Source organism: Halocynthiibacter styelae, assembly GCF_016123485.1.
Classification (GTDB): Bacteria; Pseudomonadota; Alphaproteobacteria; order Rhodobacterales; family Rhodobacteraceae; genus Halocynthiibacter; species Halocynthiibacter styelae.
The window spans coordinates 165,334-279,660 of the sequence record NZ_JADCKQ010000005.1 but is presented as its reverse complement, the minus strand read 5'-3'; the positions used below and the strand labels follow the sequence as shown (position 1 = coordinate 279,660).

The window sequence follows — 114,327 nt, the reverse complement described above, 5'->3', positions numbered from 1 at the left end:
AATATATAAACGGGTTCTACAATCCACGTCGCCGCCACTCAGCATTGGGGTGGAAAAGCCCCGTCGCTTTCGAAAGGAAAGTGGCTTAAACGAGCACTTGGGGCGGCACGAAAGCGAGACAGGTCCATGCCGGATACCGGTTATCGCGGCTATCGCGGGCCCTGCAATGGGGGGCGCTTTAGAAATCGCGCTTGCCTGTGACTACCGTGTTGCGACACCAGATGCGGTGATGGGCTTGCCCGAGATCAAGCTGGGCCTGCTGCCCGGCGCTGGGGGCACCCAACGACTGCCACGGATTGCCGGATTAGAGGCCGCGACACGCATGATTCTGTCAGGGGATCCAGTAAGCGGAGATTTTGCCCTGTCGTGCGGATTGGTCGACAAGCTGTATGAGAACGATCAGGACTTTCGTGCGCGAGCTGTGGATTTCGCTACCGAAATCGCCCGTCTGGAGGCGCCTAAGCGCAATTGCGCAGACATGCGGGTTGCCCACCCTGATCCCCACGGGTTTCTTGCGGATTTTCGCCGCAGCATTGAAGCGAAAACCAAAAATCTTGTTGCGCCACAACGATGCCTCACCTCGATTGAGGCCGCGTGCGACTTGCCCCTGACCGAGGGTCTGAGGCAAGAAAAAGCAGGTTTTGCCGAACTGTTGGATACACCGCAATCGCGTGCGGGCCGCCATCTGTTCTTTGCTGAGCGCGAATGTACGAAAGTTCCAGGCGTTGCCCGCGCGAACCGGCCACGTGACATCGCATCGGTCGCGGTGATTGGGGCCGGAACAATGGGACGCGGTATTGCCATCGCCTTTCTTCAGGCCGGGTATCCGGTCACGTTATTGGAAACCACACAAGGCGCTCTGGATCAGGGGTTGGATCAAATATCTCAGCATTTTCAACGTGCTGTCGATAAAGGACGGCTGAGTGCTGATCGCGCTCAGATCTTCTCGTCTAACGCCTCAGGGGCGCTTAACTATGCAGACCTGAGCGATGCCGATCTGATCATCGAGGCGGCGTTTGAAAACATGGATGTCAAACGTCAGATTTTCGAAAACTTGGACCGACATGCAAAACAAGGTGCCATACTGGCCTCGAACACATCGACATTGGACATTGATGAAATCGCCGCAGTCACGTCTCGTCCGGAAGATGTGATTGGTCTTCATTTCTTCAGCCCTGCAAACATCATGCGGTTGCTGGAGGTGGTGCGTGGCGCCAAAACTGCGGCTGACGTCATTGCGACGGCCATCAAAACCGCCAAGAAGATCCGAAAGCTCCCTGTCACGGTGGGCGTGTGCTACGGGTTTGTTGGAAACCGGATGCTGGAGCCGTATTTCCGCGAAGGCTCGCGTCTACTTCTGGAGGGGGCGACCCCCAAACAGGTGGATGATGTCCTCGAGAATTTTGGCATGGCCATGGGCATTCACGCGATGGCAGATCTGGCTGGAGTCGATGTGGGCGCACGCGTGCGTCAGGAACGGCGAGATGAAATTGCCCATGACCCGGCATATCAGGCGGTTCAGGACAGGTTGTTTGAATTGGGCCGGTTGGGTCAGAAAACCGGACGTGGAAGTTACCTCTATGAGGGCCGCACACGGGCCGAAGACCCCGAGATCATGCAAATAAGCGCCGCACTTGCAGAAGAACTTGGCGTGGCCCGCCGGGATATCAACGACCAGGAAATCCTTGAACGGTGCCTGTATCCTCTGATCAACGAGGGTTTTTTGATCTTGGAAAAAGGCATCGCAACGCGCCCCGGTGATTGTGATCTAATTTGGGCCAATGGCTATGGCTTCCCAAATTGGCGTGGAGGTCCGATGCATTATGCCGATGAAATCGGGTTAGCCCATGTTCTGAACCGAATGAACCATTATCGACAGTCACTTGGTGCCTACGGTGAAATGTGGTTCACGCCTGCGCGTTTGTTGACAGAATTAGTGTCTTCTGGCGTGACACTTGCAGAGCATTTCGATGCCAAAAAGGAAAAATCATGAGAGAAGCCGTTATCGTCTCAACAGCACGAACCCCAATTGGCGTGGCCTTCAAGGGGTCGCTAAACAACATCAAATCACCGACCATGATGGGCCACGCGATCGCACACGCGGTTGAACGCGCAGGCGTAGACCCCGCGTTGATCGAAGATGTTGTCGTCGGGTCGGTTTTGACTGCTGGAACGGGTGGGATGAATGTTGGAAGGCTATCTGCATTGGCGGCAGGTCTTCCCAACACAGTTGCAGGTCAGACAATCGACCGGCAGTGTTCTTCGGGACTGATGGCCATTGCGACGGCCGCAAAACAGATCATTGTCGATGGGCAGGATGTTGCGGTTGCAGGGGGGCAAGAGAATATCTCGGCAGTGCAAAATGCATATCTGAAATGGGCTGGCGATGAAAAGGACCCAAGTGTCACCGCCCAATCTGAACATGCTTACATGCCGATGTTAATGACGGCCGAAAACGTCGCGCGCACCTTTGGGCTAAGCCGTGAGGCCCAAGATGAATACGCGGCACTTTCGCAGGAGCGGACAGCACGGGCTCAGGACGCTGGCGCCTTTGACGATGAGATCGTCCCGATCACATCTATCAAGAGAGTTAAGAACCGAGAAACCGGGGAAGAGACCCTGGAAGAAGTGACCTTGTCAAAGGACGAAGGCAACAGGCCGGGCACCACGGCCGAAACACTTGGTCAGCTGAATGCGATTGTCGAAGGTGGTTCGATCACAGCCGGAAATGCAAGCCAGCTTTCAGATGGAGCATCGGCCTGTGTGCTGATGGACCGAAAAATGACCGAGCAGCAGGGCCTCACTCCGCTGGGTATTTATCGCGGCATGGCTGTTGCAGGAAACGCACCGGAAGAGATGGGGATCGGCCCAATTTATGCCATTCCTAAGTTGCTAAAGAACGCCGGTCTTAACATCAAAGACATTGGGCTTTGGGAGCTGAACGAGGCCTTCGCTTGTCAGGCTCTCTTCTGTCGTGATCATCTTGGCATCGACCCGAGGATCTACAATGTGAATGGTGGCGCGATTTCCATTGGCCATCCCTATGGCATGACCGGCGCCAGACAGGTTGGACATGCCCTGTTGGAAGGAAAACGCCGTGGCGTAAAATACGTGGTGACGTCTATGTGTGTGGGCGGAGGCATGGGGGTTGCTGCACTTTTTGAAGTCGCCTAACACCTGTTGAAATGGGTTCAAGCTGAACTTCATATGGCTATGTTATTGACCACCTGACACATGCAGCAGCCGCTTGCTGCATGTGCTGTGTTTTAGGTCGAATGAAATATGAAAATAGCAGGCAATAAACTCGCAACGAATGTCTGAACACTCCGTGTGTCAGGCCTCTGGCTACCAATAATGCTGCACATTGGGGCAATGACCGCATCGGGTGAGCTGCAACTGCAGCATTTCAAAATAGCGCTCAGCGGCGGCCTTGGGCCGTTCGCTTCCTTTGGGATTCGCAGATCACGAACGATAGCAACGCTTGGAAAGCCGCCAAAATTGCGGTGCAAAGTTATGGTCAAGATTGAGTGCAAAGTTAGCGATATGAAAATGAAATTTTCTCAATAAAAGCGCCGACACAGTGCAAGTTTATGCTCGGCCCTACATTTTCTCAGACCTCACAAAAAAGCCCGCCATTTCTGGCGGGCTTTTCTTTTAGTGAACCACCGCTTCATCCGGCGGGGTTTGGGAGCTTTCTGAAATTCGGTCACCGACAACCAGCCCATCCGTTCCGGCGCTGACAGGGATCGTCGCACCATCCAGAATGTCGCCTGAGAGAATCATTTCAGCCAGACGATCCTGCAATGCGCGCTGGATCACCCGTTTCAGCGGACGTGCGCCAAAGACCGGGTCATAGCCTTCATCCGCAAGCCAGGTTTTGGCTGTGTCATCCAGTTCCAGGTTGATTTTGCGCCCCGCCAGGCGTTTACCCAGCCGTGCCAGCTGAATATCAACGATGCCGTCCATATCGCCGCGGGCCAGCCGGTCAAAGATGATGGTTTCATCCAGGCGGTTCAGGAACTCCGGACGGAAATGGGTGCGCACCGCATCCATGACATCGCGCTTTGCATCTGCTGCGTCAGCCCCTTCGGGCAGTTGTGACAGCGCCTGTGCACCAAGGTTAGATGTCAGGATGATCAACGTCTGTTTGAAATCAACAGTGCGCCCCTGGCCATCGGTCAGCTGCCCGTCATCAAGCACCTGCAAAAGCACGTTGAACACATCCGGGTGGGCTTTTTCGACCTCGTCAAACAGCACCACCTGATAAGGCTTACGCCGTACGGCTTCGGTCAGAACGCCGCCTTCGTCATAGCCAACATAGCCGGGAGGGGCGCCAATCAGACGGGAAACCGCATGTTTTTCCATGAATTCGGACATATCAATGCGCACCATCGCGCTGTCGTCATCAAACAGGAATTCCGCGACGGCCTTGGTTAGTTCGGTTTTACCCACACCCGTTGGCCCAAGGAACAGGAAGCTGCCCAGCGGACGACCTTCATCATTCAACCCGGCACGTGCCCGACGCACGGCATTGGAAACGGCCGTGACAGCGGACCGTTGACCAATCACGCGTTTGCCAAGCTCGTCTTCCATACGCAGCAGTTTCTCACGTTCACCTTCCAGCATGCGCGAGGTCGGAATGCCCGTCCATCGTTCCACCACCTGGGCGATCTGTTCCGGACGTACGGCCTCAGACACCATTTTGGCATCTTCCAGACCTTCGGCTTCGGCCAGTGTTTTCTCAAGCTCAGGGATCACACCATAAGACAATTCACCCGCACGGGCGAGATTGCCTTCGCGCTTTGCGATTTCCAGATCCGCCCGGGCACGATCAAGGCTTTCTTTCATATCCCGCGCAGAATTCATCTTATCGCGTTCGCCCTGCCATTGCGCCGTCATTTCGGCAGATCGTTGCTCCAGATCAGACAGTTCTTTTTCAAGTGTCTTCAGACGATCCTTGCTAGCTACGTCATCTTCCAGGCGTAAGGCCTCGGCTTCGATCTGTTTCTGCAGAATTTCACGGTCCAGCGCGTCCAGCTCTTCTGGCTTGCTGTCCACTTCCATGCGCAGGCGGGACGCGGCTTCGTCCATCAGGTCAATCGCCTTATCCGGCAGGAACCGATCGGTGATATAGCGGTGCGAAAGCGTTGCCGCAGATACAAGTGCGCTGTCGGAAATCCGCACACCATGGTGCATCTCGTATTTTTCTTTGATGCCACGCAGGATGGAAATCGTATCGGGAACAGTGGGTTCTTCGACCACGACCGGCTGAAAACGCCGCGCAAGGGCTGCGTCTTTTTCCACGTGTTTGCGGTATTCATCCAGCGTGGTCGCGCCAACGCAGTGCAATTCACCACGGGCCAAAGCGGGCTTAATCAGGTTGGCGGCATCCATCGCGCCGTCACCTTTTCCGGCACCAACCAGCGTGTGCATTTCATCAATGAACAGGATGATTTCACCAGCAGCCTCTGACACTTCGGTCAGGACAGATTTCAGGCGTTCTTCGAACTCACCACGATATTTTGCGCCAGCAATCAGCGCCCCCATATCCAGCGAAAGCAGTTTTTTGTTCGCAATGCTTTCCGGTACATCGCCATTGACGATCCGCAGGGCAAGACCTTCAGCAATCGCGGTTTTGCCCACGCCTGGTTCCCCGATCAGAACCGGGTTATTCTTGGTGCGGCGCGACAGAACCTGCATGGTGCGGCGAATTTCTTCGTCACGGCCAATAATAGGGTCGATTTTGCCCTCGCGTGCGGCTTCGGTCAGATCACTCGCGTATTTCTTCAGCGCATCATAACCGTCTTCGGCGCTTGCTGTATCAGCAGTGCGGCCTTTGCGGATATCATTGATCGCTTCATTCAGCTTCTGGGCGGAAACGTTCCCGGCGTCCAATGCCTCTTTCGCTTTGGATTTCACCAACGCCAGGGCCATCAGAATACGTTCGACAGGTACGAAGCTATCACCGGCTTTTGTGGCGATTTTCTCCGCCTCTGCCAGGACTTTACCAGTTTGGCTGTCCATATAAACCTGGCCTGTATCGCCCGTGACTTTGGCAATTTTACCCATGGTGACATCAAGGGTGTCCCGCACGCGCTTCGCATCACCGCCGGCAGCAGCGATCAGGTTTGCGGCCAGACCTTGGTCGTCGTCTAGCAGGGCTTTCAGAAGGTGTTCAGGGCCAAGCCGTTGATGGCTTTCCCGCGTAGCAATCGTCTGGGCCGCCTGCAGAAAACCGCGGGACCGCTCTGTGAACTTTTCGAGGTTCATCGTTCTCTCCTTTTAAGCGCTTCGAATGGGTTGCCCAATGTCTGGCGCAACCTGCTGAAGCCTCACTCATAAAGATGGGACGTTTTGAGAAAAACTCAAGTGCTGGCAGTGAAATCAGATAATTTCCCTATGTGATCGGACGTTTAGTGAAATTTTACCATCTGATGGTTGAGTAGCAGACAGTTATAAGAACCGGAGCAGAATGATGCAGTTTAACAGTCGGATGCTGAACGCAGAATGTATGGCGCGGGAACTCAGGTATGAAGGTTGCATTGAGTTCATATCACTTGATCAGAGAAACCTTGGCGTGCGGATCGCAATAACAGACAGGATATTCTGGCCTTTTGTAACGATTGGATTTGAAGCCACGACTGGTCTGTATCCGGCTGCAAATAATGCGGAAGGGTGCTGATCAATGCGGATGGAAATAAACATCAAACCGGTGCCGCGGGAAGATCGTGATATAGAAAAGAAGCATATGCGAGAGAGGGGACTGCCGCAGGCGGTCAGAGAATTCGTGAAACGATTTGAGAAAATGCCCTTAAAAAAACAACAGCTCCCCAAGGCAAAACTATTTGGAAGGGCAAGGTATCTTGAAGATGTCGGTGCGCATTTTCCCGGGGATCCGCCACAGGTTATTCGCCCATCCTCACGGGGCTGAGGTGGGCACTGTCTTGCCCGATCTGCTTTGAGCCCCTATGAGAGGGAAACCTTCAGCAAGGGAGTTTCCTATGTCAGATATGCGTGCCTCAGATGATCGATTGATTGTTGCCCTCGATGTTCCGAATGCAATCACCGGAATGGAAGTTGCAGCGCAACTTGGTGATGCCGTCAGTTTCTACAAAATTGGCCTTGGCATGCTGTCCAATGGTGGCATGGCGCTTGCGAATGAACTGAAGGGCGAATTCGGCAAAAAGATCTTTATGGATCTGAAGTTGTTCGATATCGGCGCAACCATTGAAAACGCGGTGCGCGGGTTGATGCAGTTTGAACTCGATTTCCTGACAGTTCACGGTGATCCCTATGTGGTGAAAGCCGCACAGGAAGGCAAAGGCAGCGCAGATACGAAAATTCTGGCTGTGACCATTCTGACATCACTGGATCGGCAGGATCTTGATGGCGCGCTGATCAAACCAGGCGACATCAAAGATCTGGTGCAAGAACGGGCCGGAAAGGCTTTCCTGGCTGGTGCAGATGGTGTGATTGCCTCCCCGCATGAAGCAACCGTGATCCGCGCATTGCCGGAAGCAGAGGGTAAGCTGATCGTAACTCCTGGCGTGCGTCCTACGGGCGCGGATGCAGGGGATCAGAAACGCATCACCACACCAGCCCAGGCGATTTCCAATGGTGCAGATCATATTGTTGTCGGTCGTCCGATCTGGCGTGCAGAAGATCCGCGCAAAGCGGCACAGTCGATCGTGGAAGAACTGGCGGCTCTCTGAGCAGAGCTACAGAAATTAAAAAAAAGGCGGTGCAGAAAATGCACCGCCTTTTTGTTTGTCTTGAATAAACTCAGTCGTTGATATCGTTTTCGATAATCTTCGGCTGGTTCTGCCGTTTTCCCATGACTTGCCGCAGGATGACCCATGAGGCAAGCGAAGCAAGGGCAAAGATAACCATGGTCATCGGAAAGGATGTGGCCAGCCAATCCCCGACGGGCCCGATCGCGAACAGCAGACCAACCAGTGCAGCGCCGCAGGCGAAGCCCAGAAAGATCACCCCGGGGGCCAGGACTTCAAGGATGCCAAGGATCAGCGCGCCTGCGAGCCAGGCCCACCAGGTTGTCCAGATCATTTTGAGCCACCTTTCAACATGTTAAACGCATCCCCAAAGGCATCCAGCGCATTGGACGGCAGAAGAACGGTTTGCTTGCCTGCGCCTTTTGCAACCTCGGACAAAGCTTCGACCTGTTTCAGGGCAACCTGATACTGGGCGGCTTCGATGCCGTTGTCTTTGATGGCTTTGGCCACGACTTCGGTTGCATAGGCTTCGGCGTCGGCCTGAACACGTCGGGCTTTCGCACCTTGTTCAGCCGCGTAAAGTTCGGCGTCTGCGTTCAGCTCAACTGCACGTTTGGTGCCTTCAGCCTCAGTCACCTGTGCACGGCGGGCACGTTCCGCGTTCAGCTGTTGCAGCATCGCATCGCGGGTCGCCTGGTCCAGGTTTACATCCAGGATTTCAGCCCGGGTCACTTCGATGCCCCAGTCGTCAACAGCATCTTCGACCAGAACTTTGATCTGAGAAATCAGCTGAGCACGGTTTGACTGTACTTCGTCCAGCTCCATTTTACCTATTTCGGCACGTACGATACCTGCAACAGTGGTGGAGATCGCAGCATCCACATCGCGGATCCGGTATACTGTGCGCTCTGGCTCAGTGATGCGGTAAAACACAGAGGTTTCAACCTGCACCAATACGTTGTCTGATGTGATCGCATCCTGACTGGCATTTGGCAACTGGCGTTCCAGAATGGAGATTTTATGTGCAATGCGGTCCAGGAAAGGCACGATGAAGTTAATGCCCGGCCCCATCACAGAACGCAGACGACCAAACCGTTCAACCACATGTTTTTCCGATTGTGGCACAATGCGCACGCCCAGGAAAATACAGACAATAATAAACAGAGCAAAAAGCAGGCCAACAACGCCGCCGCCGCCCAGAAGTGAGAAAATATCAGCAATAATATCCATTTTTGTCCCTTTGTTGTTACTTACTATATATAGGTCACAAAAGCTGACCTTCAAGGGTCGCCTAGTGTAACGCAGGTTGTTCCCGGTCTGTTTTCCACATAAATTACCACCATGCCAACCCTCTGTCGCGAATGCCTTACGAAATTTTCTGACCCGCCTGCGGGGCGGCGTTGCCCTGCATGTGGGCGGCCTGCGCTACTGTCACATCCTGAACTGTTTTCTCTCAGCATTGCGCATATGGATTGTGATGCTTTCTATGCGTCGGTTGAAAAGCGTGACAATCCGGACTTGCGCGATAAGCCTGTGATTATCGGTGGCGGAGATCGCGGCGTTGTGTCGACAGCCTGTTATATTGCCCGCATTCGTGGGGTGCGGTCTGCAATGCCCGCGTTTCAGGCGCGCAAGCTGTGTCCGGATGGTGTGTTCCTGCCGCCACGGATGGAGGCCTATGCGACTGTATCCAGGCAAGTGCGCACGATGATGGATGAACTGACGCCAAAGGTAGAACCGCTGTCACTGGACGAAGCTTTTATGGATCTTGCTGGTACGGAACGCCTGCATGGTGTGCCGCCTGCGGTGATGCTTGCGCGGCTGGTGAAACGGATGAAAGATGAGCTGGGGATCACGGGTTCCATTGGTTTGTCTCATAACAAATATCTGGCGAAAGTGGCTTCGGATCTGGATAAACCGCGTGGGTATTCGATCATCGGGAAGGGGGAAACTGCGGATTTTCTGGCAGGCAAACCTGTGCGCCTGATCTGGGGGATTGGTCCTGCCGGGCAGCAATCGCTTGAAAAGGCCGGGGTTCGGACATTTGATGATCTGTTGCGCTGGGAAAAAGAAGATCTTGTTGCCCGTTTCGGTTCTATGGGGGAACGGCTATATCATCTTGCCCGTGGTGAAGATTATCGCCGTGTGTCTGCGAATGATCCGGTGAAAAGTATTTCAAAAGAAACCACGCTTTCGAAAGACAGTAGTAATATTGACCTGCTGGATGGTCACCTGTGGCGGTTGTCTGAACAGGTTGCGGACCGGGCCAAAGCAAAGAACTATGCAGGTCGTGTTGTGACGCTGAAACTAAAGCGTGCAAATTTCTCTGCGTTGACCCGCCGCGTGACCCTGCCTGGTGCAACACAACTTTCTGACCGGATTTACCGGACATCGCGTGCCTTGTTTGATCAGGTCGTTGATGAGGGGCCTTTTCGGCTCATAGGGGTTGGCATCAGTGATCTCGTGTCGGCGGAAGGGGCTGATCAGTTTGCGGATCTCCTGGATCCGGATGCCGGGCAGCGCGAAAAAGTGGAACGTGCGTCGGACGCAATCCGCGCGCGTTTCGGCAAGGATGCGATTCGCAAGGGGCGATCTCTGAACTGATTTATTCCGCAGCAAGCAATGACTGATTGCTGCGTCCGATTGCGGTGATCTCTTTGATAATGTCGTTCAGCGTCCGGCGGAAGCTTTCGAAATCAGCGTTTGGCTGAATCTTCACTTCATCCATGTAAAGTCTGCGGTCAATCTCTATCTGAAGGGCATGTCGGTGCAGGGAGGGGCGGCCATAATGCTGTACGATATATGCGCCCGCGAAGGGCAGATTGTGCGATACGGTGAACCCCTTTGCGCGGAAGGCTTCGGCAACGCGGGTGGTGATATGTGGGGCGCAGGACGATCCGAACCGGTCACCAATGACAATGTCAGGGCGCTTCACGCCTGTATGGGACAAAGAATCCAGCGCTTCATGCGGCATGGAATGGCAATCGATCAGGATTGCCCGGTCATAAAGATCCGCTGTTTCCGCCAGCAGATCACTTAATGCGTTGTGATAAGGGTGCCAGCAGGCGTCCAGGCGATGTTGCACCACAGATTTCTGAAGCTTGCCACGGTAAATGGCCTGGCTTCTTGCGACAACACGCGGAATCACCCCCAGGCCTGACGCCACACGTGGGTTGCTGCGGGTTTTGGGAACATTATGCAGCAGGGCGCCATCCAGTTCATCGGCGGCCCGGTTCAGATCCACATAGGCGCGGGGTGTCATGCTGTGGATGAAGGGGGCGCCGAAATCAGCTGCGTCCTGAAAAAGCATATCGACGAAGGCGTCTTCAGAGCTGCGAATTGCGTTTTCATCCAGAACGGTTTGTTTCAGAAATTCGCCAGAATAGCGGCGCCCGGAATGGGGCGAGGCAAAAACCACCGCTGTATCCTGCCGTAAGGGCCGGAGAATCTGATAAGGCAACTCTGTCATTCTTCAATCTGTACCACTATTTACAGATGCGGAAAACTCCTTTGCCAAAAGCTCTTGATCCCCGCTCCGACTCCTTTTATAGACAGCCCACAGACGCGGCCTCATCCGCGTCCCTTTTGTTTATGCAGTGCTTGTCAACGCTGGCAGAAAGGGATAGATGGGGCGGCAACGGCGGATGATTAGCTCAGCGGTAGAGCACTTCGTTGACATCGAAGGGGTCACTGGTTCGATCCCAGTATCGTCCACCATTCCTCGCCAGGAATAAAACAGGCACAGTCATCGGATGAGCCGGTGATGCAGAGATTTAACCCGAGGCGCACGTTTCTTGCGCGCCGCGACATGAGGATAAGGCTTATGAAAGTCCGCAACTCGCTCCGCTCGCTCAAGAACCGTCATCGCGATTGCCGCGTTGTACGCCGTAAGGGCCGTGTTTATGTGATCAACAAAACACAACGCCGGTTCAAAGCCCGTCAGGGCTGAGCTGAACCAGCTTAGATAAAAAAAGCCGTCCCGGTTTGGGGCGGCTTTTTTTTGTCTGACGCTTTGTGTGTAAAAAAACGCCTGAAAGCAGAGCCAGGCGTTTTTGTGCTCCATGCTCAGTCCAGTGCAGGTGTCCAGGCGCTGGCGCGCAGTGGTGTATACGGCAGGCCAATCAGCCCGTCCGCGACACTGTTGGATGATGCCGCTGAACGGCCAAAATAGTATCGGGCGCCAAGTGTAACTGATGTTTCCTCGATATTGTCATCGTCATTTCGTGCATTATATTTTCCGTACCGGATGCCGTAATTGATGGCCCATTTGGGGTTGTTTCGCAGTCGGGTTTCGCCTGACAGGCCAACGACCAGGAATTCGCCTGGCTCATTACTGTCCTCATATTCATCGGATTGACCGTATTCGAAATCGAAGAGAACGGACGTTCGTTCCCAGCCTGTGTAGGTGACGCCCAGACGATATATTTCGCCATTGTCATAACCTGAACTGCTCTGAGAGTCCGAGTTCGGAGAATCCACTGCGCCAAGTTGCGCGAAAAAGGTGAAGTGCCCCCCCGGGTTATATATCCCTTCAAGACCAATAAAGTTGACGATATAATCTTCGCGGGGATCATCATGATCGGCACGGCCATGCCCGGCAAAAAGACCCAGGCTCAGACGTTCGGACAAGGCGTATTGGTAGTGCAGACCAATTTGGGCCTGATCCCCGAACGGATCGCCCTCAGCCATATTGGCAGAATATGTATCACTTCGATAAAGAGCGTCGATAATTATCCGATTTCGGTCACCCAGAACCCAGCCCAGCGAGTAGTCAGCTGTAAGCCCGTGGCTGGTTTCCTCAATATTGTCGGAAACCGATTCCCCTGAATGGTTTGTGTAACTCAGGCCCAGGCTTCCAAGGCGTTCGGCGTGAGCAGGAAAAGACATCCCCGCCAGAAGAGCCAGTGGAATTGCCGGTTTGAAAATATCGCGCATTGTGTTTCCCCTCTCATGTCACATTAGTTTTACACTAAATCGCAACATTTTTGAGGATGCCTAAATGGACAGGGAAACAACGTCAGGTTGAATTGGTTGTATCAGGGGTAAGCGAAGCACTCATCCCTGATACATATTTAGTCATACACGCGTTGATCGTCGATCACCTTGCCATCTTTCGGCAGGCTGTCCGGTGCATGGATTTCGACTTTGCCCTTCAGCTTCAGCAGGCTTGCGACAGAGCCTTCAAAGGCGGCTTTGTCACCGCCTGATGCCTCGACCTGCACAGTCATAATGTCCATCTCACCTTCACGGCTGGCGATGATGCGGGCTTTGATGATCTCATCGTGTTTCGCAACAAGATCAGCCACCTGTTCCGGACGGACAAACATGCCTTTGATCTTTGTCGTCTGATCCGCACGGCCCATCCAGCCTTTGATGCGTGTATTGGTGCGGCCACAGGGGGACTGACCAGGCAGAACTGCGGAAAGATCACCGGTGGCAAATCGGATCAGCGGGTAATCGGGATTCAGTGTGGTCACCACAACTTCACCCACTTCACCCGCTGCGACAGGTGTGCCGGTGCCAGGCGTGACGATTTCAACAATCACGCCTTCATCAACGATCATGCCTTCCATCGCGTCGGATTCATAGGCAATGTTGCCCAGGTCCGCAGTCGCATAGCTTTGCAAACAGGTGATGCCGCGATCCGCATATTCCTGACGCAGGCTTGGGAACAGCGCCCCGCCACCAACAGCTGCTTTGGTGATTTTCAGGGTCTCACCCATTTCAGCGGCTTTATCGAGGATCACCTTCAGATAATCCGGCGTGCCCGCATAAGCCGTGGTGCCGATATCGGCAGCCGCACGGACCTGAAGTTCGGTCTGCCCAACACCTGCAGGCAGGACAGTCGCCCCAACCGCGCGCGCGCCGCTTTCAAAGATCATTCCGGCTGGGGTCAGGTGGTAACCAAAGCAATTATGCACGATGTCATCCGCACCAATGCCCGCCGCATGCAGGAAACGCCCCATGCGCCACCAATCGTGGCTGATGCCGCCGGGTTCATAAATCGGACCCGGGGACTGGAAAATATGCGCAGCGTTCTTCACCGCAAACCCGCCAAAGGGTGGCTTTTCTTTCTGCCATTTTGACAGGTCAGATTTGCGCAACACCGGATAGGCGGCCAAATCAGACAGAGATGCCAGATCTGGTCCATCCAGATTGCAGGCGCCTTCTGCCGCGCGGGCACGGGGTAGCTGTGCCCGCAGATCGGCCAGTTGGCTTGCGGCGCGTTCATCTGCGGAACGGGTCTCACGATCATCGTAAAAAGTCATGCGCGGACCTCCAATCAGCTCAACCACCGCTTACGGCGACGATAAGACCGCACGTCACGGAAGCTTTTGCGGCCATCATCAGATACGCCGAGATAGAATTCTTTAACATCCGGATTTTCGCGCAGCTCATCCGCCGGGCCATCCATCACAACGCGACCGTTTTCAAGGATGTAGCCGTAATGCGCATATTTCAGCGCGACGTTTGTGTTTTGCTCGGCCAGAAGGAAGGTCGTGCCTTCGCCTTCATTCACGCTTTTCACGATCTCAAAGATTTGTTCAACAAGCTGCGGCGCAAGACCCATGGAAGGTTCATCCAGCAGCACGGTTTCAGGGCGCGACATCAGCGCACGGCCCATGGCACACATCTGTTGTTCACCACCGGATGTATAGCCAGCCTGGCTTTTGCGGCGTTCTTTCAGGCGTGGGAAATAGGTGTAAACCATTTCCAGATCGCGTTCGATCTCGGCACGGCCATCGCGGCGGGTGTAGGCGCCGGTCAGCAGGTTTTCTTCAACGGTCAGGTGTTCGAAACAGTGACGGCCTTCCATCACCTGGATCACACCACGTTTTACCAGAGCGGCGGGGTTCAGTTCCTGAACTTCCTGCCCCTGATAGGAAACAGAGCCTTTGGTCACTTCGCCACGCTCAGAATGAAGCAGGTTTGAAATGGCCTTCAGGGTTGTGGTTTTGCCAGCGCCGTTCCCACCCAGAAGCGCGGTGATGCCGCCCTTGGGAACCGACAGGCTGACGCCCTTCAGAACGAGGATCACGTGGTTGTAGATCACCTCGATATTGTTGACCTCTAGCAAGGCGTTATTTGTTTTTTCGGCGTCCAGCATGGTTCTCTTCCTGAAAAAATCAGTGGGGTCCGGCCGCAACACGGGGCTGCGGCCGGGATATCAGTTATTCGCAGTCAGCGATGGGCCATGGAGCGTTTGCTTCTGCGTATTCTGCAGCAGCAGCCACTTCCAGCGGACGGATTGCTTCGCTGTCTGGCATCAGGTGATCAGAAGCCACTTCCCACTCGGAACCGTTCCACTGCAGCATCCAGCCACCAGCGTGACCCGTGTGGTTGGAACAAGAGGTAGAGAATGGCGCAACCATACCGGTCATGCCCATTTCAGCCAGGCGTTCGTCGGTCAGGTTGATGTTTTCCAGCCCCCAACGCAGTTGAGACGCAGTGATTTCGCCTTCACCAAAGTGATCCTGAGCAGTCTTGATACCCTCAGCCAGCATCGCAGAAATCACGAGACCACGCTGATAGAACACCCAGTCAAGTTCGCTTTCGGTTGCGAGAGAGTCACCCTTGTCGAACACATATTCACGGATGTCCGCCATAACCTGTGCGTCAGGCTGTGGTGCGGAATAGCTGATGGAACGGTAGCCAGTGCCAGCTTCGCCCAGAGCTTCCATGTCACCATCGTGGCCGGACCACCATACGCCAAGGAACTGATCCATTGGATAGCGGGTTTTCACAGCTTCGGTCAGCGCACCAGCGTTCATCGCACCCCAGCCCCACATGACAACATAGTCAGGGCGTTCGCGGCGAATTTGCAGCCACTGTGCGGACTGGTTCTGCATTTCTTTCAGACCAACCGGGATCGGCAGCAGTTCAAAACCATGCTCTTCCGCCATGTTCTCAAGGAACGGAAGTGGTTCTTTGCCGAATGGGTGATCGAGGTGCAGGAATGCGATTTTCTGACCGGACAGGGTAGACAGATCATTGCCTGAAATCTCGTTCAGGATCATGGATGCCGCATCCCAGTAAGATCCAGGCATGTTGAAGGCCCAGTTAAATACGGAACCATCCGCCATTGGCGAGAAGCCATAGCCGGGCGCCAGGATCGGGATTTCATCCACGTTGGTTTTGGGCAGAACCTGCAGGGTGATGCCGGTGGACCATGGCTGGGTCACAATGGCGTCGCCTTTGGTTGCTTCATAGCATTCCACACCTTTTTCTGTGGAATAACCGGTTTCACATTCAGAGAAATCAACCGGAACGCCACCGATGCCGCCATCACGGGCGTTCAGCATCAGCATATAGTCACGCTGACCGTTCATGAGCGGAATACCTGTCGCCGCAAATGGGCCGGTACGATAGCTGAGGTTTGGCGTGGACAGACCTTCGGCACTTGCAGCGCCTGCGGTGATTGCCATAACGGCGGCTGCCGCAAAGCTTGTCAGTTTCTTCATCTTCAGTCTCCTCCCAGAGTTTTGGATTACTTTTCGTCGTTTTCTTATTGGTCTTGTTGGGTCACCCCCGCTTAGTGCGGGAATGGCCAGATAATTAGTTTCTCACGGATCAGCTGCCACAGACGTGCCAGCCCGTGTGGTTCGATGATCAGGAAAAAGATGATCAACGCGCCAACAGTCATGATGTTCAGATGCTCAACCGTAGCAGGGTTGATTTCAAGCCCGATTGCGTCTGGCAGGAACTTGATCACAACCGGCAGGGCCACAATCAGGATCGCCCCCATGAAGTTGCCCATGACGGACCCAAGACCACCAATGATCGCGATGAACAGGATCTTGAAGGACAGCGGGATGTCAAAGAAGTTTGGCTCTGCCGCACCCAGGTTCAGGAAGACAAACAATGCACCCGCCACACCAACAATATAGCTGGAAACAGCAAAAGCGGTCAGTTTGGACTTCAGCAGATTAATCCCGATCAGTTCTGCGGCGATGTCCATATCGCGGGTCGCTTTCCAGATCCGGCCCTGGTTGCCACGTGTCAGGTTGATTGTGACGATGGTAATCAGGGTAACGATCGCCAGGATCAGATAGTATTGCGTCACTGGTGCTGCATTCGGACCGGCAACCGTGATGCCAAACATATCAATATTCGGAACCTCAATCGCGCCGGACGGGTTGTGGTTTGACAGCCAGTGCCACTTTTCAAACAGCCACACGAGGAAGAACTGCGCGGCCAGTGTGGCAATCGCCAGATAGAACCCTTTGATACGCAAGCTTGGCAGACCGAAGGCAACGCCAACCGCAGATGAGAACACCCCAGACAACAGGATCGCTACGATGATGTTCATCTCAGGGAAGATGGTGATCAGCTTGTAGCACGCGAAGGCGCCCACGCCCATGAAGGCGGCAGTCCCCAGGGACAGCTGACCGGCGAAACCTGTCAGCACATTCAGGCCAAGGGCGGCGAGAGAGTAGCACAAAACCGGCATCAGCATGGTTTTGAAGGTGAACTCTGATGCGGTCATCGGGAAGATGATCCAGGCACAGAGAAGGACCACACCCAGCAGGATCGCATCCTGTTTGACCGGAAACAGTGACTGGTCTTTGGTGTAGCTTGTTTTGAACTGGCCAGCAGTATTGTAAAACATGTTCTCAGACCCTTTCGATGATTTTTTCGCCAAACAGGCCTTGTGGACGGAACAGAAGCACAATCAGAGCAAGGACAAATGCGAACCAGGTTTCGGTACCGCCGCCCAGCAATGGCTGACCCCAATAGATTTCAAACAGTTTCTCAAGGAGGCCAATTGCCAGACCGCCGACAATCGCGCCGGTGATGCTTTCAAGGCCACCCAGCATCAGAACCGGAAGCGCTTTGTAAGCGATGACTTCCAGCGCAAAGCTGACACCAGCACGTGCGCCCCAGAAGATACCGGTCATCAGGGCAATCACACCTGCGATAAACCAGACCAGAACCCAGACAGTGCGCAGTGAGATCCCAACAGACAAGGCTGCCTGGTGGTCATCACCAAGTGCGCGGATCGCGCGGCCCATGCGGGTTTTGTTGAGGAAGATCAGCAGGCCGGTCACCAGGACCACCGCCGCAGCAACAGACGTGATATCAAGATGTTGCAGGATCAGCAGGCCACCGAAAGGTTCAAAGTCAACGGAACCGGTCGGAATGCCCAGATCACTGGTGATCATGCGTTTGGTTTCACCACCAAAGATCAGTTCGCCACCGCCAATCAGGAACAATGTGATACCGATTGTGGCCATGAACAGAATGATGTCAGGCTGACCCACCAGCGGGCGCAGAACCACACGTTCAATCGTAATCGCCAGCAGCGCCATAACCCCAAGGGTGAAGATCACCGAAACCCAGGCCGGAATGCCCATGGCGTGGAAACCCACCAGCGTCAGCGCTGCAAACACAACCATGATGCCCTGGGCAAAGTTGAAGATCCGGGATGAGCGGAAGATAAGTACAAAGCCAAGCGCGATAAGCGAATAAAGCACGCCGGACACAAGACCTTCCCAAAGCACCTGCATCAGGAAATCCGGGTAGCTGACCATTTCAACGAAGGGGTCAACGAAGAGTTTTTTCAAGAATTCCATGTCATTCCCCCTTAATTTGCCACGCCGAGATAGGCGTCGATCACATCCTGGTTGTTGCGCACCTCATCCGGTGTGCCGTCCCCGATTTTCTTGCCGTAATCCATCACAACCACCCGGTCGGACAGATCCATCACAACGCCCATATCGTGTTCAATCAGGGCGATGGTGGTACCGAATTCGTCGTTCACATCCAGGATAAAGCGGCTCATGTCCTCTTTTTCCTCAACGTTCATGCCAGCCATTGGTTCATCCAACAGCAGGATCTGCGGTTCCGCCGCCAAAGCGCGTGCAAGTTCCACGCGTTTCTTCAGGCCATAAGGCAGGCGACCAACAGGTGTTTTGCGGATGTTCTGAATTTCCAGAAAATCAATCACCTTTTCAACGACTTCACGATGCTTTGCTTCTTCCTGCTGGGCTTTCCCCCACCAGAGACCCTGGCTGAGCATGGAAGATTTCATATGGGTCAGACGACCGGTCATGATGTTATCAAGCGTGCTCATGCCCTCAAACAGCGCGATATTCTGGAAAGTCCGCGCAACACCCTGGCGGGCGATTTCAAACGGCTTCATTGCAGGGCGCGGTTGCCCCTGATACCAAACCTGGCCTTCAGACGGGGTGTAAAAACCCGAAATCACGTTCAGCATGGAAGATTTACCAGCGCCGTTTGGCCCGATGATCGCGCGGATTTCGCCCTGACGAATGTCAAACGAGATGTCTTTGATCGCCACCACACCGCCAAAGCGCAGGGTGATGTTTTTCATTTCCATAACCACACCGCCGATCTCGCGACCGTCTTCTGTGGTGTAAGGTTCGAGGTCTGTTACACTCATGGTCAGCCCTCCTTCTTATCTGTTGTGAAAGTTGCGGCACTTGTGGTGACGCGCCCTGTTGTATGTTTTTGCATTATTCCGCAGCCATCTTCTGATCGGCCTGAACTTCGACATCGCGCAGTTCAAGCGTTGCGGAAATAGAGCCCTTACGACCATCTTCATAAGTCACCTCAGTGACGGTCGAGATCTCGGAGGAGCCATCATAAAGTGCTGTGATCAGATCATCGAATTTCTCAGCCACGATCTTACGGCGTACCTTACGGGTCCGTGTCATTTCGCCGTCATCCGCATCCAGTTCCTTATGCAGGATCAGGAAGCGGTGGATTTGACAACCCGACAACATCGGATCCTGGGCCACCGATTTATTGACCTCGGCGATATGGCTTGCGATGGAACCATAAACCTCAGGATGACCAGCAAGTTCCTGGTAGGATGCATAAGCAATGTTGTTGCGTTCCGCCCAGTTGCCCACGGCAGTCAGGTCGATGTTGATAAAGGCCGTACAGGTGTCACGTCCGTCGCCAAACACAACCGCTTCCAGAATGTCCGGGAAGAATTTCAGCTTGTTTTCAACATATTTCGGCGCGAACAGACGGCCATCAGCCATTTTACCAACGTCTTTGGCCCGGTCGATAATACGCAGATGACCGGTGTCTTCTTCAAAGAAGCCCGCATCACCTGTGGCAACCCAACCTTCCGCGTCCTTGGTGTCAGCGGTGCTTTCCGGGTTTTTGTAGTATTCCACGAAGGTGCCTGGTGAACGGTAGAAGACTTCGCCATTGTCACCGATTTTCACTTCAACGCCAGGGGATGGCACACCAACAGTGTCGTTGCGCACCTGGCCATCCGGTTGCTGGGTGATGAACACGCCGGCTTCGGTCTGACCGTAAAGCTGCTTCAGGTTGATACCCAGGGACCGGTAGAATTCGAAAATCTCAGGGCCAATTGCTTCGCCCGCGGTGTAGCCCACACGCACTTTGGAGAAACCCAGTGCGGATTTCAACGGACCATAGGTTGTGACTTCGCCAACCGCATATTTCAGCTTGTCCATCAGGCCGACGCTTTCGCCGTCCAGCATCTTTGGACCGACTTTCTTCGCGTGTTCCATGAAGTAATGGAACATCTTGCGCTTAAAGTTCCCGGCGTCTTCCATGCGGATCATCACCTGGGTCAGCTGGGTTTCAAAGATACGCGGCGGGGCGAAGTAATAGCTTGGGCCGATTTCGCGCAGGTCGGTCATCATGGTTTCCGGGCTTTCCGGACAGTTCACACAGAACCCGGCCCACATGGCCTGGCCCATAGAGAAGATGAAATCCCCAACCCATGCCATCGGCAGGTAAGCCAGAATTTCTTCATCGCGCTTGAGGTGGTCAAAGTCAGAGGAATTCTGCGCCGTCACCACGATATTGCGGTTGGACAGAACAACGCCCTTTGGTTTGCCTGTGGTGCCGGAGGTGTACAACATTACACAGGTTGTGTCCCAGTTGGCAGCTTCGACGCGACGCTTTAGCTCTTTTTCGAGCTCATCAAAAGCGGCGCGCCCCTGCACCTGCACATGTTCATATTCATGCAGGCGGGTGTGGTCATATTTGCGCATCCCGCGTGGGTCGAGATAGATCATATGTTCGAACTGATGCAGATCTTCCTGCACCTCGATCACTTTATCGACCTGTTCCTGATCACCGGCGATGACGAAACGTGCGCCGCAATGGCCCAGAACATAAGCCATCTCTTCGGCGTTTGCGTCCTGATACAGCGGCACAGGCACGGCACCCACCATCTGCGCGGCAACCATAGACCAGTAAAGATACGGACGGTTGCGCCCGATCACAGCGATATGGTCACCTTCATTTACACCCAGGTTCAGCAGACCAAGGGCCAGGGCTTCGATTTCCTCTGCGGTGTCTTCCCAGGTCCAGCTTTGCCAGATGCCATATTCTTTTTCACGATAGGCCGGAGCATTTTTGAATTCGCGTGCGTTGCGGGCCAGAAGCGCGGGCACGGAGTTCAGCTCGGCAAATTTTGCCTGCTCGAGAACGGATTTCCCGGGCTTTGCAACTTTCCCCAGATGGGCGGTCGACATAGACAAGTTCTTTTCCTCCCTGACGCGCAAAAGGCGTCTGCAACACAGCATTTTCAACGGCTGGATGATTCCCTGCCGAAAGCTTCGCGTGTTTTCCCTGACAAAGAAACTCTGCGTTAAAGTTTTCCCCAGTTTTTCCCAATCCTAACAAATTGTAACAAGTGACACCGGGAAACCACGGGGTTTGTGATCTGCGGGAAATATGTCTAACAGTTGGACAACACAGGAGGATGCCATGGCAAAACAAAGGGTGGCGGTTGAATTCGGGATGGGCACATCCCTGCGCCGTGAGGATTACACAAAAGCAGCGGTCAGCGCCTTAAAAGACGCGCTTTGGCATAACTCCCTGACCATGGCGCAGGCCTTTGGGTTTCCGAAAAAAGCCATGCTTGTGGACGTGGAAGTGGCCGTGCAGGAACCGGATAAAGTGGACCTGAGCGCGCTGAAAGATGTGCTGCCCTATGGCACACACACGTTCAAAGCGGTGCATGGCGGGCTGGATATTGCAAAACCGGACGGCGGGAAAACCGTGATCGCCAATGCGGCTGTCGTCGTGTCCTTTGATATGAAGGCCGCATCATGAAGCGTCTGATTCTTGAAATGGGCATGGGCAATGACCTGTATGGGATGGATTACACCAAAGCCGCAAAACGCGCGGTGGAAGATGCTTTCCGTCACTCGACCCTCAGTATTTTCCAGTCCCTTGGTCTTGATCACACAAAAATGGAAGTGCGTGTGACTGTCGGCGTTGCAGAACCTGAAAAGGTCGATTGTGATGCGGTGGTGGCCATTTTGCCGCGTGGCAATGCGACGGTGACCGCTGTTAAGGGCGGGCAGAACATCGATGATCCGGGCAATGGCACCGCGCATGTGATCGCTACCGCGGCGGTAGAGGCGCTTTATCCGATTGTGCCGGAAGACTGGAAGCTGAGTTAAGGGAATATTATGGCCGGGAAAGTGATCAAAACTGCAGATCTGACACAGGCCGGCCTGAACCTGATTGCTCAGGCGATTTCGATTTATGACGGTGATCTGCGGCTGGCGGTGTCGAACCGCCGGTTTCAGGAAATGTTTGATTTGCCTGAAGAACTCGTCACGCCCGGGGCTGCGTTTGAAGACACAATCCGCCTGCTGCTGGAACGTGGTGAATACGGTGAGATTGATGATATTGATGTAGCGTTGAAAATGCGGGTCGATCAGGCCCGGGCGTTTGAGGCGCATTATCTGGAACGCACCCGCCCCGATGGCCGCACCATTGCGGTCGAAGGCAATCCATTGCCCCAGGGCGGCTGGGTGACGGTTTACACCGACATCACCAGCACCCGGAAGCAGGAAGAACTGCTGCGCGCCCGATCTGAGGTTCTGTCTGATCAGCTGCTGGACCACACCGAAAAGCTTGCAAAAACCAACCGCGAACTTGAGGCAACCATCACGCGGCTGGAAGAAACAAAACACCAGCTGACCGAAATGGAAGCCCGCACGCGGACCACAACGGAAATGATGCCCGCCCATATCGCCCATGTGGATGCGGATTATTTGTATACATTTTCGAACCGCCAGCTGGGCACTGTGATGCCCGGGCGCGCCAGCGATATTCTGGGGACGCGCATTGATGAAACCCTGGGCGAAAGCGCCTGGAAACACATCGGGCCACAACTTGAAAAAGCGTTTCGTGGCAAGGCAAGTGCTTTTGAATTTACGGATGAAGACAGTTCCCGCCGGATCCGCAGCGCCTTCACCCCGGATGAACGGGATGGCGAAATTGATGGCGTTTATATCCTGACCACCGATGTGACCGAGGAAAGTCAGGCGCGCGCGGCTCTCGCCCAGACACACAAGCGGGAACTGGCGGCGCAACTAACATCTGGCCTGGCGCATGATTTCGCCAATCTGCTGACGATCATCCTGGGTCTGCAATCACGCCTGTCACGGATGGAACTGAATGAAGACGGCCAGGAGCTGATTGCAGCCACGCAGGCCACTGTGCGACGCGGCGGGCGTATCCTGGATCGTATCGCGCAGATGTCCGGTCATCGTGATGTGAAACTGGTGGCGACCGACCTTTCAACCTTCCTCAATGACATCCGCCTGCTGGCGCGCCCCGCTTTGCCGGATCATATCAAGCTTGAGGTGTACCGTTGTGATGTGGGTGGCGCCCTGATGCTGGATGCTGGTTTTCTGCAGGACAGCCTGCTGAACCTCCTTCTGAACGCGGGGCACGCGATTGGTGATGTTCCCGGTAAAATCACAGTGACCACGGCGACCGTCCGTGACACCTGGCTGGATGTCTCGGTCGAGGATACGGGGCCAGGGTTTTCGGATGAGGCCCTGGAACATGCGCTTGATCCGTTCTTCACGACAAAAGGTGAGGAAGGTTCCGGTCTTGGCCTGTCGATGGTGTATGACATGACCCGTTCCGCAGGTGGCCAGATTTACCTGAAAAATACGGAAAACGGCGCCCGCATTACCCTGCGCCTGCCTTTGCGGCCTGCGGATGGTGAACAGGCGCCTGGCCTGGTCCTGTTGGTGGAAGACAGCGATGACATCCGCCGTTCGGTGCGCGAAATGCTGATGGATATGGGGCATACGGTGATAGAAGCCACAAGCGCTGAAGAAGGCGAAACCCTGGCGCAGGTGTCCGGGATTGATCTGATTCTGTCTGATATTTCACTGGCCGGCAGTTCCATGACCGGGGTCGAAATGCTTGACCGGCTGGGCGCCGCCGGTGTGAATTCCCCGGCACATCTGATGACATCCCTTCCTTCGGGAGACGCCATTCGTCAGGATGGTGAAAGTCGCTATCCGCTGATACGTAAACCCTTCAACGCGCAGGAACTTTCCGGCTTCCTGCGTATGAACCGCAAAGGGAAATCCGCATGAACCAGCCCGCCCCAATGGTCGCCATTCTGGATGATGAACCCGAAATTCGCACGATGTTGTCTGATGCTTTGCAGGATGCGGGTTTTCGTACTGCAAGCTTCGGGCGCGCGACAGAATTCGAAGCTGCTCTTGCCCGCACGGCACCCGATGTCTGCCTCGTGGATCTGGGCCTGCCCGATAAAGACGGGCTGGCGCTTGTGCATCGGCTGGCGCTTGAAAGTGGGGCAGCAATTATCATTATTTCAGGTCGCGCCCAGGTGCAGGACCGCGTGACCGGGCTGGAACTGGGCGCGGATGACTACATCATCAAACCTTTTGATCCCGCCGAAGTCGTCGCGCGTGTGCGTGCGCGTTTGCGCAGCGGGCGTGATGCCGGAAAAACCGTGTCTGTTGCCCGGTTTGAAGGCTGGGAAGCACAATTTGAACGCTATGTTCTGATTGATACCGAAGGCAAAGAAACCCCGTTTTCCCATGCCGAAGGCGAGGTTTTGCGCCTGTTTCTTGAAAGCCCCAAACGCCTGATTTCGCGTGCACAAATGCAGGAAAACCTGGGCGGTGCTGCGGGTGAAAGCTTTGATCGCGCGATGGATGTGCGTATTTCCCGTCTGCGCACGAAACTGGGTGAAGATCCGAAAAACCCGCGTCTGATCAAAACGATTTACGGGGCAGGATATATCTTCCTGGGGGACGTCACCTGGGGGTGATCCCGCCTGGGGCCCCGTCCGGTGCTTGCGCCTGCGAATCGCCCTGGTTAGAATCGCCCGCATGGCAGTGTGTTTCTTACAGCGGGCCCCGACACTGAAGGGTGGCCCCAGATTTTACCGTATCGCGATTGAGGGCAATCTCTTCGGGGAATGGTCGGTCGTGTTTGAATGGGGGATCTGCGGGTGCCGCGGGACGCGGCGGATCAAATTGTTCAATGATCTGCGTGCGGCGTCTTTGGCAGCTGATGTATCCCGAAATCGCATGCTTTCAAGAGGTTACGACCGGGCGTAATGCGCTGCCCCAGCGGTGGGACAGCGCGATTTTCTTAGACGTGATCAACCACGGTGACGTGTTGCGCAAGTTTGCCAACCTCAGTCATCAGGCGGTCAATCAACTCTGGCTGATGTGGTGCAGGGCTGACGCCTGGGGCGATTTCGCCGTCCAGAACCGCATCAATCGCCATAGACAGCGGCACGGAAACCAGACGCGCCATAGCAGTGCCGCGTTCATCACCCCAGCCATCCATGACATAGGTTTTATGGTAAACGCTTTCGCCAGCTTTTTCCGCCTGCAGCGCCACACACATGACAACGCGGTCTGCTTCGCCTTCATCATAGGCGTGTTCAATCCAGAACCCGTCTGACATTTCTTTCAGACGCGCATCGCCTGCGGCACCCTCTAAGGTTTCGACTTCGCGGAAGACATCAGACCAGGCATCTGCCCAACCGTTCAGGCGGAGTGTGCCACGCACGAAGGTTTTGACCTTCCAGTCTGCGTCAAACTGGTAATCCTGAATAAACGGCAGGGAATCCCGGTTTGGGTAGACTTCAAAGCTTTCCGCAGTTTGCAACGGCGCTTCATAAGACGTGATCGCGTCCCAGGGGCGTTCAACGTCAAATTCTTTGAAATTTTTCATGGATTTGGACGGGGAGCGCAGCGCCTTCAACACGCCCAGCGGCGACCAGCTGAATTTATAACGGAAGTCATTCGCGACCTTTGGGATGCCGCCACAATAGGAAATGAAGGTCAGCTCATTGTCCGCATCAAATCCTTCGGACGCACGGTAATCCGCGACCAGCCAATGGGCCATCAGGTGGTCGATGCCCGGATCAAGACCAACTTCATTCACGCTGCACAGGCCAGCGTCTTTGAAGGCCGCATCAAGGGTTTTCATCTCAGGTGCGATATAGCTGGAAGACGCAAAATGTGCTTTGTTTTCAAGGCACAATTCCGCCAAAGGCACATGCAGATCACCTGGCAGCATGGAAACGACAAGATCGCCCGCCTGCACAGCGTCGCTCAACGCAGCCATGTCAAAAGCACGGATATTGTCGGTCAGGTCGCCAACGGCTTCGCGAGCTTTTTCAGTGGTCCGGTTCCAGACGCAAACCTCGCGCCCATTTTCGATCAAACGGCGCAGGCCGGGAATTGCGGACAGGCCAGTGCCACACCAGTGAATAGTCATTGCAGGATCCTCTCAGATGTCTTGCGTGTGTTCATTAAAATCGGCAGCCGCCCGGCCCCAGACACCTGATGTCAGGTCAGTCAGGGTCAGCAGGGACGGCAAAAGTTGATCTGCGAAATCCTCGCTGGATTCACGCGGCAGCATGGACGGCAGGTTGTCGATCGCGGTGACATCCAGCACGGGCGTATCGTGCACGCGCAGGGCGGGCGCGTCCCAGGTGGTGGCCTTGTCATAGACCGGAACTGGGTTGTAATCGCTGTCCGGATCGCAGGCGACGTCACCAATGACAGTCAGTTTTCGGTCGGTATCTTTGGCGCTTGCGGGCACAAATACGGGCGTGCCGGGGCGGGCCAGGATGCAGTTAATGAACAGATCATGGTCCAGAATTTCCGGGAACGGCCCACCGCTTGCGGTTTCCGCCATATCCCAACGGGTGACCTGTGATCCCATCGCTTCAAGCAAATCACCCGCGCCAGTGCCAACCCGGCCAAGCGCACCGATGATGATGCCAGATGGGGCGGTGGTGTTCAGGGCTGCGATTTCTGATTTCAGTTCAGACACCAGGGCGTCTTTGTTCTTGTAAACGCCGACTGATCCGCAGATTTCGCCCTGTTTCTGGGCGATCCAGGATTTCAGGGAAACAGCAGCACCCGCGAAACCGGCCCAATAGCCAAAGGCCGCAACGCGACGGCCGTTTTCATCGACGAGATATTCGAGATCATACAGCGTGCCGCCGCCAGCCTTGAACCGTTCCAGCAGCGCACGGCCAGAGAACTGACCTTTATACGCATGGCCGAACATGATGTGGCGATGGGGTAAGGCGGTGCCGTCTTCGGGCAGTTCTTTCAGACCAAAAATGATTGTGTCTGTCGGGGCTTGTGGCCATGAATTTTCAGCGGCGATTTCAGCCCCTGCATCGCGGTAGCCATCCAGTTCAATCGCGCGCACAGAGCTTTCTTCAACCGTCACGCGGATGCCTGATTTGATCAGGGCGGCGACACCTTTGGGCGTAATACCCACGCGTTCTTCATTTTCGCGCTGTTCCGCGCGGACCCACAGATGTGTTGTCATGTTGTAATCTCCGGCAGGAGGCCCTGCTTCAGTGCTGTCTGCACGCTGTCACGTCCGATCATGCGGGTGAAATGTGCGTTTAGTTTCGGATAGTTGGTGATATCCACGCCATCGCCGTTCAGCCAGGTGCAGATAGTAAACAGGTATAGGTCCGCAAGGCTAAGTCTGTCGCCACTGACGAATTCCGCGACAAGTTGGTCTTCGACCCAGGCGCAGGACGCAGCCATGGTTTCGGGCACTTTCGCGGTCATGTCCTGATGCGACGTTTCCTGATCTGCCCAACGGTGACCGCGCAGTTTATGGGCGTGGCTCACATGCATGGTGGAGGCCAGGTAATACATCATTTCATGCATGCGCGCAGCGGCTTCAGGCGCATCAGGAATAAGCCCCGCGTCAGGGGCCAGACGGGCGATATATTCAAGGATTGCACCGGTTTCCGTCAGCACACCAAAATCGGTGATCAGCGCCGGAACGCGGCCCTTTGGATTGATCTTCAGGTATGATTCGCTTTGCTGTTCAGCGGCACCAAAATTAACCGGCAGAAATTCCGCCTGCAGCCCGCTTTCCAGCAGCGCAAGAACAGATGCACCGGCGATTGTGCCGGGGGCGAAATATAGTTGCAAAGCCATCAGCCCCTCCTTTGCGATTCTGTCGATGTCTAGTGAAGAATCCCTGCCTTGCCAATGGTCCGCAGGGGACCTTCTGTCGCGCGCGATGCAGTGCCTGACGCATTTGGGCTTATAAGTGGCGCTATGGGGGTTTGGGTGATGGCGCATTTTCGGGTAAAATCGCGGGAACTACAGGAAAGAGAGCCAGCATGTCCGATAAGATCAAATTTACCCTGGACGGCCAGCAGGTCGAAGCGAACCCCGGCGAAACCATCTGGGAAGTGGCCAATGGCCGCGGTCTTGTGATCCCGCATCTGTGCCACAAACCGGCCCCCGGCTATCGTCCGGACGGCAACTGTCGTGCTTGCATGGTCGACATCGAAGGCGAACGCGTTCTGGCCGCGTCATGCATTCGTGAACCGGCTGAAGGTATGGTTGTGAACACCGAAAGCGCGCGCGCAAAAGCGGCACGTAAGATGGTCGTTGAAATGCTGGTCACTGATCAGCCGGTCCGCGAAGAAGCCCGCGACAAATCCAGCCACCTCTGGGATATGGCGGATCTGAACGAGATTTCCGAAAGCCGCTTCCCCAAGCTGGAAGAAGGCCGCATTCCCCTGCTTGATGACAGCCACGTTGCGATGAACGTGAACCTGGACGCCTGTATTTCCTGTAACCTCTGTGTGCGTGCCTGTCGCGAAGTTCAGGTGAACGACGTGATCGGCATGGCTGGCCGTGGTCACGATGCCTATCCTGTGTTTGACGTGGCTGACGACATGGGCGCGTCTTCCTGTGTGGCTTGTGGCGAATGCGTGCAGGCCTGCCCAACCGGTGCTTTGATGCCTGCCGCGGTTCTTGATGAAGCCCAGGTGGGTGACAGCAAAGATTACGATTCAGAAACCGAAAGCGTCTGCCCCTTCTGTGGTGTTGGCTGTCTTGTTTCCCTGAAAGTCAAAGACGGCAAAGTGAAATACGTCGAGGGCATCAATGGCCCGGCAAATGAGGGCCGTCTGTGCGTGAAAGGCCGTTTCGGCTTTGACTATATCCACCACGATCATCGTCTGACCAAACCGCTGATCCGTCGTGATGACGCACCTGCAAAGGGCCTGAACGTTGATCCCGGTAATCTGATGACCCACTTCCGCGAAGCGACCTGGGAAGAAGCCATGGAAAAAGCCGCTGGCGGTATGGCGAACCTGGCCCAGGCCCATGGTGGCCGTGCGATTGCGGGCTTTGGTTCTGCGAAATGCACCAATGAGGAAGCTTACCTATTCCAGAAGCTGATCCGTCAGGGGTTCAAGCACAACAACGTCGACCACTGTACACGCCTGTGTCACGCATCTTCTGTGGCTGCGCTGATTGAAAACGTGGGGTCCGGCGCTGTGACCGCGACCTTTAATGAGATCGAGAACGCCGACGTGGCGATCACCATCGGCTGTAACCCGATCGAAAACCACCCGGTTGCGGCGACCTATTTCAAACAGTTCGCCAAACGCGGTGGCAAGCTGATCGTGATGGATCCACGCGGCGTGGGCATGCGCAAATTTGCCGATCACATGCTGCAATTCCGTCCGGGTGCTGATGTGGCGCTTCTGAACTCAATCATGCATGTGATTGTCGAAGAAAAGCTGTACGACGAGCAGTATATCGAAACCTACACCGAGAACTGGGAAGCTGAAAAAGCCCATCTGGCGGACTTCAGCCCCGAGAAAATGGAAGCGATTTCCGGTATTGATCCGGAAACCATTCGCGACGTTGCGCGCATCTATGCCGGTGCAAAATCTGCACTGATCTTCTGGGGTATGGGCGTGTCCCAACACATTCACGGCACGGATAATTCCCGCTGCCTCATCAGCCTTGCTTTGATGTGTGGTCAGGTTGGCCGTCCAGGCGCGGGTCTGCACCCGCTGCGTGGTCAGAACAACGTGCAGGGTGCGTCTGACGCGGGCCTGATCCCGATGTTCCTGCCGGATTACCAGACTGTGACCGACGACCAGATCCGTGATAATTTCACCGGTGTCTGGGGGTCTGACGACTTCAGTAATGAAAAAGGTCTGACCGTCACCGAGATCGTCGATCAGGTTTATGCGGGCAATATCAAAGGCATGTATATTCAGGGTGAAAATCCCGCGATGTCTGATCCGGATGCGGAACATGCGCGCGATGCTTTTGCGAAACTCGACCTGATGGTTGTTCAGGATATCTTTCTGACCGAAACCGCGAACTATGCGGATGTGATCCTGCCGGCTTCTGCGCTGTATGAAAAATCCGGCACGGTTTCCAACACCAACCGTCAGGTACAGATGGTGCGTCCAGCGGTGGCCCCTCCGGGTGAGGCGCGTGAAGACTGGGCGATCACCACGGAATTGGCGCAGCGTCTGGGCCTTGGCTGGACCTACACCCATCCAAGCGAGATTTTCGCTGAGATGAAGCTGAACATGAAGTCCCTGAACAACATCACATGGGATCGTCTGAAAACCGAAACCGTGACTTACCCGTCCCTGTCCCCGACAGATCCGGGTCAGGCTGTGGTGTTTGGCGATGGCTTCCCACGCCCCGATGGTCGTGCGAGGTTCACCCCGGCTGCCGTGATTGCACCGGACGAAGCACCTGATGCGGACTTCCCGATGATCATGACAACTGGGCGTCAGCTGGAACACTGGCACACAGGGTCTATGACCCGTCGTTCAAAGGTTCTGGACGCGGTTGAACCCGAAGCAAACTGTTCCCTGCATCCCAAAACCCTGCGTCGTCTGGGTGTTGAGCCGGGTGAAATGGTGCGTCTGTCGACCCGTCGTGGCTCTATCGAGATCATGGCGCGTGCGGACCGGGCGATTGCGGAAGACATGGTGTTTGTTCCATTTGCCTATGTGGAAGCGGCCGCAAACGTGCTGACCAACCCGGCGATTGACCCATACGGCAAAATCCCTGAGTTTAAATTCTCAGCGGTGAAGGTCGAAAAAGCGACTGCAATCGCGGCGGAGTAAACCCGGTTAAATCCAATCAGAAACCCGCCGGAAACGGCGGGTTTTTTCGTTTTTGGCGCCGATTTACAGATGCACTATGCATGCACATCTTATGCATATGTGCTGCACTGGGGTTTAATAAAGCCTTAGCAATTAAGCTTAGGGGAAATTCCGGCGTCGGGGTTTCACCTATTGGTTTATCTTTGCCAGAAATTGTGATTTACTTATCGTTAATAAAAAAAGAATGAGCAGTAAATCAGGTATAAAGGACCAGGGGAATGGCAGCGCCGTTCATCTCTGAGATTAAGTACACTGGCGGTGGTAATCAGGATTTCATAGAAATCATGGTCGATGTGGGCACACCTGTGTCCGCTCTGACCATTGAGGTCTACAATTCGAATGGTTCATTGCGCAGTTCCAGTGTGCTGAATTTTGCTCCGTCAGCGACTGTTGACGGGAAGGATATTTATGTCCTCAACAGCAATTCCCCCACCAATTTTAATGGTCTGAATCGCTTTGGCGCAATCGCCCTGATTGATGGCACGACGGTGTTGCAGTTTAACAGTTTCACTGAAGGCGGAACTGTCACCGCCGGAGGGGCTGGCCTGGTTCCGGTCAATACTGTTTCTGATGGCATTGGCACTGCGGGTTCCGGCAGTTCCCTGAGTGGCAATCCGACGGATGGATATGTCACCACCACATCACCGACTCCGGGGATGCCTTGTTTTGTGGCAGGGACGTTAATCGACACAGTTTCTGGCCCCAGAAAGATTGAAACCTTACAGCCTGGTGATCTTGTCATCACAGAGGACAATGGGTTGCAGCCAGTACGCTGGATCGGATGCCGGGATGTCGCGTTGCAAGAACCAGAGTTTGCGCGTTTTGCCCCTGTTCGCATCCGGGCACATCAGTTTGGTCCCGGCTGCCCCGAGGTTGATGTTTGTCTGTCGCCGGGGCACCGCGTGCTGATGCAGGAGTACAAGTGCAATCTGATGTTCGGCCAAAGTCAGGTTCTGGCGGCGACACGGTTCCTTCTGGGGGATCAGATCCGTCAGGATCATGAACTGACGCATGTTACCTATTGTCATCTTATGTTCGATCAACATGAAATCGTCCGGACCCACGGGCTGCTGAGTGAAAGCTTTTTCCCGGGGGATGAGGGATTGAATGCTGTGACCTGCGAAAGCCGCGCAGAGATGTTTTCAATCTTTCCTGAGTTGCGCAGCAATGCCGGGTGTTACGGCCCCACGGCACGGCTGGATCTTAAGCAGTATGAGGGGCGTTTCCTCGCTGCCTGATCGCCAGACGGGTTTCCCCACGTACCGGCAACCTCCTGCCACTGGTTGATTTCCAGTGCATCCGCACGCCCTGATAAGCGTATTTCTTCCTGTTTTTGCAGTATGTTGGCGAATTTTTGCGCAGTTTCCGGGCAGAGGGGAAAAGCACAAATCGGTTCCCCTGAAACTTCTGCCGCCCAGCCCTCAGATCAAGACCTGTGCCAGCGTCGGTGTATCCGGAGGCAGGCGAAACAGAATGAAAGTAAGTAACGATGACACAGAAAACAGCGAAATCAGTAACTCTGGCTGCTTTGATGATTGCAGGTGGCACCGCCGCCTTTGCACAGGACACAGGCGTTCAGATCACCAACGACGCGGCAACAGACGCTGTTGAAGCAATCGAAACCGATATCAACGACGATTACCGACGTGGCTATGACGCGGATCGTTTTGGCAATTCCCGTCGTCCGCTGGGCTGGCGTGGTTCTGTTGCGGCATCCATGAACGCAACAAGCGGCAACAGCGACACCACTGATCTGGGTATTGGTTCCCGCTTTGGCTATGGCACCGAGAACTGGGATCACGATTTCACTCTGAGCTATAACTACAGCGAAAGCGAAAACACCCGCACTGCGAACACCTTCCTGGGTGCGTATGATGCAAGCCGTTATTTCAACGAGCGTTTCTACGGCTATGGCAAGCTGCGCTATGCCAACGACGAATTCGGCGCGTTTGAAGAAGACGGTTTTGTTGGTTTTGGTGTTGGTTACCGCCTGATCGACAACGACAACTTCCACTGGCGTGTTCAGGGTGGCCCTGGCTACCGTATCACCCAGGCGCGTGGTGCTGACAACTCTGTACGTGAAGGCGCAGCTCTGCTGGGGTCCCGCATGTACTGGAGCCTGAATGACAATGTGACCCTGACCAATGACACAGATATTCTGTCTTCTTCCGCAGATACTCTGGTGTCTAACGATCTGGGCGTGAACGTATCTCTGTCCGGCCCTCTGTCCCTGCGCACAAGCGTTCGTACAGATTACCACACCGATCCGGCTGCGGGTCAGGCCAGCACCTCCAACACCTTTGGTGTGTCTCTGGTTTACAAATTCAACTGATCTGAATTCAGTCTGACGAAAGGGCGGCCTTTGGGTCGCCCTTTTGCGTTAATCCTGCGGCAGAGGAACAGGTGTGTCCTGCGTGTCAGGGGCAAGTTCTTCGAAATCAAAGTTGTCCAGTTTTGCAGCCCGCTTGCCCGCGCGTTCTGCGGCGGTGTTGATCTTTTCCAGATCATCGCGTGCCTGGCCGAAATGGGTGTTCAGCTTGCCCACGCGTTCCACCACCAGTTCGACGTCGCGGTGCAACATGCCCAGGGTCTTGCGGATGGCCCCGGCCTGTTCGCGCATGCGGGCGTCTTTCAGCACGGCGCGCATGGTGTTCAGCGTGGCCATGCAGGTGGTCGGGGATACGATCCAGACCCGCGCGGCAAAGCCTTCGCGTACGACTTCGGGCAGGCGGGCGTGCAGTTCGGCGTAAACGGCTTCTGACGGCAGGAACATCAGCGCACCATCGGCGGTTTCTCCGTCGATCAGGTACTTTTCGCTGATCGCTTTGATATGAGCTTTGACGGCGGTGCGCAGACCGGAAAGCGCGCGGGCGGCATCTTCCTTGGTGTCAGCTGCGACCAGCGCCTCATAGCTTTCCAGCGGGAATTTTGCGTCTATCACGATGGGGCCGGGCGGGTTTGGCAGGTGGATCAGGCAATCGGCGCGTTTGCCATTGGACAGAGTCGCCTGAAACTCATAGGCATCTGACGGCAGGGCCTTGGCCACGATATCATTCAGCTGAATTTCCCCAAACGCCCCGCGTGTTTGCTTGTTCGAAAGGATATCCTGAAGGCCCAGAACATCCCCGGACAGTTTTTCGATATTGCTTTGCGCCTTATCAATCGTCGCCAGACGTTCCTGTAATTGCGTCAGGGATGCGGTGGTCTGTTTGGAGGACCCGTGCAGGGTTTCCTTCACCCGTTCCTGCATTTCAGACATGGAATTCGCGGATTTCAGCGCGTTTTCAGCCAGGCGATCCGCCATCTGTTGCTGCACAGTCGCCAGGCGGGTTTCCATACGTTGGATCACCTGGGTTTGCGCATTGGCCTGGGCGTCAGACACCGATTGCAATTGCCCACCAAGATGCTGTTGATTGCTGCCCAGCATCCGCATGTCTTCGTTCATCTGCATCATCTGCCGTGCCAGTTGTTCGCTGACGTCACCCGCGCGTCCGGCGCGTTTCAGCATGACAAACAGAAGGATCACGACCAACAGCAACAGCAGGGTGCCAAAGACGGCCGGATCGGTGATGGAATAGGTGGTGTCGCCGATGGTGATCATGTGCGTCCAAACAGTCTTTCGATGTCAGAGAGTTTCAGCTCTACATATGTGGGGCGGCCGTGGTTGCATTGGCCGGAATGGGGGGTGGATTCCATTTCGCGCAATAAGGCGTTCATTTCTTCGGCCCGCATACGGCGGCCGGATCGGATGGATCCATGGCAGGCCACGCGCGACAGGATCGCTTCCAGTTTTTCCTGCACCAGCTGGCTTTCGCCGAGATCAGACAGTTCGTCCAGTACATCGCGCAGCATGTTTTCTGCGTTGATTTCACCAAGGATTGCCGGTGTTTCACGCACGGCGATGGTGCCGGGACCGAAGGGTTCGAGAACAAGGCCAAGACGGGACAGACTTTCCGCATGTGCCAGGAGTGCAGCGGCGTCTCCGTCGGACAGTTCGACAATTTCAGGGATCAGCAGGGCCTGCGAGGCAATCCCGTTCTCCGCCATCTGATGTTTCAGTTTTTCATAGACCAGGCGTTCATGCGCTGCATGCTGATCAACGATGACCATGCCGGTTTCGGTCTGGGCGATGATGTAATTTTCATGCACCTGCGCGCGGGCGGCCCCAAGCGGCAGCGCGTCAAGTTGCGGCTGTTCTGGCACCGGTTCAAACCGGGCGGATGGCATGGAAGCCTCTGCAAAACCGGGGGTATCCATCAGCGAGGCCTGAGCGGCATAAGCCGCGTCGCGTGCTTGCACGGACGGGGTGTAGGGCGCGGCATAGCTGCCGCGACGGTCCATCTGATACACGCGCGGCTGATCGGTCATTTCCGGGCGCATGGCGGACAGGGTTTCCGCTGCAACGGTGGTTGACGCGCGATGCCCGGCCTCGGTCAAAGCGGATCGTACGGCGGTGACGATCAGGCTGCGCGCGACACCGGGTTCGCGAAAGCGGACCTCGGATTTGGCGGGATGCACGTTGACGTCGACACGATCCGGTTCGCATTCAAGGAAAAGCGCTGCGGCCGGGTGACGGTCACGCGACAGGAAATCTGCATAAGCCCCGCGCAGGGCACCGGTCAGCAATTTATCCCGCACAGGGCGACCGTTCACGAACAGGAATTGCGCCACAGCTGCGCCGCGTGAATAGGTTGGCAGGGCGGCATATCCCGTCAGGGTGATGCCTTCGCGTTCCGCATCAATTTTCAGGGCGTTGGTGGTGAATTCCGGCCCCATCACACGGGTCAGACGGGTGTGCAGTGCTTCGAACAGGTCGCCGCTGGCGGCATCAGCGCGGAAGGTCACGCGGCCTTCGCTGCCGCCGGAGACATCGCGCAGGGTAAAACCGATCCAGGGTTCCGCCATGGCGAGACGTTTGATCACGTCCCCAATCGCCTGGCTTTCGGCGCGATCCGTGCGCATGAATTTCAGGCGGGCGGGGGTGGCGTAAAACAGATCGCGCAGTTCCACCACGGTGCCCTGGTTCAGGGCGGCGGGTTTTACGGGATCTGTTGTGCCGCCGGTGACGCGGATTGTTGCGGCATCCTGCCCTTTTGCGCGTGAGGTGATAGTCAGTTTGCCAACTGCGCCAAGGGATGGCAGAGCCTCACCCCGGAAGCCGAAGGAATGGATGTTCAACAGGTCAGAGCCGTCGATTTTGCTGGTCGCATGGCGTGACAGGGCCATGGGCAGCTGATCTGGGGCAATGCCACAGCCGTTGTCTGTGACGCGGATCAGGGTTTTGCCACCATCGGCGATTGCCACATCAATTCGTGTGGCCCCGGCATCAATAGCATTTTCGACCAGTTCTTTCACGGCACTTGCCGGACGTTCGACGACTTCGCCTGCCGCAATGCGGTTGATTGCGGCATCATCCAGTTGGCGGATAATGGGTTGCGCAGGGCTTATATTGGGGTCGGATGCAGACATGCCACAAAACATAGCATGAACATCTGCGATTCGACCAGGCGAAAACCTGTTTCATCCACAGGGAATTTTGCGGTTCGCGCTGACTGTTTTTTACGAAAAAACAGGGCAAGATTTTTTCAAAAAATCTTTACTCCAGGCCTTCGGGTTGTCCGACCACAACAAAAAGCAGGGCTTCGGGATCCAGAAGATCAGCGGCGACCCGGGCGATATCCTCCTGTGTTACAGCGCGGATTTTATCGTTTCGCGTGGCGATGTAATCCACAGCAAGCCCCTGCATCTGCATACCAACAAGGATGTTTGCAATTGGGCCATTGCCGTCAAACCGCAAAGGATAGGCCCCGGTCAGATAGGTCTGGGCGGCTTGCAGTTCTTCCTGGGTCACGCCTTCATTCGCCATTTTCGCCCATTCCGCCCGCACCACATCAATCGCCTCAGCAATGCGGTCGTTGGAGGATGCAAACTGGCCAAGGATCATTTCGCCGTGTTCCATCGGCACCAGATAGGTTCCGATGCCGTAGGTCAGCCCCCGGTTTTCACGCACTTCCTGCGTCAGGCGCGAAGCAAAACCACCTGCGCCAAGGATACGGTTCATCACAAAGGCGGCGAAGAAATCTTCATCGTCGCGCTGGATGCCGGCGTGACCAAACATGGCGACAGATTGCGGGGTGTTGAAGGGGATGGTTTCCACGCCGCCTTCGGCTGCGAATTCTACACGTTCCGGCATTGGGGCGCCGGTGGCGGGCAGGTCGCCAAGAAGGGTATCAAGCAGCAAGCCCAGTTCTTCGGCGGTTATGTCACCCACTGCGCCGACATAGACACGATCAAGCGCCATGGTTGCGTCTTTTGCGGCGAACAGATCATCGCGGGTCAGGGCGTTCACGGTGTCTGCAGTGCCATCGCGAGATGTGGCATAGGGGTGGTTGGGGAAGGCGAGTTCGTCAAAACGACGCGAGGCCAGCGCACCGGGATCCTGTGCATCGGAACGGATATTTGACAGCACCTGTTCGCGCACGCGATCCACGGCGGTCTGATCAAAATTCGGTGCGATGATTGCGCCACGTAGCAAGGCGATGGCGTCGTCCTGGTTTTCTGTCAGGAAGCGGGCCGAAACGGATACGCTGTCGTCGCCTGCATCAAACCCGGTTTCCAGCGCCAGGGCTTCACGCGCAGCGGAAAAGGCGCGGCTGTCCAGGTCACCGGTACCTTCTTCCAGCAGGGCTATCATCAGATTGGTTGCACCGCGTTTGTCAGGCGCTTCAAGGCTTGCGCCGCCTTTGAATGAAATCTCAAGCGCTGTGAAGGGGATGGAATGTTCTTCCACCAGCCAGGCTTTGATGCCGCCTGGGGAGGTGACTTCCTGAATTTCAACTTCGGCACGCAGGGGCAGGGCCAGCAGGAATACGGCAGCGACGTAGGTAAAGATACGGGTCATTGGGCAAGCTCCGGCTTGATCATGCGACCGGTGACGGCGCGGTTGCGGTCAAGGACCATTTCGGCGGCATTGATCACATCTTCGGGCGTCACGGCCTGAAGAAGATCGGGCCATGCACGGATGTCATCCAGCGTCAGCCCGGTTGTCAGCGCCTGGCCGTAGCGCCGTGCAAGCGAAGCCACGTCATCATCCGCATAAATCTGTGCCGCGCGGCTTTGCATTTTGATGCGGTCCAGGTGATCTGCGTCGATGCCTTCCGCAATGAATTCGGCCAGAACACGGTCCATTGCGGCCTCAGCGTCATCCAGGGACACGCCGGGCACAGGCACAATCGCCAGGCCGAAATTGGTGTCGTCATAAGACAGACCGCTGTACCAGGCAGAGGTGTAAACTGCGATCTGTTCGTCAAATTGCAGGCGCTTTGCCATGAAGGATGTTGTTGGGCTGCCGCCCAGAAGTTCGGCCAGGATGGTCAGGGCCGCAGCGGTTTCCTGGTCGCCGGGGTCACGTTCCGGGGCGAGATAGCTGCGCTGAATATAGCTTTGCCCGATGCGCGGATCTTCCAGCGACAGGCGACGTTCTGACAATTGCGGTGGCTCCTGGGGGCGCACTCGGGCTTCAAGCCCTTCGGTCGGCGCAAGCGGGCCATAGTGTTTTTCGGCAAGGTCGCGGACCTCATCCGGGGTCACATCACCTGCGACAATCAGGATCGCATTATTCGGCGCGTAGAAGCGCTGATAGAAATCAAGCGCATCCTGGGTATCAAGTTGTTCGATTTCATGACGCCAGCCGATGACCGGGATGCCGTAGGGGTGGTTAAGATATTGCGCGGCGTTGCGCTGTTCGCGAAACAGGGCGGCCGGGTCGCTGTCGGTGCGCTGATTGCGTTCTTCCAGCACCACGTTGCGTTCAATCACCATATCTTCATCGGCGATCTTAAGGTTGCGCATGCGGTCCGCTTCCATCTGCATCATCAGATCCAGCCGGTCAGAGGCGACACGCTGATGATACGCGGTGTAATCCCAGCTGGTGAAAGCGTTATCGGTGCCGCCATTGGCCGCGACGGTTTCGGAAAATTCACCGGGGGCGAGGTTTTCGGTGCCGCGAAACAGCAGATGTTCCAGGAAATGCGCAATGCCGGATTTACCTGCGGGTTCATCAGCGGCCCCGACACGATACCAGACCATCTGCACAACGACAGGGGCGCGGTGATCTTCGATCACGACCACTTCCATCCCGTTGTCCAGGGTGAAATCGGTCACGGTTTCAGCCGTGACGGGCAGGGCAAAACAGGCCAGCGCCGCCAGAGGTTTCAGAATCCGGTGCAGCATAAAACGCCTCATAATTATGTCTGTGATCAATGTATGAGAAGGTCGGAAACTTACAAGCCCGGCCTTTTCAAATCCGCGTCATTCCGCCGGTGCGGATGGTGCGGCAGATGTGCGGATGCCTGCCTGACGCAAACGTTGCAGTTCTGCCTGCTGATCCAGCGCCTGGTGGCGGTATTTGCGGAAATAGACGCTGACGTTGAACGCGCGTTCCAGAACACGGCCACGGTTGTTGCGGCGGAATTCCAGATCTTCGGCGGCGGTCACCTGGCGAATGTCCGGGGAATAGCCGTGGCGCGACGCATGCGCCAGAAGGCTGCTGTCTGGCCCGGTGGTGCCGTCTTCAGTCAGTGCGCCCGCACTGCCACCAAGGGCGACAACGGCATCAGCCAGCGGATTTGGATCGGTGCGGTTGTTGCCGCCGGGTGTTGGCGTGGGCAGCGCTGCCAGATCCGTTGGTGTTTCCAGAGGGCGCGAGGGCAGGATCGCAAATTCATCCGGGCCGGTGCCGGTTTTTGTCAGTTCCAGCAGATCGGGTTCGCTGTTGCGCCCGCCACAGGCGGCCGGCAGCATCAGAAGGGCCAGGATTGTGGCGGTCTTGATGAATGTGGTCTGCATCGGTCTCTCCTGCGTTCTTATCACTCTATAGCCTGTGCAAAACCGCACGTCACCTGGCATATTCAGCTTCGGCAAATCCTGGCGTATTCAGCGGGCCTTTTTGTTCCCGGAAAAGATCACAAGGCCAAAAGCGCCAATGAAAATCGCGATATCGGCGACATTAAAGGAATAGGGGTTTTCAAAGCCGCAGCAGGACATGTTCAGAAAATCCAGAACAGCGCCGTAAACCACCCGGTCAATCACATTGCCCAATGCGCCGCCAATCAGGATGCCGCCTGAAATCTGCATCCATTTTTTGTCACCCTCACTGCGCACCCACCAGGCAACCCAGGCGGAAATCACAAGGGCCAGAGCAATCAGCAGCCAGCGGGAATCAGAACCGCTGAACAGGCCGAAATTGATGCCGTAGTTATAGGCCATGTGGAAGGTCAGATAGGGCGGGAAGACTTCCATCACGCCCAGGGTTTTCAGATCCAGCCATTCAACGACATATTGCTTGGACAGCTGGTCCAGCAGGAAGGTCAGGAACCCGGCGATAAACATACGTTTCATTGTGTCGGGCTCCTGGCCGGTAATTTAGTGACGGAAGTGGCGCATGCCGGTGAAGACCATGGCAAGGCCCGCGTCATTTGCGGCCTTGATCACATCGTCATCGCGCATGGAACCACCTGGCTGGATCACACAAGTTGCACCGGCAGCGGCAGCTTCCAGCAGGCCATCAGCAAAGGGGAAGAACGCATCAGACGCAACCGCAGATCCTTTGGCAAGGCTGGCATCCAGACTCAGTTCATCGGCCATGCGCTGCGCTTTGGACGCGGCGACATTGGCACTGTCGAGGCGGCTCATCTGACCGGCGCCAACGCCAACGGTTGCGTGGTCTTTCACATAAACAATCGCGTTGGATTTCACGTGTTTTGCGACCTTCCAGGCGAACAGAAGATCCTGCATTTGTTCATCTGTCGGGGCTTTTTCTGTGACGACTTTCAGATCATCCATGCCGACGTAACCCACGTCTTTGTCCTGAACCAGCATACCGCCAGACACCTGTTTATACGCGGTGATGGAGGCACGCGGCGCAGGCAGGGCATCGGTCAGCAGAAGGCGCAGGTTTTTCTTACCGGCGAAGATTTCTTTGGCCTCATCAGAGGCACCCGGTGCGATCACGACCTCAGTAAAGATCTCAACGATCTTTGTCGCAGTCTCCGCATCCAGCGGCTGGTTCAGCGCCACGATCCCACCAAAGGCAGAGGTTCGGTCGCAGTCAAAGGCTTTCTGGTAGGCTTCAACCAGGGTCGCGCCTTTGGCCACACCACAGGGGTTTGCGTGTTTGATGATGGCGACGGCTGCGGTTTCTGTCGGGTCAAATTCCGCAACCAGTTCATAGGCCGCATCCGTGTCATTGATGTTGTTGTAGGACAGTTCTTTGCCCTGCAGCTGAACGGCAGTCGCAACACCGGGGCGATCAGACCCATCGGTATAAAACGCCGCCTGTTGGTGGCTGTTTTCACCATAGCGCAGGCTTTGCTTCAGCTCACCCGCGAACACACGACGACGTGGGGTTTCAACGCCAATGCTTGCGGCCATCCAGGTGGAAACCGCGGCATCATAAGCACCGGTGCGGGCATAAGCGATCTGGGCCTGTTGCTGACGGAAGGCATAGGTGGTTGCGCCATCGTTGGCATCCAGTTCGGCCAGAAGCGCGCTGTAATCCTCAACATCAACGATGGTTGTGACAAACCCGTGGTTCTTGGCTGCCGCGCGGATCATCGCCGGGCCGCCGATGTCGATGTTTTCGATCATCTCAGCATAATCAGCACCACGGGCGAGCGCCGCTTCGAACGGGTACAGGTTCACAACCAGCAGGTCGATCGCGCCAATGCCGTGTTCGTTCATCGCAGCGACATGTTCTTCATTGTCACGCAGGGCCAGCAGGCCACCGTGCACTTTCGGGTGCAGTGTCTTAACACGACCATCCATCATTTCCGGGAAATTCGTGATGTCGGATACATCTTTCACCGCAATGCCCGCATCCCGGATCGTCGCAGCGGACCCGCCGGTGGACAAAAGTTCAACCCCGCGATCAGCCAGGGAACGGGCGAGGTCGATCAGCCCGGATTTGTCAGACACAGAGATAAGGGCGCGGCGGATAGGGGAAAGATCGGTCATCAGGGCTTCCTGGTGTTGGGTCAGAACTTGGTCACATGTCGAAGTCGGGTTCATCCATCTGCAGGTCACGCACGGCGGTGGGCGTGTCCTGGGTCTTGGAAAGAGTCCAGCTTATTCGGGCGGCATACTCCATAACCCGGCCGGATAGAACGATTTGTTTCGTCGCACGCGGTTTTATGCGGTCTTTTTCCAGATAAACCGAGGGTTCCAGGCTGATTCCATGGCTGCCGTTTTGCCGGAAGACCCAGATTTCACCGCTGCGCAGCGCCAGCGAAACCGCTTTGCCCCCCATATCAAGCGCCGCATCCACGTCAGGGTGCAGGTGAAAACGCAGCTGAAACCGGATGCCCTGCAGTTTGACCTGATCCATGGCGGCGTCGAATTTCTGTTTGTCCGGGTCGGTCAGGGTCATCAGCGTGTCTTCGCCAATCAGCACCCGCCCGTCCTGGCTGAGATCAAGTTCGCGCACATGGGTCAGCCCGTGGCTTTCGCGATAACCATCATGGCCGCCGTGGAAATGGATGTTTTCCAGGCCGGAACTGCTTTCCAGCAGCACATCTTTTGCGCCCTGCGTCAGCAATTCGCGCTTTTGCCCGCCGATATAACCTGCGGTGCCGAGTCGGGCGGAGGAATAACCTTCGATACCCAGGGTGGAATGGGATGGGGTGGCCCGCCCGGCGCGCTGCCAGTCTTCGCCAAATCCGGCCCCGCAGCCGCAGTTCACGATCAGCGGTCTGCGCCCGGAAGTCAGTTCCATCGCGAAGGTAGACGCATGGGCATTGGCGGAAAATTCGCCTTTGGGCGGGGCGCTTGCATCAATCACAATGCTCGTACGTCCGGCCTGAAGCCGGGCAAACCCCATGGACAGACCTTTGCGGGTCTTCGCGCGGATGCCGGAGGCCGCCAGCGCATGGTCAAGCCGCCCTTCTGTGCCGCGCCCGCCGCTGTGAAAACGCGCAAGTCCGCCATCCGCATGGCGCAGGCTGCGCAGGGTTGGGGCGATGCGATCAATCGCGGCTTTATGGGCCTCAGGTGCCATGCGCCCGGCTTCGGCCAGGGCCGCTGCGGCCCATGTCAGCAGGGTGAAGACTTCAAGCAGTTCTTCGGGGCTTCGTGTGGGAATGCCGCCCTGATCATCAATTTGCGCAGTGCATTCTTTTGCCAGGGCATCCATGGCAGGTTTCACCAGATGATCCATGCCGCTCAGGGCGAGGCCCGCGTAAATCAGCCCTGTCAGGGCCTCAAAACGGGGCAGGCCGGGGCTTGCGACTTTCCAGCGTTTGGACAGGAAAGACACCTGCTGGCCCATGCTGGCAAAGAAACGATCCGAATCTTCCGAGGGCAGGTTGTTCAGAAGAAACAGCGCGTGGTTGATCCAGCGGATAACGCGCCGTCCGGTCAGATCGGGTGTCCAGCCCGCGCCGGAGCCACTGCCGTATCGCTCAATCCAGGCCATCAGCCAGGCCTGGGCTTTCTGGCGGGATTTCAGATCACCGACCGCGGCCAGATCGTCCAGCCATGTGAAACCGTTCAGGGTTTCTTCAAAGGCGCGCGAGGGCATGTCGATATCCCAGATCAGGGTATCGCGGGCCTCAGCCAGGTGACCGGCAAACAGGAAGTTCCCGGCGCAAAGCTGCCGGCCTTTGGCGAAGGATCCCAGGGTGCGCGGTTCCGGCTGCGACACAAAGCCGGTCGCAGGCTGTGCACGACGGGCACGCCGCGCCTGAAGCCGGTTTGTGAGCCGTGCGATTTTTGCGCTGATGGTTTCTTCTCGTGCCACGCTGTGCCTGTTGCCCTGTCTGCTTATCCAGATTCTGTTCTGGTGGTTCATACAAACATAAACTGTGCGCCGGGGCGCTGTCACCGTGAAAAAATGTCAGGTCTTACGCATAAGCGCCATATAGAACCCATCCATGCCACCCTGATCCGCCAGATAATCCGGACGCAGGCGAATGCCGCCTTCCGGTTTGATCCATGCTGGATCGATAAACGGCAGGTTGGGTTGGATGATTTCAAGGTTATCATGCCGTTTCAGCGCGTCTTCTGCCTGAATTTCACCTTCATCCGGCAGAAGCGAACAGGTGCAGAAAACCAGACGCCCGCCAGGGGCAAGCAATGTCAGGGCGTGGTCAATCATACGTTCCTGAAGTTCAAAGAGGCCCGGAAAATCGGATCCGTCTTTGGCACGCGCCAGATCCGGGTGGCGGCGCATGGTGCCAGTGGCAGAACAAGGCGCGTCCAGCAGGATGGCATCATATTGCCCCTGATGTTCCAGCGCGTCCCCTGTGACAAGCTTTGCCTTCAACCCGGTGCGGTTCAGGTTTTCCTGTACCCGTGCCATACGTTTCTCTGATAGATCCAATGCGGTGACATCTGCGCCAAGCGCTGCCATCTGCATGGTTTTCCCGCCAGGAGCGGCGCAAAGATCCAGGGCAGTTTCACCAGGTTTCAGATCAAGCAGCTGCACGGGCAGGGAGGCGGCCATATCCTGCACCCACCAGTCGCCTTCTTTAAAGCCGGGCAATTTGCTGACCTGACCAAATTCACGCAGGCGGACAGACCCACCAGGCATGACTTCGCCACCAAGCTTTTCAGCCAGCGCCTGGCTGTCACCATTCTTCACGGTCAGATCCAGAGGGGGCTGCATGGCCTGAACTTCTTCCATCGCAACGACGGTGGCCTTACCATAATCATCGCCCAGCGGTTTGCGCAGCCATTTCGGCAGTTGCGGGGCAGGCAGGCTGCGCCATTTGCCACGGCCCTCGCCACCCACTTTGCGCAGGGTCGCGTTGATCAGGCCTTTGAAATGTTTTGTGCTTTTGTGTTTCTGGGCCAGAGACACCATGGCGTTCACAACCCCATGGGCTGCAGCGCCTTCTTCGCAGATTTCAACCGTGCCAAGACGCAGTAGAACCATGGCTTCAGCCGGGGGCATTTTGCGCAGATACCGGCCCAACAAGCGATCTGCCCGGTCCTGCCAGCGCAAGGTTGTGACGGCCAGGCGTTGTGCGCGGGCAAGTTCCGCCGGATCGGACAATTTCGGTGCGGGCAATTCTGATAACAGACGCCCATCCACAAGAACCCCGCGCAAAAGCGCTGCTGCTGCCTGTCGTGCTGCCAGTCCCTGTTCCACCATATCCGTGTCCTTTGCTTGCCCGTAAGGTCTGTTTCCCTATATGACAGAGGCGAACACCACAAGCTGCACAAAGGTTTGCGCTATGTCTGAACCTCAGGAATTTGATCTGTCCACCCCCGCAGGCCGTGCGCTGGCAGAGGCTGCTGCCCGCAAAAAGGCCGCAAAGGATGACGCGTTGCCGGTGGAGTTGGGCGGGCGCGAAGGGCCAGAGCCCGTGCGCTATGGCGATTGGGAGAAAAAAGGGATCGCGGTCGATTTTTGACCTGGTAGTATTATGATTATTGAAATTCGCAGATACACACTGAAACCTGGCAAGCGCGAAGATTTCATTCACTTCTTTGAAACAGTGAACCGTCAGGCTTTGCGCGATGCAGGTATGCGGGTCTTTGGCCCGATGCGGGATGAAGAAAACCCGGATGTTGTGCACTGGATGCGGGCTTTTGACACGGAAGAGGCCCGCGAACGTATTAAAAACGATTTTTATGACGGGCCGGTCTGGGCTGAAAAAGTCGAACCCTTCGCGATGCCGATGATTGAAACATTTGAAGCATCCGTCACCAGCACCACAGAAGGGTTTGAAAATTTCAGTGGTTTGCCGACGCTCTGATCAGAGCCGGAACTGATAACTTGCGGGAACATAGCGGAACCCGCTGTCCCGGCGTTCCACATATCCAAGTGCCGGGAAGGGCATGTGATAGCCGATAAAGGGTATCCGGTCGCTGGCCAGCATATCCAGCAGCCTGCGCCGGGTGGCAGCGGCAGCGGTTTTGTCCATGTCAAAGCGCACTTCCCAATCGGGGTATCCCAGTGACCAGACATAATGGTTCGCCGTATCCCCGAACAGCAGCACAGATTGCCCCTGGCTTTCGATCATAAACGCCATATGGCCCGGGGTGTGCCCGAATGCCGCCACAGCGGTGATCCCCGGGGCGACGGATCCGCCATCATTAAGGAAGCTCATCTTTTCGGCCAGCGGGTGCACGTTGCTTTCAAATGCCGCGTCTTCCGCGCCATTCCAGTGGTTGTATTCGACCGATCCCGTGACATAGCGCGCATTGGGGAAGGTCGGGGTTCCATCGGCCATTAACCCGCCGATGTGGTCAAAATGCATATGGGTGATGACAACCACATTAATTTGTTCCGCTGTGTAGCCAGAGGCATTCAGGGCCTGAATAAGTTGTGCTGCGTTCAGGCCGGTATCAAAGAGGATCAGTTCCTGGCCCGTGTTCACAAGGGTTGGGGTGAAGTAGAATTCGGTCTGATCGGCGGGAATGAAATTGCGTGCGGACACATCCGCAAATTCCTCTGAACTGACATTTGTGCCGAAGATGCCCTGCGCATCGCCCGCAACGGTTGTTCCGGCAAGCAGTGTTGTGATTTCAAAATCACCCAGCGTGAAGCGTGAGAAAGCCGGGGTATACGCCCCCTGCATTTCAGCCGCAGCAAGGGCTGGCGTGGCCGAGGCAGCCGCAAGTGGCAGTGATGCCCCGGTGATCAGCGCCTGGCGGCGCGTCAGTAGAATATCGGATTTCATGTTCTTCTCCCCCTGGTGTTTTCGGAAGCTTAGACCTTGCGGGCCGTTGCTTCCAAATCACGAAGGAGAGAGGGGGGCTTAATTTAGCCCAAGCACGTCCAGCATGTCATAGGCGCCCGGTTTTTGATCCAGTCCCCAAAGAACAGCTCTTATCGCGCCGCGGGCGTAAATGCTGCGGTCACTTGCTGCGTGGCGCAGGGTGATACGTTCACCGGGACCCGCAAACAGAACATCATGTTCGCCAATGATGTCGCCGCCACGGATGTTGGAAAATCCGATGTGGCCGCGTTCACGCTTGCCTGTAATGCCATGGCGGGCGTTGTCGGACACCTCTTGCAGATCAACACCACGACCTTCGGCCGCAGCTTCGCCCAGCATAAGGGCGGTGCCGGAGGGGGCGTCGACTTTCTGATTGTGGTGGGCTTCGATCACTTCAATGTCGAAATCCTCATCCAAAGCAGCGGCAACTTTCTTTGTCAGCTGTACCAGCAGATTGACACCCAGGCTCATGTTGCCGGCGCGGACAATGCGCGCATGCAGGGCGGCGAAACCAAGACGTTCAATGTGATGATCTTCAAAGCCGGTGGTGCCGATCACATGCACAGCACGGGCCTGCGCGGCAAGATCCGCAAAAGCGACAGAAGCATCGGGGGATGTGAAATCAATCACTGCCTGGGCTTTGGAGAAGGCTTCAAGCGCATCGTCCGTCACCGCAACGCCAAGCGCCGCACCGCCCATGGCTTCGCCCACATCACGACCGATCCAATCGTGGCCGGGACGTTCCAGCGCGCCGACAAGACGCAGCTTATCGCTGGCGGAAATCGATTTGATCAGCATCTGGCCCATACGGCCGGACGCCCCTGTAATCACCACACCGGGAAGATCTGTCATCTTGCGCACTCCATTTTCCTTAACAGCAGGCAATAGCCTGATCCTGCCTCTGTGAAAACCCCTGCTTGCACCGCCGCGCGCACGCATTTACACGGGGTATATGGCAAAGAATTCACATAACGCCGGGCGTGGCCCGTCACAGCGGCAGCTTCGCGTCGGCGAACTGATCCGTCGCAATCTGTCCGAAATCCTGATGCGTGGGGATATCCACGATCCGGACCTGAACCGTATTTCGATCACCGTGGGCGAGGTGCGCTGCACCCCCGACCTGCATATCGCAACCGCTTTTATCCTGCCTCTTGGTGGCGAAGGTGCGGAAGACGCCCTGTCGCTTTTACGCAAGAACCGCCATGAAATCCGCCGGATGATTGGGAAAAAGATGGCGCTGAAGCATACGCCGGAACTGCGCTATGAAATCGACATGACCTTTGATCAGATGGATGCAACCCGCCGTCTTCTGGACAATGATAAGGTAAAGCGCGATGTTGCCCTGCCTGATGAGGAAGGTGACATTTGAAAAAACTGATTGCCGCATATCTTTGCCTGTTTTCCCCTGCTTTTGCAGCGGGTGGCCCGTGTGAAGATGTGACCTGGCTTGATCAGTCTTACACCATTTGTGAGGTGCAGGCCGATGCGGACCTGCGCCTTTTTCATTCCGACGCTGATGGTGAAGTGATGGGGCATTTTTCCACCATCAATAATAAGCTGCCCGATGGACAGGCGCTTGGCTTTGCGATGAATGCGGGCATGTATCATGATGATTACAGCCCGGTTGGTCTTTATATTGAGGGCGGCGAGGAAAAATCTGCCCTGGCTTCCGGTGGTGGTTTTGGCAATTTCGGTCTGACGCCGAATGGGGTTTTCTGCATCAATGAGATGTTGAATGTCATTGAAACCAATACCTTCCGTGAAAATAACCTGAGCTGTGAATACGCAACGCAATCCGGCCCGATGCTGGTGATTGATGGGGCGTTGCATCCCCGCCTGCTGCCGGACGGGACGTCTAAACACATCCGCAACGGTGTGGGTACATCTGCCGACGGGCAACGCGCGGTGTTCGCGATTTCCAATGAACGTGTAAATTTCTACGATTTCGCAACGCTGTTCCGGGATTACCTGAACCTGCCCAACGCGCTTTACTTTGATGGTAAAGTCTCGCGGCTTTACAATGGAACCACCGGGCGATCTGATTTCGGTTTCTCGGTTGGTGCGATTGTCGGCACGGTTGTAAGCCCCTGAATGCTTGACGCAGAGGCCGCCGCCGGTTAGCAGGCGGTTTCCATAGGAAACAAAGGTCTGAACATGGCACGCAAGCGCAAAGGTCGCGATATTTCTGGCTGGCTGGTGATTGATAAACCGGCGGGCATTTCATCAAGCGCGGTGGTGAACAAAGTGCGCTGGGCGATGGATGCAAAGAAAGCTGGCCATGCAGGCACGCTTGATCCCGAAGCCACCGGTGTTCTGGCGATCGCGCTGGGCGAAGCGACCAAGACCGTGCCGTTTATCACCGATGCGCTGAAGGCTTACCGTTTTACGGTGCGTCTGGGGCAGGCGACCAACACGGATGACCAGGAAGGTGAAGTGATCGCTGAAAACGATCTGCGCCCGTCTGATGAGGATATTATCGCTGCACTGCCTGATTTTGTGGGCGACGTCATGCAGATCCCGCCAAAGTTTTCTGCGGTGAAAATCGACGGTCAGCGCGCTTATAAACTGGCGCGTGATGGCCAAGATGTTCAGATCGAAGCGCGTCCGCTTTATGTGGAAGAGCTGAAGTTTATTTCGCGCCCGGATGCAGACCATGTTGAACTGGAAATGACCTGTGGCAAAGGCGGTTATGTGCGTGCGATTGCCCGGGATCTGGGTGAAAAGCTGGGCTGTCTTGGCCATGTGCGCGAGCTGCGCCGCATCTGGTCTGGCCCGTTTGAAACTGTGGATGGCATCAGCATGGAAACCGTTGAAGAATTTGCCAAAACCGGCGAGCTTGACCAATACCTGCACCCGCTTGAAGCGGGCCTTGACGGCATCCCCGAAGTCACTGCGACGGCGGAAGGTGCGGTGAAAATGAAGAACGGGAATCCGGGGTTGGTTTTCAGCAGTGATGCGGAATATGGCGATGAGGCCTGGGCGTCTTTTGAGGGCAAGGCGGTGGCCGTCGGGGTTTATAAGGCTGGTGAATTGCACCCGAACAGGGTTTTCCTGCACTGACAGAATATAAAAAGGCCCGGGGATCGTCCCGGGCCTTTTTGTTTCATCAAAGTTATTAACTTTTAACCTTACCGGTCAGATGCATCCTCAGATGCCAGCTGGCCTGCGAACCATGCGGCGGCTACCGGGTTCACGCCGCCCTTGGAAGACAGGGTTGCACCGACAACAGGATTTGCTTGTGTCTCGATGCCAGTGCCAGCCTCAAGCGCCAGATCAGCAAAGATTTCAACGGCTTCTGCGGTGACGGGGCTTGAGCGTTCAACAACAACGCTCTCAATACCGGTGTTGTCCTGGGCGAAGTGGGCCTCAACATCTTTGGCACCCGCAAAAGCAGGAGCAGCAACAGTCAGGGCGAGGATGGATGCGATTACAGTTTTCATAGCGTTAACCTTTCAAGGGTCTGGGTGTTTCGAATTTTGGAGGAAGTCTTGTTGCTTCCGATGTGATTGATTTGGGGGTGCTTCAGATCACCTTCAAGACACAGAACCGTGAGGATTGCGTTTTTAATGTTCACACATGCACACCAATCTGTGAGCAGATGAAACAAGCCAAAACGCCAGAATATCATATGCACAATCCATGCACTTCCTATGCACATCTTATGCATATGGCGCGCACGATGCGGGCAAGGTGTTGTTAACTATTCATCCCGCCCGGGTTCATCCGGATTGTCGGAAAACAGGGCGATTTTATTGCCCTGGGGATCACGCAGGTAGGCGACAAAGAAATGGGGCCCGTAAGATGCCCGGAAATCAGGGGCACCGTCGTCTGAACCCCCGGCTGCTAGGGCGGCGGCGTGCAGGTCGCGCACGTTTGCCTGGCTGCCCGCATCAAACGCCACCATATTGCCGTTCCCGGCCATGGCGGGTTCGCCGTTGAACGGGGCTTTGACGTAAAAGTCGGGATGCACGGGGCGCGTGCCTGGTTCCACCGGAAGAATGTAGCTGAGATCACCTTGGTATCTTTCCAGCCGATACCCAAGCGCGGGCAGGACGGCGGAATAGAAACGTTCCGCAAGGGCGATGTCGTTCACACCGACGGTGACATAGGCGATCATGCGGGGCGCTCCTTATGCAATCAGGTGTTTATCACATGGTTCCCGGTTGTCCGCCAGATTTCTGTCATGTTCCGGGGCCGGAATTGATCCCGTGGGAAAGAAATCTTGCACTTTTCAGACCGACACGCGAAACAGAGCTATGATCACTAGAGAATTCCTGAAAGGCGATGCGGCCTCGGTTGCGATATATTCCGATTGCGAGCGATATCGCTATGCGCTGACACGTGTCTGGGATGAAACCGCGCCGCGCCTGACCTATGTGATGCTGAACCCGTCCACTGCGACAGAGGTTCAGAATGACCCGACGATTGAGCGTTGCGAACGCCGGGGGCGGGCGCTGGGGTATGGCGGAATAAAGATTACCAACATTTTTGCCTGGCGCGATACGGATCCGAAAAACCTGAAGAAGGCGAAGCATCCGGTCGGGCCTGAGAATGACGCATTGGTTGCAGCGGCGGCCCAGTGGGCGGATCTGACGTTATGTGGCTGGGGCGCGCATGGGGCGCATCAGGGACGCGGGGCAGAGATTGCGGCAGTTTTACGCGCAACCGGGCGGCCCCTGTCGACTTTGGGCGTGTCCAAAGCTGGTCATCCGCGCCATCCGCTTTATATTTCATATCAGACACAACCCACGCCCTGGGATGGGGTGATACGACCTGAGGAGCGGTGATGAGCGAGACGGATATGGATGTTGAGGCGCAGCCCGTTGTTGCCCCGGTCGAAGAATCACAGATGTCTGAAGAAATCGCGAAACTGCGCCGCGAGATGGAAACCCTGAATGCGCATCGTTTCGTAAGGCTGCACAATTCAATTCCCAAGCTAATTTTGTTTCAGCTTATGCGCGGAATGGCCTTTGGTCTGGGCACGCTTCTGGGGGCGACATTGCTTGTGTCCTGGATCGTTTATTCCCTGTCTTCTATAGACTTTATCCCGGTCATCGGGGAATGGGCGGCAGAGATCGTGGACGTGATTACGCAAAAAGCGCCGGACAGCTGAAATTTCTTATAAACGTTAACCCTTTGAAAATTCTGAGGTGGTATCAGAGGGTGCGTTTGTGCCCGCTGGATCTATTGTGCGGGCAATGATTGCGCGCGTAACAGATTTGACAGGTCATTCGTATGCTCGGACTTTTTTCACTGCTTGGGGCTTTGTTTGTAGGGTCGGCCGTTGGTCTTGCTGAAATTATGCCGGACAATGACAATGCAGATGAAGAAGGCGTGAACACAGGCGGTGATGATACGGGTACCGGCACAACCGGCGACCTGCTTTCTGGCAATGATGACGCGAACACCCTGGTGGGAACTTCTGAGGATGATGACATCAGCGGGGCCGGTGGCGATGATCTTCTGAATGGGTATGACGGTGGCGATCAGATTTCCGGAGGCCTGGGGGATGACTGGGTTGATGGCGGTGATGGCGATGACATCATTACAGGTGACGAAGGTGATGATGAATTGCACGCAGGCGCAGGCGATGACGACGTGTCCGGTGGCGCAGGCGATGACGATGTTTATGGCGAAAATGGCGATGATTTTGTAAGCGGCGGTGATGGTGATGATTTCGTCGTTGGCGGTGATGGCGATGACGTGTTGTCCGGCGGGGCCGGGGCTGACGACCTTCAGGGGGGCGTTGGAAATGACATATTATCCGGTGGTGCCGGGGCCGATAGCCTGCAGGGCGGATTGGGCGATGATGTTCTGACCGGGCTGGTCGCTGACCCCGAAACCGGGGCGGATACCGATGACGGCGATTTTCTGAATGGTGGCGCGGGGGATGATCAGATTGTCCTGGGTGTTGGTGATATCGCCAGTGGCGGGGAAGGGGACGACAGCTTTACCCTTGGGGCCTGGAATTTGACGGATCAGGTTGATCCCGGGACGCGGATCATGGATTTCGATGCTGAAACGGATACGCTTGTGCTGATCTGGGATGAGGCGGTAAATGGTGTTCCGGAACTGACGGTTGAAAGTGATCCTGATGTTTCTGGTGCCAGTCAAATCCTTCTGAATGGCGAAGTTATAGCCTCGCTGGCCGGGGTTTCTGATCTGAATGCGGATCAGATTGTTATTCAGGCACCGGCATCCTGACGGCCTGGGCAAGCTTTCCCTTTTCTTTTGCGCTGAAATTCAGTAAACGCGCACATCCGGCAGATTCTAAGGAGTCTGGCGGTACCTCCATGGGCCTGAGCTGGACGACATCCCGGCCTGCGCCATTCTTTTAACTCTTATTAAGGAGACCCCGATGTCGATTACTGCTGAAGAAAAAGCACGCCTGATGAAAGAATTCGCAATCAAAGAAGGTGACACTGGTTCACCTGAAGTACAGGTTGCGATCTTGTCTTCCCGTATTGCGACGCTGACTGAGCACTTCAAAACCCATAAAAAAGACAACCACGGTCGCCGTGGTCTTCTGAAAATGGTTGCTCTGCGTCGTAAACTGCTGGACTACGCGCGCGCCAAAGACGAAGCACGCTACCAGGACCTGATCAAACGCCTGGGTCTGCGTCGCTAAGACATTCGATCTTTTCGATCAGAAACGCCTGTCCTCGCAAAAGGGCAGGCGTTTTTCGTTTCTGCGCAGGAATCCGGGTTGCGGGATTTTCAGAATTATGATTTGTTATATTATAACATTACATGCTCAGGAAATGCGCCATGTCCCCGACCCAGAAACCAGACATTCGTCTGCCCGTCACTGTTCTTTCCGGCTTTCTCGGGGCCGGGAAAACGACATTGCTGAACCGTGTGCTGAACAACCGTGATGGGCTGCGGGCGGCAGTGATCGTGAATGATATGTCTGAGGTCAACATCGATGCCGATCTTGTGCGCGAAGGCGGGGCGGAACTCAGCCATACAGATGAAACCCTGGTGGAAATGTCCAATGGTTGCATCTGTTGCACCCTGCGTGATGATCTGCTGCAAGAGGTCCGGCGCCTGGCCGGTGAGGGCCGCTTTGATTACCTGTTGATCGAATCCACCGGCATTGCCGAACCGCTGCCCGTGGCCGCGACCTTTGATTTCCGCGATGAAAATGGGGAAAGCCTGTCGGATGTGGCGCGGCTGGATACGATGGTGACGGTGGTGGATGCGGTCAACCTGATGCGCGATTTTTCCAGTCATGACTTCCTGTCCGATCATGGTGAGGTCGCGGGCGAAGGCGATGACCGTACGCTTGTAAATCTGCTGGTGGATCAGCTGGAATTTGCGGATGTGGTTGTGTTGAATAAAATCTCTGCTGCCAATCCCGGGCAGGTCGATGCAGCACGTAAAATCATCCGCAGTCTGAATGCAGACGCGAAGATTATTGAGGCGGATTATTCCGATGTGCCTGCGGGGGAGATCCTGAACACCGGGCTGTTTGATTTTGAAAAAGCCCATGAACATCCCATGTGGGCGAAGGAACTGTATGGTTTTGCCGATCACACGCCGGAGACCGATGAATATGGAATCACCTCGCATGTCTACCGCGCGCGGGCGCCCTTTGATCCGGTGAAAATCCATGCGTTTCTGAATGGTGACCTGCCCGGTGTGATCCGGGCAAAGGGGCATTTCTGGCTGGTGACGCGGCCGGAATGGGTGGCGGAATATTCGCTGGCGGGGGCGCTGTTATCGGTTGCGCCGCTGGGGACATGGTGGGCGTCAGTTCCGGCGGAACGCTGGCCAGATCATCCGTCGGCGCGAGACTATATGGCAAAGCACTGGTCCGAACCTTTCGGGGATCGCCGTCAGGAACTGGTGTTCATTGGCAGCGGCATTGATTGGCCATTGATCAAGACCGGATTGGATGCCTGTCTGATCCATGATGCCACGCCGGATCACTTTGATGCCTTTGCCGAGATGCCCGATCCGTTCCCGACCTGGCGACGGGCGGAACAGGCCGCATGAACAATCGCCAGAGAAGCGCGAACCGCGGCGCAACGCCCCTTCCTCTGCGCCGCCGCAAGACCGACCCGATGCGCGAATACGACCGCTTGCCGCCAGAACTGCGTGCCTGGATGCGCGCGGCCACATTGCCCTGGTCACCGCGATCTTGCCTGAAAATCTGGAAACAGGCCCGGGCAAAAGGGGAAGAAGCCGGGGTGATCATCGGACGTCTGGAACGGGCGGAGCGGCGGACGCTGGAAAAAGCAGCTTAACGGGCTATTCTACGACTTCCACCTTGCTGCGCAGGCTTTCGACATGATCCGTTACATCCTGATATTCCAACATCCCCTGCATTGCGCGGATCTGTTCCGGGACATTGTCAAAATCAAACCGATAACCATTGTAAAAAGATGAATTCAGAAGGCCGGGCCACCAGGACATGTGATAGCGAACGGAGATAATTTCATCTTCTGATGAAGCTGCGGGCGTCTGATACCGCATGTGAATAAAGCAACTATATTCTTCCGTAGGATCAGAGGAGAACTGACCATCGCACGTCATCCAATGTGGTGAAAGATCCAGATCATCAGGGCCGACAAAGACATAGCGGGCATTGTTTGGCCTGCGTCCGGCATCAAAGGCTGCCTGTGCATTTTCAAGTGTATGTGGAAAATGAGCGGCGATCTGAATCGTATATTCCGCCTCGCCGAACCGGACACGTCCGATTTCGACTTCATATTCCTCCGCCCACCAGGACCATTCGGGCAATGTCTTGATGATCATGCCGCCATAGTTAATCCCGGGCCAGTGTGCCGCAAGAAATGCATCAAGATTGGGGTCCCCCTCCTGAGACCAGGAAACGCCATTTGGCTCAGGCCCCAGAGGTATGCTGCAAACACGAAAATATCGCTGGCCGAGCCTGGCAATGTACCCATTGGGATGGCCTTGAATTGACGGATATTCTGAGCTGCGCTTCACGCAAAAAGGTGTTTCTGTATCAAGCGGATCCCTCTGCGCCTGGGCATCTGTGGTCAGAAGGGCGGTCAGTGCTATGGTCAACAGAAGTAATCTGATCATGGGAAAATCCGGACTATCAAATATGTGATCGTAACCTGGTCCAACGGCTGTGGTCTTGCAATCGGAATGCTGCATATGCAGGCTGATTACAGTTTCCCTTCCCAAACGCCCATTTTTCCTGTATGGCCCGGCCATCTGTGACGTGACGCCCTGGCCCGGGCGCACGCAATGAGGATTGGGCCGGTGGCAATGCGGCCACCATTATAACGGGAGACCCGGAGGGCCGGGCATGCTCCCTATCAGGAAACGATGATGTTTAACGAAACAAAAAAATCGATAGAGTGGGGCGAAGAAACGCTGTCACTCGAAACTGGCAAAGTTGCACGTCAGGCTGACGGCACAGTGATTGCCACGCTTGGTGAAACTTCTGTCATGGCAAACGTGACTTTCGCTAAGGCACAAAAGCCTGGTCAGGATTTCTTCCCACTGACCGTGCACTACAACGAAAAATACTACGCAGCTGGTAAGATCCCTGGTGGGTTCTTTAAGCGCGAAGCACGCCCGACTGAAAAAGAAACCCTGACAAGCCGCCTGATCGACCGTCCGATCCGCCCGCTGTTTGTGGAAGGCTTCAAAAACGAAGTTCTGGTCATCTGTACCGTTCTGTCCCACGACCTGGTGAACGACCCTGACGTTGTTGCGATGATCGCGGCGTCTGCGGCTCTGACCCTGTCCGGTGCGCCATTCATGGGCCCAATCGGTGCGGCACGTGTTGGTTTTGAAGATGGTGAATACATCCTGAACCCAACCATCGACGACATGCAGGACCTGCGCAACAACCCTGATCAACGCCTTGATCTGGTTGTGGCTGGTACCAAAGATGCTGTGATGATGGTTGAATCCGAAGCATATGAACTGTCCGAAGCAGAAATGCTGGGTGCGGTGAAATTTGCGCATGAATCATTCCAGCCTGTTATCGACCTGATCATTGATCTGGCCGAAGATGCTGCGAAAGAACCATTTGACTTTGCAGCACCTGACTATTCCGAACTGTCCGCTGCTGTAAAAGCTGCTGGTGAAGACGCAATGCGCGCTGCTTTTGCAAACACTGACAAGCAAGAACGTGTTGCTGCTGTTGCGGCCGCCCGCACAACCATCACTGATGCTCTGACCGACGAACAGCTGGCTGATGAGAACCTCGGTTCCGCAATGAAAAAGCTGGAAAGCTCTATCCTGCGCGGTGACGTTGTTAAAACCGGCAAGCGTATCGATGGTCGTGACACAACAACTGTGCGTCCGATCGTTTCCGAGACTGGCCTGCTGCCACGTACCCACGGTTCTGCCCTGTTCACACGCGGCGAAACACAGGGTCTGGTTGTGACCACTCTGGGCACCGGCGACGACGAGCAGATGATCGACGCGCTGCACGGCACGTATAAATCAAACTTCATGCTGCATTATAACTTCCCTCCCTATTCTGTGGGTGAAGTTGGCCGCTTTGGTTTCACCGGTCGCCGCGAAATCGGTCACGGTAAACTGGCATGGCGTGCGCTTCAGGCTGTTCTGCCTGCTGCAACTGATTTCCCATACACCGTGCGCGTTGTATCTGAGATCACTGAATCCAACGGTTCTTCTTCCATGGCGTCTGTCTGTGGTGGTTCCCTGTCCATGATGGACGCGGGTGTACCTCTGAAAGCACCAGTTGCTGGTATCGCCATGGGTCTGATCCTGGAAGATGCAGACAACTACGCAATCCTGACCGACATCCTGGGTGACGAAGATCACCTCGGCGACATGGATTTCAAAGTTGCGGGTACCGAAAACGGCATCACATCTTTGCAGATGGACATCAAGATTGCAGGCATTACACCTGAAATCATGGAAAAAGCCCTGGCACAGGCAAAAGACGCCCGTGTGCATATCCTCGGTGAGATGGGCAAAGCCCTGACCGGTGCTTCTGAATTCTCAGTACACGCACCACGCATCGAAACCATGCAGGTTCCAACCGACAAGATCCGTGAAGTTATCGGTTCCGGCGGTAAAGTGATCCGTGAAATCGTTGAAGTGTCCGGCGCGAAAGTCGACATCAATGATGACGGCGTGATCAAGATTGCATCCCCGAATGGCGAAGCAATCAAGAAAGCCTATGACATGATCCATTCCATCGTGGCTGAGCCTGAAGAAGGCCAGGTTTACGACGGTAAGGTTGTGAAGATCGTAGACTTCGGTGCCTTCGTGAACTTCTTCGGTAAACGTGACGGCCTTGTGCACGTCTCCCAAATCGAAAACCGCCGCCTGAACCATCCATCCGACGTTCTTAAAGAAGGTCAGGACGTGAAGGTTAAGCTGCTGGGCTTTGATGACCGCGGTAAAGTGCGCCTGTCCATGAAAGTTGTGGACCAGGAAACCGGCGAAGAAGTTGTCGCTGAGAAAAAAGAGAAGAAAGAAGACTGATACAGTCTGACATCTGATTTAGGGGCCCTGGTGGAAACACCGGGGCCTTTTCCTTTGTGCAATGCTGCCAAAAGCGTCGGATTATTCCCCGTTTTTTACCCAGGCCCTTCCTGCATGCTGTGTGTCATGCTCCCGAACTGCGGGATTGATTGGAAGGTAATCGGTATGAATAAACAAATTGCAGAATTCATCGGCACGTTCACCCTTGTGCTTTTGGGCTGTGGCTCTGCTGTTCTGGCGGGCGACGCGATTGGTCAGGTGGGCATCAGTTTTGCCTTTGGTCTGGCGCTGATCGGCATGGCCTATGGTATTGGTCCGGTTTCCGGCTGCCACATCAACCCGGCGGTTTCTATCGGTGCGGTTGCTGCGGGTCGTATGGAAAAAGCAGAAGCGATCAAATACATCATCGCACAGGTTGCGGGCGCGGTTGCGGCGGCCTTCGTTCTGAAAATTATCGCCCTTGGTGGTGCTGGCTACGAAGGTGGTCTGGGTCAGAATGGCTGGGGTACGGGTTACCTTGGTGAATATAACTTCTTCTCAGCTTTCATCTTTGAAGTTGTTGCGACCTTCCTGTTTGTTGTCGTGATCCTCGGATCCACCGGCAAAGGGGCACCTGCGGCGATGGCGGGCCTTGTGATTGGTCTGACTCTGGTTGTGATCCACCTGGTTGGTATTCAGATCACCGGCGTTTCCGTGAACCCGGCCCGTTCCTTTGGCCCGGCCCTGTTCGCGCTGGATGGCAAAGCCCTGTTGCAGCTGCCGATGTTCATCATCGCACCTGTCATCGGTGGTATCGCTGCCGGTCTGCTGTTCAAATCCGGCCTGCTCGATGCACCTGAGGCGATTGAAGAAGCCCCGGCATCTGACGACACCGAGGCTGAAGCTTAAACGTCATGGCTGGCCTGCGGTTGCAGGCTGTCACCACGAGAGAGTCGTCCTGGGGAATCAGGACGGCTCTTTTGTTTTGCGCAGGTAAGGGAAGATGGTTTCAAATTCACCAAACTTCGCTTTTGCATCCTCATTGGACACGGTTGGGGGGATGATCACATCTTCACCGGAAACCCAGTTCGCCGGTGTTGCAACGCCCTTGCCCAGGCTGGTTTGCAGGGCTTCCAGTGCGCGGACGATTTCCGCAAAGTTACGGCCAACGGTCATCGGATAGGTCATGGACAGCTTCAACTGTTTGTCCGGCCCGATGATGAACACGGAACGCACGGTGGCGCTGTCTGCGGGGGTGCGCCCGTCTGGCAAATACGCCTCTGCTGGCAGCATGTCGAAGGCTTTGGACACAGCCAGGCCTTCATCCGCGATGATCGGGAAGCCGACAGAAGCTTTGGCATAGCTTTCAATATCGCCAATCCATTTTTTGTGGTCATCCACGCCATCGACAGACACGCCGATCACTTTGGTGCCAAGACGCGCCCACTCATCCGCCAGCTGTGCCACGGCGCCAAATTCTGTGGTGCAGACGGGGGTGAAATCTTTCGGGTGTGAAAACAGGATCGCCCAGCTGTCGCCGATCCAGTCGTGAAAGCTGATCTCGCCTTCGCTGGTCTGTGCGGTAAAATCAGGTACTACATCATTAATGCGCAATCCCATGGGGTACTCCTTCTTGGTTATACCGGTTTTTGCCGGCCTCTCTATTACTATAGGTACGCGCATCTCTGGTTTCCACTGTGCAAAATCGCGCGCATTAATGTCGCGTTCCGGCTTGCTATGAATTTGATCAAATGCAAGGGTGACGCAAATCTTCAATGGAGTCTGTCCCATGCTCGAAAAACGTGATTTCTATATCGATGGTGCCTGGGTGGCACCTGCTGCTGCCAATGACTGCGAGGTGATCGACCCGTCCACAGAAGAAGTCTGTGCGGTGATTTCCCTTGGCGACCAGGCAGATACGGATGCTGCCGTTGCTGCGGCCAAAGCGGCCTTCCCGGCCTGGTCCACCACGTCCAAAGATGAACGTATGGCAGTGCTGAAACGCCTGCTGGACGAATATAACAAGCGCGCTGATGACATGGCCCAGGCGATTTCTATGGAAATGGGTGCGCCTATTAATCTTGCGCGCAATTCCCAGACAGGTGCCGGGTCCTGGCATCTGGAAGGTTTCATTGATGCCTTTGAGAGCTTTGAATTTGAGAGCATGCTGCGCCCGGATGCGCCGAGTGACCGTATCCTGCGCGAGGCGATTGGTGTTTGTGCCCTGATCACGCCCTGGAACTGGCCAATGAACCAGGTGATGTTGAAGGTTGCCGGCGCATTGGCGGCAGGCTGCACCATGGTTCTGAAACCATCCGAGGTAGCGCCACTGTCTTCGATCGTTTTCACAGAGATCATGGATGCGGTTGGCCTGCCTGCCGGTGTGTACAACATGGTAAACGGCGATGGTATGGGCGTTGGGTCCCAGCTGTCTGTGCATCCTGATGTGGATATGGTGTCCTTCACCGGGTCTACACGCGCGGGCACTGCGATCACCAAAGCATCTGCCGATACCATCAAACGCGTTGCCCTTGAACTGGGTGGCAAAGGCGCAAATGTAATCTTTGCCGATGCGGATGAAAAAGCCGTGAAACGTGGTGTTCTGCATATGATGAACAACACCGGTCAAAGCTGTAACGCGCCATCGCGCATGCTGGTGGAGCGGTCTTACTATGATCAGGCTGTTGAGATCGCGACAGAAACTGCGAATAAAGTGACCGTTGGTCTGGCGTCTGAAGAAGGCCGCCACATCGGACCGGTTGTGTCTGAAGTGCAGTTCAACAAGATCCAGGATCTGATTCAGCAGGGTATTGATGAAGGTGCGCGTCTGGTTGCCGGTGGTACTGGTCGCCCGGAAGGTCTGAACCGGGGTTACTTTGTGCGCCCGACTGTATTTGCTGATGTGAATAACGATATGATCATCGCGCGCGAAGAAATCTTTGGCCCGGTTATGGCAATGATTCCCTTTGACGGTGAAGAAGAAGCCATCGAAATCGCCAATGATACTGTTTACGGTCTGACCAACTATGTGCAGACCCAGGACAAGGATCGCGCCCGTCGTGTGGCCCGTGCGATGCGGTCCGGCATGGTGGAGATCAACGGCCAGGGTCGTGCCCAGGGTGCGCCATTTGGTGGCTATAAACAATCCGGGATTGGCCGGGAAGGTGGCCACTGGGGGATCGAAGATTTCCTCGAAACCAAGTCCATTTCCGGCTGGGAAGAGTAAGAAAACGGGTTGATGATGAAGCGAAGAGAAATTCTAGTTTTCTAGTTTTCTAGTTTTCTAGTTTTCGCACGCACACATCGCCTGAAACAAAAACGCCCGCGATCTTTGCGGGCGTTTTCTTTTGAGTACTTCAGGAAAGATGACCAGATCAATTGCGCCGGATAACCACGGACCCCACCGAATATCCTGCCCCAAAAGAGCAGATCACGCCGGTATCGCCGGCCTTCAGATCCTCAGAATATTTGCTGAAGGCAATGATAGAGCCTGCGGAACTTGTATTCGCGTAATCCTGCAGAATATTGGGTTGCTCGCCGTCCTCAGGCACACGCCCCAGCACTTTCTTCCCGATGAAATCATTCATGGATTTATTCGCCTGATGTAGCCAAAGCCGCTTCAGATCATCCGTGGCAATGCCTTCATCCCCCAGATGCCCCAGGATGTGCTTTGACACCATGGGCAGCACTTCCTTAAACACTTTCCTCCCGTTTTGCACGAACTGCATATCGCGGCGGTCTTTGACGCCATCAGGGCGGGAGCGGCGCAGAAAGCCATTGTTATTGCGGATGTTGTTAGAAAATTCCGTGGCGCAGCGGGTGGACACAATCTCAAATGATCCATCCCGCGCCAGATCATCGCGTTCCACCAGAACGGCGGTCGCCACATCGCCAAAGATAAAGTGACAATCGCGGTCGCACCATTCCAGATGCCCGGAACAGATTTCAGGGTTCACCACCAGGATCGCGCGGGCAGAACCAGCGCGCACCATATCGGCGGCGGCCTGAATACCGAAGGTGGCAGAGGAACAGGCGACATTCATGTCAAAGCCAAACCCCTGGATGCCCAGCAGCGTCTGCACCTCAATTGCGATCGCGGGATAGGCGCGTTCCATGTTGGAAGCTGCGACAATCACCGCATCCACGTCTTCGGCTGATTTCCCGGCCTGGGCCAGAGCTTTTCCGCAGGCGTCCACTGCCATTTCCGCCATGATCCCCGGTTCATCATCGTCGCGCTGGCGCAGCAGCGGGTGCATCACATCGGGATCCAGAACGCCGGTTTTATCCATGACATAGCGCTGATGAATGCCTGACGCTGCAACGATGAAGTCTTCGCTGGAATGACCCATGGCCTCAACATTGCCGGCCTCAATCGCATCCGCGTGTTCTGCGTTCCACTTGTCCGCATAAGCGTTAAACGCGGTCACAAGTTCCGCATTTGTAATGACATTTTCCGGGGTGAAGACACCACTGCCAGAGATAACCGCTTTATACATTTTGCCCTCTCAATCCTTGCACAAACATGCGGGGATCGGGGCGTATATTCAAGCTTTACCCATGGTCAGCGTGTGTCGTCAGCCTAAAACGGGCATTTCGCAGTAAAGCGCATGCCCTTGCCGCCATCCGGGTGGCGCAGTTGCAGGGTTTCGGCATGCAACATCAGGCGCGGGGCTTCCAGGGCGTCACCGGTCGCATAAAACGGATCCCCCATAATCGGGTGGCCCATGGCCAGCATATGCACCCGCAACTGGTGGCTTCGCCCGGTTTTCGGGAACAGGCGCACGCGGGTCTGATCATCGCTGTAACGCACAACTTTCCAGTCGGTGATCGCCTCTTTGCCGGTGTCATGGCAGACCATCTGGCGCGGGCGATTGGGCCAGTCGACGATCAGGGGCAGATCCACCGTGCCGTCTTTGGGTTCCAATTGCCCGTGCACCTGCGCGACATAGGTTTTCTTTGTCTGACGTTTCTCAAATTGCAGGCCCAGGTGGCGTTGTGCTTGCTGGGTCAGGGCAAAGACCATGACGCCAGATGTGTCGCGGTCCAGTCGATGCACAAGCAGCGCCTCGGGAAAGGCTTTCTGGACGCGGGCCAGCAAACAATCCGCCAGATGTTCGCCTTTGCCCGGCACAGACAAAAGCCCGGCAGGTTTGTCGACCAACAGCAGGTGGTGGTCAGTATGAATGACCACCAGCGGGTCCTGGGGCGGGTTGTAATCGTCGCTCATTTTGCTCTCATCTGCCGGATCAGCGGCACGGAATAAATCACCAGCGCCAGCCAGATCAGAGGGAAGGCCATGCGCCGGGCGGCGTCCACCTCTTCACCGAACAGGAAGATTGCGGACAGGAATATCATCGTCGGTGCGATATACTGCAAAATCCCGATTGTCGACAGGCGCAGCAATTTTGCGCTGTTGGCATAGATCAGCAACGGCACTGCGGTGACCACGCCACAACCCAGCAGTAACAAGGTGTTGTCCATGGATGTGAGGAAAAATCCACCGCCGCTGGCATGCACCCAGATCAGGTACAGAATGGCGGGGGGCGTCAGCAAAAGCACCTCAAGCAGGAAGCCCTGGTTTGGACCAATGGGCAGAGATTTCTTGAAAAACGCATAGAACCCCCAGGTCAGCATCATGCCAAAAGCGGCCCAGGGCACGGCACTGGCGTTGGTCAGCAGGACCGCAACCGCAAGGCCGGCAATGACCACCGCAACTTTCTGCCAGGGCGACAGCTTTTCGCGCAGAATGATTGCCCCCAACAAGATGCTGAAAAGCGGGTTCATGTAATATCCCAACGCCGCGTCCAATGCGTTGCCCGACGTAATCGCCCAGACGTAAATCCCCCAGTTCAGCGATACAAGCGCTGCGGGGATCATGGCCACCATCAGGGTTTTCGGGTTGCGCAGGGCCTCAGACAGATCGCCTGTGCGGCGCATCACAATCAGCACAAGCCCGGCAATCGGAACAGACCAGATGACGCGATGCGCAACAACCTCGGCGGCAGGAATATGAGACAATAGTTTCATGTAAAGCGGCAGGAACCCCCACAGCAGATAGACCGTCACCGCAAGGGCCAGCCCCTTTGGCGTGTCCTTATCTTCAATCACCTGATCTGTCATCGCGCAATCCTCCAGACCGCCTTTATGGCAGGTCCTGTCGCGAAGGAAAGATGCGTTTCGTGCGCCAGGGGATCACAGATGGTGATGTTAACCTTTTGCCCCGTGCGCAGCGTTCATTCGGGAAAATCCACATTCTATATGCATAAGATGTGCATCATGTGTGTATGGTTTGTGTATCGCCTAAATCGCCGGATTTCCCTTGTTAACGAAGAAAAAACGGGGTGAGTCGCCTCTCCCCGCTTTCGTTATTCATCTGTCGTTAAGACCGGTTAAAATCAGACCTTCACGCGTTCTGATTTCGGGTCGTACATTGGCTTCAGCGATGCTTCCGCTTTTACCCGTGTGCCCATAACGTCGATCTCGTAAGTCGACGCCAGAACATCGGCTGGTTTCTCGCCTTCGCACGGCACATAGCCCATGCCAATCGCCGCGCCCAGAGTGTGGCCGTAGTTGCCAGAACTGATGTAACCCACAATTTCGCCATCACGAATGATCGGTTCATTATGGTACAGCAGCAGTTCGGGATCAGACAGTCTGAACTGAACCATACGCATTTTCGGCCCGGTTTCTTTGCGCTCCATCACGGCAGATTTACCAATGAAATCAGGTTTGTCGGCCTTCACGGCGAAACCAAGACCCGCGTCAATCACGTTGTCTTCACAGGTGATGTCATGGCCAAAGTGGCGGAAGCCTTTTTCAATCCGGCAGCTGTCCATCATATGCATGCCGCACAGTTTCAGCCCCATATCCTGACCCGCTTCGTGCAGGGTTTCAAAGGCGTGACCGGCCATCTCAGCAGGCACATACAGCTCCCAGCCAAGTTCACCCACGTAAGTCACACGGTGCGCGCGCGCCAGCCCCATGCCCAACTCAATCTCCTGTGCCGTACCGAAGGGGTTGGTATCATTGGAGAAATCGTTCGGTGATACTTTCGCCAGCAGATCACGGGCATTCGGACCCATCACCGCCAGAACGGCTTCGCCAGCGGTCACATCAGTGACCACCACGTTGAAATCACCTACGTGACGGCGCATCCAGGTTTGATCCGCCAGGCGTGTGATCGCAGGTGTCACCACCAGATACACCGTCTCTGACAGGCGGGTCACGGTGACGTCGGCTTCGATTCCTGCGCGCGAGTTAAGGAACTGCGTATAAACGATTTTTCCGGTAGGAACGGACATATTCGCACCGCAGACATAATTCAGGAAGGCTTCTGCATCGCGACCTTCTACACGGATTTTACCGAAGGATGACATGTCATACATGCCAACATTTTCACGCACGGCCTTATGTTCGGCGGCAGAGTTTTCAAACCAGTTCTGACGTTTCCAGGAATACTGATATTCGCGCGCCTGACCTTCATTCGCAAACCAGTTTGCCCGTTCCCAGCCGCCCAGTTCGCCCATCACAGCGCCCTGTTCCAGCAGGTGATGATGGAACGGTGTGCGACGCACGCCGCGTGCGGTGGCTTTCTGGCGGTATGGGAAGTGATCCGCATACAGCAGGCCCAGGGTTTCTTTGGACCGTTCAAACAAATACTGTTTGTTACCCTGGAACGGATGCATCCGGCTGATGTCTACGTCGCCCAGATCAAAGGGTTTTTCGCCCGCTTCCATCCATTGCGCCAAGGCCATGCCAGCGCCACCAGCGGATTGAATGCCGATGGAATTAAAGCCAGCCGCAACCCAGACGTTGTCCATCTCTGGCGCCAGACCCAGGTGATAAGCATCATCCGGGGTAAAGCTTTCCGGACCGTTAAAGAACGTGTGAATGCCAGCCTCAGCCAGCATCGGCATACGGTTACAGGCGTTTTCCAGGATCGGTTCAAAGTGATCGAAATCTTCCGGCAGCTGATCGAATTCGAATGTATCCGGGATACCATCCATGGCCCATGGTTTGGACGTTGGTTCAAAAGCGCCCAGCAACATTTTGCCCGCGTCTTCCTTATAGTAAGCGCATTCATCCGGCACACGCAGAACCGGCAATTGTGTAAGCCCGTCAATGGCTTCGGTCACAATATAGAAATGTTCACAGGCATGCAGCGGCACGTTGGTGCCGGACATTTTGCCAACCTCATGGCCCCACATACCGGCGCAGTTCACAACCATATCACATTCAATGTGGCCGCTTTCAGACCCATCGTCAGACACCCAGTCAACGCCGGTGACTTTGCGACCGTCTTTGGTCATGCCGGTGACTTTGATACGCTCTTTCACAAGGCCGCCACGTTGGCGCGCGCCTTTGGCCAGCGCCAATGCGATGTTGGCCGGATCACCCTGACCGTCTTTCGGCAGATAGACCGCACCTTTAACGTCTTCGATATTCAAATGCGGGTACATTTCCGCGACGCGCTCATTCGAGATTTCTTCAACCTCAACACCAAAGGCCCGCGCCATCGCGGCCTGACGGTAAATTTCTTCTTTGCGTTCCTCGGTCAGGGCCACCGTGATGGAACCACAGCGTTTGAAACCCGTCGCAACACCGGTTTCCTCTTCCAGCGCGCCGTAGAGTTCCTGGCTGTATTTCGCCAGCTTGGTCATATTCGCGGTCGCACGCAGCTGCGCGATCAGACCGGCGGCGTGCCAGGTGGTGCCGGATGTCAGCTGTTTGCGTTCCAGCAGAACCACATCTTCCCAACCCTGTTTGGTCAGGTGATAGGCAACGGAACAGCCAATGACACCGCCACCGACGATGACGACACGGGCTTTTTTAGGAAGGGTGCTCATGGCGATCTCCTTAAGATTCATTTGTCCCAGATCTGGCATGAAATCCGGGTTAAAAATACCTCATTTACGCCGAACCTGACGGAAATCAGGTATTTATAGCTTGATTTGTACTTTGAACCGGCTTTTGCGGCGCGCCAGCGGCGTCACGCCAAAATGGCCGCGAAACAGGCTGGAAAACCCATTGGGGAAACCACAGGCTAGGCTGATTTCGCGCACCGACATAGAGGTGTTCAGCAGCAGCGTATTGGCCCGGTTCAGGCGCAATTCGCGGTAGTAGGTGTTTGGCGTGGAATCCAGAACCTGACGGAATTTGCGTTCAAGCGAACGGGATGAAATTCCGATCAGAGACACAAGTTCACCGATTTGCAGGGGCTCTTCCATATTGTTCTGCATCAGCTCAATACATTGGTCGAGGTCTGTGTCGCCGGTGATGGAAAGCGCTTTGCCACCAAAGGGTTGCAGGGTTGAAAAGCCCCGGATTTTTTCATGCAGCATAATGTCAGATACCGTCGCAACAGCGGCGGCGGACATGTGATTGCGCAAGAGGGAAAGGGTCACATCCACGGTCGATCCCATGCCCGCGCAGGTCATGAGTTTGCCGTCATCCACAGCCAGGGCGTAGGATCCTTCGCCAGGCGTGCCGCGTTCATCCAAAAGGGCGCGGTTTTCCCAGTGGGTCGTGTGGTTGCTGTGCTGTTCGCCGGTTTCCGCGATATAACGGCTGGCGGCTTCTGACAGCAGAAGAACCTTAATATTGCGGTAACTGTAACGGGAAATCACAGAACGCATAGAAAGTTCCGGGCAGTCCGGATCGGAGTTGCCCAGAATAAAAACATAATCGGCGTCGGGGCGTTCAGGAAATGGCGTCGTATCGGTCCCAAGGCCCGCCAGACAGCCCACCGGCCCGCCATGGCGGGACCGGTAGTGCCATTGAAACAGCGGGTGGGCCGACACGCGGTTGGCGATGCGCAGCACATCAACAACCGACGCGAGCTCTGTCAGAACAAAGCCCTCGGTCAGCAGAATATCGACGTGGCAGGACATCTGCGCCGCATCCGCAGCGCATTCTGTCCCGGCCATATCCTGAAACCGCCCGTCCATCTTAAGCCCGCAGCCGTTCGTTGGCGGGATCCCAGATTGGCTGGTCTTCCTGAACAACTGCGCGACATTTCTCGCCGTAGATTTCCACTTCCAGTTCTGTGCCAGGAACTGCCAGATCCGCGCGCACCATGCCCAGGGCGATGGATGCATTCACTCGATACCCCCAGCCACCGGATGTGGTTTCACCGACAATTTCGCCGTCTTTCCAGATACATGACATGTAAGGCGCATCCGTATCGCCCGCATCCACGATCAGGGTGACAAAGCCTTTCTTAACGCCTTGCTGCTTCTCAGACTGGATCGCTGCTTTGCCGCGGAAATCCTGTGGTTTATCAAGCTTCACAAAGCGGCCCAGACCACCTTCCAGCATGGAATAATCAGACGACAGATCGCCCTTCCATGCACGGTAGCCTTTTTCCAGACGCAGACTGTCAAGCGCATACATGCCAAACGGTTTCGCACCGGCGCCCGTGATCGCTGTGTAAAGCGCAGCCTGGTTTTCGTTCAGACAGTGCACTTCCCAGCCAAGTTCACCGGCGAAGGACACACGTACCAGACGGCACGGTGTGCCGGCCACAACAGCATCCTGATGGGTCAGCCAGCCGGATGTCAGATCTGCTTCTGTGCCCAGACCTTCGAACAGCTCACGGGTTTTCGGCCCGGTCACGATCATTGTGCCCCACTCGGTGGTGTGGTCTGTCAGGGACAGACCTGCAGGCAGATCTTTCTTCAGAAGTTCAAAGTCATGCCACTGGGCAGTACCGGCGGTGATCATGGTGAAGTGATCTTCCGCGTGACGCATGCAGGACATTTCTGTCAGGATACGACCACGGTCATCGGAGAAATACACAAGGTTCATACGGCCAGCCTTTGGAAGACCACCGGTGACCATGCCACGCAGCCATTCCGCAGCGCCTTCACCTTCGAGGTTAAAGCGAGAGAAACCTGGCAGATCAAGGATACCAACCGCGTCACGTACCGCTTCGCATTCTTCCTTGATGCGCTGCGCCCATGGGCCGGAACGACCCCAGGTGTGTGTGCTGTCTTCAGACGTATCGTCGCCGTCCTGCGCAAACCAGTTCGCACGTTCCCAACCGTTATACACGCCGTAAACCGCGCCTTTGGCTTTGGTCATCTCATGCACGGGTGACAGTTTCTTGTCGCGGCCAGCGGGCCATTCGTGGCGTGGGAAATGCATGGCGTATTCGTTGCCGTAAACTTCCACGCCTTTTTGGTTGCAGTAATCCTGATCGGTATAGTCGGTGTAGCGACGCGGATCGACAGACCACATGTCCCATTCGGTGTGGCCGTCCACAATCCATTCCGCCAGAACCTTACCAGCACCACCACCCTGGGCGATACCAAAGGTGAAGACACAGGCTTCAAACGCGTTATCAACGCCAGGCATTGGGCCGATCAGCGGCAGACCATCTGGCGCATAAGGGATCGGGCCGTTGATGACGCTGGACACGCCGGAGGTTTCCATCAGTGGCACACGGGCCATGGCGTCAACAACGATGTCCTCAATCCGGTCGATGTCTTCCTGCCACAGCTGGAAGCTGAAATCTTCTGGCATGGCGTCATCTGCATCAACCCAATGGGCCTTACAGTTTGGTTCATACGGGCCAAGGTTATAGCCGTTCTTTTCCTGGCGCAGATAGTAAGACACATCCACATCACGGATCAGCGGCAGTTTCTTACCGGTTGTTTTGACGTGTTCTTCGATCTCAGGGATCTGTTCGGTCAGCAGATACTGGTGTTCCATCACCATCATAGGCACGGTGCGGCCGCCATATGGCTTGAACATTTCGCCGATACGCTGGGCGTAGTAACCGCCTGCGTTTACAACGAAATCACATTCAATATCGCCTTTTTCGGTGTGAACGATCCAGGTTTTGTCTTCCTTCTGGGTCACGCCGGTCGCCGGGGTGAAGCGCAGAATTTTGGCACCCATGTCACGTGCGCCTTTGGCCAGCGCCTGTGTCACCTGTGCCGGGTCAATGTCACCGTCGGTCGGGTCAAACAGAACACCTTCCAGATCGTGGGTTTCCAGGAACGGATAGTTTTCTTTCGCCTGTTCCGGTGTCCACATCTCCATTTCGATGCCCTGATAACGGCCCATCGCGCAGGCACGTTCAAATTCCTGGATGCGTTCTTTGGAATGCGCCAGGCGGATGGAACCAGTCTGGTGATAGTTCATCGGGTAATCAACTTCTTCCGCCAGACCTGCGTAAAGCTCAGTTGAATAACGCTGCATGTTCATGATTGACCAGGAGGTCGAAAAGGTCGGCACGTTCCCAGCCGCGTGCCATGTGGAACCTGCGGTCAGTTCGTTCTTTTCAAGCAAGACACAATCGGTCCAGCCTTTTTTCGCCAGGTGATAGAGGCTGGATGTACCAACGATACCGCCACCAATAATAACCACACGTGCTTTTGTGGGGAAATCTGACATGTTTTTCCGTCCCTTTTAGTATGAATCAATTTGCTGCGCGTGGCAGCAGATATCGTAGTAATCACCCTTGTCTTTGACAAAGATGTGCTTTGCGGTTGTCAGCCCGGTTACCCCATCAAGGGTGCCCGCGCCGATGGATGTGAAAGGCTCGCTGTCCATTTGCCAGAACAGGCTTGATCCGCAGTCCTGACAAAACCCGCGCCGTGCGGTGTCTGAGGCGCGGAACCATTTGAGACCGGCGTCATTGGTGATGATCAGGTCTGCGGTCGCAACCTGTGTCGCGGCCCAGAAATGACCGGATGTTTTACGGCATTGCGTGCAGTGACAGCCAACAACCGGACGCAGTTCCGCCGTGATTTCATAGGTGACAGCGCCGCATTGGCAGGATCCTTTGTGCATCAGGAAACCTCCGGCTGTGGTGTGCTGCTGGCCCCCAGAAGCACGCCGTAGATGATAAAACAGATCGCCATGGTGCGGCGGATCCAGACGTTGAACACGGCTTTCAGGGCTGCGCGACCAATGCCCGCGCCAAGGGCTGTGAAGCCCAGGTAGGACAGGGCCGTCAGCGTCAGGGCAGTGGGCATGATCACAACCATCTGTTCCCACACGGCCACACCGGGCTGGATGAACTGTGAAAACGCCGCCAGATATCCGGCGATGCTTTTCGGGTTGATCACGGCGATTGCCAGCGCATGCAGATAGATATGTTTCGCGGGGCGCTCATCCGCCTTTACAGGCGTCTTCGCTGTCAGCCAACCACGTATGCCAAGGTAGATCAGGAAACCCGCACCGATGATTTTCGCGATGAAGAACGCCGTGGGCGAGGCCGCGATCAGGGCGGTCACACCAAAGGCCGACAGCAGTAGGAACAATGTCGCCTGGGTCAGGATCGCCAGCACACCGGGCAGGGCGCGAGTAAAGCCCAGGGCCATGCCATTGGTAATGCAGTTCACAGCATTTGGCCCGGGTGTCGTGACAAACACGACCCAGAACAGCGCGAATATTGTCCAGGCTTCAAAGCTCATGATCCGCCCTTAATACACAGGCGGTGCGATCACCCAGATCGCGACACAGGGTTCATCATGGGGGTTCATCCAGCGGTGTGGTTCGCCACGAATGCGGAAACTGTCGCCCGGGTGAATGGTGAAATAGCGCCCGCCAATCCAGAGGTCGAGCTTGCCGGAAATCACATAACCCACTTCCTGGGTCGGGCGGATCACGGTTTCTTTCACTTCGGAGTGCGGTTCAAACACCGAATGCACCATTTCAAAGTCATCGGTCAGATCTGGCGACAGAAGTTCTTCGACAAGACCGGCGACGCGGGATCCAATCGGGCGGCGGGCCCCTTTGCGCACGACATATCCCTGTTCTTCCACAGGGGCTGGGCTTTGGCCGAACAGCATGGAGATCGGCACATCAAGTGCGGCACCAATGGCCCGCAGATCAGACACAGAAGGTTCAGATTTATCCCGTTCCACCTGCGACAGCCAACCGACAGATTTGCCGAGCGCATCGGCCAGCGCCTGCAATGTCATCCCACGCGCTTTGCGCAGGGTCCGCAGGTCTGCCCCAAGGCTTTGACTGGTATTCGGGTTTTCGTGTCGCACGTGGCACCTTATGTGAAACTGTCCGTGAAAATTTCACGATTTTTTTCACGAATGCCCGAAGAAGCGAGTCGGCACAAGAAAAAACTCTCGCTGCAGCGCAGCAAGAGTTCTCAAAAAATCAGTGTGAAAGGATGTTCAGACCGCGTTGGCAAAGGTCTTTGCGAGGATCTCTGTGAACGCGACTGCATCTTCCTGGGTGAACGCATTCGGCTGATCGCTATCAAGATCAAAGACCCCCAGCAGATCCCCCGCGCCATTGAAAACCGGCAGAACCAGTTCGGACCGGGTGGAACTTGCGCAGGCGATATGGCCCGGGAAAGCTTCGACATCGGGCACCAACTGTACTTCGCCGGTTTTTGCCGCAGCCCCGCAAACGCCACGGGTGAACGGGATGACAAGGCACCCATGCCCGCCCTGATAGGGGCCGATTTTCAGCGTGTCGTTGCCAACGTTCCGGTAAAACCCGGTCCAGTCGAAACGATCGTCAGAATGGTGAACTTCACAGGCGATGGTCGCCATCAGCGCCACCGCATCTGTTTCACCTTCAGCAAGGCTGGCAATCACTGCCGCCAGCTCCTTGTAATTTACCTGTGTCATGCAAGCTCTATCGCAATCGCGGTCCCTTCGCCGCCCCCGATACATATCGCAGCAACACCACGTTTCAAACCACGTTTTTCAAGCGCGTTCAGCAGGGTTACCATGATACGTGTACCGGATGCACCGATGGGGTGACCAAGGGCGCAGGCACCGCCGTTCACATTCACTTTGTCACGTGTGATGCCCATTTCATGCATGAAGGCCATAGGGACAACGGCGAAGGCCTCATTCACTTCCCAAAGGTCCACATCTTCCACAGACCAGCCGATTTTCTTCAACAGTTTCTGCGCGGCAGGTACTGGCGCGGTGGTGAACCAGCCGGGTTCCTGCGCGTGGCTGGCATGGCCCAGCACGCGGGCACGGATCTTCAGGCCTGCATCTTTTGCCGCCTCTTCAGACGCCATAACCAGTGCGGCAGCCCCGTCAGAAATGGAAGAGGCATTGGCCGCCGTCACCGACCCATCTTTGCGGAAAGCCGGTTTCAGCTGTGGGATCTTTTCCGGGCGGGCTTTGGCGGGTTGTTCATCTGTGCTGACAACCAGATCGCCTTTGCGGGTTTTCAGGGTGACGGGCACGATTTCGCCTTCAAAGGCCCCGGTTTTTTCAGCTTCCAGCGCGTTGGACAGGGATTTCAGCGCATATTCATCCTGGGCTTCGCGGGTGAACTGGAATTTCTCGGCGCAATCCTCAGCGAATGTACCCATCAGACGGCCCTTGTCATAGGCGTCTTCCAGACCATCAAGGAACATGGAGTCCTGCACGTTCTGATGTCCGATCCGCGCACCGCCGCGCATCTTTGGCAGCAGATATGGTGCATTTGTCATACTTTCCATGCCGCCTGCGACCATGATGTCAGCGCCATCCGCCTTGATCTGATCATAGGCCATCATGGCGGTTTTCATGCCGGAGCCACACATTTTATTCAGCGTGCTGGCGGGCACATCCTGCCCCAGTCCGGCTGCAAATCCGGCCTGACGCGCCGGGGCCTGGCCCTGACCCGCAGGCAGAACGCAGCCCATCAGAAGTTCTTCAATTTGTTCGGCTTTTGCCCCGGCATCCGCCAGCGCACCACTGATTGCGGCGCCGCCCAATGTGGCGGCTTCACTATCTGCGAAATCCCCCTGAAAGCCGCCCATCGGCGTACGTGCGGCACCTGCAATAACGACGGTTTTCTGGGTCATGGGATCATCTCCGGGGATATGTTGCATTTGATATGATTTTCATACCGGATGGTAAGGAATGTCGTCTAGCCTGGTCGTAACGACACATGAGCGGAGCAAAAGATGGAACTGCACAGTGAAACGACGGGGGATACCCTGACCATTACGGCATCGGGCAACCGGATAGATGCCGCAGGTGCCATTGATTTTAAAGACAAAATGCGAAATTTGACGGAATTCGCGCCTGAAAAAATCGCCCTGAACCTGGCCAGCGTCGATTTTATCGATAGTTCTGGCCTGGGCGCAGTTGTCGCATCTATGAAACAATTACCCCCCGGAAAAACTCTGATCCTTGAGGATCTGACGCCGACGGTTGCCAAAGTGTTCCGGCTGACGCGCATGGATTCGGTGTTTGAGATCCGCACAAGTGGCGTAACAAATGAGGATACGCGGGCAAATGCATCGTGATAGCGAACTTGGAGCGCGATACCGTCAGAGCACCGGGAAAGATAATGATTGCGAAAAACATGCAGAACTGCGGCTGTTCTTCCAAAGCGATCCACTGGCGGTGCGTCGTGCATTGGAAAGCATCCTGAGCGGTCTTGACCACCTGCGCCTGAGCCAGGATGATTGCGGCACGGTTGAACTGGTGCTGGCCGAAGTGATGAACAATATCGTGGAACATGCCTATGCCGGTGAACGGTCCGGCATCATTGAAATGCGTATATTGAATGACGGCGACGGGCTTGCCTGTATGGTGATTGATGATGGTCTGCCGATGCCCGATGGCAATCCCCCGATGGGCAAAGAACATGATCTGAGCTGTCCAAGGGAAGATTTGCCCGAAGGGGGATTTGGCTGGGCGCTGATCCGGGAACTTGCCCGGGATCTGGGGTACGAGCGCGAAGAAGGGCGCAATCGCCTGACCTTCCGGCTGGATGTGCGCCGCACGATCCTGACCAGCTGACATCACGTCGTTTTGGCTGTCGGTGTCAGTTAAGCCTTGCAAGGATCAGCCACAACACGCAGTTTTCCCATAAGGGAGAAAACAGATGCGTGATTTTCATCAACCGGGCCGGTCCGCCGTTTATGCAGCTAACGGCATGTGTGCCACATCACATCCGCTGGCAGCCAAAGTTGCTGTTCAGATGCTGGAAGCGGGCGGAAATGCCGTTGACGCCGCGATTGCTGCTGGGGTTCTTCTGGGCATTTGCGAACCGCAGATGACCGGGATCGGGGGTGATTGTTTCATTCTGCTCAATCCGGGGCCTGGAAAGGAAACCATTGCCCTGAACGGGTCCGGACGTGCGCCACGTGGTCTGAACGCAGCAGATCTTCGGGCGAAAGGTATGGGATCAATGCCGGTGCGTGGTATTGAATCTGTCACTGTGCCTGGCGCAATTGATGCCTTTTGCCGCCTGTCAAAAGACTGGGGCAGGATCGGGCTGAAAGCCAGCTTGGCACCAGCCATTCATTATGCTGAAACTGGTGTTCCGGTGGCGCCGCGCACAGCCTTTGACTGGGCGTCTCTGACAGATGATTTGCAGGGTATGGCGCGCAATGATTTCCTGTTGAACGGCAAGGCACCGCAGGTCGGACAGTTGTATCGTTCACCGAAACAGGCAGAGGCTCTGCGCAGGATTGCACTTGAAGGGCGCGCTGGGTTTTATGAAGGAGAAGTTGCCGAAGACCTGGTCGCTTCGCTTCAGGCGCTGGGCGGCACACATACGCTGGATGATTTTGCGGAAACCGCATGTGATTACACAACCCCGGTTTCGGGCAGCTATAAAGGCATGAACCTGGTTGAGCATCCGCCAAACGGCCAGGGCACAACGGCCATTCTGATGAACAACATTCTGCAGCATTTCCCGGTTCAGGACATGGACCCCTGGGGCAGTCAACGCGCCCATATCGAAGCGGAAGCCTGCAAACTGGCTTATGATGCACGCAATCGCTTTATTGCTGATCCTGATCACACCAGTCGCCTGGATCATATGCTGGCGCTTGAAACGGCCGAAAAGCTGGCAGAGCTGATTGATCCGAAACGCGCCATGGGCGCCCCGCACAAGCTTTCTGAACAGGTACATAAAGACACGGTTTACCTGACGGTTGTGGATAAAGATCTGATGTCGGTTTCCCTGATCTATTCCATCTATCATGGCTTTGGGGCGGGCATGAGTTCGGATAAATTCGGGATTATTTTCCAGAACCGCGGGGCGGGCTTCACCCTTGAAGAGGGGCACCCGAATGAAGCCGGCGCAGGCAAACGCCCGATGCACACGATTATCCCGGGAATGCTTGAACAGGGCGGCAAAACCGTGATGTCCTTTGGCGTTATGGGCGGGGCCTATCAGCCAAACGGGCATGCGCGGTTTGTGTCGAATATGATGGATTTCGGTCTCGATCCACAGGCCGCGCTGGATGCGCCGCGCTGTTTTGCCGATGAAGGTGTGTTGAAGGTGGAACGCGGATATTCCGATGCGGTGCGCCAGGAACTGACCGATCTCGGCCATAAGGTTGTCGTGCCGGATGGGCCGCTGGGCGGTGGGCAGGCGATTGGCATCAATCATGAAACCGGCGTGCTGGAAGGCGCATCTGATCCGCGCAAAGACGGCTGCGCACTTGGGTATTGAGGGAAAATCATGGCGATAAAACCAATACAGGACCTGCTGTCCGAGGCGAAGGCGCAGATAGAAACACTCTCGCTGGAAGACGCCCGCCGCGAGGCGTCGGAAGGAAGTGCGCTTTTGGTGGATATCCGAGATGTTCGTGAATTGCAGCGCGACGGGCGGATTGATGGGGCGTTTCACGCGCCGCGTGGGATGCTTGAATTCTGGATCGCGCCGGACAGCCCGTATCACAAACCTGAACTGGCAGATGGGCGGAAGCTGATCTTGTTCTGTGCGTCAGCCTGGCGATCCGCGCTGAGCGTAAAAGCCCTGCAAGAGATGGGTGTTCAGAATATTGCTGAAATGGATGGGGGCTTTAAAGCCTGGAAGATCGCAGGATTTCCCGTGGATCTGCCTGATTAATTCAGCTGTGCGCCGACGGCATATGCCCCACCTGTGAGTTCACCAAACATCTGGGCCACATCAGGGTGGCTTACGGGCTCACCTGATGTATCTGCCACGAGGTTTTGTTCAGACACATAGGCGACGTAATAGCTGTCAGAATTTTCAGCCAAGAGATGATAGAACGGCTGGTCCTTTCGGGGCCGGCTGTCTTCGGGCAGCGCGTCGTACCATTCATCTGAATTGGCAAACTCCGGATCAACATCAAACACAACGCCCCGAAACGGATGCACGCGATGGCAGACGACCTGGCCTAGGTGAAATTTTGCGTCAATTTGATTCATGGCGGAACCTTTCATTCGCGGAACCTAGGTATTCGCGGAACTCATGTCTATGGGGCCAGGCGGAAACCCGCAAAAAACCCTCTGAATACTGGCCGTAAGGGGCAGAGCAGCGTAAAAATGAAGATCAGCCGTTTTCGAACAGACGGAAATGCGGTATTATTACGAAAATACAAAAAAGAGCAGAAAAAATGCGTAAAAGTCTGAGATCCCTTGTTTTGATTGGGTTTGTTGCGGCCTGTGGCAGCAGCAATACCACCGCACCGCGCAATCTGGATAATGCCTGTAGCATTCTTGATCAGCGCCCGTCTTTTGAACGCGCGATGAAGCGCACCGAACGTCGTTGGGGCGTGCCTGTGCATGTGCAGATGGCGACGATCTATCAGGAAAGTAAGTTTATCTCAAACGCCCGCACACCTTTGCGCTATGCACTGGGAGTGATCCCGATGGGACGTCAGAGTTCTGCTTTTGGCTATAGCCAGGCACTGGACGCGACATGGGATGAATACCGCCAGGATACCGGACGCCGGGGGGCGAAGCGGGATGATATTGACGATGCGACTGATTTCATTGGCTGGTATATGACCGGCACGCGCGATCAGCTTGGTATTTCGCTGTCAGATGCGCGTAACCAGTATCTGGCCTATCACGAAGGGCGCGGCGGCTATTCCCGTGGCAGTTACCGCGCGAAAGGCTGGCTGGTCAGTGTGGCTGGACGGGTGCAGAGCCGCGCGAATACATATCGCCAGCAGCTCCGCAGTTGTTTGTAATCTGAAACAGACAGGCGCCGGGTCAGTTCCCGTTGCGCCTGTTGACTTCATGCGGAATGGAGAACAACAGGGAAGACAGATTGTTTCTGGCTTCCAGATCATCCAGCGTCACAGTGGTGCGATTGCCGCCATCATCTGTGATGATCCATTGTTCCAGACGCACGGGATTGTCTGAAAACACCAGCTGAATATTCCCATATTCTGCATGATCAGGGTCGCGGGCGGTCACAACGGTATTGCCGCCTTCTTCACGGTGACCCACGACCATATCCGCATCATTCAGGTTTACCCGGCGGGCAAGAATGACGGACAGTGGTGTACGGCGCAGCGGGTATTGTTCAGGGCCTGTGTTTGATTTGCCATCAAAAATCGCAACCTGACCACCGCCAGCCATGACAAGCGTTTCATCCGGCGATTCATATTCAAAACGCGCGCGTCCCGGGCGGCGGATGTAAAAGGTTCCGTTCGCACGGGAACCATCGGCATTCACCTGCGTAAAACCGGCCTGGGCTGTCCGCAGCCCATTCAGATAATTGGACAGATCTCTGAGAGAAATGATCTCTGCCGCGGCGGGCAACGCCATCGCCAGCAGAAGAGTGGGGGCAAGGAGGAATTTCGTTTTCATAGTTTCAATATAATGCCCCGGACTGGGTGTTTCACCCCAATTGCGCTGAGCCAGGCGATCAATTGCTGAAAGGGCGGCGGATTTATGTCGATTGTCGCATTTACCTGATGTGCGCGATCTGCGATGCAAAGAGAAATATGAACGACAGGTGTGGGACATGGCAAATCCGATTTTTGACAAACTTATGCAGCCCTGGCTGGATTCCTCGGCGGTTTTTCTGAAACTTCAGGATGGCGGGCTGATGTCTCATGCCGCGTTCTTCCGCCGTGTTGCACAATATGCCAATGCCGTTGTCAGCCTTGGCCTGCGCCCCGGCGACCGACTGGCGGCGCAGATTGAAAAATCCCCGCAAACGCTGGCGCTTTATCTGGGCTGTGTCCAGGCAGGGGTGATTTTTCTGCCCTTGAATACGGCCTATACCGATGCGGAATTGTCCTATTTTGTTGAAGACAGTGGCGCGCGTGTATTGGTCTGCGATGCAACACGTCAGGCCGGACTGCAGGGTGTGGCAGATGCCTGTGGCGCACAGCTTGTGACGCTGAATGCGGATGGCGGCGGTGCGATGGCGGATCTCGCGGATCAGCAAGCGTCGAATGCACCGGTTGTGGACCGGCAGGAAGATGACATTGCCGCGCTTCTTTATACGTCGGGTACGACGGGCCGATCTAAAGGCGCGATGCTGACCCATAAGAACCTTGTGTCGAATGCGATGATCCTGAAGGATCTGTGGCAGTTTTCAGCAGATGATATGCTGCTGCACGCGCTGCCCGTCTATCATACACACGGGCTGTTTGTGGCGACCTTCACAACGCTTGCTGCGGGCGGCGGCATGATCTTTCTGCCGAAATACGACACGGATGTGATCTGTGATCTGCTGCCAGACGCCACCGCAATGATGGGCGTGCCGACTTTCTACACCCGTTTGCTGGGCAGTGCCCGTTTTGATCGTGATCTGGTGCAGAATATGCGTCTGTTCATTTCTGGTTCCGCCCCGCTTCTTGCAGAAACGCATATTCGGTTTGAAGAACGCACAGGTCACCGCATTCTTGAACGCTATGGTATGACCGAAACCAATATGAGCACGTCAAACCCATATAATGGTGAACGCCGGGCTGGCACGGTGGGCTTCCCCCTGCCTGGGGTTGAAGCAAAGATTACCGATCCGGCCACGGGTGCGGAACTGCCCACAGGTGAGATTGGCGTGTTGGAAGTGCGCGGTGACAATGTGTTCAAAGGCTATTGGAATATGCCTGAGAAAACGAAAGAGGAACTGCGTGAAGACGGGTTCTTCATCACCGGTGATCTCGTGAAAAAGGACGAAGATGGATACTTTCAGATCGCCGGGCGCGGTAAGGATCTGATTATTTCCGGGGGTTTCAATATCTACCCGAAAGAGGTGGAGCAGGTTCTGGATGATCAGCCCCATGTTCTGGAAACGGCTGTGATTGGCGTGCCGCATCCCGATTTCGGGGAAACCGTGGTGGCGGTTGTGGCCCGGAAAGCCGGGGAAGAACCGGATGTGACGCAAATGGAAGCGGCGATTGCAACGGACCTGGCCCGGTTCAAACATCCGCGCAAATATATTGTTGTGGATGCGCTGCCCCGCAACACGATGGGGAAAGTGCAGAAAAATGCGCTGCGCCAAGATTACGCAGATCTTTTCGCCTAACGCACCACAAATTCCGCATGCAGGGCGCCTGCGGCTTTGATGCTTTTGAGGATGTCGATCATATCGCGGGGTGAAACACCAAGTGCGTTCAGCCCTGCGATGACTTCGGACAGGGACGTCCCTTCGTTAAGCTCCGCCAGTCCTGTGCCTTCTTCTTCCTCAATACCTGCACGGGTGCGGGGTACGACAACAACCTCGCCCGGGGAAAACGGGTTGGGCTGCACAACAATCGGATCTTCCTGAATGCGCAGGGTCAGGTTGCCCTGGGCCACCGCCACGCGCGAAATGCGCACATCGTCGCCCATCACAATCGTGCCGGATCGCTGATCCACGACCACACGGGCCCGTCGTTCTGGCGTAACCAGAATGTTTTCAATCCGCCCCAGTGCATGCGCGGGCGAGGTCATGCGCGTGGACGCGATATCAATCTGCACAGTGCCCGCATCCAGCATCACCGAAACCCCCCGCCCGAAATCTTCATTGATTGCCTGTTCAATGCGGCCAGCGGTGGTGAAATCAGGGGTGCGCAGGGCAAGGCGCAGGGTAGAAAGTGACGACAGTTCAAAGTCAATTTCCCGTTCAACCCGGGCCCCCGCAGGAATAACACCCGCAGTCGGAACCCCCTGGGTGACACTGCCACCGTCCCCTTCTGCACTGATGCCACCCGCGATGATCGTGCCCTGGGCGACCGCGTAAATCTCACCGTCTGCAGCATTCAGCGGTGTCATGATCAGGGTGCCACCCAGCAGGCTTTTGGCATCACCAATTGCGGAAACGGTGATATCAATCTGGCTGCCCGCGCGGGAAAACGGGGGCAGGGTGGCAGTGACAAAGACGGCGGCGACGTTCTTGGGGCGGAACTGTTCGCCGGTTACATTCACACCCAGACGTTCCAGGATGTTGGACATGATTTCTTCGGTGAAGGGTGCATTTCGGATGCCGTCGCCCGTGCCATTCAGACCCACAACCAGGCCATATCCGACAAGATCATTCCCGCGGACACCATCAAATTCCACAAGGTCTTTGATGCGGATCGGCGTCGCCAGGGCAAGGCTGGCATTCAGGAAGAAAAACAAAAGGGTGTGCAGTATAAGTCTAAACATTACAGATAGTTCGCCAATGAAAGACGCGACAGGCGCGAGGTGAGGGTATAAAGGGTTTCAAGTTGGATCTGGGCGGCTTCAAGTTCTGTCGCGCTTTGGTAAGGGTCCGCTTCAACAATTCCGGCGCGGGCGATTTCCAAAACCTGGGATTCCGTCACATTGCGCACAGAAGCCTGTTCAATCTGCGCCTCGGCCGTGCCGATATTGGTGCGCATGGTCAGGATGCTGCTTTCCGCAGAAATCAATGTGGATGCCGAGTAGGAAACCAAGGCTGTCTGTTCCGTCAGATTGCTGGCCAGGGCACCATCATGCACAAGGGCAGCAGTGGCCAGGCCTTTCAGCGTTTCACGAATGGCGGTGTCATCCGCACGGGCTGTCAGCGTGGCGGTTTCATGTGGCCCGATGCTGAGAGGAGCAAGGTTTGTTGTACTGCCCTGGTAGGCAACGGTTTCGAAATCACCGCCAGGGGCAAACCAGGTATCAATTACGCCCTGGACCCCGGCGGCGGTTGTTTCCGCAGCGATGGCCAGGTTCAGTGCATTCAGGATGGTTTCCGGGTTGGCCAAGGGTATCTGATCCGTTGCAGTGCCGGAAAACAGGCTGCGCCCGGCGACCTGGGTGTTCATGGCGGAAATGACTGCGCCAAATTTCTGTTTGGCGTCCCCTGTGGCGGGGGAAATCATGTGGATATGCCCGGAATCGCTGGCCATCAGAAGATCAGGCGCGGCGTCAGATACATAGGTTTGCACTGTTTCCAGGGCATTCTGCATCGTTGTGGTGGTCAGGGCGGCGGATGCATTGGCGTGTTGATAGGCTTCCAGGGTTTCCAGGGACCGTTCGATGCTGGTCAAAGGGGAATAATCACCACCAACCCGATCTGCCACATCCTGTACCTTCCCGGTCGTCAGTTCGAGCGAAAGCTGGTTCATCCTGGATTTCAGATCAGCGTTGAGCCGGTTCATCTGATAGCTTTGTGACATATCACCGACGGAAAGAAAGTTGGGCATTTATAATCCTATCAGCATTTGAATAAGTTCATCTGCGGTCTGCAAAACCCGCGCGTTGGCGGCATAGGCCTGTTCCACCAGCAGCAATTCCTGCATTTCCCGGTCGGTATCGACGCCGGCCTGCAATTCAAGCGTTCTGAACGTTTCATATTGCGCGTTGCTGTAGCTGAGGTTTGCTTCGGCGGCTTGCCGCTGGATGCCAAACCCAGACAGCAGGTCAGATGTCAGAACAGTCATGCTGCGCGGTTCCGCAGAAAAGCCACCGGACAGTACCGTTTGCGGTGCCTGAAGCGCAGAGGCGAGCCTTTGCAACTGTGTGGCATCGCCTACATCCCCGGGCGTAGCGGCACCAATCCCATCCCGCAAACGGCGGATTTCGCCACCGGCAGCGGGATCCACCAGGGCGTTGATTTCCAGGCGGGCAGACAATCCTTCTTCATTCAGCGGATCAAAGGCAGCGCCGCTATCTGTGAACAGACCTGCGACTGTCGGGCCCAGGGTCGGGTCTGTGGTGACGGACTGAAACCGTTCCACCAGGTTGCGGGCGATGGCATCCATCTGCGCCTGGGCATCCGGGGCAAGTTCATCGCGCACCGCAAACTCCGCGATCAGCGATCCGCCTTTCAACATGCTGTGTTCTGAACTTGTGTCAATCGGCACGCCATTCAGGGTCAGGCCGGACAGCGGGCTGCCGGCGGACATGCCCGGGGTGATCACTTTGGTCGGGGTGAAGCCGATTTCGGCTGCTTTGCTGTCAACCAGCACTGCGCCGCCGCGGGTGAACAGGGCAACGGTTCCATTGTCGCGCGCAACCTGGTTCACGGGCACAATCGAAGACACCCCGTCAATGACCCGCTGGCGCTGATCCATCAGGGCGGCGGTATCCAGGCCCCTGGCCTGGGTGGCGGCGATGGAGACATTCAGATCCTTAACCTGTTGCAGGGCCTCATTCAGCTGTTTGACTTGTGTGGAAATCGCGTTGTCGGCCTCTTCACGCAGGGTCTGAATGCTGTCAGAGGTCTGTTTCAGGTGCTGTGTTATGCCGCGCGCTTCATTCAGTGCGGCGTTTAATCCCGGTTCGGATGCGGGATCGCTGGCGGCGGTGATCAATGCGGATTCAAAGGCCGCAAATCTGCCGGAAAGGGAGCCGGGTTCTTCGGGAATACCAATCTGTTTTTCAAGGTTTTCGAAGAATTTCATATAGGTCGTGTTGGATCCAACCCCCGCATCGGCAAGGCGGCGATCCTGGATGATGCCGTTGTCGATCAACCGGGTGACACCATCAATGCGGACGCCGGACCCGCCGCCGCCAACCGTTGCGGCAGACACATCCAGCTGCCGCACGCCGTACCCATCGGTGTTGGCGTTGGCGATATTGGAAGACACAACTTCTGCCCGGCGGGATGTTGCATTCAGGCCGGACAGAGCATTGGCGATTGAACCTGTTATGGTCATGGTGAATCCTGGTTACCTTTCTGGTCCCGGATCTGTGGCTTAACGTTTGATGTTGGTGGTCTCCTGCAACATCTCATCCACAGTCTGAATTACCTTGGCGTTTGAGGAATAGGCACGTTGGGTCTGGATCAGGGCCGTCAGTTCGCCCGCCACATCTGTTGTGGATCCTTCACGGGCGTAGCCCGAGACAGCGCCAGTTGGGCCGTCACCTGCATCCCAGAGGAAGAATGACCCGCTGTTTGGCGACACCTGATAGGCCTGATTGTTCATCGCGATCAGGTTGTTCGGGCTTGGCACATCGACCAAAGGCACCTGATACAGACGTCGGATGAAGCCCGTGTCGTAGGTCGCGTTAATGAAGCCGTTTTCGTCAATTTCCACGGAGGTCAGATTGCCGACAGGTGATCCGTCCTTCGTTATGGATGTCGGAGCAAAACTATCAGACAGTTGTGTCAGGCCATTGGTGTCGCCAAGGCTGCCAATCGTGATGTCCATATCGCCGCCATCCACGGCAAGTTCCAGCACACCATCAGCGGTATAATCCGGGTGTGGCTGATAAGCGAGTGGCACCCCGGATTGAGTGGTTTCAGTGACGGCCAGGAGAGTGCCGCCATCGGTCTGGGTGTCATCAAAGACGAGACGGAATTGGCCGATGCTGGCTCCGGCGGATGCGGAATCTGTAATATCCATGATCCAGGTGTTGGACAGGCCATCCGTTGCAAGGGCGGACACCATCGGGGTGAATGTGACGTCGAGGGTCTCTGAGGTGCCAAGATTACCAAAATATTCGATTGAGGACGTCAGCGGGTCGCCCGGCATCCCAAACCCGGTTTGTGTGGCAGGTAAATTGATGCCAAGATTCATTTGGGTTGTGGGATCACCCGCGGTCTGGTTCGCATTGATTCTGACCGGCTCTAGTCCGGTTGATGTATCACGGGGAAATGTATCGATCGACCCATCCGCATTTGCGGGTACGCCAAGCAGGACAAGCCCAGACTTGGTGCGCAGAATTCCGTCCGCATCTGTGTGGAACGATCCGGTGGTTGTCATCATCAGGGGTTGATCGCCCGACGTCGCGCCAACAGATGTGGTTGTCGTCACCGGAAGCATCCCGCGCCCGGCAATGGCGATATCCATGGCGTTGGATGTGGAAACAATCGGGCCGCGTTCTTCCACCAGTCGTGTTGTACTGGCGCGTACGCCACCAGCAGAATACGTGCCGGAAGAGGAACTTTGCGTGATAACGAATGAATCGAAATCCGCCATCGCGCGCTTGTATCCAAATGTGTTGGAATTCGCGATATTGTCAGAAATCGTTGCCAGTTTGGTGGCGTTGGCAAAAAGCCCGGCCACGCCCGCGTTAAGCGAAGAGGAAATTGTCATGGTGCGCCTTTCTGCTGCATCAATCCTTGGTCTGATTTCAGCAGTAAGCGCTGCACCTTAACATCAGGCTAACGTTTAAAATGCGAAGGAAATTCCTGTTTATTCCGGCTGATCTGACCGTAGCAGGATCAATTCCAGCCGGTTATTGCGGACAGACATCGGATCAAGCGCCACAAGCTTGCGATCCGCAAAACCGGAAATGCGTTGGGTGCGCTCTTCGGCAAATCCGCTGTTCTCCATCAACAGACGCATTGACGTGGCGCGGGCCGATGACAGACCCCAGGCCGGATTATGCGCAAGCACAACCGGATGCGCCATGATATGCCCGTTGATCGCAAGCTGGTTTTCAACCAGAGCAAAGACCCCGGTCAGAATGTCAGAGATTTCCTGCAGGGTTTCGGTCGGATCCGCGGTGTCTTTCAGAAAAAGGGGCTCGCCGGGAAGGTCGAAAATTTCGACGATCAGCCCTTCATCGGTCACACGTGTTAACACGTGTTTCATAGGGTTGTCCGTCGCAAAGCTTTCGCCACCACTCCCGGCAAGTTCTTCAAGGATCTGTTGAATTTCCTCTTCTTCCCGGGCGACTTCCTGTGGGATTGCGCCCTGGCTGTCACCTGCGGTCGCCCCGGCTGCGGCATCCTCAGAGGAGGGGGCTGAAAGTGACCCACCTGTCCCATTCTGAGCAAGGGTTTCTTCTGTGAAGACAGAATCACCGCCACCCATGCCATCCCCGCCACCAGATACCCGGTGCACAGGGATTGTCGGGCTGAAATAATCAGCGATCCCTTTGCGTTGTTTTTCGGTTGTGGCGTTCAGCAGCCACATCAACATGAAAAAAGCCATCATCGCGGTTACAAAATCCGCATAGGCCACTTTCCAGGCACCACCATGATGCCCGTCACCGCCGCCTTTTTTAACCTTTTTGATGATTACAGGGGTCAGCCCATCCGCACCCATCCCGCCACCTCATATTTACCCGGGATCATGGATAGCAGAGGTGTGTGAACGGGCGCTTAACGTCTAAAATTACACGGGTTCTCAGAGTTTAAACGATTACATCCTGTGCTTTTTGTGTGCCAACCGCAAAAACGCGTTTGTAACGTTCGATCTGATCTGCCGGGCCCATCGCTTTGTTTGGGTTGTCAGAAAGCTTCACCGTGGAGCGCCCGTTGGCTTTGATCGCTTTGCAGACCAGTGAGAAGGGTGCCAGGGCATTATCCGGAACAAGCCCGCGGAAATCATTGGTTAACAATGTGCCCCAGCCGAAGGACACCCGAACACGTCCCTGAAATTGTGCACTTAATTCGCGCACTTTCTCGACATCCAGCCCGTCAGAAAAGATCACCAGTTTTTTCGTCGGATCTTCGCCACGGGATTTCCACCAGTTAATGGCGTTTTCGGCGCCGGTGGCCGGGTCGCCGGAATCGATCCGGATGCCTGTCCACTCATTCAGCCATTCAGGTGCACGATCGAGGAACCCCTGTGTGCCATAGGTGTCGGGCAGAATGACGCGCAACATGCCGTCGTGTTCCTCGTGCCAGTCCTCAAGAACCTGGTAGGGGGCCTGCGCAAGGGCTGCGTCATCTTCTGCAAGGGCGGAATACACCATGGGCAGTTCATGGGCGTTGGTGCCGATCGCTTCAATTTCGCGTTGCATGGCAATCCGGCAATTGGATGTGCCGACAAATTTTTCACCCAACCCTTCCATCATGGCCTGAACACACCAGTCCTGCCAGAGGTAAGAGTGACGGCGGCGGGTGCCAAAGTCTGCGATGCGCAGATTTTCGACGCTGCGCAGGGCTTCGACTTTTTCCCAGAGTTTGGTCATCGCCCGGGCATAAAGCACCTGAAGTTCGAATTTCTTCATGGTGTTCAGGACAGCCCGGCTGCGCAGTTCCATCAGAATCGCAAGGGCCGGAATTTCCCATAGCATGACTTCGGGCCAGGAGCCTTCAAAGGTCAGTTCATACTGGCCGTCACGTTTCTCAAGATGATAATCCGGCAGGCGCATGTTTTCGAACCATTCCATGAAATCCGGGCGGAACATCTGGCGTTTGCCGTAGAATGTATTGCCGCGCAGCCAGGTGCTTTCGCCCCGGGACAGAGACAGGGATTTCACATGATCCAGTTGTTCGCGCAATTCGCCTTCGTCGATCAGTTCAGCCAGGCGGATATCCTTTGACCGATTGATCAGGCTGAAGGTAACGGTCGTGTCAGGTTTGTTGCGAAACACAGACTGACACATCAGAAGTTTGTAGAAATCCGTATCGATCAATGACCGGACAATCGGATCGATTTTCCATTTGTGATTGTACACACGTGTTGCGATGTCGATCATGATGCCTTCCTCTGCCAGCCGGGCCTGTGGCGAATTTTACAGAAGGCTATCTCAGGATATTGCAGGATTGCCAGTGCTGTCAGAGAATATTTTTGTAAGCGTGCCGACAAGAACATCTTTTTTGACCGGTTTTGTCAGAAAACCATTCATGCCGGCAGAGGTACAATCGCTCTGATGGCTGGAAAAGGCATTTGCTGTCAGCGCATATATGGGCACAGCGAGGTAACGGTTCTGTTCTTCGAACTTCCGGATTTCACGGGTGGCTTCCAATCCATCTTTTCCTGGCATGGAAACATCCATCAGGATCAGGTCGGGTTTGTTCTTGTGAAATGAATCAATGACTTCAAATCCATCGGTGGCAAAATCCAGGTCCATCCCGGTGTCTCGCAGAAGTCTGCTCAGGATGAAACGGTTTGTTTTGTTGTCATCTGCGATGAGGACAGATTTTCCCTTCAGCGATGAATTGCCAGGCTGTGATGTCAGAAGGGGTTCGTTTTCGGACGGCAACCTGGCGGGCAATGTCAGTGTGAAAGCTGACCCTATGCCAATCGTGGAGGTTACTGAGATGCGCCCCCCCATGGCATGGGCGAGTTTCTGTGAAATGCTCAGCCCAAGGCCAGTGCCACCAAAACGCCTTGAGACACTGGAATCAGCCTGAGTGAACTCTTCGAAGATGGCAGAAAGCTTATTTTCAGCTATGCCAATGCCGGTGTCATGGATGACGACAGAGATTTCCGGGACTTCAGGTGCCTCTGGACCGAATATTTCACAATCAACCTGCCCGTCAGAGGTAAATTTAATCGCATTGCCGATCAGGTTCATGAGAACCTGTCTGAACCTGCCAGGATCGCCCGTGATTGTGTCGGGTACATCTTCTGCGATGTGAATATTCAGGCCAATTTGTTTCCCGTTCGCGATTGGTTTGAGAAGCTCTGTGGTTTTCAGCGCGACCTGCCGAACTGAGAAATTATGTTGCTCCAGTTCAGCCTTGCCTGCCTCAAGACGTGTCAGATCAAGGGTATTGTTGATAATGCCAAGCAAGGCCCCGCCGGCATCTGAAATCGTTTCAGTCAGATGGCGCTGATCCGGGTTCAGATCACTTTCCAGCAACAGATCCGTGACCCCGATAATGCCATTCATCGGGGTGCGGATTTCATGGCTCATTGTGGCGAGGAAAGCGGTTTTGGCGCGCGCGGTTTCTTCAGCGGTTTCCCGGGCTTCCGCCAGATCGGCTTCGCGCTGTTTCAGGGCATGAATATCCCGTTCAATCGAAACGAAATTAATAAGAATGCCCATGTCGTCATAGACCGGAGAAATATTGATTTCATACCATTTCGTCTGACCGTTTTTATCATAATTCAGAATTTCAGTACGAACGCCTTCGCCTTCCTTTCGGGCCTGGATGAGCTTTTGAATGACGGCGGGGTCCGTTTCAGGACCATTCAGCATTTTGACGTGTTTCCCAAGTATGTCCTTCTCGGAATATCCGGTCGAATGGATAAACGTGTCATTGACCCAGCTGATCGTGCCATCGGTTTCTGTAATGATGACAATGTCGCTGGCGTTGCGTGCCACGAGGGCAAGTTGTTTCGTCAGGTTCTGACTGCGGATCAGGCGATCACGCGCTTCTTCAGCCTCCAGCTTTTCCTGTAGCAAATGACGCTTTGCCAGCTGCGCTGCATGAAAGCTTTTGTACCGGCTGACCATAAGCATAACGGCCATCAAACTGAACAGGCTAATCGCAGCCAGATCAAATCCCAACCCGGGATCCATACCGTCCGCGATCTGAATATCATGTAGAATCAGAAAGATTGAGACCAGAATATAGATCCCCAGCCGCAGGCGGCTGCCCCAGGGGAAAAATGGCATGGTAATGCTGGCGTGAATAATCAGTGTGGTGATGCAGACAAACGCAAAAAACCGTGTTTCGCCAAGGTCAGAGGCGCTCCAGACGATGGCCAGTCCGATTGATGCACAGATGGCCTGGAAAGCAGCGGTCAGGCGTTGAATATCACGACGCCTGCGAGAACACTGGTATTCGGCAATGGGGATTTTGCGATCTTTCAGAAGGCTGCTGATATGAACAACTTCACCTGTCATACCAATCAGATAGGCAAGAAGCGCGAGGCCGGGTGTGGTAATGACAGCAAGAAGAACTGCGGCAAATGTCATCATCGCAAGGCGGACAGGGACAGCCGCGACATACCCTCTGGCATACCGCAGAAACAGCCCGTCAGGGCGATTCCTTATTTCGAAGCAGTTCAGGGCTTCCCGGGCGGTTTGATTGTTTGCATTCATTATACTGACCAGAGGGTTATGTGCCTCTCTATGCCAGTTGCCGGTTAATAAACGGTGTGTTTCAGACCAGCTTCACGGCCACAGCGCTCATTGCATTCTGTGCTGCCTGCATGGATCCGTTCAGATCAATCCCCCGGCAGGCACTTTCGATAACGGTCACGTCAAAACCCAGTTTGGCAGCATCCACGGCAGAGAAATACACGCAGAAATCTGTGGCCAGGCCGACCATGGTCAAATGCGTGATGCCCAGCCCGCGCAGATAGCCTTCCAGGCCTGTTGGGGTTGTCTGATCGTTCTCAAAAAACGCTGAATAGCTGTCAATCGCCGGGTTCATACCTTTGCGGATGATCAGGTTTGCAGGTTCCAGGCGCAGGTCATTGTGGAATTCAGCCCCTGCACTGCCTTGGACACAATGATCCGGCCAGAGAACCTGCGGCCCATAAGGCATGTCGATCATTTCAAGCGGGTTCTTCCCATCATGCGATGAGGCAAACGACGAATGCCCGGCCGGGTGCCAGTCCTGGGTCAGAACAACGGTTGCGAAATCATCCATCATCGCGTTGATTTCAGGGACAATCTGATCCCCTTCCTCAACAGCCAATGCGCCGCCAGGGCAGAAATCATTCTGAACGTCGATAACAATCAGGGCTTCGTGTGATGCGCGCATGTTGGTCTCCCTTGTTGTGAAATTGGTAGGACGTGCGCAGGGGCTGGTCAATATAAGAGAATCGTTATATTGGTACCAAGGTGTCAATTGGAGATACTGATGAAAACTGTAACGCGTACACAGACCGGGCTGCGCGTCGAAACCAGATTGCTGAAAGTGCTGAAGGGCCTGGCGGAACATCTGGATATGTCCACCGCAGAGCTGATCGAAGGGATGGCTTTGCACTGTTTCGAAGGGAAAACTCCTTTTTCCGAGGATACTCTTGGGAAGATTGAAGCGCTGAAAGGGGTCTATGATCTGGATCTGACGGCAGAAGACAGTCACCGCCTGCGGGAGAAATAAGATGCAGAATGAAAACAGAAGTGCCGCAGGGGTATTTGCCGCGATGTCTGAAGGCACGCTTGATCCAGCAGGATTTACCCACCGGGATCACGTGATCTGTGCCGCTTTCGCATTGCGCGGATATGATTTCTTTGAGGCTGCATTTTTATACGCCAACGGCTTGAAAGCCCTGGTGAAAAAGGCCGGCGTGCCGGAGAAGTTCAACGCCACAGTCACCTTTGCGTTCCTTAGCATCATTGCACAAAAACTTGCAGAAAGCCCGGGTGTATCCGCAGATGATCTGCCGGAACATTGTCCGGAACTGATGCAGAAAACGCTTTTGTCGCCCTGGTACACTGGTGCTGTGTTGGCGTCTGATCAGGCGCGTCAGTTTCCCGTGATGCCGCAAATGAAATCCGCATGAGGGGTCGGATAATAAGAGCTTTCTCTTGATCCCGACGGTTGATCGGCCTATGTGCGCGCTATGACTATCGTAGCCGCACTTTATCACTTCGCCCGTATTGAAAACCCGCCTGCCGTGCAGGGGCCGCTTCAGGCTCTGTGTGATGAGGAGGGGATCAGAGGATCGCTGCTTCTTGCAAAGGAAGGCATCAACGGAACTGTTGCCGGACCACGTGCCGGGCTGGACCGGATGCTGGCTTATATCCGGGCGCTGCCAGGGTGTAACGATCTGGAACATAAGGAAAGTCCGGCGTCTGAAATGCCGTTCAACCGGATGAAGGTGAAGCTCAAGAAAGAGATCGTCACCATGGGCCAGCCCGACGTTGATCCGACGGCCTCTGTTGGCAATTATGTCGACCCAAAGGACTGGAACGATCTGATCACCCAGGATGATGTTGTGGTGATCGACACCCGCAATGATTACGAGGTCGGGATCGGTACGTTCAAAGGCGCGATTGATCCGGAAACCAAATCTTTCCGCGAATTCCCCGAATGGTGGGAAAAGAACGCAGATCGTTTCCACAACAAACGTGTGGCGATGTTCTGTACTGGCGGAATTCGTTGTGAGAAATCAACGAACTATCTGCTGGGGCAGGGGGTTGAGGATGTGTATCACCTGAAAGGTGGTATTCTGAAATATCTGGAAGAAGTGCCGGAAGAGGAAAGCACCTGGGAAGGCGAATGTTTCATCTTTGATCAGCGCGTTTCCATCGGTCACGGCCTTGTCGAAGGTCCGCACCACCTGTGCCACGCCTGCCGTCACCCGATCCTGCCGGAAGACCTGGAACGTCCTGAATATGAGGAAGGTGTCAGCTGTCACCTCTGCGTTGACCAGACGTCAGAGGATCGCAAAACCCGCTTCCGCGAACGCCAGAAGCAGATCGCGCTGTCCAAAAAGCGTGGCGAAAATCACGTGGGTCCGCGCGACTGAAGTTTACAGACTTTAAAGGGTCGAAAGCGGATCGCCTGAAGGCGATGATGCTCCGGCATCTGCTTTTTTCTTCACTCAAACTCTGCGACCAGTGCGGACCCTTCATTTCAGACATGAAATGAGAACCGCGTACCCGGACGCATCAGGGCGTTTAGCGCCGCAGAGTCGGGCGGTGTATGTGACTGCAGTACAATTTGTCCTTCGCGTACTGTCAGATTTCCGGAAAACCGCAGATTTCGGATCCAGATCTGACGTGGTTCATCCGCGTTCAGTCCACGATCCTGCCAGGCGCATTCCCCAGGAGCAAGAGGACGCTGGAACGAACCCCGGTTCGCGGATTCAAACCAGATCCGCAGGGTGGAATCGCTCAGGCCGTCTGTTCCGACATTCAGACTGCTGGCATGTCATCCCCGCTGATTCAATCTAGCCTATGCGCCCGCCCCTGGGCACTGGTCTGTGTGCTAAGGCCCGTCAGAAGCATGGCGGCAAACGAAAGTGATTTGGTAGATAAATGTTTCATTTTATGTCTCCTGAAATCAATACAGAAGAATTATAGCATAAAAACGCTCTCTATGCAGGCGGGGTCCAGCTGGACCGGATTGTTTGACATGCGTTGCATGTTGGCTTGTTTCGACAGGGCCGCGCGTTTTTCAGGCGTGTCGGGGCCGGATTTTGTCAGGTCGGGTTCTGCACTGATGTCAGTCATAAACTGGCGCAGGGTGGTGCTGGCCTGATCCGGGGTTGCAATGGACAGGGCCTGCATCAGTTGTGCCATGATTGCGCGCAGATGTTGTGGGCCGCGTGGGTCATTGATTTGGGTCTCGTCCGCCAGGGCATGGATCTGAAAAATCGTGGGCAGGGTCAGCCAGACGGCGTGACCATGGGGGATGCCATATGTGCCGGTGATGCCATAAGACCATGCATGGGCGGCGGTGGTTTTTGAGATGTTAATGGCTTTGCCTGCGAGATGCGCGGCTTCAGCCATGGCCTGAAGGGTGACACTGTCGGCACCGGGCCGCACCATGGCGCGGGCATGTTGCATGATCAGGTCAATGGCCTCGAAGGAATACTCCCGGCTTTCACCCGTTGATCCTACGGCCCAGGCGCTTTCAATCGCTTGTGCCAGAGCATCCAGCAGGTTGCAGGTTTTCTGATAGGGGCTCGCACTGGCCAGCAATGCACCATCCAGAATGACCTGATCCGGCAAAAGGCAGGGCGCGGCGACAGAGTATTTATCTGCCCCGATATAGACGACTGCGAAATGGGTCGCTTCGCTGCCAGAACCGGCGGTTGTCGGGATCGCGATCAGGGGAATATCAGGGTCTGTTACAGGGGTTTTTCCCTGTGTCAGGGTCTTTTCTGTGCCCGGGCTGGTGTAAAAAGCTTTGATCAGCTTCGCCATGTCCAGCATGCTGCCGCCACCCACGGCAAGGATCAGATCAATGCTTTCAGCACGGGCAAGCGCGACACCGCGTTGGGCATCTTCGATCTTTGGGTTCACGTCGAAATCGTGGAAGTGCAGGACAGACTGGCCCTGAAGGGCTGCCTCTATATGCGCCTGCGCGCCGCTGGCGGCAAAAGATCCCTTGCCCGTGACAAGCAGAATGCGGCGGGCCGGATAACGGGCCAGAACCGGGGGCAGTTGCGCCAGGGAATTTAAACCGGAAATGAGATGTGGCACGGGCGATCCTTGTGCATGACGGGGTGCAGGTCTTTGATACCCCGGGGTTTGATTCAGCGCAAAGATGGATTCGCGCAGCACCCCTATATCGGTCCAATGGAACGCATAAATGAACTTCGCCGTCTTGGCCTTTTTGATGCCCGTGTCCCGCGATACACGAGCTATCCCACCGCACCGGTTTTCTCACCTGATTTCGGGGCCGATTTTCAGGCGGAATGCCTGGCCTCTCTGGATCCGGCGGAACCTGTGTCTGTCTATGTGCATGTGCCGTTTTGCGAACGGTTGTGCTGGTTCTGCGCCTGTCGCACCCAGGGCACACAAACCATGTCGCCGGTGGCGGGCTATGTGAAAACCCTGAAGGCGGAACTGGAAATGATCCGCACACGCCTGCCCGAAGGTGTGAAAATGGGGCGGCTGCACTGGGGCGGTGGTACGCCGACCATCCTGCTGCCGGATATGATCCATGATCTGGCCCAGGCGGTGAAATCTGTCTTCCCACCGGCGGCAGAATTTGAGTTTTCCGTTGAAATAGACCCTACTCTCGTGGACGAAGCCAAGGTGGAGGCCCTGCGCCTTGAAGGCATGAACCGCGCCTCTATCGGTATTCAGGATTTTGCTGAGGACGTGCAGGAAGCCATTGGCCGTCATCAGCCCTGGGATGTGACAAAACATTGTGTGGATATGCTGCGTGCGGCGGGCATCCATTCGCTGAATGCGGATTTGGTGTATGGCCTGCCGTTTCAGTCAGAAGACCATATGCGTGATACGGTTGAAAAGGTGCTGGCGCTGGATCCGGATCGCATGGCCCTGTTTGGCTATGCCCATGTGCCGCATATGGCGAAGCGTCAGAAGCTGATTAAGGAAGAAACTCTGCCGGGCGATCTTGAGCGATATAATCTATCACAGATTGCGGCTGAGATGTTCCGCAAGGCGGGATACCAGGCGATCGGCATTGATCACTTTGCCAAGGCGGATGATGAACTGTCTGTTGCGCTGGCTGAGGGGCGTTTGCGCCGCAATTTCCAGGGTTACACCGCAGATCACTGCGACACGCTGGTTGGGATTGGGGCGTCTTCGATTTCGTCTTTTAAGGAAGGCTGGCTTCAGAATGCGCCTGCAACCGGGGCCTGGACTGGTAAGGTCGAAGCAGGTGTTCTGACCGGTTCCCGTGGACATCGCTTCGCCGGTGATGATCTGCTGCGCAAAGCAGTGATCGACGGGCTGATGTGTAACTTTGAGGTGAATTTGGCCACGTTAGACACTGTTTTTGACGATGCCGCCGCATTGAATGCGTTGCACGAAGCCGTGATGATCGAATTCGCACCCTATGTGAAACATGTGGGGGATATTCTGCGGATCACCGAAGAAGGCCGCCCGCTGACACGTATTATTGCCAGTCGCTATGACGCCTATACGCGGGATGCAGGAACGTATTCGAAGGCGTCTTAGGGAGTGCGATCAGCGCGGGGGGCAGCCCCCCGCACCCCCGGGATATTTATGGAACGAAAATGGACTCAGGGGCGCAGACAGGGCAGGACATCGCCTGGTTCCGGGCGGGCTTCCCAGACGGCGCGGGCGATGGCGCGGGACAGGCACATGGCGGCTGCGTGGCCGAGATCTGACAATTCCGGTGTATCGCGTTTCCCTGTGCTGACAGCGAAGATCAGATCCCCGTCCATCGGCGAATGGGCGGGTACAATCGCGCGACCCAGGCCGTCCTGTGCCATAACCGCCATGCGTTTGCATTGCGCTTTGGTCAGGGTCGCATCTGTTGCAACAATCGCGATGGTGGTGTTGGCCGTCGGGGCCTGATCTGCGCCTGTTGCCAGTTCCATCATCTTTGCGACTTTTTCACTGTGATGGGGAAGGCATCCCATGGGCTGCGGGTCCGGGCCAAGGCCTCCGAATTCTGCGCTGATCTCATAGGGGGCGGCGTGGAAGTGCCCGTTTGCTGTCACCACATTGCCAATGGGGTTCGCTGCAACAAGCGCACCGACAGTCGTGCCACAGGGCATAACAAGGGAGGCAGAACCAAGCCCGCCCTTGTAGTTGCCCGTGACGGCCCCCTTGCCCGCGCCATGACTGCCGAGAGAGAAATCAGATGATGCATTCTCAAGCGCAGATCGGCCGAGGGTGCGATATGGGTTGTCCTCCCATGCCTTGTCACCGCCATTGAGCAGATCAAAGATGATCGCACCTGGCACAATTGGGATCAGGGCCGGGCCAAGCTGAAAGCCACGGCCCATGGCGCGCAACCCATCACTGACACCGGATGGCGCATCAAGGCCAAAGGCGGATCCGCCGGACAGCACCAATGCATCCACCGCTTCAACCGTGCGCTGGGGGTCAAGCAATTCGGTTTCGCGTGTGCCCGGCGCGCCGCCCATCACGTCAACCGAGGCGACAAAAGGCGCATCCCCGACCAGAACGGTGGTGCCGGATTTCAGGCGTGTGTCATCGGCGTTGCCCACGCGCAGACCTGCGACATCGGTGATCAGGTTGCGCGGGCCGGGTTGCATTGGCGTCATATGCAGCGCCCCCCGTCGACTTCCATGGCGACGCCTGTGATCATGCTGGCCTCATCCGAGCAGAGGAAAGCAGCGGCGTTGCCCATGTCCTGTGGCGTCGAAAAACGTCCGATTGGGATAGTTGAGACGAATTTTTCGCGCATCTCAGGTGTGTCTTCCCCCATGAAGCTTTTCAGCAGGGGCGTTTCACCGGCCACCGGGTTGATCGCGTTGACGCGCACGCCTGCGGGCGCAAGTTCCACCGCCATGGCTTTGGTTGCCGTGATCATCCAGCCTTTAGAGGCATTGTACCAGCTCAGGCGTGGGCGGGGGCTGACCCCGGCGGTGGAGGCGACATTCAGGATCGCACCACTGCCCCGGGCTTTCATCAGGGGCACGATGTGTTTTGCGGCAAGGTAAACGGATTTGGTGTTCACGTTTAACACGCGATCGAAATCTTCCTCGCTTACGTCTTCCATTGCGGCAGGAAGGTGGGTGACGCCGGCGTTGTTTACCAGAATGTCGATACGGCTCATTTTATTAAGCGCGGTTGCGGTCAGCGCTGCAACATCTGCGTTAGATGCAACATCGCATTGCGCCGCGAAGGCACCCAGGCCACTTGCGGCTTCGTCTGCCGCGGCGCCATTGATGTCGGCGATTAACACGGTTGCGCCTTCTGAGATGAATTTCTCGGCAATGCCCAGACCAAAGCCAGATGCACCACCGGTCACAATTGCGGTTTTTCCCTGAAGTTTCATAATCCTGTTTCCTTGTTCCAAATTCCTTTGAAAGGAATTTACCCGGAGTTTTTCAAAAACTCCGGACCCTATCCATGTTTCGCAGCGATGGTTTTCAACGTGGAAAACCCGTAAAGCGCCTCAAATCCTTTTTCCCTTCCGTGGCCGGATTTTCCGATGCCACCGAAAGGCAGTTCAACGCCTCCACCTGCGCCATAATTGTTAATAAACACCTGACCTGACCGCAGCCGTTTCGCGAGGCGCATTTGCCGCGCGCCGCTGTCCGTCCAGATTGACGCGACCAGGCCAAAATCCGTGCCATTGGCAATGCGCACAGCATCTTCTTCATCGTCAAAGGGGATGATCACCTGCACCGGGCCGAAGATTTCATCCTGGGCCAGACCATGGGCGGCATCGACTGGGGCAAACAACGCCGGTGCCACATAATGTCCACCTGCCGGGGCATCAGAAACGATCTGACCTGTGCCGATTTTCTCAAGCCCGCGCCCGGCCTCAAGGAAGCCTGTGACGATCTCTTTCTGGCGGGCAGAGATCAGCGGGCCGACGTTGAGATCATCCATTGCCGGGCCGACCTTCAGATTGGCATAGGCCGTGGCCATACGCCCGGCGACTTCTTCAAAACGGGAGCGATGCACAAGGATGCGGGAGGAGGCAGAACAGGTCTGACCGGCGTTCTGGATGCCCGCGTTCACAAGGAAGGGCAGTGCAGCGTCAAGATCAGCGTCTTCAAAGACCAGTTGCGGGGATTTTCCGCCCAGTTCCAGTGTCACAGGTACAACGTTTTCACCCGCCGCCTGCTGGATGAGTTTGCCGACGCCGACAGAACCCGTGAAGGAAATGTGATGCACGCCGGGATGGGATGATAGTGCTGCACCGGCTTCTTCGCCAAGGCCCGGCACAACGTTCAGGGCGCCGGCGGGCAGGCCTGCCTCTCGTGCAATCTCAGCAAAACACAGGGCGGTCAGGCAGGCTTCTTCCGCGGGTTTCAGCACGCAGGCATTTCCCATGGTCAGGGCTGCACCAACGCTGCGGCCAATGATCTGCATCGGGTAATTCCAGGGCACGATATGACCGGTCACGCCATGGGGTTCACGCAGGGTGTAAACGGTGTAGCCATCCAGATAGGGGATGGTTTCGCCGTGTATTTTGTCCGCGGCACCGCCGTAAAATTCCATATATCGCGCCAGCGCCACCGCATCTGCGCGGGCTTGTGACAGGGGTTTGCCGACGTCCTGTGCCTCGATCCTTGCAAGCTCATCAACGCGTGTCAGGACAAGCTGCCCGATCCGCGTCAGGATGCGTCCGCGTTCCACCGCGGTCATCCGGCCCCAGTCACCACTCAGGGCGTTTTCGGCTGCATGAACGGCCGCATCAACATCGGCCTGCGTGCCCCGTGCAATTGCGCCTGTGATCTGTCCGCTAGAGGGATCTTCCACGGGCAGACTGTCACCAGATACCGGGGCAATCCATGCGCCATTGATGAAGCATTTGTCACTGTCAAACCAGAGATCAGACATTATGCGGTTTCCTTTATATCGGCAGGGCTATCATCGGGCAGGCGCGGGGCGGCTGCGATCAGGGCTTTGGTGTAGGGATGTTGTGGCGTGTCAAAAACAGACTCTGTTTCGCCCTTTTCCACGATTTCCCCTGCTTTCATCACCAGCACCCGGTCGGTGATCGTGCGCACAACGGACAGATCGTGCGAGATGAACAAATAGGTCAGCCCGTGTTTTTCAGACAGCTCTGCCAGAAGGTCCAGGACCTGGGCGCGGACAGATACATCAAGGGCGGAAACGGCTTCGTCCAGAATGATCAGATCCGGGCGGGTGATCAGGGCGCGGGCGATGGCGATGCGCTGACGCTGACCGCCGGAAAATTCATGGATGTATTTGTGTTTGTCGTCCGGTGTCAGGCCAACGGAAATCAGAGCCTGATCGACGGCGGTTTCAAAGGCAAGGCCCGTCGGGGGATTGTCCAGCAGATGAAAAGGTTCTGTGATCAGACGGGCAACTTTCCAGCGCGGATTGAAAGATCCGTAGGGATCCTGAAACACCACCTGCATTTTACGCCGGGCCATCGGGTTGACCCCGCCTTCTGTAAACAGTGGCGCGCCGTCCAGGATGATTTCACCGTCCTGAATGGCCTCAAGACCCAGAATAGCCCGTGTTAGGGTCGATTTTCCGCAACCGGATTCACCGACAAGGCCCAGGCTTTCACCGCGTCGGATTTCAAAGCTGACGTCATTTACCGCGCGGAATTTCCCGGGTGCTTTGAGCAGTTTTTCACGTGGTAAGGTGTAATCCCGGATCAGGCCTTTGACCTGCAGAAGTGGCGGGGATTTTAATGGCGCGTTGCGATCTGGCTGGTGGGAGGAGGCTTCGAACAGCGCCTTGGTGTAGGGATGCTGCATGTCCTTATACAGGGTCGCGGCGGGGCCTTCTTCGACCACTTCACCGTCTTTCATAATCACGATGTGATCAGCCATATCGGACACCACGGCCAGATCATGTGTGATCATCATCAGACCCATATTGTCTTCTGTCACCAGTCGTTTCAGCAGGGTCAGAATTTCGGCTTGTGTGGTGACATCCAGCGCGGTTGTCGGTTCATCCGCGATCAGCAGTTTCGGGTGGCGCGCAATCGCCATGGCAATAACCACGCGCTGACGTTGGCCGCCGGACATTTCGTGCGGATAGCGGGTCAGGGGAAAGCGATCTTCGGGCAACTCACACCGATCCAGGGCTTCGCGGGCGCGGGCCAGGGCCTCGGCTTTGCTGACGCCGGGTTCGTGAATGCGGATGGTTTCTGCCACCTGATCGCCGATGTTTTTCACCGGGTTGAGCGCAGTCATGGGTTCCTGAAACACCATGCCCACGTCATTGCCTCTGATCGTGCAGAGGTCAGATTCGGACGCGGCCAGAATATCCGTGCTGGCCAGGGTGATCGCGCCTGTGCAAGTCGCGGCATCGGGCAGCAGTTGCATCACGGAAAAGGCAGTCATGCTTTTGCCCGATCCGCTTTCGCCAATCACACCCAGGATCTCACCCGGGGCGACAGACATGGAAACATCATGCAGGATTTCAACCGCGCCGATTTTCATGGACAGGTTTTCGATCGTCAGAAGGGTCATGTGCGGGCCTTTCTGACTTTGGGGTCAAAAATGTCGCGCAGACCATCGCCCATCAGGTTCAGCCCCAGTACGGTAAACAGGATCGCAAGCCCCGGAAACAGGGCCAGTGTTGGCGTGCTGTAAATCAGTGTCTGACTTTCCGCGAGCATCCTTCCCCAGCTTGGCATTGGCGGCTGCACACCAAGTCCAACAAAGGACAGGCCTGCTTCGGCGAGGATCCCAAGCGAGAACTGAATGGTGCCCTGAACGATCAGCAGGTTCATGACATTGGGCAGGATGTGTTCCATCGAAATACGCGTCGGGGTTTTGCCGGCGACGCGGGCGGTAAGGATGTAATCCCGTTCCCACAGGGACAGCGCGCCGCCCCGGGTGATGCGGGCGAACACCGGGATGTTGAAAATGCCGATGGCGATGATGGCGTTGATCGCTGAGGCCCCGAAAATTGCGGTGATCAGAATGGCGATCACAAGGGACGGAAAGGCAAAGACCAGATCATTGCCGCGCATAATGACCTCATCCCAGAAGCTGCCCTTCTTTGCGGCGGCGGCCAGGCCAAGGGGCACGCCGATCACCATGCCGATGCCGACAGCCACCAGGGCAACCGCGATAGAGACCCGCGCGCCTACCATGATCATCGACAGCACGTCGCGCCCATATTGATCAGTACCCAGCACATAGGGCCAGGCCGGAGTGCGCAGTTTATTGGGGATATCCACGCCGTCGATCGCGTAAGGCGTCCAGACGAAGCTGATCAGGGCGGCAAGAGCGAAGACCAGGATTAGGATCAGACCCAGTGTGAAATTGCGGGATTGCAGCAGGGTACGGATCATGTGCGGGCCCTCCGCAGGCGGGGGTCGGCGATGCCATAGGCCAGGTCCACCGCAAAATTCACAAGGATCACGGCGAAGACCAGCAGCATGACGACACTTTCCACCACGATCAGATCGCGTTGCGTGATGGCCTGAAAGATCAGCTGACCCAGGCCGGGCAGGAAGAAGACTTTTTCAATGATAATGCCACCGGCCAGAAGGAAGGCGAATTGCAGCCCGATGATTGTCAGAACCGGGATCAGCGCATTGCGCAAGGCATGTCGCCACAGGGCCTGCCTGCGGGTGAGCCCCTTGGCGCGGGCGGTGCGGATGTAATCTTCTGACAGTGTATCCAGTAGGGAAGATCGCATCACACGGGCAAGGATTGAGGCCTGGGGCAGGGCAAGGGCGATGGCGGGCAGGGTCAGGGCTTTCATCGCCGCGAAAAAACCGGCGTCCCAGCCGGGGAAACCACCGGCGGAGAACCAGCCAAGGTTAATCGCAAAGACCACCACCATCAGCATGGCGAACCAGAAATTCGGGATCGCAACGCCCAGCTGTGTGACGCCCATGACAGACACATCCGCAACGGATCCGCGCCGGGTGGCGGCGATGATGCCGGCAGGGAAGGCGATCAGCGTGGACAGGGTCAGGGCATACAGCGCCAGCGGCAGGGAAATCACCATGCGTTCCGCGATCATGTCAGAGACGGGGGTGCGGTAAGTGTAAGAGGTGCCGAAATCGCCCTGCACCATGCCGGTGACCCAGGTGAAATAGCGTTCCCACAGAGATACATTCAGGCCCAGCTGTTCGCGCAGGGCCATGATCGTATCTTCCTGCGCATTGATGCCCAGCATGAAGCTTGCCGGATCACCGGGAACGACTTCCACGGCGGCAAAAATGACAAGGCTTGCGATGATCAGGCTGATCACAAGCGCCTGCAGGCGTTTCAGAATATATCGGAACATGTCTTACCCGGGGATCAGGCCCCGGCAGGTGTATCCCGCCGGGGTAGGTTGTTTATCAGTCGGTCCAGCGCACGCCGGTCAGGTCGGTGGCCTGTGTTGGCGCATTGGCCCAGAGCCCTTCGATCTTCGCATTGGCAACAGACAGAGACGCCAGCTGGAACAGATAGCCATTCACGTAATCATCCGCGATGGTTTGCTGTGCGGTGGTGATCATTTCACTGCGTTTCGCCGGGTCTGTTTCAGCGGTCAGCGTATCCATCAGGGCCTGGAATTCGGCGTTGTCATACTGGAAGTAATATTCCGGCCGCGCGTAAATCCCGATGTCGAAAGGTTCGGTGTGGCTGACGATGGTCAGGCCGAAATCTTTACCGCGAAAGACCTCTTCCAGCCATTGTGCCCATTCCAGATTGGTGATCTCGGTTTCGATCCCAACCTCGCGCAGTTGCGCTGCGATGATTTCACCGCCGCGACGTGCGTAAGAGGGGGGCGGCAGTTTCAGCGTGGTGGTGAAACCGTCGGCAAAACCTGCCTCGGCCAGAAGGGCGCGGGCCTTTTCCGGGTCATATTGTGAATTGCCGGTCAGATCGACGTAATCCGGGTTGTGCGGTGCAAAATGGGTGCCAATCGGGGTGCCATAGCCAAACATCGCGCCGTCAATAATCGCCTGACGATCAATCGCATGGGCCAGGGCCTGACGCACCTTCACATTGTCAAAAGGTGGCATCTTGTTGTTGGTGGACAGGATTGTTTCACCTTCGGTCGAACCGACAAGCACCTGAAAGCGCGGGTCTGCTTCAAACAGGTTCAGGTTTTCGGGGGCCGGGAAGCCAGAAAACGCATCCACGTCACCCGCCATCATTGCATTCAACGCAGCGGAAGGTTCAGAGATAAACTTGAACGTCGCGCTTTCCAACGCCGGTGCATCGCCCCAATAGGCGTCATTGCGCAGGATGGTGATCGCATCGCCCTGGACCCAGTTTGCGAAAGTAAACGCGCCAGTGCCCACGGGTTTGGTTGTGATGTTCTCAATGCTTTCCGGCGCAACGATCACCGCGTCACCCCAGGCCAGGTTAAACAGGAAGTTCCCGTTTGGCGCGGTCAGGGTGATTTTGACGGTATGCGGATCGACGGCTTCGACAGACGCAATGCCTTCAAACAGCGCCTTTTGTGCGTTGGTGCTGTCTTCCGCGCGGGCACGATCCAGGCTGAACACCACATCGGTTGCTTCAAAATCGGTGCCGTCATGAAACTTTACGCCTTGACGCAGGTTGAACGTCCAGGTCAGACCGTCTTCGGAAATCTCCCAGCTGTCAGCGAGGCCCGGGTTTACGGACCCATCGGGGCCGAAGCGTGTCAGGCCTTCAAAGATATTGGAATAGACCACCTGGTCAATCGCACCCGCAGCGGCGCTTGTCGGATCCAGATGTGGTGGCTCCAGTTGCAGCCCGATTGTCAGATCGGTCTGGGCCGCAAATGCCCCGCCTGCGATCAGCGCTGCAAATGAAGCAGCGGCGGTAACTTTGGTGAACATCCCCGAATATCTCATTGTTATCTCCCTCTGTTCTGCACGTAGTCTTGTTGTGAAAACGATCTGGCGCAAGCCTTGTGAACGTTCCCTTGCGTCTTATTCTGAATATACCGTAGAAATACGGTGTGCGTCCTGTTATATGATTTCTGCAACGCAGCGAATGACAGGACCCCGTGATGAGCGCCACTGCCAGAAAAACCGCCCCGCTTCCCGATGATATCAGGGCGCGTAAAGGGGGTGAACCGCTGGTCAGCCTGACCGCCTACACCACGCCAATGGCGCAGATGATGGATGAACACTGCGACTTTGTCCTGGTGGGTGACAGCGTTGGCATGGTGTTGCACGGGCTGCCGTCGACCCTGGGTGTCACGATGGAAATGATGATTATGCATGGTCAGGCCGTGGCGCGTGGATTGCGCCAGGCGATGATGGTGATCGACATGCCGTTCGGCAGTTATGAAGAAAGCCCGCAGCAGGCGTTTCGCAATGCCGCCCGTCTGATGGCGGAAACGGGCGCAGGTGCGGTCAAGCTGGAAGGCGGTACGCATATGGCGGAAACCATCGCGTTTCTGGTGGCGCGCGGCATTCCTGTCATGGCGCATGTCGGGTTGACGCCGCAGTCGATCAACACGCTGGGTGGCTACAAGGTGCAGGGGCGTGATGACGCTGGTGCTGCCCTGATGGCCGATGCGCAGGCGGTGACAGAGGCCGGTGCATTTGCCGTGGTGCTTGAGAAAGTGCCGGCAAATCTTGCGGATCAGATCACGGCAGAGGTGGATATTCCGACGATTGGGATCGGGGCATCTGCGGGCTGTGACGGGCAGATCCTGGTGGTGGATGACATGCTGGGCCTGTTCACAGCCTTTAAGGCGAAATTTGTGAAGAGATATGCAGAACTTGGCAAAGAAGGTGAGGCTTCGATTGCCAGATACGCCCGGGAAGTGCGCACGCGCAGCTTCCCGGGGCCGGAGCATATCTTTGCAGATCAGGCGCCTGGAAAAGGATGATGGATATGACATCACAGCCGCCGCCCCGGATTATTCGCGGGCTGGATGAACTGCGTGCAATCACGCGGGCCTGGAAGCGTGCGGGCGAAACCATTGGCGTTGTGCCAACCATGGGCGCGCTGCATGACGGGCATCTGTCGCTTGCGCGGGCGGCGCGACAGAACTGCGACCGGGTGATCGTGACGATCTTTGTCAATCCAAAGCAATTCAACAACCCTGAAGATCTGGAAAACTACCCCCGTACCGAAGACGATGATGCCCGCAAGCTTGCCCCGATCGGGGTTGATCTGATCTGGGTTCCCGACGGGGAACAGATGTATCCCTCTGATTTTGCGACGAATGTGTCTGTCAGTGGCATCACAGATGTCATGGAAGGGGCGCATCGCCCTGGGCATTTTGACGGGGTTGCGACGGTGGTTGCAAAACTGTTTCTGCAAACCGCTGCCGATCAGGCGTTTTTCGGGGAAAAGGATTTTCAACAGCTGATGATCGTCACCCGTATGGCGAAAGATCTGGATATCGATATTGAAGTCATCGGTTGTCCGACCGTACGCGAAGACACTGGCCTCGCCATGTCGTCGCGCAATCTGTTGCTGTCGGACCGCGCCATGATGAAGGCCGCAACCCTGCATGAGGTCATGACTGATACGGTTGCCGCGCTGGCAGAGGGTGCTGAATTTTCTACGTTGCAGGATGCCGCGAAGGCCCGGCTGCGCGCGGCTGATTTTACCGAGATTGAGTATTTCGAGATCCGCGCGCGTGATGATTTTGCGCCCCTCACGACCCCGACCCGCCCGGCACGCCTGTTTGCAGCGGCCTGGATGGCGGGTGTGCGGCTGATCGACAATATTGATGTGCCTGTGAAGGGGTAAGTGCGCTTTCATGTGTTAATCGGGGCGCGGCAGTAATTCAGCAAGCGATTGCGCCATGACGCGGGCGCTCTCAACCATGTCATCGACACCGATATATTCATCCGGTTTATGGGCAAGTTCCAGAATGCCAGGACCGTAAGCGATGCAATTCTTCAGCTTGCCGATCCGGTCGATGTGTTTCTGGTCATAGGTGCCGGGGGAGACGACATATTCGGCCTCTTTCCCCATCACATCGGAAATCGCGCGGGATACGGTTTCGACCACGGGCGCGGATTTCTCTGTCATCGTCGGCAGAACCCGGTGCATTTCGCGGATGTCATAGCGGAAGTTTTCACGTTTACCCGCGACTTTATCCAGCACATCGGTGATCTCACGCTGCACATCGTTGATGTCTTCCTCAATCAGGAAACGGCGATCGACGATCATTTTGCAACTGTCGGGCACACAGGGCGACGGCAGGCCGGTGAAGTCAGCGGGTTGTTCGGCCTGACCGCCGTGGATCGAATTGATATTCATCGTTGATTGCCGCGCCCCGACGGGCACCACAGGCATATCTGTGCGTTTTTCCGCCAGGGCGGGAAACAGGGTTTCTTCCATCTCATTCACTACAGCCCCCATATGGCGTACGGCGCAATCGCCAAGGAAGGGCATAGACCCATGGGCGATTTCACCATGGGTTTCGATTTCAGCCCACCAGACGCCGCGATGGCCCAGGCAGATACGATCCTTTTGCAGAGGTTCGGGGATGATCACATGCTGCACACGTTGCGGGGTAAAGAACCCCTTCTCCGCCAGATAAGCCACACCGCCAAAGCCGCCGCTTTCTTCATCCGCTGTACCGGAAATTTCAATCGAGCCGGCGAAATCGGGGCAGACTGCGATGAACGCCTCTGCCGCGATGATCGAGGCCGCAAGTCCACCTTTCATATCACAAGCGCCGCGCCCATAGATCTTGCCGTCATGCAGTTCGGCGCCAAAGGGATCAAATGTCCAGCCCTGGCCCACGTCCACCACATCGGTGTGGCTGTTGAAATGCACGCATTCGCCAGGGTATTTGCCTTCATAGCGCGCAACCATATTCCAACGCGGGTATTTATCGCTGTCACCCGGCGTGCCGTGGGCGCGGATCATTTCCACGCTGAACCCCTGGCGCTTCAGGCGGTTTTCCAGATATTCGCAGATCAGCAGATAGTTTTCACCCGGCGGGTTCAGTGTTGGAATGCGGATCAGATCCTGGGTCAGGGCGATCAAATCATCGCGCCGGGCTTCAATTTCCCGGGCGAGGAGATCTGCGGTGTTGTCAGTCGTGGTCACGATTTTGTCCTGTGATAAATCCTGCTTGAAGGTTTGCGCGGAAATGATACGGTATCAATACCGTATGATCACGGCGCGGGAGGGCCGGTATGGATTTAGCAACAGATGTGGATGCGCTGGCCTTTGATCTGGCGCCGATTGGCATTGTTATGACCGAAAACCGGGTGATCCGCAGTGTGAACCAGGTGTTTGCCGATCTGACCGGACGTAGCAAACCCATGCTGGTGGGGCTGTCGTTTCGCGAACTGTACGGCAGTGCGCGCGAGTTTGAGGATTTCCGCGACATTGGCCTTGCGGTGCTGAAACGCGGCGATATCTACACGGATGAGCGTTTGCTGGCCAAACAGGGCGGGGTGGCGACCTGGTGCCGTTTTCGCGCCCGCACTCTGACCCCGGCTGAACCGCTGGCGCGTGTTGTGATGTCCTATGCCGCGATTTCGGATGCGCCGCGTGCCATCCGTCTGACGCCACGCGAACGTGAGGTTGTGGTCTTCCTGAGCCAGGGAAAGACCAGCAAGGAAATTGCCAAGGCGCTGGGCCTGTCGCCGCGTACGATTGAAGATGTGCGGGCGCGGCTTCTGAAGAAACTGGATGTGCGCAATGTGACGGAACTTTTGTCAAAACTGTCCCGTGGTGATTTCTGAGGTGAGTGTATGAAATTCGGATATTGCCCGGTTGATACGGCAGAAGGTGCCCTGCTTGCGCATAGTCTGAAGGCAGGTGATCTGCGCCTGCAAAAAGGGTGTGAACTGACGGCTTCTGACATTGCTGCGCTGAAGCAGTCCGGGGCGCGCGAGGTTTCTGTCGCCCGCCCGGATGCTGGTGACATTGGTGAAGCTCAGGCGGCGCTGCGCGTTGCTCAGGCGATCGCGCGGGAGGGGCTGCGCCGTGCCGCGCCTGTGCATGGGCGGGTGAACCTGATTGCAGAGGTGGATGGCGTTCTGCGCGTGGATGCGCCGGGTGTGATCGCGCTGAACCAGGTGGATGAGGCTGTGACGCTTGCGACCCTGCCGGATTATGCCCATGTGCGGGAAGGCACGCTGACGGCGACCGCCAAAATGATCCCTTATTTCATTCCGGAGGATGTGGTTGCAAGGGCTGAACAAACACCGGGGCTTATGTCTGTGAAGCCGTTTCGTGCCTTGCGCTGGGGGCTGGTTCTGACCCGGGTTCAGGGCATGAAAGACAGCTTGTTGAGCAAAGCAGAGGAGGCAACGCGCCAAAGGGTGGAACGTCTGAATGGGCAGTTGGAGCAGGTTCAAATCTGTGACCACCGGGAAGCCGGTCTGATGCGGGCTTTGCGGGAAATCCAGGCGGATCATGCGCCGGATGTGTTTCTGATCCTCACGGGGTCTGCCACATCGGATCGGGCGGATGTGGCCCCGGCGGGGCTTACACAAGCGGGTGGTCAGGTGACGCGATTTGGCATGCCGGTGGATCCTGGGAACTTGCTGTTTTTGGGTGAATTTAACGGTAAACCCGTTGTTGGCCTGCCTGGTTGTGCGCGGGCGCTGGCGCTGAACGGCGCGGATTGGGTTATGGAACGGATTGCCGCGGGGATTGAGCTGACGGATGCTGATTTCGCTGCCATGGGGCCGGCGGGGCTTTTGAAGGATACGCCGGAACGCGGCGCGCCACGTCGGGTGCGCAAAACGTGAGCGACACTATCCATATCCTGATGCTTGCGGCGGGGGCATCCAGGCGGATGCGGGGTGAAGACAAGCTGTTGCGCGATGCGGGTGGTCAGCCCTTGTTGGTGCGCGCATTACGTCATGCCTGTGACAGTCGCGCTGCTGCGGTGTCGGTTGTTCTGCCAGAGGGAAACCAGACCCGTGCGGAACACGTGAAAGATCTGCCGGTGCGTCCTGTAACCTGTGCAGATTGGGAAACCGGGATGGGGACGTCTTTGCGGGCCGGTATTGCCAGCCTGCCTGTCTGCAATGCGGTGATTGTTGCCCTGGCCGATATGCCGGATCTTTTGCCTGACCATTATAATGCTGTGATAAATGCCTTTGAGGATTTGCCTGATGACGTGAGGTCACGGGGGATTCTGCGTGCGGTCAGTGAACGTGGTCAGCCCGGGCATCCGGTTCTCTTTGGGGCGGACTGGTTTGAAGAGCTGGCAACAGCGCAGGGCGATCAGGGTGCGCGGGCCATTCTGCAAAGGGAAAAAGAGCATATCATGCGGGTTCCGACCACGGGCGAGGGGGCTGTGACAGATCTGGATACGCCAGAGGCCTGGGCGGCCTGGGAAACGGCGCAGGGGAAAAACACATAGAATTTCCCGGCCTGATCCGTGGCGCCATGGTCACAATTTGTCGCATGCAACGCGTGAAGAACCTTGTTCCCACAGGCCTGTCCGCCTACATGAGGGTAATGAAACGTTGGATCCCATTTCTCAAATCCGAAAAAACCGTTGCTGTTGTGCGCCTTGCTGGTGTGATCGCAGCCGGTGGTCGTGGGCTTTCTGATGAAAAGCTTGCCCCGGTTCTGGAACGCGCCTTCAGCAAGGGGAAACCTGCTGCGGTTGCGCTGATTATCAACTCGCCTGGCGGGTCGCCTGTGCAATCCTCTCTGATCGGTGCGCGCATTCGTCGCCTGGCAGAGGAAAAGGACGTTCCTGTCTTTGCCTTTGTTGAAGATGTGGCGGCGTCTGGTGGGTATTGGCTGGCGGCGGCTGCGGATGAGATCTTTGTCGATCAGAGTTCAGTCCTTGGATCAATCGGCGTGATTTCCGCAGGCTTTGGTCTGGATGAATTCATTTCCCGCCACGGGATCAGCCGCCGGGTTTACACCGCAGGTAACAGCAAATCCATGATGGACCCGTTTAAGGCGGAGACACCAGAAGATGTGGATCGGCTGAAAGGCATTCTGGAACAGATCCACGAAGTCTTTATTGATCACGTGAAAACCCGTCGCGGTGCAAAGCTGGATGGTGAACAAGATCTGTTTAATGGCGAAGTGCGTGTCGGGGCAAAAGCGGTCGAGGCCGGGCTTGCCGATGGGCTTGGTCATATGAAAACGGTGATGAAGGATCGCTTTGGCGAGAAATGCCAGTTCCGGACTTACGGTATGAAACGTGGGTTGCTGGCGCGTTTTGGGGCCTCTGCGGCGGACAGTGCTTTTACAGCAATTGAGGAACGTGCGGAATTCGCGCGTTACGGGCTGTAAGCGATGATTATTAAGATTGTCGTTCTGTTTCTTGTGGGGATGATGGTGCTGGCCATGTTTGGCAAGCTGCGTTTCCCGGGGCAGACGGCGATCGAAAACAGGAAATGTCCGCGGTGCGGGCGCTTTCGCATTGGTCGTGGACCATGTGCGTGTGAAAAGACAAAGGGCTGACGACTGTGATGGACTGGATCTATGTGGGGCTTGGCCTGATTATTCTGCTGCTGGGCGGCGATGTGCTTGTAAAGGGCGCTGTGAACCTGTCTTTGCGGCTTGGTATTCCCGCCCTGATCGTCAGTCTGACCATTGTGGCTTTTGGCACGTCCGCCCCTGAACTGCTGATCGCCGTTCAGGCGGTGACAGAAGGCGCGCCGGGCATCGCCATGGGGAATGTCGTGGGATCGAACACCGCAAATATCCTGCTGGTTCTGGGTGTGCCCGCCATTATGACGGGCCTGCATTCCAGTGAATGTAATACGCGTAAAACCTATCTTTATATGATCCTGGCCTCGCTGATCTTTGTCGGGGCCTGTTTTGCCGGGCCACTGACCTGGGTGCATGGGATCGGGTTTCTTGCGGTGCTGGGCTTTATTCTGTTTGATCAGGCACGCGAGGCGAACGCGTACCGCAAAGCCGGCGCAAACTGTGCCCCCTGTGATCTTGAAGAGGTTGAGGGTGCGGATGACAATATGCCGGGCTGGCAGATTGGCCTGTTCCTGGTCCTGGGCCTGATTGGCCTGCCTCTTGGGGCAGAACTTCTTGTGGAAGGGGCGGTGGATATCGCCCGCGACTTTGGCATTTCAGAAACAGTGATTGGACTGACGCTGGTGGCTGTTGGTACATCTTTGCCCGAACTGGCAACCGTTGTGATGGCCGCATTGCGTCGTCAGGCGGATGTGGCCCTGGGCAATGTCATCGGGTCCAATATGTTCAACCTGCTGGCGATTATCGGCATTGCTGCGCTGATTGGTGACATTCCTGTGGATCAGCAGTTCCTGAGGCTGGATCTTTGGGTGATGCTGGGTGCCTCCCTGCTGCTGGCGCCGTTTGTCTTTCTGCGCTGGAATATCACCCGTGTTTGGGGGGTATTATTCTGCGTGCTTTATGTTGGCTATATTTGTGCGATTCTTTCATAAAGACAGGCACTTCTGCTGCACCGTTAAACGTTAACAAAAGGTAAACATTTCCGCGAAACCTGACGGAAAACGCCGCGTTGCGACAACTTGTGCACCCCTCTGATACCGCGTTACAAAAGCGTAATAAAAATGTTAATGTTATCAGGGAGTTGTATTTGGAACTTAATTTTCGTTTGAAAATCAACAGGTTGAAAATCTGCCTAAAAAATAGGCAAAGCGATAAAAGCTGTTATTTTGTGTGGTGAGCGTGTTCCCTCCCAAAGTTACCCACGGAGTTATCCACAGAAACGGTTGATATGTTTTATCTTGTGTCAGGCCGGATAAGATTGCAGCCAGAGAAGAATCACAGAAACCCCGATGACAGACCCTGAAAACACTGACTTTCCCATTGATGAAGCCGGTAAGCCGCTGGTCGGTCACGCCTGTGTGCAGAGTTATCTGAAGACGCTGGACAACTCTCCCGGGGTGTACCGGATGCTCGATGAAACCGGGAAGATCCTGTATGTCGGCAAAGCACGCAGCCTGAAGAAACGTGTATCCAATTACGCGAATCCCAACGGGCATACGCCGCGGATCCTGCGGATGATTTCCCAGACCCGGCGGATGATGTTTCTGACGACCCGCACGGAAACCGAAGCGCTGCTGCTGGAACAAAACCTGATCAAACAGCTGAAGCCGCATTTCAACGTGCTGCTGCGCGATGACAAAAGCTTTCCGATGATCATGCTGACCGGGCATCATGATTTTCCACAGATCAAAAAGCATCGCGGCGCACGTAAGGCGAAAGGCGATTACTTTGGTCCCTTTGCGTCGGGCGGGGCGGTGAACCGGACACTGAACCAGTTGCAGCGGGTGTTTATGCTGCGCGATTGTTCCGACAGCATGTTCAACAGCCGCACGCGCCCCTGTCTGCAATATCAGATCAAGCGCTGCACAGGGCCATGTTGTGGGAAGATTACCACTGAAGACTACGCCGCGACGGTGAAAGATGCGCGGGACTTCCTGCAGGGGCGCAGCAGCAATATCCAGGCGAGCCTGGCGAAGGAAATGCAGGCGGCCAGCGATGCGATGGAATTTGAACGCGCGGCCGCGTTCCGGGACCGGATCAACGCGCTGACTCAGGTGCAGCAGGCCCAGGGCATCAACCCGCAAAACGTGGCCGAGGCCGACATCATCGCCTTGCATATGGAAGGCGGGCAGGCCTGTGTTCAGGTGTTTTTCATCCGCGCCAATCAGAACTGGGGCAATAAGGATTTCTATCCACGCACCGGGCAGGGTGGCGAAGGCAATGAAGGCGCCGACCCCGGTGAGGTGCTGCAGGCTTTCGTGACGCAGTTCTATGACAACCGCGAACCGCCGCGTATGGTCCTGATCTCTAATGCTGTGGATGATCCTGATCTGGTGGCAGAGGCCCTGGCGCAGAAAGCAGGCCGCAAGGTTGAAGTTTCCGTACCGCAGCGGGGCGAACGCGCCGATCTGGTTGATAACGCCATGCGCAACGCCCGCGAAAGCCTTGCGCGCAAAATGGCAGAAACCGCGACCCAGGCGAAATTGCTGCGCGGGGTGGCTGAGGCTTTTGATCTGAAAGAACCGCCAAAGCGGATTGAGGCTTACGATAACTCGCATATTCAGGGGGCCCATGCGGTGGGGGCGATGATTGTCGCCGGACCCGAAGGTTACATGAAAAGCCAGTATCGTAAGTTCAACATCAAGGGCGATGATCTGACCCCGGGTGATGACTTTGGCATGATGAAAGAAGTCATGACCCGTCGTTTCAAGCGCCTGCAAAAGGAAGACCCGAACCGGGAAACCGATGCCTGGCCTGATCTGTTGCTGATTGATGGCGGTGCGGGGCAGGTGTCTGCTGTGCGTGAGATCATGAAAGAATGTGGCGTTGAAGACATCGCCATGGTGGGGGTTGCGAAAGGCGTGGATCGCGATCACGGTAAGGAAGAATTCTACCGCACCGGCAAGCGCCCCTTTGCCCTGCAACGCAATGATCCCGTGTTGTATTTCATCCAGCGCCTGCGGGATGAGGTGCACCGGTTCGCCATCGGCACGCACCGGGCGAAACGATCCAAAGCCATTGGAGCGACCCCGCTTGATGAGGTCGCAGGCGTCGGGGCTACACGCAAACGTGCGTTGCTTGCCCATTTTGGGTCTGCCAAAGCCGTCAGCAGGGCCGGGCTTGAGGATCTGAAAGCGGTTGATGGTATCTCAAATGCCCTGGCCGAAGTGATTTACGGGCATTTCCATGAAAAGGGCTGACCCCCGCGTTAACCCTGCTATGCTGCGACGGAATGTGCCGGGGGATGCGTATCATTGTTGCCTTTCCTCCAAACCGTGAAGTGAGTAAGAAGACCCTATGACCTGGACAATCCCGAATATCCTGACTGTAATGCGTCTCTTTGCGGCCCCTGGTGTGGCGGTGATGTTCCTGTACTTCAACCGCCCCTGGGCGGACTGGTTTGCGCTGTGCCTGTTCACGGTTGCGGCAATCACCGATTTTGTTGACGGCTATCTGGCCCGGGCCTGGGCGCAGGAAACGAAATTCGGCGCGATGCTGGACCCGATTGCTGACAAAGCGATGGTGGTGATTGCGCTTTTGGTGATCACGGGGTTCTCCGGCATGAACCCCTGGATCCTTCTGCCCGCGACGATCATTATTTTCCGGGAAGTCTTTGTGTCCGGCCTGCGGGAATTCCTGGGCGCTAAAGCGGGTCTTCTGAAGGTCACAAAACTTGCGAAATGGAAGACCACTGTGCAGATGGTGGCGATCGCTGTGCTGTTCGCCAGTGGGATGTTTGAACATTACTTCTTCATGCATACCTATGGTATGGATGCGGCAATTGTAGATCAGATTTTTGCGGGCGAAATCGCGGATGACCTGCATATTGTACGCAGTTACTACGGCGAATATCTGACCTGGCATGGTGGTGTTCTGCTGCTTTGGGGTGCGGCCATTCTGACTCTGCTGACGGGTTGGGATTACTTCGCCAAAGCCCGCCCCTATCTGAAGGAAGAATAAGATGGCGCTTGATGTGCTTTACTTTGCCTGGCTGCGCGAACATGTCGGTGTCCCGCGGGAAACTGTGGAAACAGAGGCCGCAACAGCCGGTGATCTGGTGAGGGAACTGCTGGCGAAGGGCGAAGGGTATGAGACTGCTTTTGCCGATCTCACATCACT

108 protein-coding genes and 1 tRNA gene (1 of these 109 only partly in view) are annotated in these 114,327 nt (G+C 55.8%); 49 read left to right on the top strand and 60 right to left on the bottom strand.

Annotation, left to right across the window (positions count from 1 at the left end; all coding sequences use genetic code 11):
- The first annotated feature begins 49 nt into the window (after positions 1-49).
- Positions 50-1,993: a 3-hydroxyacyl-CoA dehydrogenase NAD-binding domain-containing protein gene (locus H1D41_RS09255; RefSeq protein ID WP_228848637.1), complete on the top strand. Its 1,944-nt coding sequence runs from the start codon at positions 50-52 to the stop codon at positions 1,991-1,993.
- Positions 1,990-3,174 (top strand): acetyl-CoA C-acyltransferase, encoded by a 1,185-nt coding sequence (locus H1D41_RS09250; RefSeq protein ID WP_228848630.1) that lies wholly within the window; start codon positions 1,990-1,992, stop codon positions 3,172-3,174. Before H1D41_RS09255 ends, H1D41_RS09250 begins: the two co-directional genes overlap by 4 nt.
- A gap of 480 nt (positions 3,175-3,654) precedes the next feature.
- Here H1D41_RS09250 and clpB read toward each other — a convergent pair whose 3' ends face one another.
- Entirely contained in the window at positions 3,655-6,270 is a 2,616-nt protein-coding gene (gene clpB, locus H1D41_RS09245; RefSeq protein WP_228848629.1) for an ATP-dependent chaperone ClpB, read from the bottom strand.
- Positions 6,271-6,685: 415 nt separating this feature from the next.
- Here clpB and H1D41_RS09240 point away from each other — a divergent pair, with 415 nt between their 5' ends.
- Positions 6,686-6,931 (top strand): hypothetical protein, encoded by a 246-nt coding sequence (locus H1D41_RS09240; protein ID WP_228848628.1) that lies wholly within the window; start codon positions 6,686-6,688, stop codon positions 6,929-6,931.
- Between the two features lie 70 nt (positions 6,932-7,001).
- The gene (gene pyrF / locus H1D41_RS09235; protein WP_228848627.1) at positions 7,002-7,712 is read left to right on the top strand and encodes an orotidine-5'-phosphate decarboxylase; all 711 of its coding nucleotides are present in this window, start codon (positions 7,002-7,004) and stop codon (positions 7,710-7,712) included.
- A gap of 70 nt (positions 7,713-7,782) precedes the next feature.
- Here pyrF and H1D41_RS09230 read toward each other — a convergent pair whose 3' ends face one another.
- Together H1D41_RS09230 and H1D41_RS09225 are read right to left on the bottom strand one after the other, a co-directional pair.
- Positions 7,783-8,064: an NfeD family protein gene (locus H1D41_RS09230; protein WP_228848626.1), complete on the bottom strand. Its 282-nt coding sequence runs from the start codon at positions 8,062-8,064 to the stop codon at positions 7,783-7,785.
- On the bottom strand, positions 8,061-8,960 hold the full coding sequence (locus H1D41_RS09225; RefSeq protein ID WP_107496629.1) for an SPFH domain-containing protein: 900 nt from the start codon (positions 8,958-8,960) through the stop codon (positions 8,061-8,063). Before H1D41_RS09225 ends, H1D41_RS09230 begins: the two co-directional genes overlap by 4 nt.
- A gap of 111 nt (positions 8,961-9,071) precedes the next feature.
- Here H1D41_RS09225 and H1D41_RS09220 point away from each other — a divergent pair, with 111 nt between their 5' ends.
- Entirely contained in the window at positions 9,072-10,334 is a 1,263-nt protein-coding gene (locus H1D41_RS09220; RefSeq protein WP_228848625.1) for a DNA polymerase IV, read from the top strand.
- Between the two features lies 1 nt (position 10,335).
- On the opposite strand, the gene H1D41_RS09215 is transcribed toward H1D41_RS09220, so the two are convergent.
- Positions 10,336-11,199 carry an N-formylglutamate amidohydrolase gene (locus H1D41_RS09215; RefSeq protein WP_228848624.1) on the bottom strand — a complete coding sequence of 288 codons (864 nt, stop codon included), beginning with the start codon at positions 11,197-11,199 and terminating at the stop codon, positions 10,336-10,338.
- Positions 11,200-11,372: 173 nt separating this feature from the next.
- On the opposite strand from H1D41_RS09215, the gene H1D41_RS09210 reads away from it, so the two are divergent.
- Positions 11,373-11,447 (top strand) — tRNA-Val (locus tag H1D41_RS09210).
- Positions 11,448-11,553: 106 nt separating this feature from the next.
- Positions 11,554-11,679, top strand: coding sequence for a type B 50S ribosomal protein L36 (gene ykgO, locus H1D41_RS09205; protein WP_005850168.1), 126 nt, complete (start codon positions 11,554-11,556; stop codon positions 11,677-11,679).
- A gap of 116 nt (positions 11,680-11,795) precedes the next feature.
- Here ykgO and H1D41_RS09200 read toward each other — a convergent pair whose 3' ends face one another.
- From H1D41_RS09200 to H1D41_RS09165, 8 genes are all read right to left on the bottom strand, one after another.
- Positions 11,796-12,665, bottom strand: a complete 870-nt coding sequence (locus H1D41_RS09200; protein WP_228848623.1) for a hypothetical protein — start codon at positions 12,663-12,665, stop codon at positions 11,796-11,798.
- A gap of 137 nt (positions 12,666-12,802) precedes the next feature.
- Positions 12,803-13,999, bottom strand: a complete 1,197-nt coding sequence (locus tag H1D41_RS09195) for a phenylacetate--CoA ligase family protein (protein ID WP_228848622.1) — start codon at positions 13,997-13,999, stop codon at positions 12,803-12,805.
- A gap of 14 nt (positions 14,000-14,013) precedes the next feature.
- Complete coding sequence (locus H1D41_RS09190; protein WP_228848621.1) at positions 14,014-14,838, bottom strand: ABC transporter ATP-binding protein; 825 nt, start codon at positions 14,836-14,838, stop codon at positions 14,014-14,016.
- Positions 14,839-14,902: 64 nt separating this feature from the next.
- Entirely contained in the window at positions 14,903-16,192 is a 1,290-nt protein-coding gene (locus H1D41_RS09185) for an ABC transporter substrate-binding protein (RefSeq protein ID WP_107496635.1), read from the bottom strand.
- A gap of 71 nt (positions 16,193-16,263) precedes the next feature.
- Positions 16,264-17,340 (bottom strand): branched-chain amino acid ABC transporter permease, encoded by a 1,077-nt coding sequence (locus tag H1D41_RS09180; RefSeq protein ID WP_228848620.1) that lies wholly within the window; start codon positions 17,338-17,340, stop codon positions 16,264-16,266.
- Between the two features lie 4 nt (positions 17,341-17,344).
- Positions 17,345-18,304 carry a branched-chain amino acid ABC transporter permease gene (locus H1D41_RS09175; protein WP_228848619.1) on the bottom strand — a complete coding sequence of 320 codons (960 nt, stop codon included), beginning with the start codon at positions 18,302-18,304 and terminating at the stop codon, positions 17,345-17,347.
- A gap of 11 nt (positions 18,305-18,315) precedes the next feature.
- Positions 18,316-19,134, bottom strand: coding sequence for an ABC transporter ATP-binding protein (locus H1D41_RS09170; RefSeq protein WP_228848618.1), 819 nt, complete (start codon positions 19,132-19,134; stop codon positions 18,316-18,318).
- A gap of 73 nt (positions 19,135-19,207) precedes the next feature.
- A complete protein-coding gene (locus H1D41_RS09165) occupies positions 19,208-21,217 on the bottom strand; it encodes an AMP-binding protein (RefSeq protein WP_228848617.1) in 2,010 nt (669 codons plus the stop codon).
- A 235-nt stretch (positions 21,218-21,452) separates the two neighbouring features.
- On the opposite strand from H1D41_RS09165, the gene H1D41_RS09160 reads away from it, so the two are divergent.
- The 5 genes from H1D41_RS09160 (at position 21,453) to H1D41_RS09140 (ending at position 25,093) form a co-directional block, all read left to right on the top strand.
- Positions 21,453-21,800 carry a Lin0512 family protein gene (locus H1D41_RS09160; protein WP_228848616.1) on the top strand — a complete coding sequence of 116 codons (348 nt, stop codon included), beginning with the start codon at positions 21,453-21,455 and terminating at the stop codon, positions 21,798-21,800.
- A complete protein-coding gene (locus tag H1D41_RS09155; protein WP_228848615.1) occupies positions 21,797-22,153 on the top strand; it encodes a Lin0512 family protein in 357 nt (118 codons plus the stop codon). The genes H1D41_RS09160 and H1D41_RS09155 overlap by 4 nt, the downstream gene beginning before the upstream one ends.
- A gap of 9 nt (positions 22,154-22,162) precedes the next feature.
- On the top strand, positions 22,163-24,097 hold the full coding sequence (locus tag H1D41_RS09150; RefSeq protein ID WP_228848614.1) for a hybrid sensor histidine kinase/response regulator: 1,935 nt from the start codon (positions 22,163-22,165) through the stop codon (positions 24,095-24,097).
- Positions 24,094-24,801, top strand: coding sequence for a response regulator transcription factor (locus tag H1D41_RS09145; RefSeq protein WP_228848613.1), 708 nt, complete (start codon positions 24,094-24,096; stop codon positions 24,799-24,801). Before H1D41_RS09150 ends, H1D41_RS09145 begins: the two co-directional genes overlap by 4 nt.
- 61 nt (positions 24,802-24,862) lie before the next feature.
- A complete protein-coding gene (locus H1D41_RS09140) occupies positions 24,863-25,093 on the top strand; it encodes a WGR domain-containing protein (RefSeq protein ID WP_228848612.1) in 231 nt (76 codons plus the stop codon).
- 34 nt (positions 25,094-25,127) lie between these two features.
- Here H1D41_RS09140 and H1D41_RS09135 read toward each other — a convergent pair whose 3' ends face one another.
- From H1D41_RS09135 to H1D41_RS09125, 3 genes are read right to left on the bottom strand one after another with little or no spacing between them, the layout of a single operon-like run.
- The gene (locus tag H1D41_RS09135) at positions 25,128-26,267 is read right to left on the bottom strand and encodes a saccharopine dehydrogenase family protein (RefSeq protein ID WP_228848611.1); all 1,140 of its coding nucleotides are present in this window, start codon (positions 26,265-26,267) and stop codon (positions 25,128-25,130) included.
- A 12-nt stretch (positions 26,268-26,279) separates the two neighbouring features.
- Entirely contained in the window at positions 26,280-27,338 is a 1,059-nt protein-coding gene (locus H1D41_RS09130; protein WP_228848610.1) for a saccharopine dehydrogenase, read from the bottom strand.
- A complete protein-coding gene (locus tag H1D41_RS09125; RefSeq protein ID WP_228848636.1) occupies positions 27,335-27,961 on the bottom strand; it encodes a glutathione S-transferase family protein in 627 nt (208 codons plus the stop codon). Before H1D41_RS09125 ends, H1D41_RS09130 begins: the two co-directional genes overlap by 4 nt.
- A gap of 194 nt (positions 27,962-28,155) precedes the next feature.
- Here H1D41_RS09125 and fdhF point away from each other — a divergent pair, with 194 nt between their 5' ends.
- From fdhF to H1D41_RS09110, 3 genes are all read left to right on the top strand, one after another.
- Positions 28,156-30,930: a formate dehydrogenase subunit alpha gene (gene fdhF, locus H1D41_RS09120; protein ID WP_228848609.1), complete on the top strand. Its 2,775-nt coding sequence runs from the start codon at positions 28,156-28,158 to the stop codon at positions 30,928-30,930.
- A 257-nt stretch (positions 30,931-31,187) separates the two neighbouring features.
- Complete coding sequence (locus H1D41_RS09115) at positions 31,188-32,207, top strand: Hint domain-containing protein (protein ID WP_228848608.1); 1,020 nt, start codon at positions 31,188-31,190, stop codon at positions 32,205-32,207.
- Positions 32,208-32,458: 251 nt separating this feature from the next.
- Positions 32,459-33,301 (top strand): DUF481 domain-containing protein, encoded by an 843-nt coding sequence (locus H1D41_RS09110; RefSeq protein ID WP_228848607.1) that lies wholly within the window; start codon positions 32,459-32,461, stop codon positions 33,299-33,301.
- Positions 33,302-33,349: 48 nt separating this feature from the next.
- On the opposite strand, the gene H1D41_RS09105 is transcribed toward H1D41_RS09110, so the two are convergent.
- The 9 genes from H1D41_RS09105 to H1D41_RS09065 form a co-directional block, all read right to left on the bottom strand.
- Complete coding sequence (locus H1D41_RS09105) at positions 33,350-34,570, bottom strand: DNA recombination protein RmuC (RefSeq protein WP_228848606.1); 1,221 nt, start codon at positions 34,568-34,570, stop codon at positions 33,350-33,352.
- On the bottom strand, positions 34,567-36,438 hold the full coding sequence (gene mutL, locus H1D41_RS09100; RefSeq protein WP_228848605.1) for a DNA mismatch repair endonuclease MutL: 1,872 nt from the start codon (positions 36,436-36,438) through the stop codon (positions 34,567-34,569). Before mutL ends, H1D41_RS09105 begins: the two co-directional genes overlap by 4 nt.
- Before the next feature lie 127 nt (positions 36,439-36,565).
- Positions 36,566-37,870, bottom strand: a complete 1,305-nt coding sequence (locus tag H1D41_RS09095) for a M16 family metallopeptidase (protein ID WP_228848604.1) — start codon at positions 37,868-37,870, stop codon at positions 36,566-36,568.
- Positions 37,867-39,213 (bottom strand): M16 family metallopeptidase, encoded by a 1,347-nt coding sequence (locus H1D41_RS09090; RefSeq protein ID WP_228848603.1) that lies wholly within the window; start codon positions 39,211-39,213, stop codon positions 37,867-37,869. Before H1D41_RS09090 ends, H1D41_RS09095 begins: the two co-directional genes overlap by 4 nt.
- 66 nt (positions 39,214-39,279) lie before the next feature.
- The gene (locus H1D41_RS09085; RefSeq protein ID WP_107496653.1) at positions 39,280-39,816 is read right to left on the bottom strand and encodes a DUF3035 domain-containing protein; all 537 of its coding nucleotides are present in this window, start codon (positions 39,814-39,816) and stop codon (positions 39,280-39,282) included.
- An 87-nt stretch (positions 39,817-39,903) separates the two neighbouring features.
- Complete coding sequence (gene lspA, locus H1D41_RS09080) at positions 39,904-40,368, bottom strand: signal peptidase II (protein ID WP_228848602.1); 465 nt, start codon at positions 40,366-40,368, stop codon at positions 39,904-39,906.
- A gap of 24 nt (positions 40,369-40,392) precedes the next feature.
- Positions 40,393-41,982 (bottom strand): bifunctional phosphoribosylaminoimidazolecarboxamide formyltransferase/IMP cyclohydrolase, encoded by a 1,590-nt coding sequence (gene purH / locus H1D41_RS09075; RefSeq protein ID WP_228848601.1) that lies wholly within the window; start codon positions 41,980-41,982, stop codon positions 40,393-40,395.
- A 31-nt stretch (positions 41,983-42,013) separates the two neighbouring features.
- Complete coding sequence (locus H1D41_RS09070) at positions 42,014-43,762, bottom strand: heparinase II/III family protein (protein ID WP_228848600.1); 1,749 nt, start codon at positions 43,760-43,762, stop codon at positions 42,014-42,016.
- 96 nt (positions 43,763-43,858) lie between these two features.
- Positions 43,859-45,118 carry an RsmB/NOP family class I SAM-dependent RNA methyltransferase gene (locus H1D41_RS09065; protein WP_228848599.1) on the bottom strand — a complete coding sequence of 420 codons (1,260 nt, stop codon included), beginning with the start codon at positions 45,116-45,118 and terminating at the stop codon, positions 43,859-43,861.
- A gap of 82 nt (positions 45,119-45,200) precedes the next feature.
- Here H1D41_RS09065 and H1D41_RS09060 point away from each other — a divergent pair, with 82 nt between their 5' ends.
- Positions 45,201-45,380 (top strand): DUF1674 domain-containing protein, encoded by a 180-nt coding sequence (locus tag H1D41_RS09060; protein ID WP_228848598.1) that lies wholly within the window; start codon positions 45,201-45,203, stop codon positions 45,378-45,380.
- 12 nt (positions 45,381-45,392) lie between these two features.
- Complete coding sequence (locus H1D41_RS09055) at positions 45,393-45,725, top strand: putative quinol monooxygenase (RefSeq protein WP_228848597.1); 333 nt, start codon at positions 45,393-45,395, stop codon at positions 45,723-45,725.
- Here H1D41_RS09055 and H1D41_RS09050 read toward each other — a convergent pair whose 3' ends face one another.
- The gene (locus H1D41_RS09050; RefSeq protein WP_228848596.1) at positions 45,726-46,652 is read right to left on the bottom strand and encodes an MBL fold metallo-hydrolase; all 927 of its coding nucleotides are present in this window, start codon (positions 46,650-46,652) and stop codon (positions 45,726-45,728) included.
- 78 nt (positions 46,653-46,730) lie between these two features.
- Positions 46,731-47,543 (bottom strand): 4-hydroxy-tetrahydrodipicolinate reductase, encoded by an 813-nt coding sequence (gene dapB / locus H1D41_RS09045; RefSeq protein WP_228848595.1) that lies wholly within the window; start codon positions 47,541-47,543, stop codon positions 46,731-46,733.
- A gap of 100 nt (positions 47,544-47,643) precedes the next feature.
- Between dapB and rbfA the strand changes: the two genes are divergently transcribed.
- The 3 genes from rbfA to truB all read left to right on the top strand — a co-directional run bounded on the left by rbfA (position 47,644) and on the right by truB (position 49,751).
- The gene (gene rbfA, locus H1D41_RS09040; protein WP_228848594.1) at positions 47,644-48,060 is read left to right on the top strand and encodes a 30S ribosome-binding factor RbfA; all 417 of its coding nucleotides are present in this window, start codon (positions 47,644-47,646) and stop codon (positions 48,058-48,060) included.
- Entirely contained in the window at positions 48,057-48,782 is a 726-nt protein-coding gene (locus H1D41_RS09035; protein ID WP_228848593.1) for a phosphodiester glycosidase family protein, read from the top strand. Before rbfA ends, H1D41_RS09035 begins: the two co-directional genes overlap by 4 nt.
- A gap of 63 nt (positions 48,783-48,845) precedes the next feature.
- The gene (gene truB / locus H1D41_RS09030; RefSeq protein WP_228848592.1) at positions 48,846-49,751 is read left to right on the top strand and encodes a tRNA pseudouridine(55) synthase TruB; all 906 of its coding nucleotides are present in this window, start codon (positions 48,846-48,848) and stop codon (positions 49,749-49,751) included.
- Between the two features lie 68 nt (positions 49,752-49,819).
- On the opposite strand, the gene H1D41_RS09025 is transcribed toward truB, so the two are convergent.
- Together H1D41_RS09025 and H1D41_RS09020 are read right to left on the bottom strand one after the other, a co-directional pair.
- Positions 49,820-50,131, bottom strand: a complete 312-nt coding sequence (locus H1D41_RS09025) for a hypothetical protein (protein WP_228848591.1) — start codon at positions 50,129-50,131, stop codon at positions 49,820-49,822.
- Between the two features lie 260 nt (positions 50,132-50,391).
- Complete coding sequence (locus H1D41_RS09020) at positions 50,392-50,808, bottom strand: VOC family protein (RefSeq protein WP_228848590.1); 417 nt, start codon at positions 50,806-50,808, stop codon at positions 50,392-50,394.
- A 139-nt stretch (positions 50,809-50,947) separates the two neighbouring features.
- Here H1D41_RS09020 and H1D41_RS09015 point away from each other — a divergent pair, with 139 nt between their 5' ends.
- From H1D41_RS09015 to H1D41_RS08990, 6 genes are all read left to right on the top strand, one after another.
- Positions 50,948-51,478, top strand: a complete 531-nt coding sequence (locus tag H1D41_RS09015; protein WP_228848589.1) for a DUF1643 domain-containing protein — start codon at positions 50,948-50,950, stop codon at positions 51,476-51,478.
- Positions 51,478-51,804 carry a DUF5665 domain-containing protein gene (locus tag H1D41_RS09010; protein ID WP_228848588.1) on the top strand — a complete coding sequence of 109 codons (327 nt, stop codon included), beginning with the start codon at positions 51,478-51,480 and terminating at the stop codon, positions 51,802-51,804. Before H1D41_RS09015 ends, H1D41_RS09010 begins: the two co-directional genes overlap by 1 nt.
- A 122-nt stretch (positions 51,805-51,926) precedes the next feature.
- Complete coding sequence (locus H1D41_RS09005; protein ID WP_228848587.1) at positions 51,927-52,895, top strand: calcium-binding protein; 969 nt, start codon at positions 51,927-51,929, stop codon at positions 52,893-52,895.
- Positions 52,896-53,049: 154 nt separating this feature from the next.
- Positions 53,050-53,319: a 30S ribosomal protein S15 gene (gene rpsO, locus H1D41_RS09000; RefSeq protein WP_107496666.1), complete on the top strand. Its 270-nt coding sequence runs from the start codon at positions 53,050-53,052 to the stop codon at positions 53,317-53,319.
- Between the two features lie 140 nt (positions 53,320-53,459).
- Positions 53,460-54,689: a GTP-binding protein gene (locus tag H1D41_RS08995; protein ID WP_228848586.1), complete on the top strand. Its 1,230-nt coding sequence runs from the start codon at positions 53,460-53,462 to the stop codon at positions 54,687-54,689.
- Positions 54,686-54,940, top strand: coding sequence for a DUF6525 family protein (locus H1D41_RS08990; RefSeq protein WP_228848585.1), 255 nt, complete (start codon positions 54,686-54,688; stop codon positions 54,938-54,940). Before H1D41_RS08995 ends, H1D41_RS08990 begins: the two co-directional genes overlap by 4 nt.
- 4 nt (positions 54,941-54,944) lie before the next feature.
- Here the strand turns inward: H1D41_RS08990 and H1D41_RS08985 are convergent, their stop codons facing one another.
- Positions 54,945-55,745 (bottom strand): hypothetical protein, encoded by an 801-nt coding sequence (locus H1D41_RS08985; protein ID WP_228848584.1) that lies wholly within the window; start codon positions 55,743-55,745, stop codon positions 54,945-54,947.
- A gap of 252 nt (positions 55,746-55,997) precedes the next feature.
- Here H1D41_RS08985 and pnp point away from each other — a divergent pair, with 252 nt between their 5' ends.
- The gene (gene pnp, locus H1D41_RS08980) at positions 55,998-58,139 is read left to right on the top strand and encodes a polyribonucleotide nucleotidyltransferase (RefSeq protein ID WP_228848583.1); all 2,142 of its coding nucleotides are present in this window, start codon (positions 55,998-56,000) and stop codon (positions 58,137-58,139) included.
- A gap of 165 nt (positions 58,140-58,304) precedes the next feature.
- Complete coding sequence (locus tag H1D41_RS08975; protein ID WP_228848582.1) at positions 58,305-59,027, top strand: aquaporin; 723 nt, start codon at positions 58,305-58,307, stop codon at positions 59,025-59,027.
- Between the two features lie 57 nt (positions 59,028-59,084).
- Here H1D41_RS08975 and H1D41_RS08970 read toward each other — a convergent pair whose 3' ends face one another.
- Entirely contained in the window at positions 59,085-59,738 is a 654-nt protein-coding gene (locus tag H1D41_RS08970; protein WP_107496672.1) for a peroxiredoxin, read from the bottom strand.
- 169 nt (positions 59,739-59,907) lie between these two features.
- On the opposite strand from H1D41_RS08970, the gene H1D41_RS08965 reads away from it, so the two are divergent.
- Positions 59,908-61,344, top strand: a complete 1,437-nt coding sequence (locus H1D41_RS08965) for an aldehyde dehydrogenase family protein (protein WP_228848581.1) — start codon at positions 59,908-59,910, stop codon at positions 61,342-61,344.
- A 148-nt stretch (positions 61,345-61,492) separates the two neighbouring features.
- Here H1D41_RS08965 and H1D41_RS08960 read toward each other — a convergent pair whose 3' ends face one another.
- From H1D41_RS08960 to H1D41_RS08910, 11 genes are all read right to left on the bottom strand, one after another.
- Positions 61,493-62,614: a beta-ketoacyl-ACP synthase III gene (locus H1D41_RS08960; RefSeq protein ID WP_228848580.1), complete on the bottom strand. Its 1,122-nt coding sequence runs from the start codon at positions 62,612-62,614 to the stop codon at positions 61,493-61,495.
- Between the two features lie 83 nt (positions 62,615-62,697).
- On the bottom strand, positions 62,698-63,345 hold the full coding sequence (locus H1D41_RS08955) for an RluA family pseudouridine synthase (RefSeq protein WP_228848579.1): 648 nt from the start codon (positions 63,343-63,345) through the stop codon (positions 62,698-62,700).
- On the bottom strand, positions 63,342-64,238 hold the full coding sequence (rarD, locus tag H1D41_RS08950; protein ID WP_228848578.1) for an EamA family transporter RarD: 897 nt from the start codon (positions 64,236-64,238) through the stop codon (positions 63,342-63,344). Before rarD ends, H1D41_RS08955 begins: the two co-directional genes overlap by 4 nt.
- A gap of 275 nt (positions 64,239-64,513) precedes the next feature.
- Positions 64,514-66,964, bottom strand: a complete 2,451-nt coding sequence (locus tag H1D41_RS08945) for a GcvT family protein (protein WP_228848577.1) — start codon at positions 66,962-66,964, stop codon at positions 64,514-64,516.
- A gap of 93 nt (positions 66,965-67,057) precedes the next feature.
- Positions 67,058-68,065, bottom strand: coding sequence for a GlxA family transcriptional regulator (locus H1D41_RS08940; protein WP_228848576.1), 1,008 nt, complete (start codon positions 68,063-68,065; stop codon positions 67,058-67,060).
- Position 68,066: 1 nt separating this feature from the next.
- A complete protein-coding gene (locus H1D41_RS08935; protein ID WP_228848575.1) occupies positions 68,067-70,517 on the bottom strand; it encodes a GcvT family protein in 2,451 nt (816 codons plus the stop codon).
- A gap of 15 nt (positions 70,518-70,532) precedes the next feature.
- Positions 70,533-70,916 (bottom strand): GFA family protein, encoded by a 384-nt coding sequence (locus H1D41_RS08930; protein ID WP_228848574.1) that lies wholly within the window; start codon positions 70,914-70,916, stop codon positions 70,533-70,535.
- Positions 70,916-71,542 carry a LysE family translocator gene (locus H1D41_RS08925; protein WP_228848573.1) on the bottom strand — a complete coding sequence of 209 codons (627 nt, stop codon included), beginning with the start codon at positions 71,540-71,542 and terminating at the stop codon, positions 70,916-70,918. The genes H1D41_RS08930 and H1D41_RS08925 overlap by 1 nt, the downstream gene beginning before the upstream one ends.
- Before the next feature lie 9 nt (positions 71,543-71,551).
- A complete protein-coding gene (locus tag H1D41_RS08920) occupies positions 71,552-72,124 on the bottom strand; it encodes a helix-turn-helix domain-containing protein (protein WP_228848572.1) in 573 nt (190 codons plus the stop codon).
- 135 nt (positions 72,125-72,259) lie between these two features.
- Entirely contained in the window at positions 72,260-72,721 is a 462-nt protein-coding gene (locus H1D41_RS08915) for a GAF domain-containing protein (protein WP_228848571.1), read from the bottom strand.
- Entirely contained in the window at positions 72,718-73,902 is a 1,185-nt protein-coding gene (locus tag H1D41_RS08910; RefSeq protein ID WP_228848570.1) for an acetyl-CoA C-acyltransferase, read from the bottom strand. Before H1D41_RS08910 ends, H1D41_RS08915 begins: the two co-directional genes overlap by 4 nt.
- Positions 73,903-74,004: 102 nt before the next feature.
- Here H1D41_RS08910 and H1D41_RS08905 point away from each other — a divergent pair, with 102 nt between their 5' ends.
- From H1D41_RS08905 to H1D41_RS08890, 4 genes are all read left to right on the top strand, one after another.
- Complete coding sequence (locus H1D41_RS08905) at positions 74,005-74,349, top strand: STAS domain-containing protein (RefSeq protein ID WP_107496684.1); 345 nt, start codon at positions 74,005-74,007, stop codon at positions 74,347-74,349.
- Entirely contained in the window at positions 74,339-74,848 is a 510-nt protein-coding gene (locus H1D41_RS08900) for an ATP-binding protein (protein WP_228848569.1), read from the top strand. Before H1D41_RS08905 ends, H1D41_RS08900 begins: the two co-directional genes overlap by 11 nt.
- A gap of 85 nt (positions 74,849-74,933) precedes the next feature.
- Positions 74,934-76,514 (top strand): gamma-glutamyltransferase family protein, encoded by a 1,581-nt coding sequence (locus H1D41_RS08895; protein ID WP_228848568.1) that lies wholly within the window; start codon positions 74,934-74,936, stop codon positions 76,512-76,514.
- A 9-nt stretch (positions 76,515-76,523) separates the two neighbouring features.
- On the top strand, positions 76,524-76,913 hold the full coding sequence (locus H1D41_RS08890; protein WP_228848567.1) for a rhodanese-like domain-containing protein: 390 nt from the start codon (positions 76,524-76,526) through the stop codon (positions 76,911-76,913).
- Here H1D41_RS08890 and hspQ read toward each other — a convergent pair.
- Positions 76,910-77,236, bottom strand: a complete 327-nt coding sequence (hspQ, locus tag H1D41_RS08885; protein ID WP_228848566.1) for a heat shock protein HspQ — start codon at positions 77,234-77,236, stop codon at positions 76,910-76,912. The genes H1D41_RS08890 and hspQ overlap by 4 nt on opposite strands.
- Positions 77,237-77,424: 188 nt before the next feature.
- On the opposite strand from hspQ, the gene H1D41_RS08880 reads away from it, so the two are divergent.
- A complete protein-coding gene (locus H1D41_RS08880) occupies positions 77,425-78,003 on the top strand; it encodes a transglycosylase SLT domain-containing protein (protein WP_228848565.1) in 579 nt (192 codons plus the stop codon).
- A gap of 22 nt (positions 78,004-78,025) precedes the next feature.
- Here the strand turns inward: H1D41_RS08880 and H1D41_RS08875 are convergent, their stop codons facing one another.
- Entirely contained in the window at positions 78,026-78,628 is a 603-nt protein-coding gene (locus H1D41_RS08875; protein ID WP_228848564.1) for a LolA family protein, read from the bottom strand.
- A 157-nt stretch (positions 78,629-78,785) separates the two neighbouring features.
- Between H1D41_RS08875 and H1D41_RS08870 the strand changes: the two genes are divergently transcribed.
- Positions 78,786-80,297, top strand: a complete 1,512-nt coding sequence (locus tag H1D41_RS08870; RefSeq protein WP_228848563.1) for a malonate--CoA ligase — start codon at positions 78,786-78,788, stop codon at positions 80,295-80,297.
- On the opposite strand, the gene H1D41_RS08865 is transcribed toward H1D41_RS08870, so the two are convergent.
- From H1D41_RS08865 to pncA, 8 genes are all read right to left on the bottom strand, one after another.
- Positions 80,294-81,400: a flagellar basal body P-ring protein FlgI gene (locus H1D41_RS08865; protein WP_228848562.1), complete on the bottom strand. Its 1,107-nt coding sequence runs from the start codon at positions 81,398-81,400 to the stop codon at positions 80,294-80,296. The two genes, H1D41_RS08870 and H1D41_RS08865, sit on opposite strands and share 4 nt — an antisense overlap.
- Positions 81,400-82,407 carry a flagellin gene (locus H1D41_RS08860; RefSeq protein WP_228848561.1) on the bottom strand — a complete coding sequence of 336 codons (1,008 nt, stop codon included), beginning with the start codon at positions 82,405-82,407 and terminating at the stop codon, positions 81,400-81,402. The genes H1D41_RS08865 and H1D41_RS08860 overlap by 1 nt, the downstream gene beginning before the upstream one ends.
- A complete protein-coding gene (gene flgK, locus H1D41_RS08855; protein ID WP_228848560.1) occupies positions 82,408-83,862 on the bottom strand; it encodes a flagellar hook-associated protein FlgK in 1,455 nt (484 codons plus the stop codon).
- A gap of 39 nt (positions 83,863-83,901) precedes the next feature.
- The gene (locus H1D41_RS08850) at positions 83,902-85,245 is read right to left on the bottom strand and encodes a flagellar hook protein FlgE (protein WP_228848559.1); all 1,344 of its coding nucleotides are present in this window, start codon (positions 85,243-85,245) and stop codon (positions 83,902-83,904) included.
- A 99-nt stretch (positions 85,246-85,344) separates the two neighbouring features.
- The gene (locus H1D41_RS08845; RefSeq protein ID WP_228848558.1) at positions 85,345-86,202 is read right to left on the bottom strand and encodes an OmpA/MotB family protein; all 858 of its coding nucleotides are present in this window, start codon (positions 86,200-86,202) and stop codon (positions 85,345-85,347) included.
- An 88-nt stretch (positions 86,203-86,290) separates the two neighbouring features.
- The gene (gene pncB / locus H1D41_RS08840; protein WP_107496695.1) at positions 86,291-87,583 is read right to left on the bottom strand and encodes a nicotinate phosphoribosyltransferase; all 1,293 of its coding nucleotides are present in this window, start codon (positions 87,581-87,583) and stop codon (positions 86,291-86,293) included.
- Positions 87,584-87,634: 51 nt separating this feature from the next.
- Positions 87,635-89,881 carry a hybrid sensor histidine kinase/response regulator gene (locus tag H1D41_RS08835; protein ID WP_228848557.1) on the bottom strand — a complete coding sequence of 749 codons (2,247 nt, stop codon included), beginning with the start codon at positions 89,879-89,881 and terminating at the stop codon, positions 87,635-87,637.
- Positions 89,882-89,942: 61 nt separating this feature from the next.
- Positions 89,943-90,548, bottom strand: coding sequence for a bifunctional nicotinamidase/pyrazinamidase (pncA, locus tag H1D41_RS08830; protein ID WP_228848556.1), 606 nt, complete (start codon positions 90,546-90,548; stop codon positions 89,943-89,945).
- A 99-nt stretch (positions 90,549-90,647) separates the two neighbouring features.
- Between pncA and H1D41_RS08825 the strand changes: the two genes are divergently transcribed.
- From H1D41_RS08825 to trhO, 3 genes are read left to right on the top strand one after another with little or no spacing between them, the layout of a single operon-like run.
- Positions 90,648-90,890, top strand: coding sequence for a hypothetical protein (locus H1D41_RS08825; RefSeq protein ID WP_228848555.1), 243 nt, complete (start codon positions 90,648-90,650; stop codon positions 90,888-90,890).
- A 1-nt stretch (position 90,891) separates the two neighbouring features.
- On the top strand, positions 90,892-91,293 hold the full coding sequence (locus tag H1D41_RS08820) for a hypothetical protein (protein WP_228848554.1): 402 nt from the start codon (positions 90,892-90,894) through the stop codon (positions 91,291-91,293).
- 60 nt (positions 91,294-91,353) lie between these two features.
- The gene (trhO, locus tag H1D41_RS08815) at positions 91,354-92,262 is read left to right on the top strand and encodes an oxygen-dependent tRNA uridine(34) hydroxylase TrhO (protein WP_228848553.1); all 909 of its coding nucleotides are present in this window, start codon (positions 91,354-91,356) and stop codon (positions 92,260-92,262) included.
- 550 nt (positions 92,263-92,812) lie between these two features.
- Here trhO and H1D41_RS08810 read toward each other — a convergent pair.
- Entirely contained in the window at positions 92,813-93,943 is a 1,131-nt protein-coding gene (locus H1D41_RS08810; RefSeq protein WP_228848552.1) for a phosphonoacetaldehyde reductase, read from the bottom strand.
- A gap of 96 nt (positions 93,944-94,039) precedes the next feature.
- Between H1D41_RS08810 and hemN the strand changes: the two genes are divergently transcribed.
- On the top strand, positions 94,040-95,392 hold the full coding sequence (gene hemN / locus H1D41_RS08805; RefSeq protein WP_228848551.1) for an oxygen-independent coproporphyrinogen III oxidase: 1,353 nt from the start codon (positions 94,040-94,042) through the stop codon (positions 95,390-95,392).
- Between the two features lie 65 nt (positions 95,393-95,457).
- Here the strand turns inward: hemN and H1D41_RS08800 are convergent, their stop codons facing one another.
- From H1D41_RS08800 to H1D41_RS08770, 7 genes are all read right to left on the bottom strand, one after another.
- Positions 95,458-96,462 (bottom strand): P1 family peptidase, encoded by a 1,005-nt coding sequence (locus H1D41_RS08800; protein ID WP_228848635.1) that lies wholly within the window; start codon positions 96,460-96,462, stop codon positions 95,458-95,460.
- 5 nt (positions 96,463-96,467) lie between these two features.
- Positions 96,468-97,208: a glucose 1-dehydrogenase gene (locus H1D41_RS08795; protein WP_228848550.1), complete on the bottom strand. Its 741-nt coding sequence runs from the start codon at positions 97,206-97,208 to the stop codon at positions 96,468-96,470.
- A gap of 68 nt (positions 97,209-97,276) precedes the next feature.
- Positions 97,277-98,725, bottom strand: coding sequence for an aldehyde dehydrogenase family protein (locus H1D41_RS08790; protein WP_228848549.1), 1,449 nt, complete (start codon positions 98,723-98,725; stop codon positions 97,277-97,279).
- The gene (locus H1D41_RS08785; RefSeq protein ID WP_228848548.1) at positions 98,725-100,338 is read right to left on the bottom strand and encodes an ABC transporter ATP-binding protein; all 1,614 of its coding nucleotides are present in this window, start codon (positions 100,336-100,338) and stop codon (positions 98,725-98,727) included. The genes H1D41_RS08790 and H1D41_RS08785 overlap by 1 nt, the downstream gene beginning before the upstream one ends.
- The gene (locus tag H1D41_RS08780; protein WP_228848547.1) at positions 100,335-101,168 is read right to left on the bottom strand and encodes an ABC transporter permease; all 834 of its coding nucleotides are present in this window, start codon (positions 101,166-101,168) and stop codon (positions 100,335-100,337) included. Before H1D41_RS08780 ends, H1D41_RS08785 begins: the two co-directional genes overlap by 4 nt.
- Positions 101,165-102,115 carry an ABC transporter permease gene (locus tag H1D41_RS08775; protein WP_228848546.1) on the bottom strand — a complete coding sequence of 317 codons (951 nt, stop codon included), beginning with the start codon at positions 102,113-102,115 and terminating at the stop codon, positions 101,165-101,167. The genes H1D41_RS08780 and H1D41_RS08775 overlap by 4 nt, the downstream gene beginning before the upstream one ends.
- A 55-nt stretch (positions 102,116-102,170) precedes the next feature.
- Positions 102,171-103,661 (bottom strand): ABC transporter substrate-binding protein, encoded by a 1,491-nt coding sequence (locus H1D41_RS08770; protein WP_228848545.1) that lies wholly within the window; start codon positions 103,659-103,661, stop codon positions 102,171-102,173.
- 158 nt (positions 103,662-103,819) lie between these two features.
- Between H1D41_RS08770 and panB the strand changes: the two genes are divergently transcribed.
- Together panB and panC are read left to right on the top strand one after the other, a co-directional pair.
- Positions 103,820-104,650 (top strand): 3-methyl-2-oxobutanoate hydroxymethyltransferase, encoded by an 831-nt coding sequence (gene panB / locus H1D41_RS08765; RefSeq protein ID WP_228848544.1) that lies wholly within the window; start codon positions 103,820-103,822, stop codon positions 104,648-104,650.
- A gap of 5 nt (positions 104,651-104,655) precedes the next feature.
- Positions 104,656-105,522 (top strand): pantoate--beta-alanine ligase, encoded by an 867-nt coding sequence (gene panC / locus H1D41_RS08760; protein WP_228848543.1) that lies wholly within the window; start codon positions 104,656-104,658, stop codon positions 105,520-105,522.
- Between the two features lie 15 nt (positions 105,523-105,537).
- Here panC and H1D41_RS08755 read toward each other — a convergent pair whose 3' ends face one another.
- Positions 105,538-106,836 carry an acetylornithine deacetylase/succinyl-diaminopimelate desuccinylase family protein gene (locus H1D41_RS08755; RefSeq protein ID WP_228848542.1) on the bottom strand — a complete coding sequence of 433 codons (1,299 nt, stop codon included), beginning with the start codon at positions 106,834-106,836 and terminating at the stop codon, positions 105,538-105,540.
- A gap of 89 nt (positions 106,837-106,925) precedes the next feature.
- Between H1D41_RS08755 and H1D41_RS08750 the strand changes: the two genes are divergently transcribed.
- The 8 genes from H1D41_RS08750 to moaD all read left to right on the top strand — a co-directional run.
- Positions 106,926-107,480 carry a LuxR C-terminal-related transcriptional regulator gene (locus H1D41_RS08750; protein WP_228848541.1) on the top strand — a complete coding sequence of 185 codons (555 nt, stop codon included), beginning with the start codon at positions 106,926-106,928 and terminating at the stop codon, positions 107,478-107,480.
- Between the two features lie 9 nt (positions 107,481-107,489).
- Positions 107,490-108,494 carry a molybdopterin-binding protein gene (locus H1D41_RS08745; protein ID WP_228848540.1) on the top strand — a complete coding sequence of 335 codons (1,005 nt, stop codon included), beginning with the start codon at positions 107,490-107,492 and terminating at the stop codon, positions 108,492-108,494.
- Positions 108,491-109,114 carry a nucleotidyltransferase family protein gene (locus tag H1D41_RS08740; RefSeq protein WP_228848539.1) on the top strand — a complete coding sequence of 208 codons (624 nt, stop codon included), beginning with the start codon at positions 108,491-108,493 and terminating at the stop codon, positions 109,112-109,114. Before H1D41_RS08745 ends, H1D41_RS08740 begins: the two co-directional genes overlap by 4 nt.
- 98 nt (positions 109,115-109,212) lie before the next feature.
- On the top strand, positions 109,213-110,007 hold the full coding sequence (locus H1D41_RS08735) for a S49 family peptidase (RefSeq protein ID WP_107496901.1): 795 nt from the start codon (positions 109,213-109,215) through the stop codon (positions 110,005-110,007).
- 179 nt (positions 110,008-110,186) lie between these two features.
- The gene (locus H1D41_RS08730; RefSeq protein WP_228848538.1) at positions 110,187-111,140 is read left to right on the top strand and encodes a calcium/sodium antiporter; all 954 of its coding nucleotides are present in this window, start codon (positions 110,187-110,189) and stop codon (positions 111,138-111,140) included.
- Between the two features lie 357 nt (positions 111,141-111,497).
- On the top strand, positions 111,498-113,408 hold the full coding sequence (uvrC, locus tag H1D41_RS08725) for an excinuclease ABC subunit UvrC (RefSeq protein ID WP_228848537.1): 1,911 nt from the start codon (positions 111,498-111,500) through the stop codon (positions 113,406-113,408).
- A 97-nt stretch (positions 113,409-113,505) separates the two neighbouring features.
- Entirely contained in the window at positions 113,506-114,168 is a 663-nt protein-coding gene (gene pgsA / locus H1D41_RS08720) for a CDP-diacylglycerol--glycerol-3-phosphate 3-phosphatidyltransferase (RefSeq protein ID WP_228848536.1), read from the top strand.
- Position 114,169: 1 nt separating this feature from the next.
- On the top strand, positions 114,170-114,327 hold the 5' portion of the coding sequence (moaD, locus tag H1D41_RS08715; protein WP_228848535.1) for a molybdopterin converting factor subunit 1. Its footprint extends 94 nt past the window's final position; 158 of the gene's 252 nt are visible here — the first part of the coding sequence; it begins with the start codon at positions 114,170-114,172; its stop codon lies beyond the right edge, outside the window.

Excerpts from the sequence above, each read along its gene's own strand:
- H1D41_RS09250 (WP_228848630.1), top strand. The coding sequence starts at position 1,990 with ATGAGAGAAGCCGTTATCGTCTCAACAGCACGAACCCCAATTGGCGTG.
- clpB (WP_228848629.1), bottom strand. The coding sequence starts at position 6,270 with ATGAACCTCGAAAAGTTCACAGAGCGGTCCCGCGGTTTTCTGCAGGCG.
- H1D41_RS09240 (WP_228848628.1), top strand. The coding sequence starts at position 6,686 with ATGCGGATGGAAATAAACATCAAACCGGTGCCGCGGGAAGATCGTGAT.
- pyrF (WP_228848627.1), top strand. The coding sequence starts at position 7,002 with ATGTCAGATATGCGTGCCTCAGATGATCGATTGATTGTTGCCCTCGAT.
- H1D41_RS09230 (WP_228848626.1), bottom strand. The coding sequence starts at position 8,064 with ATGATCTGGACAACCTGGTGGGCCTGGCTCGCAGGCGCGCTGATCCTT.
- H1D41_RS09225 (WP_107496629.1), bottom strand. The coding sequence starts at position 8,960 with ATGGATATTATTGCTGATATTTTCTCACTTCTGGGCGGCGGCGGCGTT.
- H1D41_RS09220 (WP_228848625.1), top strand. The coding sequence starts at position 9,072 with ATGCCAACCCTCTGTCGCGAATGCCTTACGAAATTTTCTGACCCGCCT.
- H1D41_RS09215 (WP_228848624.1), bottom strand. The coding sequence starts at position 11,199 with ATGACAGAGTTGCCTTATCAGATTCTCCGGCCCTTACGGCAGGATACA.
- ykgO (WP_005850168.1), top strand. The coding sequence starts at position 11,554 with ATGAAAGTCCGCAACTCGCTCCGCTCGCTCAAGAACCGTCATCGCGAT.
- H1D41_RS09200 (WP_228848623.1), bottom strand. The coding sequence starts at position 12,665 with ATGCGCGATATTTTCAAACCGGCAATTCCACTGGCTCTTCTGGCGGGG.
- H1D41_RS09195 (WP_228848622.1), bottom strand. The coding sequence starts at position 13,999 with ATGACTTTTTACGATGATCGTGAGACCCGTTCCGCAGATGAACGCGCC.
- H1D41_RS09190 (WP_228848621.1), bottom strand. The coding sequence starts at position 14,838 with ATGCTGGACGCCGAAAAAACAAATAACGCCTTGCTAGAGGTCAACAAT.
- H1D41_RS09185 (WP_107496635.1), bottom strand. The coding sequence starts at position 16,192 with ATGAAGAAACTGACAAGCTTTGCGGCAGCCGCCGTTATGGCAATCACC.
- H1D41_RS09180 (WP_228848620.1), bottom strand. The coding sequence starts at position 17,340 with ATGTTTTACAATACTGCTGGCCAGTTCAAAACAAGCTACACCAAAGAC.
- H1D41_RS09175 (WP_228848619.1), bottom strand. The coding sequence starts at position 18,304 with ATGGAATTCTTGAAAAAACTCTTCGTTGACCCCTTCGTTGAAATGGTC.
- H1D41_RS09170 (WP_228848618.1), bottom strand. The coding sequence starts at position 19,134 with ATGAGTGTAACAGACCTCGAACCTTACACCACAGAAGACGGTCGCGAG.
- H1D41_RS09165 (WP_228848617.1), bottom strand. The coding sequence starts at position 21,217 with ATGTCGACCGCCCATCTGGGGAAAGTTGCAAAGCCCGGGAAATCCGTT.
- H1D41_RS09160 (WP_228848616.1), top strand. The coding sequence starts at position 21,453 with ATGGCAAAACAAAGGGTGGCGGTTGAATTCGGGATGGGCACATCCCTG.
- H1D41_RS09155 (WP_228848615.1), top strand. The coding sequence starts at position 21,797 with ATGAAGCGTCTGATTCTTGAAATGGGCATGGGCAATGACCTGTATGGG.
- H1D41_RS09150 (WP_228848614.1), top strand. The coding sequence starts at position 22,163 with ATGGCCGGGAAAGTGATCAAAACTGCAGATCTGACACAGGCCGGCCTG.
- H1D41_RS09145 (WP_228848613.1), top strand. The coding sequence starts at position 24,094 with ATGAACCAGCCCGCCCCAATGGTCGCCATTCTGGATGATGAACCCGAA.
- H1D41_RS09140 (WP_228848612.1), top strand. The coding sequence starts at position 24,863 with ATGGCAGTGTGTTTCTTACAGCGGGCCCCGACACTGAAGGGTGGCCCC.
- H1D41_RS09135 (WP_228848611.1), bottom strand. The coding sequence starts at position 26,267 with ATGACTATTCACTGGTGTGGCACTGGCCTGTCCGCAATTCCCGGCCTG.
- H1D41_RS09130 (WP_228848610.1), bottom strand. The coding sequence starts at position 27,338 with ATGACAACACATCTGTGGGTCCGCGCGGAACAGCGCGAAAATGAAGAA.
- fdhF (WP_228848609.1), top strand. The coding sequence starts at position 28,156 with ATGTCCGATAAGATCAAATTTACCCTGGACGGCCAGCAGGTCGAAGCG.
- H1D41_RS09115 (WP_228848608.1), top strand. The coding sequence starts at position 31,188 with ATGGCAGCGCCGTTCATCTCTGAGATTAAGTACACTGGCGGTGGTAAT.
- H1D41_RS09110 (WP_228848607.1), top strand. The coding sequence starts at position 32,459 with ATGACACAGAAAACAGCGAAATCAGTAACTCTGGCTGCTTTGATGATT.
- H1D41_RS09105 (WP_228848606.1), bottom strand. The coding sequence starts at position 34,570 with ATGATCACCATCGGCGACACCACCTATTCCATCACCGATCCGGCCGTC.
- mutL (WP_228848605.1), bottom strand. The coding sequence starts at position 36,438 with ATGTCTGCATCCGACCCCAATATAAGCCCTGCGCAACCCATTATCCGC.
- H1D41_RS09095 (WP_228848604.1), bottom strand. The coding sequence starts at position 37,870 with ATGACCCGTATCTTTACCTACGTCGCTGCCGTATTCCTGCTGGCCCTG.
- H1D41_RS09090 (WP_228848603.1), bottom strand. The coding sequence starts at position 39,213 with ATGAGGCGTTTTATGCTGCACCGGATTCTGAAACCTCTGGCGGCGCTG.
- H1D41_RS09085 (WP_107496653.1), bottom strand. The coding sequence starts at position 39,816 with ATGCAGACCACATTCATCAAGACCGCCACAATCCTGGCCCTTCTGATG.
- lspA (WP_228848602.1), bottom strand. The coding sequence starts at position 40,368 with ATGAAACGTATGTTTATCGCCGGGTTCCTGACCTTCCTGCTGGACCAG.
- purH (WP_228848601.1), bottom strand. The coding sequence starts at position 41,982 with ATGACCGATCTTTCCCCTATCCGCCGCGCCCTTATCTCTGTGTCTGAC.
- H1D41_RS09065 (WP_228848599.1), bottom strand. The coding sequence starts at position 45,118 with ATGGTGGAACAGGGACTGGCAGCACGACAGGCAGCAGCAGCGCTTTTG.
- H1D41_RS09060 (WP_228848598.1), top strand. The coding sequence starts at position 45,201 with ATGTCTGAACCTCAGGAATTTGATCTGTCCACCCCCGCAGGCCGTGCG.
- H1D41_RS09055 (WP_228848597.1), top strand. The coding sequence starts at position 45,393 with ATGATTATTGAAATTCGCAGATACACACTGAAACCTGGCAAGCGCGAA.
- H1D41_RS09050 (WP_228848596.1), bottom strand. The coding sequence starts at position 46,652 with ATGAAATCCGATATTCTACTGACGCGCCGCCAGGCGCTGATCACCGGG.
- dapB (WP_228848595.1), bottom strand. The coding sequence starts at position 47,543 with ATGACAGATCTTCCCGGTGTGGTGATTACAGGGGCGTCCGGCCGTATG.
- rbfA (WP_228848594.1), top strand. The coding sequence starts at position 47,644 with ATGGCAAAGAATTCACATAACGCCGGGCGTGGCCCGTCACAGCGGCAG.
- truB (WP_228848592.1), top strand. The coding sequence starts at position 48,846 with ATGGCACGCAAGCGCAAAGGTCGCGATATTTCTGGCTGGCTGGTGATT.
- H1D41_RS09025 (WP_228848591.1), bottom strand. The coding sequence starts at position 50,131 with ATGAAAACTGTAATCGCATCCATCCTCGCCCTGACTGTTGCTGCTCCT.
- H1D41_RS09020 (WP_228848590.1), bottom strand. The coding sequence starts at position 50,808 with ATGATCGCCTATGTCACCGTCGGTGTGAACGACATCGCCCTTGCGGAA.
- H1D41_RS09015 (WP_228848589.1), top strand. The coding sequence starts at position 50,948 with ATGATCACTAGAGAATTCCTGAAAGGCGATGCGGCCTCGGTTGCGATA.
- H1D41_RS09010 (WP_228848588.1), top strand. The coding sequence starts at position 51,478 with ATGAGCGAGACGGATATGGATGTTGAGGCGCAGCCCGTTGTTGCCCCG.
- H1D41_RS09005 (WP_228848587.1), top strand. The coding sequence starts at position 51,927 with ATGCTCGGACTTTTTTCACTGCTTGGGGCTTTGTTTGTAGGGTCGGCC.
- rpsO (WP_107496666.1), top strand. The coding sequence starts at position 53,050 with ATGTCGATTACTGCTGAAGAAAAAGCACGCCTGATGAAAGAATTCGCA.
- H1D41_RS08995 (WP_228848586.1), top strand. The coding sequence starts at position 53,460 with ATGTCCCCGACCCAGAAACCAGACATTCGTCTGCCCGTCACTGTTCTT.
- H1D41_RS08990 (WP_228848585.1), top strand. The coding sequence starts at position 54,686 with ATGAACAATCGCCAGAGAAGCGCGAACCGCGGCGCAACGCCCCTTCCT.
- H1D41_RS08985 (WP_228848584.1), bottom strand. The coding sequence starts at position 55,745 with ATGATCAGATTACTTCTGTTGACCATAGCACTGACCGCCCTTCTGACC.
- pnp (WP_228848583.1), top strand. The coding sequence starts at position 55,998 with ATGTTTAACGAAACAAAAAAATCGATAGAGTGGGGCGAAGAAACGCTG.
- H1D41_RS08975 (WP_228848582.1), top strand. The coding sequence starts at position 58,305 with ATGAATAAACAAATTGCAGAATTCATCGGCACGTTCACCCTTGTGCTT.
- H1D41_RS08970 (WP_107496672.1), bottom strand. The coding sequence starts at position 59,738 with ATGGGATTGCGCATTAATGATGTAGTACCTGATTTTACCGCACAGACC.
- H1D41_RS08965 (WP_228848581.1), top strand. The coding sequence starts at position 59,908 with ATGCTCGAAAAACGTGATTTCTATATCGATGGTGCCTGGGTGGCACCT.
- H1D41_RS08960 (WP_228848580.1), bottom strand. The coding sequence starts at position 62,614 with ATGTATAAAGCGGTTATCTCTGGCAGTGGTGTCTTCACCCCGGAAAAT.
- H1D41_RS08955 (WP_228848579.1), bottom strand. The coding sequence starts at position 63,345 with ATGAGCGACGATTACAACCCGCCCCAGGACCCGCTGGTGGTCATTCAT.
- rarD (WP_228848578.1), bottom strand. The coding sequence starts at position 64,238 with ATGACAGATCAGGTGATTGAAGATAAGGACACGCCAAAGGGGCTGGCC.
- H1D41_RS08945 (WP_228848577.1), bottom strand. The coding sequence starts at position 66,964 with ATGAGCACCCTTCCTAAAAAAGCCCGTGTCGTCATCGTCGGTGGCGGT.
- H1D41_RS08940 (WP_228848576.1), bottom strand. The coding sequence starts at position 68,065 with ATGGACGGGCGGTTTCAGGATATGGCCGGGACAGAATGCGCTGCGGAT.
- H1D41_RS08935 (WP_228848575.1), bottom strand. The coding sequence starts at position 70,517 with ATGTCAGATTTCCCCACAAAAGCACGTGTGGTTATTATTGGTGGCGGT.
- H1D41_RS08930 (WP_228848574.1), bottom strand. The coding sequence starts at position 70,916 with ATGCACAAAGGATCCTGCCAATGCGGCGCTGTCACCTATGAAATCACG.
- H1D41_RS08925 (WP_228848573.1), bottom strand. The coding sequence starts at position 71,542 with ATGAGCTTTGAAGCCTGGACAATATTCGCGCTGTTCTGGGTCGTGTTT.
- H1D41_RS08915 (WP_228848571.1), bottom strand. The coding sequence starts at position 72,721 with ATGACACAGGTAAATTACAAGGAGCTGGCGGCAGTGATTGCCAGCCTT.
- H1D41_RS08910 (WP_228848570.1), bottom strand. The coding sequence starts at position 73,902 with ATGACCCAGAAAACCGTCGTTATTGCAGGTGCCGCACGTACGCCGATG.
- H1D41_RS08905 (WP_107496684.1), top strand. The coding sequence starts at position 74,005 with ATGGAACTGCACAGTGAAACGACGGGGGATACCCTGACCATTACGGCA.
- H1D41_RS08900 (WP_228848569.1), top strand. The coding sequence starts at position 74,339 with ATGCATCGTGATAGCGAACTTGGAGCGCGATACCGTCAGAGCACCGGG.
- H1D41_RS08895 (WP_228848568.1), top strand. The coding sequence starts at position 74,934 with ATGCGTGATTTTCATCAACCGGGCCGGTCCGCCGTTTATGCAGCTAAC.
- H1D41_RS08890 (WP_228848567.1), top strand. The coding sequence starts at position 76,524 with ATGGCGATAAAACCAATACAGGACCTGCTGTCCGAGGCGAAGGCGCAG.
- hspQ (WP_228848566.1), bottom strand. The coding sequence starts at position 77,236 with ATGAATCAAATTGACGCAAAATTTCACCTAGGCCAGGTCGTCTGCCAT.
- H1D41_RS08880 (WP_228848565.1), top strand. The coding sequence starts at position 77,425 with ATGCGTAAAAGTCTGAGATCCCTTGTTTTGATTGGGTTTGTTGCGGCC.
- H1D41_RS08875 (WP_228848564.1), bottom strand. The coding sequence starts at position 78,628 with ATGAAAACGAAATTCCTCCTTGCCCCCACTCTTCTGCTGGCGATGGCG.
- H1D41_RS08870 (WP_228848563.1), top strand. The coding sequence starts at position 78,786 with ATGGCAAATCCGATTTTTGACAAACTTATGCAGCCCTGGCTGGATTCC.
- H1D41_RS08865 (WP_228848562.1), bottom strand. The coding sequence starts at position 81,400 with ATGTTTAGACTTATACTGCACACCCTTTTGTTTTTCTTCCTGAATGCC.
- H1D41_RS08860 (WP_228848561.1), bottom strand. The coding sequence starts at position 82,407 with ATGCCCAACTTTCTTTCCGTCGGTGATATGTCACAAAGCTATCAGATG.
- flgK (WP_228848560.1), bottom strand. The coding sequence starts at position 83,862 with ATGACCATAACAGGTTCAATCGCCAATGCTCTGTCCGGCCTGAATGCA.
- H1D41_RS08850 (WP_228848559.1), bottom strand. The coding sequence starts at position 85,245 with ATGACAATTTCCTCTTCGCTTAACGCGGGCGTGGCCGGGCTTTTTGCC.
- H1D41_RS08845 (WP_228848558.1), bottom strand. The coding sequence starts at position 86,202 with ATGGGTGCGGATGGGCTGACCCCTGTAATCATCAAAAAGGTTAAAAAA.
- pncB (WP_107496695.1), bottom strand. The coding sequence starts at position 87,583 with ATGATCGACATCGCAACACGTGTGTACAATCACAAATGGAAAATCGAT.
- H1D41_RS08835 (WP_228848557.1), bottom strand. The coding sequence starts at position 89,881 with ATGAATGCAAACAATCAAACCGCCCGGGAAGCCCTGAACTGCTTCGAA.
- pncA (WP_228848556.1), bottom strand. The coding sequence starts at position 90,548 with ATGCGCGCATCACACGAAGCCCTGATTGTTATCGACGTTCAGAATGAT.
- H1D41_RS08825 (WP_228848555.1), top strand. The coding sequence starts at position 90,648 with ATGAAAACTGTAACGCGTACACAGACCGGGCTGCGCGTCGAAACCAGA.
- H1D41_RS08820 (WP_228848554.1), top strand. The coding sequence starts at position 90,892 with ATGCAGAATGAAAACAGAAGTGCCGCAGGGGTATTTGCCGCGATGTCT.
- trhO (WP_228848553.1), top strand. The coding sequence starts at position 91,354 with ATGACTATCGTAGCCGCACTTTATCACTTCGCCCGTATTGAAAACCCG.
- hemN (WP_228848551.1), top strand. The coding sequence starts at position 94,040 with ATGGAACGCATAAATGAACTTCGCCGTCTTGGCCTTTTTGATGCCCGT.
- H1D41_RS08800 (WP_228848635.1), bottom strand. The coding sequence starts at position 96,462 with ATGCAACCCGGCCCGCGCAACCTGATCACCGATGTCGCAGGTCTGCGC.
- H1D41_RS08795 (WP_228848550.1), bottom strand. The coding sequence starts at position 97,208 with ATGAAACTTCAGGGAAAAACCGCAATTGTGACCGGTGGTGCATCTGGC.
- H1D41_RS08790 (WP_228848549.1), bottom strand. The coding sequence starts at position 98,725 with ATGTCTGATCTCTGGTTTGACAGTGACAAATGCTTCATCAATGGCGCA.
- H1D41_RS08785 (WP_228848548.1), bottom strand. The coding sequence starts at position 100,338 with ATGACCCTTCTGACGATCGAAAACCTGTCCATGAAAATCGGCGCGGTT.
- H1D41_RS08780 (WP_228848547.1), bottom strand. The coding sequence starts at position 101,168 with ATGATCCGTACCCTGCTGCAATCCCGCAATTTCACACTGGGTCTGATC.
- H1D41_RS08775 (WP_228848546.1), bottom strand. The coding sequence starts at position 102,115 with ATGTTCCGATATATTCTGAAACGCCTGCAGGCGCTTGTGATCAGCCTG.
- H1D41_RS08770 (WP_228848545.1), bottom strand. The coding sequence starts at position 103,661 with ATGAGATATTCGGGGATGTTCACCAAAGTTACCGCCGCTGCTTCATTT.
- panB (WP_228848544.1), top strand. The coding sequence starts at position 103,820 with ATGAGCGCCACTGCCAGAAAAACCGCCCCGCTTCCCGATGATATCAGG.
- panC (WP_228848543.1), top strand. The coding sequence starts at position 104,656 with ATGACATCACAGCCGCCGCCCCGGATTATTCGCGGGCTGGATGAACTG.
- H1D41_RS08750 (WP_228848541.1), top strand. The coding sequence starts at position 106,926 with ATGGATTTAGCAACAGATGTGGATGCGCTGGCCTTTGATCTGGCGCCG.
- H1D41_RS08745 (WP_228848540.1), top strand. The coding sequence starts at position 107,490 with ATGAAATTCGGATATTGCCCGGTTGATACGGCAGAAGGTGCCCTGCTT.
- H1D41_RS08735 (WP_107496901.1), top strand. The coding sequence starts at position 109,213 with ATGAAACGTTGGATCCCATTTCTCAAATCCGAAAAAACCGTTGCTGTT.
- H1D41_RS08730 (WP_228848538.1), top strand. The coding sequence starts at position 110,187 with ATGGACTGGATCTATGTGGGGCTTGGCCTGATTATTCTGCTGCTGGGC.
- uvrC (WP_228848537.1), top strand. The coding sequence starts at position 111,498 with ATGACAGACCCTGAAAACACTGACTTTCCCATTGATGAAGCCGGTAAG.
- pgsA (WP_228848536.1), top strand. The coding sequence starts at position 113,506 with ATGACCTGGACAATCCCGAATATCCTGACTGTAATGCGTCTCTTTGCG.